Annotated in this window: 103 protein-coding genes, 1 tRNA gene and 1 riboswitch (1 of these 105 only partly in view); of the genes, 49 read left to right on the forward strand and 55 right to left on the reverse strand. The window is 64.9% G+C overall.

Annotation, left to right across the window (positions count from 1 at the left end; genetic code table 11):
- Positions 1-222, forward strand: a 222-nt coding sequence (locus AC3EC3_RS08690) for a hypothetical protein (protein WP_488489239.1), incomplete at its 5' end; no start/stop codon positions are given.
- A gap of 59 nt (positions 223-281) precedes the next feature.
- On the opposite strand, the gene acpA is transcribed toward AC3EC3_RS08690, so the two are convergent.
- From acpA to AC3EC3_RS08715, 5 genes are all read right to left on the reverse strand, one after another.
- Entirely contained in the window at positions 282-1,946 is a 1,665-nt protein-coding gene (gene acpA, locus AC3EC3_RS08695; protein ID WP_488489240.1) for an acid phosphatase, read from the reverse strand.
- A gap of 114 nt (positions 1,947-2,060) precedes the next feature.
- Positions 2,061-4,151, reverse strand: coding sequence for a glycoside hydrolase family 97 protein (locus AC3EC3_RS08700; protein ID WP_488489241.1), 2,091 nt, complete (start codon positions 4,149-4,151; stop codon positions 2,061-2,063).
- Entirely contained in the window at positions 4,148-5,755 is a 1,608-nt protein-coding gene (locus tag AC3EC3_RS08705) for an alpha-amylase family glycosyl hydrolase (RefSeq protein ID WP_488489242.1), read from the reverse strand. The genes AC3EC3_RS08700 and AC3EC3_RS08705 overlap by 4 nt, the downstream gene beginning before the upstream one ends.
- A gap of 27 nt (positions 5,756-5,782) precedes the next feature.
- Positions 5,783-7,519 carry an alpha-amylase family glycosyl hydrolase gene (locus AC3EC3_RS08710; protein WP_488489828.1) on the reverse strand — a complete coding sequence of 579 codons (1,737 nt, stop codon included), beginning with the start codon at positions 7,517-7,519 and terminating at the stop codon, positions 5,783-5,785.
- A gap of 244 nt (positions 7,520-7,763) precedes the next feature.
- Entirely contained in the window at positions 7,764-10,544 is a 2,781-nt protein-coding gene (locus AC3EC3_RS08715; protein WP_488489243.1) for a TonB-dependent receptor, read from the reverse strand.
- A 319-nt stretch (positions 10,545-10,863) separates the two neighbouring features.
- On the opposite strand from AC3EC3_RS08715, the gene AC3EC3_RS08720 reads away from it, so the two are divergent.
- Complete coding sequence (locus AC3EC3_RS08720) at positions 10,864-11,898, forward strand: LacI family DNA-binding transcriptional regulator (RefSeq protein WP_488489244.1); 1,035 nt, start codon at positions 10,864-10,866, stop codon at positions 11,896-11,898.
- A gap of 129 nt (positions 11,899-12,027) precedes the next feature.
- The gene (locus tag AC3EC3_RS08725; protein WP_488489245.1) at positions 12,028-13,560 is read left to right on the forward strand and encodes an MFS transporter; all 1,533 of its coding nucleotides are present in this window, start codon (positions 12,028-12,030) and stop codon (positions 13,558-13,560) included.
- A gap of 159 nt (positions 13,561-13,719) precedes the next feature.
- Here AC3EC3_RS08725 and AC3EC3_RS08730 read toward each other — a convergent pair whose 3' ends face one another.
- Both AC3EC3_RS08730 and AC3EC3_RS08735 read right to left on the reverse strand, forming a co-directional pair.
- Complete coding sequence (locus tag AC3EC3_RS08730; RefSeq protein WP_488489246.1) at positions 13,720-14,811, reverse strand: PLP-dependent cysteine synthase family protein; 1,092 nt, start codon at positions 14,809-14,811, stop codon at positions 13,720-13,722.
- 64 nt (positions 14,812-14,875) lie between these two features.
- Positions 14,876-16,957, reverse strand: a complete 2,082-nt coding sequence (locus AC3EC3_RS08735) for an FUSC family protein (protein ID WP_488489247.1) — start codon at positions 16,955-16,957, stop codon at positions 14,876-14,878.
- Here AC3EC3_RS08735 and AC3EC3_RS08740 point away from each other — a divergent pair.
- The gene (locus AC3EC3_RS08740) at positions 16,957-17,895 is read left to right on the forward strand and encodes a LysR substrate-binding domain-containing protein (RefSeq protein ID WP_488489248.1); all 939 of its coding nucleotides are present in this window, start codon (positions 16,957-16,959) and stop codon (positions 17,893-17,895) included. The genes AC3EC3_RS08735 and AC3EC3_RS08740 overlap by 1 nt on opposite strands.
- Before the next feature lie 155 nt (positions 17,896-18,050).
- On the opposite strand, the gene AC3EC3_RS08745 is transcribed toward AC3EC3_RS08740, so the two are convergent.
- The gene (locus AC3EC3_RS08745) at positions 18,051-19,082 is read right to left on the reverse strand and encodes a HoxN/HupN/NixA family nickel/cobalt transporter (RefSeq protein WP_488489249.1); all 1,032 of its coding nucleotides are present in this window, start codon (positions 19,080-19,082) and stop codon (positions 18,051-18,053) included.
- 185 nt (positions 19,083-19,267) lie between these two features.
- Positions 19,268-19,518: riboswitch (cobalamin riboswitch) on the reverse strand.
- 180 nt (positions 19,519-19,698) lie between these two features.
- On the opposite strand from AC3EC3_RS08745, the gene AC3EC3_RS08750 reads away from it, so the two are divergent.
- A complete protein-coding gene (locus AC3EC3_RS08750) occupies positions 19,699-21,837 on the forward strand; it encodes a TonB-dependent siderophore receptor (RefSeq protein WP_488489250.1) in 2,139 nt (712 codons plus the stop codon).
- A gap of 412 nt (positions 21,838-22,249) precedes the next feature.
- Here the strand turns inward: AC3EC3_RS08750 and AC3EC3_RS08755 are convergent, their stop codons facing one another.
- A complete protein-coding gene (locus tag AC3EC3_RS08755) occupies positions 22,250-22,894 on the reverse strand; it encodes a hypothetical protein (RefSeq protein ID WP_488489251.1) in 645 nt (214 codons plus the stop codon).
- A gap of 135 nt (positions 22,895-23,029) precedes the next feature.
- Between AC3EC3_RS08755 and AC3EC3_RS08760 the strand changes: the two genes are divergently transcribed.
- Positions 23,030-23,251: a helix-turn-helix transcriptional regulator gene (locus tag AC3EC3_RS08760; RefSeq protein WP_488489252.1), complete on the forward strand. Its 222-nt coding sequence runs from the start codon at positions 23,030-23,032 to the stop codon at positions 23,249-23,251.
- A gap of 87 nt (positions 23,252-23,338) precedes the next feature.
- Positions 23,339-24,739 (forward strand): RNA-dependent RNA polymerase family protein, encoded by a 1,401-nt coding sequence (locus tag AC3EC3_RS08765; protein ID WP_488489253.1) that lies wholly within the window; start codon positions 23,339-23,341, stop codon positions 24,737-24,739.
- Positions 24,740-25,280: 541 nt separating this feature from the next.
- Here the strand turns inward: AC3EC3_RS08765 and AC3EC3_RS08770 are convergent.
- Together AC3EC3_RS08770 and AC3EC3_RS08775 are read right to left on the reverse strand one after the other, a co-directional pair.
- Complete coding sequence (locus tag AC3EC3_RS08770; protein WP_488489254.1) at positions 25,281-25,454, reverse strand: hypothetical protein; 174 nt, start codon at positions 25,452-25,454, stop codon at positions 25,281-25,283.
- A gap of 20 nt (positions 25,455-25,474) precedes the next feature.
- A complete protein-coding gene (locus tag AC3EC3_RS08775; protein ID WP_488489255.1) occupies positions 25,475-26,236 on the reverse strand; it encodes a recombinase family protein in 762 nt (253 codons plus the stop codon).
- A 279-nt stretch (positions 26,237-26,515) separates the two neighbouring features.
- Between AC3EC3_RS08775 and AC3EC3_RS08780 the strand changes: the two genes are divergently transcribed.
- The 4 genes from AC3EC3_RS08780 (at position 26,516) to AC3EC3_RS08795 (ending at position 31,301) form a co-directional block, all read left to right on the forward strand.
- Entirely contained in the window at positions 26,516-26,950 is a 435-nt protein-coding gene (locus AC3EC3_RS08780) for a DUF6884 domain-containing protein (RefSeq protein WP_488489256.1), read from the forward strand.
- Positions 26,929-27,654 (forward strand): GIY-YIG domain-containing protein, encoded by a 726-nt coding sequence (locus AC3EC3_RS08785; protein ID WP_488489257.1) that lies wholly within the window; start codon positions 26,929-26,931, stop codon positions 27,652-27,654. The genes AC3EC3_RS08780 and AC3EC3_RS08785 overlap by 22 nt, the downstream gene beginning before the upstream one ends.
- Before the next feature lie 237 nt (positions 27,655-27,891).
- Positions 27,892-28,905, forward strand: coding sequence for an AAA family ATPase (locus AC3EC3_RS08790; protein ID WP_488489258.1), 1,014 nt, complete (start codon positions 27,892-27,894; stop codon positions 28,903-28,905).
- A gap of 44 nt (positions 28,906-28,949) precedes the next feature.
- Positions 28,950-31,301: a S8 family peptidase gene (locus tag AC3EC3_RS08795; RefSeq protein WP_488489259.1), complete on the forward strand. Its 2,352-nt coding sequence runs from the start codon at positions 28,950-28,952 to the stop codon at positions 31,299-31,301.
- 30 nt (positions 31,302-31,331) lie between these two features.
- Here the strand turns inward: AC3EC3_RS08795 and AC3EC3_RS08800 are convergent, their stop codons facing one another.
- Positions 31,332-33,086 (reverse strand): DUF6538 domain-containing protein, encoded by a 1,755-nt coding sequence (locus AC3EC3_RS08800; RefSeq protein WP_488489260.1) that lies wholly within the window; start codon positions 33,084-33,086, stop codon positions 31,332-31,334.
- Positions 33,087-33,195: 109 nt separating this feature from the next.
- Positions 33,196-33,272, reverse strand: a tRNA-Arg gene (locus tag AC3EC3_RS08805).
- Between the two features lie 315 nt (positions 33,273-33,587).
- Between AC3EC3_RS08805 and AC3EC3_RS08810 the strand changes: the two genes are divergently transcribed.
- Together AC3EC3_RS08810 and AC3EC3_RS08815 are read left to right on the forward strand one after the other, a co-directional pair.
- Positions 33,588-33,827 (forward strand): hypothetical protein, encoded by a 240-nt coding sequence (locus AC3EC3_RS08810; protein WP_488489261.1) that lies wholly within the window; start codon positions 33,588-33,590, stop codon positions 33,825-33,827.
- A 64-nt stretch (positions 33,828-33,891) separates the two neighbouring features.
- Entirely contained in the window at positions 33,892-34,398 is a 507-nt protein-coding gene (locus AC3EC3_RS08815) for an MmcB family DNA repair protein (RefSeq protein ID WP_488489262.1), read from the forward strand.
- A 4-nt stretch (positions 34,399-34,402) separates the two neighbouring features.
- On the opposite strand, the gene AC3EC3_RS08820 is transcribed toward AC3EC3_RS08815, so the two are convergent.
- Together AC3EC3_RS08820 and AC3EC3_RS08825 are read right to left on the reverse strand one after the other, a co-directional pair.
- Positions 34,403-34,729, reverse strand: coding sequence for a hypothetical protein (locus tag AC3EC3_RS08820; protein ID WP_488489263.1), 327 nt, complete (start codon positions 34,727-34,729; stop codon positions 34,403-34,405).
- Positions 34,730-34,739: 10 nt separating this feature from the next.
- A complete protein-coding gene (locus AC3EC3_RS08825) occupies positions 34,740-35,060 on the reverse strand; it encodes a YbjQ family protein (protein WP_488489264.1) in 321 nt (106 codons plus the stop codon).
- A 336-nt stretch (positions 35,061-35,396) separates the two neighbouring features.
- Between AC3EC3_RS08825 and AC3EC3_RS08830 the strand changes: the two genes are divergently transcribed.
- The 4 genes from AC3EC3_RS08830 (at position 35,397) to AC3EC3_RS08845 (ending at position 39,688) form a co-directional block, all read left to right on the forward strand.
- Complete coding sequence (locus AC3EC3_RS08830) at positions 35,397-36,929, forward strand: DEAD/DEAH box helicase (RefSeq protein ID WP_488489265.1); 1,533 nt, start codon at positions 35,397-35,399, stop codon at positions 36,927-36,929.
- An 83-nt stretch (positions 36,930-37,012) separates the two neighbouring features.
- Positions 37,013-37,747, forward strand: coding sequence for a sterol desaturase family protein (locus tag AC3EC3_RS08835; RefSeq protein WP_488489266.1), 735 nt, complete (start codon positions 37,013-37,015; stop codon positions 37,745-37,747).
- Positions 37,714-38,169, forward strand: coding sequence for a DUF2141 domain-containing protein (locus AC3EC3_RS08840; protein WP_488489267.1), 456 nt, complete (start codon positions 37,714-37,716; stop codon positions 38,167-38,169). The genes AC3EC3_RS08835 and AC3EC3_RS08840 overlap by 34 nt, the downstream gene beginning before the upstream one ends.
- A gap of 100 nt (positions 38,170-38,269) precedes the next feature.
- The gene (locus tag AC3EC3_RS08845) at positions 38,270-39,688 is read left to right on the forward strand and encodes a PAS domain-containing protein (protein WP_488489268.1); all 1,419 of its coding nucleotides are present in this window, start codon (positions 38,270-38,272) and stop codon (positions 39,686-39,688) included.
- Between the two features lie 119 nt (positions 39,689-39,807).
- On the opposite strand, the gene AC3EC3_RS08850 is transcribed toward AC3EC3_RS08845, so the two are convergent.
- Positions 39,808-40,092 carry a GIY-YIG nuclease family protein gene (locus tag AC3EC3_RS08850; protein ID WP_488488223.1) on the reverse strand — a complete coding sequence of 95 codons (285 nt, stop codon included), beginning with the start codon at positions 40,090-40,092 and terminating at the stop codon, positions 39,808-39,810.
- 212 nt (positions 40,093-40,304) lie between these two features.
- Here AC3EC3_RS08850 and AC3EC3_RS08855 point away from each other — a divergent pair, with 212 nt between their 5' ends.
- On the forward strand, positions 40,305-41,723 hold the full coding sequence (locus AC3EC3_RS08855) for a M48 family metalloprotease (RefSeq protein ID WP_488489269.1): 1,419 nt from the start codon (positions 40,305-40,307) through the stop codon (positions 41,721-41,723).
- A gap of 12 nt (positions 41,724-41,735) precedes the next feature.
- Here AC3EC3_RS08855 and AC3EC3_RS08860 read toward each other — a convergent pair whose 3' ends face one another.
- On the reverse strand, positions 41,736-42,302 hold the full coding sequence (locus AC3EC3_RS08860; protein WP_488489270.1) for a hypothetical protein: 567 nt from the start codon (positions 42,300-42,302) through the stop codon (positions 41,736-41,738).
- A gap of 158 nt (positions 42,303-42,460) precedes the next feature.
- Here AC3EC3_RS08860 and AC3EC3_RS08865 point away from each other — a divergent pair, with 158 nt between their 5' ends.
- The 3 genes from AC3EC3_RS08865 (at position 42,461) to AC3EC3_RS08875 (ending at position 45,499) form a co-directional block, all read left to right on the forward strand.
- Positions 42,461-43,261 carry a DsbA family protein gene (locus AC3EC3_RS08865; protein WP_488489271.1) on the forward strand — a complete coding sequence of 267 codons (801 nt, stop codon included), beginning with the start codon at positions 42,461-42,463 and terminating at the stop codon, positions 43,259-43,261.
- Positions 43,262-43,342: 81 nt separating this feature from the next.
- Positions 43,343-44,533 carry a sensor histidine kinase gene (locus AC3EC3_RS08870; RefSeq protein WP_488489272.1) on the forward strand — a complete coding sequence of 397 codons (1,191 nt, stop codon included), beginning with the start codon at positions 43,343-43,345 and terminating at the stop codon, positions 44,531-44,533.
- A gap of 168 nt (positions 44,534-44,701) precedes the next feature.
- Complete coding sequence (locus AC3EC3_RS08875; RefSeq protein WP_488489273.1) at positions 44,702-45,499, forward strand: LytR/AlgR family response regulator transcription factor; 798 nt, start codon at positions 44,702-44,704, stop codon at positions 45,497-45,499.
- Positions 45,500-45,695: 196 nt separating this feature from the next.
- On the opposite strand, the gene AC3EC3_RS08880 is transcribed toward AC3EC3_RS08875, so the two are convergent.
- Positions 45,696-46,634, reverse strand: coding sequence for a CE1 family esterase (locus AC3EC3_RS08880; protein ID WP_488489274.1), 939 nt, complete (start codon positions 46,632-46,634; stop codon positions 45,696-45,698).
- Between the two features lie 120 nt (positions 46,635-46,754).
- Positions 46,755-47,561 (reverse strand): 3'(2'),5'-bisphosphate nucleotidase CysQ, encoded by an 807-nt coding sequence (locus AC3EC3_RS08885; protein ID WP_488489275.1) that lies wholly within the window; start codon positions 47,559-47,561, stop codon positions 46,755-46,757.
- 238 nt (positions 47,562-47,799) lie between these two features.
- Between AC3EC3_RS08885 and sucC the strand changes: the two genes are divergently transcribed.
- The 4 genes from sucC (at position 47,800) to AC3EC3_RS08905 (ending at position 52,051) form a co-directional block, all read left to right on the forward strand.
- Positions 47,800-48,996, forward strand: a complete 1,197-nt coding sequence (gene sucC / locus AC3EC3_RS08890; RefSeq protein ID WP_488489276.1) for an ADP-forming succinate--CoA ligase subunit beta — start codon at positions 47,800-47,802, stop codon at positions 48,994-48,996.
- A 235-nt stretch (positions 48,997-49,231) separates the two neighbouring features.
- Complete coding sequence (locus AC3EC3_RS08895; RefSeq protein WP_488489277.1) at positions 49,232-49,978, forward strand: electron transfer flavoprotein subunit beta/FixA family protein; 747 nt, start codon at positions 49,232-49,234, stop codon at positions 49,976-49,978.
- Positions 49,979-50,007: 29 nt separating this feature from the next.
- Complete coding sequence (locus tag AC3EC3_RS08900; protein WP_488489278.1) at positions 50,008-50,937, forward strand: electron transfer flavoprotein subunit alpha/FixB family protein; 930 nt, start codon at positions 50,008-50,010, stop codon at positions 50,935-50,937.
- Positions 50,938-51,214: 277 nt separating this feature from the next.
- Positions 51,215-52,051 carry an energy transducer TonB gene (locus AC3EC3_RS08905; protein ID WP_488489279.1) on the forward strand — a complete coding sequence of 279 codons (837 nt, stop codon included), beginning with the start codon at positions 51,215-51,217 and terminating at the stop codon, positions 52,049-52,051.
- Here the strand turns inward: AC3EC3_RS08905 and AC3EC3_RS08910 are convergent.
- The 6 genes from AC3EC3_RS08910 to AC3EC3_RS08935 all read right to left on the reverse strand — a co-directional run bounded on the left by AC3EC3_RS08910 (position 52,016) and on the right by AC3EC3_RS08935 (position 59,530).
- Positions 52,016-52,555: a GNAT family N-acetyltransferase gene (locus tag AC3EC3_RS08910; RefSeq protein ID WP_488489280.1), complete on the reverse strand. Its 540-nt coding sequence runs from the start codon at positions 52,553-52,555 to the stop codon at positions 52,016-52,018. The genes AC3EC3_RS08905 and AC3EC3_RS08910 overlap by 36 nt on opposite strands.
- A 26-nt stretch (positions 52,556-52,581) precedes the next feature.
- Positions 52,582-53,790, reverse strand: a complete 1,209-nt coding sequence (locus AC3EC3_RS08915) for a DUF445 domain-containing protein (RefSeq protein ID WP_488489829.1) — start codon at positions 53,788-53,790, stop codon at positions 52,582-52,584.
- 106 nt (positions 53,791-53,896) lie between these two features.
- Positions 53,897-57,328 (reverse strand): efflux RND transporter permease subunit, encoded by a 3,432-nt coding sequence (locus AC3EC3_RS08920; RefSeq protein WP_488489281.1) that lies wholly within the window; start codon positions 57,326-57,328, stop codon positions 53,897-53,899.
- 27 nt (positions 57,329-57,355) lie between these two features.
- Entirely contained in the window at positions 57,356-58,570 is a 1,215-nt protein-coding gene (locus AC3EC3_RS08925) for an efflux RND transporter periplasmic adaptor subunit (RefSeq protein ID WP_488489282.1), read from the reverse strand.
- A 337-nt stretch (positions 58,571-58,907) separates the two neighbouring features.
- The gene (gene sciP, locus AC3EC3_RS08930) at positions 58,908-59,207 is read right to left on the reverse strand and encodes a CtrA inhibitor SciP (RefSeq protein ID WP_260926188.1); all 300 of its coding nucleotides are present in this window, start codon (positions 59,205-59,207) and stop codon (positions 58,908-58,910) included.
- A gap of 2 nt (positions 59,208-59,209) precedes the next feature.
- On the reverse strand, positions 59,210-59,530 hold the full coding sequence (locus tag AC3EC3_RS08935; protein ID WP_488489283.1) for a hypothetical protein: 321 nt from the start codon (positions 59,528-59,530) through the stop codon (positions 59,210-59,212).
- Positions 59,531-59,771: 241 nt separating this feature from the next.
- On the opposite strand from AC3EC3_RS08935, the gene mnmA reads away from it, so the two are divergent.
- Positions 59,772-60,953, forward strand: a complete 1,182-nt coding sequence (gene mnmA, locus AC3EC3_RS08940) for a tRNA 2-thiouridine(34) synthase MnmA (protein ID WP_488489284.1) — start codon at positions 59,772-59,774, stop codon at positions 60,951-60,953.
- Positions 60,954-60,956: 3 nt separating this feature from the next.
- Here the strand turns inward: mnmA and AC3EC3_RS08945 are convergent, their stop codons facing one another.
- Positions 60,957-61,313: a hypothetical protein gene (locus AC3EC3_RS08945; protein ID WP_488489285.1), complete on the reverse strand. Its 357-nt coding sequence runs from the start codon at positions 61,311-61,313 to the stop codon at positions 60,957-60,959.
- Between the two features lie 77 nt (positions 61,314-61,390).
- Here AC3EC3_RS08945 and AC3EC3_RS08950 point away from each other — a divergent pair, with 77 nt between their 5' ends.
- A complete protein-coding gene (locus AC3EC3_RS08950) occupies positions 61,391-62,518 on the forward strand; it encodes a serine hydrolase (protein ID WP_488489286.1) in 1,128 nt (375 codons plus the stop codon).
- Between the two features lie 44 nt (positions 62,519-62,562).
- On the opposite strand, the gene AC3EC3_RS08955 is transcribed toward AC3EC3_RS08950, so the two are convergent.
- The 3 genes from AC3EC3_RS08955 to pdxH are packed head-to-tail and all read right to left on the reverse strand — an operon-like array spanning position 62,563 to position 64,477.
- Entirely contained in the window at positions 62,563-62,898 is a 336-nt protein-coding gene (locus AC3EC3_RS08955; RefSeq protein ID WP_488489287.1) for a low molecular weight protein tyrosine phosphatase family protein, read from the reverse strand.
- Positions 62,895-63,851 (reverse strand): cation diffusion facilitator family transporter, encoded by a 957-nt coding sequence (locus tag AC3EC3_RS08960; protein WP_488489288.1) that lies wholly within the window; start codon positions 63,849-63,851, stop codon positions 62,895-62,897. Before AC3EC3_RS08960 ends, AC3EC3_RS08955 begins: the two co-directional genes overlap by 4 nt.
- Positions 63,848-64,477: a pyridoxamine 5'-phosphate oxidase gene (pdxH, locus tag AC3EC3_RS08965; RefSeq protein WP_488489289.1), complete on the reverse strand. Its 630-nt coding sequence runs from the start codon at positions 64,475-64,477 to the stop codon at positions 63,848-63,850. Before pdxH ends, AC3EC3_RS08960 begins: the two co-directional genes overlap by 4 nt.
- Before the next feature lie 156 nt (positions 64,478-64,633).
- Between pdxH and AC3EC3_RS08970 the strand changes: the two genes are divergently transcribed.
- The 3 genes from AC3EC3_RS08970 to fabI all read left to right on the forward strand — a co-directional run bounded on the left by AC3EC3_RS08970 (position 64,634) and on the right by fabI (position 67,351).
- A complete protein-coding gene (locus AC3EC3_RS08970; RefSeq protein WP_488489290.1) occupies positions 64,634-65,581 on the forward strand; it encodes a DnaJ C-terminal domain-containing protein in 948 nt (315 codons plus the stop codon).
- Between the two features lie 98 nt (positions 65,582-65,679).
- A complete protein-coding gene (locus AC3EC3_RS08975; protein ID WP_488489291.1) occupies positions 65,680-66,570 on the forward strand; it encodes a YihY/virulence factor BrkB family protein in 891 nt (296 codons plus the stop codon).
- A complete protein-coding gene (gene fabI / locus AC3EC3_RS08980) occupies positions 66,548-67,351 on the forward strand; it encodes an enoyl-ACP reductase FabI (protein ID WP_488489292.1) in 804 nt (267 codons plus the stop codon). Before AC3EC3_RS08975 ends, fabI begins: the two co-directional genes overlap by 23 nt.
- An 87-nt stretch (positions 67,352-67,438) precedes the next feature.
- Here the strand turns inward: fabI and AC3EC3_RS08985 are convergent, their stop codons facing one another.
- The 9 genes from AC3EC3_RS08985 to AC3EC3_RS09025 form a co-directional block, all read right to left on the reverse strand.
- Positions 67,439-68,059, reverse strand: coding sequence for a hypothetical protein (locus AC3EC3_RS08985; protein ID WP_488489293.1), 621 nt, complete (start codon positions 68,057-68,059; stop codon positions 67,439-67,441).
- Positions 68,060-68,215: 156 nt separating this feature from the next.
- A complete protein-coding gene (locus AC3EC3_RS08990; protein WP_488489294.1) occupies positions 68,216-68,758 on the reverse strand; it encodes a demethoxyubiquinone hydroxylase family protein in 543 nt (180 codons plus the stop codon).
- Positions 68,759-68,780: 22 nt separating this feature from the next.
- Positions 68,781-69,272 carry a disulfide bond formation protein B gene (locus AC3EC3_RS08995; RefSeq protein WP_488489295.1) on the reverse strand — a complete coding sequence of 164 codons (492 nt, stop codon included), beginning with the start codon at positions 69,270-69,272 and terminating at the stop codon, positions 68,781-68,783.
- A gap of 22 nt (positions 69,273-69,294) precedes the next feature.
- Positions 69,295-70,698, reverse strand: coding sequence for a S41 family peptidase (locus AC3EC3_RS09000; RefSeq protein WP_488489296.1), 1,404 nt, complete (start codon positions 70,696-70,698; stop codon positions 69,295-69,297).
- 147 nt (positions 70,699-70,845) lie between these two features.
- The gene (locus tag AC3EC3_RS09005) at positions 70,846-72,120 is read right to left on the reverse strand and encodes a murein hydrolase activator EnvC family protein (protein ID WP_488489297.1); all 1,275 of its coding nucleotides are present in this window, start codon (positions 72,118-72,120) and stop codon (positions 70,846-70,848) included.
- A gap of 42 nt (positions 72,121-72,162) precedes the next feature.
- Entirely contained in the window at positions 72,163-72,588 is a 426-nt protein-coding gene (locus AC3EC3_RS09010) for a 23S rRNA (pseudouridine(1915)-N(3))-methyltransferase RlmH (protein ID WP_488489298.1), read from the reverse strand.
- Between the two features lie 152 nt (positions 72,589-72,740).
- Positions 72,741-73,151 (reverse strand): ribosome silencing factor, encoded by a 411-nt coding sequence (rsfS, locus tag AC3EC3_RS09015; protein ID WP_488489299.1) that lies wholly within the window; start codon positions 73,149-73,151, stop codon positions 72,741-72,743.
- Positions 73,152-73,276: 125 nt separating this feature from the next.
- A complete protein-coding gene (locus tag AC3EC3_RS09020; protein WP_488489300.1) occupies positions 73,277-73,960 on the reverse strand; it encodes a nicotinate-nucleotide adenylyltransferase in 684 nt (227 codons plus the stop codon).
- A gap of 25 nt (positions 73,961-73,985) precedes the next feature.
- Positions 73,986-75,275, reverse strand: coding sequence for a glutamate-5-semialdehyde dehydrogenase (locus tag AC3EC3_RS09025; protein WP_488489301.1), 1,290 nt, complete (start codon positions 75,273-75,275; stop codon positions 73,986-73,988).
- A 291-nt stretch (positions 75,276-75,566) separates the two neighbouring features.
- On the opposite strand from AC3EC3_RS09025, the gene AC3EC3_RS09030 reads away from it, so the two are divergent.
- Both AC3EC3_RS09030 and AC3EC3_RS09035 read left to right on the forward strand, forming a co-directional pair.
- A complete protein-coding gene (locus AC3EC3_RS09030; protein ID WP_488489302.1) occupies positions 75,567-76,715 on the forward strand; it encodes a M23 family metallopeptidase in 1,149 nt (382 codons plus the stop codon).
- Positions 76,716-77,117 carry a bactofilin family protein gene (locus tag AC3EC3_RS09035; RefSeq protein WP_488489303.1) on the forward strand — a complete coding sequence of 134 codons (402 nt, stop codon included), beginning with the start codon at positions 76,716-76,718 and terminating at the stop codon, positions 77,115-77,117. It begins immediately after the preceding gene.
- Positions 77,118-77,192: 75 nt separating this feature from the next.
- On the opposite strand, the gene AC3EC3_RS09040 is transcribed toward AC3EC3_RS09035, so the two are convergent.
- A complete protein-coding gene (locus tag AC3EC3_RS09040) occupies positions 77,193-78,284 on the reverse strand; it encodes a YeiH family protein (protein ID WP_488489304.1) in 1,092 nt (363 codons plus the stop codon).
- A 108-nt stretch (positions 78,285-78,392) separates the two neighbouring features.
- Here AC3EC3_RS09040 and AC3EC3_RS09045 point away from each other — a divergent pair, with 108 nt between their 5' ends.
- Positions 78,393-79,271, forward strand: a complete 879-nt coding sequence (locus tag AC3EC3_RS09045; protein WP_488489305.1) for a LysR substrate-binding domain-containing protein — start codon at positions 78,393-78,395, stop codon at positions 79,269-79,271.
- Between the two features lie 97 nt (positions 79,272-79,368).
- Here AC3EC3_RS09045 and AC3EC3_RS09050 read toward each other — a convergent pair whose 3' ends face one another.
- From AC3EC3_RS09050 to AC3EC3_RS09060, 3 genes are all read right to left on the reverse strand, one after another.
- Positions 79,369-80,073, reverse strand: coding sequence for a DUF1013 domain-containing protein (locus tag AC3EC3_RS09050; RefSeq protein ID WP_488489306.1), 705 nt, complete (start codon positions 80,071-80,073; stop codon positions 79,369-79,371).
- Between the two features lie 165 nt (positions 80,074-80,238).
- On the reverse strand, positions 80,239-80,859 hold the full coding sequence (locus tag AC3EC3_RS09055; protein ID WP_488489830.1) for a glutathione S-transferase family protein: 621 nt from the start codon (positions 80,857-80,859) through the stop codon (positions 80,239-80,241).
- An 82-nt stretch (positions 80,860-80,941) separates the two neighbouring features.
- Positions 80,942-81,964, reverse strand: coding sequence for an NAD(P)H-quinone oxidoreductase (locus AC3EC3_RS09060; RefSeq protein ID WP_488489307.1), 1,023 nt, complete (start codon positions 81,962-81,964; stop codon positions 80,942-80,944).
- A 109-nt stretch (positions 81,965-82,073) separates the two neighbouring features.
- On the opposite strand from AC3EC3_RS09060, the gene AC3EC3_RS09065 reads away from it, so the two are divergent.
- The 6 genes from AC3EC3_RS09065 to AC3EC3_RS09090 all read left to right on the forward strand — a co-directional run bounded on the left by AC3EC3_RS09065 (position 82,074) and on the right by AC3EC3_RS09090 (position 90,325).
- A complete protein-coding gene (locus tag AC3EC3_RS09065; RefSeq protein WP_260926147.1) occupies positions 82,074-82,307 on the forward strand; it encodes a DUF1192 domain-containing protein in 234 nt (77 codons plus the stop codon).
- Positions 82,308-82,486: 179 nt separating this feature from the next.
- Positions 82,487-84,895: an ATP-dependent Clp protease ATP-binding subunit ClpA gene (gene clpA, locus AC3EC3_RS09070; protein ID WP_488489308.1), complete on the forward strand. Its 2,409-nt coding sequence runs from the start codon at positions 82,487-82,489 to the stop codon at positions 84,893-84,895.
- Positions 84,896-84,979: 84 nt separating this feature from the next.
- Positions 84,980-86,848 carry a M1 family metallopeptidase gene (locus tag AC3EC3_RS09075; RefSeq protein ID WP_488489309.1) on the forward strand — a complete coding sequence of 623 codons (1,869 nt, stop codon included), beginning with the start codon at positions 84,980-84,982 and terminating at the stop codon, positions 86,846-86,848.
- 67 nt (positions 86,849-86,915) lie between these two features.
- Positions 86,916-87,932: a ligase-associated DNA damage response exonuclease gene (locus tag AC3EC3_RS09080; RefSeq protein WP_488489310.1), complete on the forward strand. Its 1,017-nt coding sequence runs from the start codon at positions 86,916-86,918 to the stop codon at positions 87,930-87,932.
- A gap of 252 nt (positions 87,933-88,184) precedes the next feature.
- Positions 88,185-89,810: a cisplatin damage response ATP-dependent DNA ligase gene (locus tag AC3EC3_RS09085; protein WP_488489311.1), complete on the forward strand. Its 1,626-nt coding sequence runs from the start codon at positions 88,185-88,187 to the stop codon at positions 89,808-89,810.
- A 77-nt stretch (positions 89,811-89,887) separates the two neighbouring features.
- Positions 89,888-90,325, forward strand: coding sequence for a globin domain-containing protein (locus AC3EC3_RS09090; RefSeq protein WP_488489312.1), 438 nt, complete (start codon positions 89,888-89,890; stop codon positions 90,323-90,325).
- Positions 90,326-90,334: 9 nt separating this feature from the next.
- Here AC3EC3_RS09090 and AC3EC3_RS09095 read toward each other — a convergent pair whose 3' ends face one another.
- The 4 genes from AC3EC3_RS09095 to AC3EC3_RS09110 form a co-directional block, all read right to left on the reverse strand.
- Positions 90,335-90,616 carry a DUF167 domain-containing protein gene (locus AC3EC3_RS09095; RefSeq protein WP_488489313.1) on the reverse strand — a complete coding sequence of 94 codons (282 nt, stop codon included), beginning with the start codon at positions 90,614-90,616 and terminating at the stop codon, positions 90,335-90,337.
- On the reverse strand, positions 90,616-91,206 hold the full coding sequence (locus AC3EC3_RS09100; protein ID WP_488489314.1) for a gamma carbonic anhydrase family protein: 591 nt from the start codon (positions 91,204-91,206) through the stop codon (positions 90,616-90,618). Before AC3EC3_RS09100 ends, AC3EC3_RS09095 begins: the two co-directional genes overlap by 1 nt.
- A 269-nt stretch (positions 91,207-91,475) precedes the next feature.
- On the reverse strand, positions 91,476-92,474 hold the full coding sequence (gene hemB / locus AC3EC3_RS09105) for a porphobilinogen synthase (protein WP_488489315.1): 999 nt from the start codon (positions 92,472-92,474) through the stop codon (positions 91,476-91,478).
- A gap of 76 nt (positions 92,475-92,550) precedes the next feature.
- Entirely contained in the window at positions 92,551-94,149 is a 1,599-nt protein-coding gene (locus tag AC3EC3_RS09110; protein ID WP_488489316.1) for a peptidoglycan DD-metalloendopeptidase family protein, read from the reverse strand.
- Between the two features lie 169 nt (positions 94,150-94,318).
- Here AC3EC3_RS09110 and AC3EC3_RS09115 point away from each other — a divergent pair, with 169 nt between their 5' ends.
- The 5 genes from AC3EC3_RS09115 to AC3EC3_RS09135 all read left to right on the forward strand — a co-directional run bounded on the left by AC3EC3_RS09115 (position 94,319) and on the right by AC3EC3_RS09135 (position 99,372).
- Positions 94,319-97,348, forward strand: a complete 3,030-nt coding sequence (locus tag AC3EC3_RS09115; protein ID WP_488489317.1) for a helicase-related protein — start codon at positions 94,319-94,321, stop codon at positions 97,346-97,348.
- Between the two features lie 37 nt (positions 97,349-97,385).
- Positions 97,386-97,724, forward strand: coding sequence for an RNA-binding S4 domain-containing protein (locus AC3EC3_RS09120; RefSeq protein ID WP_488489318.1), 339 nt, complete (start codon positions 97,386-97,388; stop codon positions 97,722-97,724).
- Positions 97,721-98,059 carry a ferredoxin FdxA gene (fdxA, locus tag AC3EC3_RS09125; protein ID WP_260926114.1) on the forward strand — a complete coding sequence of 113 codons (339 nt, stop codon included), beginning with the start codon at positions 97,721-97,723 and terminating at the stop codon, positions 98,057-98,059. The genes AC3EC3_RS09120 and fdxA overlap by 4 nt, the downstream gene beginning before the upstream one ends.
- A 327-nt stretch (positions 98,060-98,386) precedes the next feature.
- On the forward strand, positions 98,387-98,920 hold the full coding sequence (locus AC3EC3_RS09130) for a CarD family transcriptional regulator (protein ID WP_260926111.1): 534 nt from the start codon (positions 98,387-98,389) through the stop codon (positions 98,918-98,920).
- A gap of 125 nt (positions 98,921-99,045) precedes the next feature.
- Complete coding sequence (locus tag AC3EC3_RS09135) at positions 99,046-99,372, forward strand: hypothetical protein (protein WP_488489319.1); 327 nt, start codon at positions 99,046-99,048, stop codon at positions 99,370-99,372.
- Positions 99,373-99,405: 33 nt separating this feature from the next.
- Here AC3EC3_RS09135 and AC3EC3_RS09140 read toward each other — a convergent pair whose 3' ends face one another.
- Positions 99,406-100,365 (reverse strand): L-threonylcarbamoyladenylate synthase, encoded by a 960-nt coding sequence (locus AC3EC3_RS09140; protein WP_488489320.1) that lies wholly within the window; start codon positions 100,363-100,365, stop codon positions 99,406-99,408.
- Positions 100,366-100,500: 135 nt separating this feature from the next.
- Between AC3EC3_RS09140 and AC3EC3_RS09145 the strand changes: the two genes are divergently transcribed.
- On the forward strand, positions 100,501-101,340 hold the full coding sequence (locus tag AC3EC3_RS09145) for an ATP-binding protein (protein WP_488489321.1): 840 nt from the start codon (positions 100,501-100,503) through the stop codon (positions 101,338-101,340).
- Positions 101,341-101,497: 157 nt separating this feature from the next.
- On the opposite strand, the gene AC3EC3_RS09150 is transcribed toward AC3EC3_RS09145, so the two are convergent.
- Positions 101,498-102,976: a PQQ-dependent sugar dehydrogenase gene (locus AC3EC3_RS09150; RefSeq protein WP_488489322.1), complete on the reverse strand. Its 1,479-nt coding sequence runs from the start codon at positions 102,974-102,976 to the stop codon at positions 101,498-101,500.
- Between the two features lie 63 nt (positions 102,977-103,039).
- Here AC3EC3_RS09150 and AC3EC3_RS09155 point away from each other — a divergent pair, with 63 nt between their 5' ends.
- Entirely contained in the window at positions 103,040-103,522 is a 483-nt protein-coding gene (locus AC3EC3_RS09155) for a GAF domain-containing protein (RefSeq protein WP_488489323.1), read from the forward strand.
- 95 nt (positions 103,523-103,617) lie between these two features.
- Positions 103,618-104,118, forward strand: coding sequence for a hypothetical protein (locus tag AC3EC3_RS09160; protein WP_488489324.1), 501 nt, complete (start codon positions 103,618-103,620; stop codon positions 104,116-104,118).
- A gap of 69 nt (positions 104,119-104,187) precedes the next feature.
- On the opposite strand, the gene AC3EC3_RS09165 is transcribed toward AC3EC3_RS09160, so the two are convergent.
- The 6 genes from AC3EC3_RS09165 to AC3EC3_RS09190 form a co-directional block, all read right to left on the reverse strand.
- Positions 104,188-105,156, reverse strand: a complete 969-nt coding sequence (locus AC3EC3_RS09165; protein ID WP_488489325.1) for a ParB/RepB/Spo0J family partition protein — start codon at positions 105,154-105,156, stop codon at positions 104,188-104,190.
- Positions 105,153-105,929, reverse strand: coding sequence for a ParA family protein (locus tag AC3EC3_RS09170; RefSeq protein ID WP_260926094.1), 777 nt, complete (start codon positions 105,927-105,929; stop codon positions 105,153-105,155). The genes AC3EC3_RS09165 and AC3EC3_RS09170 overlap by 4 nt, the downstream gene beginning before the upstream one ends.
- On the reverse strand, positions 105,926-106,567 hold the full coding sequence (gene rsmG, locus AC3EC3_RS09175; protein WP_488489326.1) for a 16S rRNA (guanine(527)-N(7))-methyltransferase RsmG: 642 nt from the start codon (positions 106,565-106,567) through the stop codon (positions 105,926-105,928). The genes AC3EC3_RS09170 and rsmG overlap by 4 nt, the downstream gene beginning before the upstream one ends.
- A complete protein-coding gene (gene mnmG / locus AC3EC3_RS09180; protein WP_488489831.1) occupies positions 106,564-108,441 on the reverse strand; it encodes a tRNA uridine-5-carboxymethylaminomethyl(34) synthesis enzyme MnmG in 1,878 nt (625 codons plus the stop codon). The genes rsmG and mnmG overlap by 4 nt, the downstream gene beginning before the upstream one ends.
- 83 nt (positions 108,442-108,524) lie before the next feature.
- Positions 108,525-109,805: a tRNA uridine-5-carboxymethylaminomethyl(34) synthesis GTPase MnmE gene (gene mnmE, locus AC3EC3_RS09185; RefSeq protein WP_488489327.1), complete on the reverse strand. Its 1,281-nt coding sequence runs from the start codon at positions 109,803-109,805 to the stop codon at positions 108,525-108,527.
- 31 nt (positions 109,806-109,836) lie between these two features.
- On the reverse strand, positions 109,837-110,118 hold the full coding sequence (locus AC3EC3_RS09190) for a DUF6489 family protein (RefSeq protein WP_488489328.1): 282 nt from the start codon (positions 110,116-110,118) through the stop codon (positions 109,837-109,839).
- 238 nt (positions 110,119-110,356) lie between these two features.
- Between AC3EC3_RS09190 and AC3EC3_RS09195 the strand changes: the two genes are divergently transcribed.
- Both AC3EC3_RS09195 and AC3EC3_RS09200 read left to right on the forward strand, forming a co-directional pair.
- Complete coding sequence (locus AC3EC3_RS09195) at positions 110,357-111,940, forward strand: FMN-binding glutamate synthase family protein (protein WP_488489329.1); 1,584 nt, start codon at positions 110,357-110,359, stop codon at positions 111,938-111,940.
- A gap of 19 nt (positions 111,941-111,959) precedes the next feature.
- A complete protein-coding gene (locus AC3EC3_RS09200) occupies positions 111,960-112,931 on the forward strand; it encodes a quinone oxidoreductase family protein (protein WP_488489330.1) in 972 nt (323 codons plus the stop codon).
- A 113-nt stretch (positions 112,932-113,044) separates the two neighbouring features.
- Here AC3EC3_RS09200 and AC3EC3_RS09205 read toward each other — a convergent pair whose 3' ends face one another.
- A protein-coding gene (locus tag AC3EC3_RS09205; RefSeq protein ID WP_488489331.1) for a TerC family protein crosses the window boundary here: on the reverse strand, positions 113,045-113,220 show its 3' portion. 553 nt of this gene lie beyond the right edge of the window; the window shows 176 of its 729 coding nt (coding positions 554-729); the start codon falls outside the window, past its right edge; the stop codon is at positions 113,045-113,047.

Genomic DNA, 113,220 nt, shown 5'->3' on the forward strand with positions numbered 1-113,220 from the left:
CCACTCATCCCCGACTTCAACCTCGGAGAGCATGTTGCCCGTCAGTGTCTGGCGACCGTCGCAGAAGCGTGCTCCGCTGCGGTGAGAGGCCCTCTAAGACCCATCAGTGAGTCGGTCAACAGCCTTTTCAAAAAAAGTTCATCTAAATCCAAGGATCGGCAGATTTCTGCGATTTCAATCGCTTGGGCCAAGCGATTAACGCCTCTTTGGTTGTCACCGTGAAATGCGGATGCCCCGAATCTGCGGGAGATTCGGGGCATCCGCACGTAAATTAGACAGAATCAGGCTATGTCGAGCGCGCCGGTCAAATCGCCAGGGGCTGCTCCTCCTGCTGCGATCATCGCTTTCTCACGATGGGCCAGCCCCTCCAGTTTCTCCAGACCGAAGCGCCGGGTAATGAAGCGGGCGATCGAGCCGGTGTCATAAACCGTATGGTCGACATAGCCCTTGCGCGCATGCGGCGAGATGACGAGCGCCGGAATGCGAGTGCCCGGCCCCCAGCGATCACCCTTCGGCGGCGCCACGTGATCCCACCAGCCGCCGTTCTCATCGAACGTGACCACGATCAGCATGCGATCCCACTGCGGGCTCTGACGCAAGGCATCGATCACGGCGGAGATATGCCGGTCGCCTGCGTCAATGTCCGAGTAGCCGGCATGCATGTTGAGATTGCCCTGCGGCTTGTAATAGCTGACCGCAGGCAGCCTGCCCGCCTGCGCATCCGCAAGGAAGTGGTTGGTACGCGGCGTATCGCCCATACCGCCGTCGCGCAAATGCTCCGCCCGATCCTTTGTGCCGGGGGCAAAGCGCTGAAAGTAATTGAAGGGCTGGTGGTGAGGCTGGAAGTTGGGCCGCGAAGGGAATTCTTCGTCGTTCGCATGCCCATCGAGCGCCGCCTGCCAGCCCCCCGCATACCATGCCCACCCGATAGCCTTGGCTGAAAGCATATCGCCAATGGTCTTGTGCTTCTGTGCGACCAGCGTGTGCGAACTCGTCGCGTCGGCGTAGGCCGGATTCTCGGCATCGAGCTGATAGGTCGGCGCATAGGGCGGCAACATCGTGTTGACGGCGTAGAAGTCCGGCGTGAGGGTACTGGGCACGAACTTCACCGGGCCATCGAGCGCACTGGGGGGCGAGGTCGGCGCAAGCTTCAGGCGGATGCTGGTCGGATCTGCGTCTTCCAGCTTGGCGATGCTCTTCACCGCCGGGCTCTTGTCGGCATCCGGGTAGAACGGTGCTGTTGCCGAAATCAGATACTGGTGGTTGAAGAACGAGCCGCCGAAGCCGCCCATGAAGAAGTTGTCGCACAGCGTGAATTCGCGCGCGATCTGCCACAGGCGCAATTGCGAACGCATGTCGCCGTAGTGCCCCATCACCAGCGCGCCGCTGTCTCCCCAGGCAACGAAGCCGTCGTTCTTGCCGCCATTGATCTGGTGCTGGTTGTTGTAGAACGAGTGAATGAGATCGCGCGTGACGACGCCGTGCGGCAGCGGATCGCCCTGCGGTGTCTGCAGAGCAAACGGGGCATTCGGCAGCGTCGGCAGATCGTCCGGCCCGATCTGATACTCGGTATGCTGCACGACCTGCTTGTCAGGAACGAGCCCCTCCCAGATCTTGGGCAGATGCGGCAGCAGCGAGCCGTCGCGATCACGCTGGGCGGTGCGCTCGGCCGGAACATTGGCCAGCGGCTCGGCAAGCCCCGGGAAGTCGGCGAACAGATTATTGAAGCTGCGATTCTCGGCATAGATCACGACAACCGTATCGATCGCCACGGCAAGCTGGGCATCCGTGACTGGCCGTGAGCCCACCTTGGGGCTGGCAACGCGCGCCTCGGCAGACGTGCTGCCGCTCGCGACACTGGCCGCGCCCAGAGCCGCCAATCCTCCAAGGAACACACGCCGGTCGGTGCTGAGGGGCTTGCGGTCTTCGGAATCGTTCTGGCTCATCGGGGGCATACTCCTGTCTGGCGCGGCTGCTACGCCCCCTTTGTGACCACACGGCGACGATCGTCAATTGCAACGGCAACGATTCTCGCCAGCGCGTCCGCCTATTTCGCGCCCTCAGTCCACCGGCACGAGCCGCATCGCCGCACCGCCCCCCGGCGCCAGCCAGAGCGGATAGACATCGCCTTTCGCGATCGTCACGGTGTCATAGGCGATGCGGTGACGCGCATCGGTGAGGTAGGTTGCCCCCGCCCCGTCCTTCCATACCGACATCCGGTAACGCTTGCCTGCCGGCAGGAAGTCGAACCTCAAGGTCAGGTCACGCGCGGTTGCATCGTTGACCCCGCCGACGAACCATTCCTCGCTGTTGCGGTCCTTGCGCGCGAAGATCGCATAGTCGCCCACCTCACCGGCGATGAGATGGCTCTCTGCCCAGTCGGTCGGCACATGTTCGATAAAGGCCATTTCGCGCGGGTGCGCCTTGAGGTTCTCGATGAAGTCTGCCGCCATCTCGATCGGCGAGTAGATCGCAAGGTACAGCCCGAGCTGCTTGGCCAGCGTGGACGCGAGCGGCGCATGATCGGCGCCTTCCAGGCTCAGCACGCCGGGCGTGAAATCCATCGGCCCCGACAGCATCCGGGTGTAGACCAGCGTCGGCTCATGATCCGGCCCGTTCGCAAAGGCACCCCAGGCGTTGTATTCCATGCCCCGCGCCCCTTCGCGCGAGACCCAGTTGGGATAAGTGCGGCGAAGGCCTGTATCCTTGACCGGCTCGTGCGCGTCGATGGCGATGTGGTGGCGGGCAGCCGCCTCCACCACGGCGAGGTGATGTTCGACCTGACGCTGGCCGTCATGCCATTCCATGCGCAGCGGTCCCGCCGGATCGCCCGGCCGGTCGCTGTCGGCGATGATGCCGCCCCCATCGGCGACATAGCCGGTCTTCACCACCTCGACGCCGTGCTGTTGGTAGAGCGCCATGGCGTCTTCGAGGTGATGTTCGTAATTGGCGATATTGCCTCCGGTCTCGTGATGGCCGATCAGATGGACGCCCTTCCTCGCGCCGTACTTCGTCACCGCATCGAGATCGAAATCGGGCGTCGCCTGCGTAAAGCTGAACTCGTCGCCATGGCCGAACCAGTCGCCGTTCCAGCCCTTGTTCCAGCCTTCCACGAGCACCCCGCGAAAGCCGTGGGCGGCGGCAAAATCCATGTACTGCTTGGTGCGTGCCGTGGTGGCGCCGTGACGCGGCCCTTCGGCCCAGGTCCAGTCGCCGCGGATCATGCCCCACCAGATGCCGATATAGCGCGCCGGATGGACCCAGCTGACATCGCCCAGCTTGTTGGGCTCGTTGAGGTTGAGTTCGAGATCGTTCTCGACCAGCCCGGCGGCACTGTCTGCAATGCGGATCGTGCGCCAGGGCGTGTCGAACGGCAGATCGCGCACCACCCGCGCCCCGCCTGACCCCGGTGAAAGCGTCGTGCGGAACAGCTGACCATCGGCGCGCTTGAACCAGTACCCCGAATAGTCGACCAGCGCTGCCTCGTGGAACGCCAGATGCGTGCCGTCGTCGAGCCGCATGGTGATCGGCGTATGCGCGGTGGAGACGGCATCGATCGGGGTCTTCTGATAGACCTGCTCATAGCGGTTCCACTCGCCCCCCGGAATCCACCACGCCGTACCCTTGGGGGCAATCGAGAACTCGGTCGTCTCATCGGCGATACGCATGGTCTTCAGGCCGGGCTGCTGCGGCATCTCGTAGCGGAAGCCGATACCGTCATCGAACAGGCGGAATCGGATGTTCATCAGCCGCCCGCCCTGCTGCGGCGACTGTTGCAGGCGCACCAGCACCTCGTTGTGATGATCGCGCACGAAGCGACGCTCGCCCCATGGCTGCTCCCAGGTGCTGTCGGCGCTGGCAGTCTGGCTGCCCAGAATCGTGAAGCCGCGAACGAGATTGAGCCCGTCGGTCAGGATGAAGCCCAGCTTCGAAGGCGCGATCAGCAGCTTGCCCTTGCGCGACAGCGACCAGACCGGGCGACTGTCGTTGTCGATCGCGACGGTCAGCACCAGCGAGCCATCCGGGGAGGTTGCCGTCACGCTCTTCGCCGGAACAGCGCTGGGCGTGCCGACTTGCGCCAGGGCAGGCGCCGTCTGGGTGAGCGTCGTCAGGGCCAGGCCGGCGGCGGCCATCAATCCAAACGGTTTCATGCAAGGTCTCCTTCGCGTATCCAGATTGCGCCGAAACGCGGCAGAACGCCGGGCTTCGCGCCGTTGACGGCGACGAGCACCTGCCCGGCGGTGGTAATGATATCCGGCCAGCCGCTATCGTACCCTGCCAGCTCGAAAACGGCGATCACGCTTTGCCCGGCTTCACGACGACGCAGCACAAGGCGGCTCTCGTCGGCCAGCAGCACATCGCAGGTTCCCCGGCACAAGGCAGGCGACGCGCTGCGGACGGACAGAAGATCGCGCGTCAGCTTCAACAGCGATTGCGCATCCGCCTCCTGCCGATCGACAGCGCGCGCCAGATTCTGTGCCGAGAGCGGCAACCACGGCGCCCCGGTGCTGAAGCCGCCGTTCCGCGCCGCGCCCTGCCACGGCATCGGCGTGCGGACACCGTCGCGGGACAGGGTAAGCGGCCAGTTCGCGATGGCCTCGGGGTCCTGTAGCTGCTCGAACGGCACCTCGTCCTGCAGAAGGCCGAGTTCCTCGCCCTGAAAGAGGATGGGATTGCCGCGCAGCGACAGCAGCAGCATCGCCTTCATCCGCACAAAGGCCTCGCGATCCTCAGGCATGCACCAGCGCGACAGGGCACGGGGGGCGTCGTGGTTCTCGAAGGCCCAGCTCGGCCAGCCCGCCCCCGCTTCGTCGCTCCATGCCGCCAGCGCCCCTGCGACAAGAGCGGGCGTCAGCGCCTCTGCATAGAGGAAATCGAAGCCATAGGCGCTGTCGAGCCGGGCGCGGCCCTTCGTGAAGTGCTGCATCTCGCGCCGCGCATCGCGCCCGCCGACCTCAGCCAGCGAGAACGTATCGGGATAGCTGGCGATCAGCGCCTGCAACCGCTCGATGAAGAGGACAATGTCCGGGTGCGACTGGTTGTAGGTCTGCAACTGGAAGTCGAACGGTCGCGTCCGCACGCTGCCGTCATCGGGGGCAGGCGGATTATCGCGCAGCAGCGGGTCGTGCATCGTGAAATTCAGCGCATCGATGCGGAACCCGGAGACGCCGCGATCCAGCCAGAATCGCGCGACGTTCAGCAAGGCCTCCTGCACCTCGGGCAAATGACAGTTGAGCTGCGGCTGCGCACTGAGGAAGTTATGCAGGTAATACTGCCCCCGCCGCGCGTCCCAGCACCACGAAGGCCCGCCGAACACGGATTGCCAGTTGTTCGGCGGCGAACCGTCGGGCTTGGGCTCCGCCCAGACGTACCAATCCGCCTTGGCGTTAGTGCGATCGCTGCGACTTTCCGCGAACCAGGGATGCCGGTCCGAGGTATGGGCATAGACCTGATCGACGATCACTTTCAGGCCAAGATCACGCGCCCGCGCCACCAGTGCATCGAAATCGGCCAGCGTTCCGAAGATCGGATCGACGTCGCAGTAATCAGCGATGTCATAGCCGAAATCGACCATCGGCGAGGTGTAGAACGGCGAAACCCAGATGGCATCCACGCCCAACCGGGCAACGTGATCGAGGCGACTGGTAATCCCGGCAAGATCGCCGATCCCGTCACCATTCGCATCCATAAAGCTGCGCGGATAGATCTGGTAGATCGCCGCGCCGCGCCACCATTCGCTATTGGTATCTGTCATTGCGAACCTTTCGGGTCGTCCGTTTTCTCAGGGCTTCGCCGCACAGACCGCGAAGTCGAAGGGCGCCAGCGTCACCTCCAGCGAACCCGGTGCCGCCACATTCGCCGCACAGCCTTCGCCCGCCAGAACATCGAACCGGCTCGCCCCCGCCTCGACCTGCACCGGCGCCGACAGCGGCTTTGCCGAGGTGTTGAAGGCCAGCAGCACTTCGCGCCCGGTCACCGGATCGAAGCGCGAGACGGCGAACAGCCCCGGCGTGTCCGAGGATGCCCGCAGTACCGTGCGGCCATCGGTCAGCGCCGGGGTCGCCCGGCGCAGTCTCGCCAGGCTGGCGATGAAACGATACAGCGGCTGCTGCGGATCGAAGTTCGATGCCGCCGTGCTCGCCGAACTGCCCACCAGCGCTTCTGCATTGTAGAGCGCGACCTGCGAGGGAAACATGTCCTGCCGTGCACGCTGGTCTCCGTCGGTCCCGGCAAAGCCCTGCTCGTCGCCATAGTAGATCGTCGGTACGCCACGCAGGGTCAGCAACATGGCATGCGCCAGCCGATCCCGCGCGAGGATTTCCGCTGGCGAGGCCTTGGGGTTCGCCTTTTCAAGGAACATCGCGATCCGCCCGGCGTCGTGATTGCCCAGAAACGTCGGCAGTTGCATCGCCGCTGCCTTGCCCCCTTCGTAGAGGGCATCGTCCTCGACCATGCGGGCCAGATCCTGCGAGCCTGCGTTGCCGCCGGTCGCCGAAATCACCGCGTGCATGAAGGCAAAATCCAGCACCGCAGGCAGCCCGGAGTTGCGCGTCCACGAGGCCAGCAGAGCGGGATCGTATCCATCCGTGGTCACTTCCCCGAAGATGTGGAAGTTGGGGATACCCCTGGCCTTGGCGCGCGCCTGCATCGCGGGCACGAACTGGCGCCAGAATTCGGGATTGACGTGCTTGGCGGTGTCGATGCGGAAACCGTCGATGCCGAAGCGGTCGATCCAGTCCCCGTAGATGTCGATCATCCCCGACACCACGCGCGGATTCTCGGTCGCCAGATCGTCGAGGCCGACGAAATCGCCGTATTGCGCGCTTTCGCCCTTCCAGTCGGTATTGCCGCGATTGTGATACCAGATCGGGTCGTTCAGCCAGGCCGGCACCTTTACATGCGCTTCGCCTTTGGGAACGACAGGCGTGTAGGCAAAGGCCGGGTCGACAAGCTTGGCCCAGTTCGCCAGATCGGGATTGTCGTCCCCTGTAAACCCTGCGTTGATAGGCGCCCCCGATACACCGCCCTTGCGGGAGAACGGATAGGCCGCTTTCGAGCGATAGGGATAACCCTGCGCCGCGCCTTCGCGATACTGGATCACGTCTGCCGTGTGGTTGACGATGATGTCCATGTAGACCTTCATGCCCCGCGCATGCGCAGCATCGACCAGCGCCTTGAAATCGGCATCGGTGCCCAGATGCGGATCGACGTGGGTGAAATCGGTAATCCAGTAGCCGTGATAGCCGGCGCTTTCCTGTCCCTTAGGCCCCTGCACCGGCTTGTTTCGGAACACCGGCCCGACCCAGATTGCGCTGACGCCAAGATTCTGGATATAATCCAGCCGTTTGGTCAGCCCCTTGAGGTCGCCGCCGTGGTAGAAGGCCTTGTCCGAAGGATCGAACCCGGTGTGCAGGCGATCGCCCTTCAGCCCGCCGTGATCGTTGCCAGGATCACCGTTCTCGAAACGGTCGGGCAAGACGAAATAGATCACCTCCTGCTCGGGCTTGCGGGCGCGCATGTCCTCGACCGGCCCCGCCTGCGCCGAACCGACCGCAAGTGACGAGAATGCGGCGGCAAGCAGGAATTGGGTGGGGCGAAAAGGATGAAACACGAAACATGTCCTCTGCATCAGCTTTGCGAAGCGGGAGGGCGGCGTGCCGAAAACATTCCCGGCACGCCGCCGCTTTTGCACATCCGGACGGGGAGGATTGATCCGCCCGGTCGTGCCCGTCCGCTCAGGGGAAGCGGACAATCGGGTTCACTCAGAACTTGTAGGTGAAGCCCGCCAGGAACCGGCGGCCATACCGCTGGTAGTCGATCACCTGACGCGTATCGCCGGGGTTGCTGGTGATGAACGGCGCATCGGTGAGGTTCTGTCCCTGAATGTAGAGCGAGAGGCCCTCCAGCGCACTGCCGGGCTGGAAATCGTAGCCGATCTGCGCATCGACGATGGTCTCCGCCGCCGCGCGGCGCCGCACGCGGTTCGCGCCGAAGCCCGAGACTTCACCGATGAAGGTCGAACGATAGCGCACCGATCCGCGGGCATTGAAGCCCCACTTCTCGAAGTAGGCGGTTCCGTTGATCACCCATTTGGAATAGCCCGGCAGCGCGCTCGACGGTTCACCCGGCTGCGGCGCGATCTTCGACTTGGTGTACGATCCGGAGCCGGTGAAGCCGAAGCCGGACAGCGCGGGCACGATCTCTTCCAGCGGCAACGTCGTCGCCAGTTCCACACCGTAGAGCTTGCCGCCGTTGCCGTTGATCGGCACGTTGATCTGCGCCGTCGGCGAGACGCTGATGCCATCGCCGGGGCTGGCAAGTGCCAGCTGGCTGGTCGGGATGGTGATGTCCTGATTGTAGACGTAGGTCTTCAGGTCCTTCCAGAAGAACTGGGCCGCCAGATACCCCTTTGCGCCGAAGTACTTTTCAAGGGTCAGATCGAGCGCATTGGCGCGCCACGGGCGAAGGTCGGGATTGCCCGAATCCCCCGTCACCTGCGCCACGTCGCCGGTGATGGTGTAACCGACGCTCAGCGAGGCCCGCATGTCGTCGAGGCGAGGACGCACGATTTCACGCGCCGCCCCGAAGCGCACCACAAAGTCGTTGGGGAAGCGCAGAGACAGGTTGAGGCTGGGCAGAACGTCCCAGTAATCGGTGCTGGCATTGCGCTGCTCGGACCCGACGTTGGGCGAACCATTGGCATTGGTGCCCAGCAGCACGGCGGTGGCGCCGCGCGATTTCTGCTCGGTCCAGTTCGCCTGCACGCCGACGTTGCCGGTGAACTTCGCCGCGCCCACATCGGCATCGAAGTTCGCCTGCAGGTAGCCCGTCATCACCCGCTCGTTGATGGCATAGCTCTTGACCACGACATCGCCGTAAGGGTTCGCGACCAGATTGTAGATGCCTGAGTTGATCAGCGCGACCGGATCGTAGCTGATCACCGGGCCAAGGCCGAGATAGGAAAGCTCGGTCGTGCCCTGACGGAACTCGTCCGGCACCGGAACACTGGTGGTGCCATCGGTGTTCGCCTTGAGCCCCAGGAAATACTCCTGCGGCACCAGCGACTTGGAGCGGTTCGTGTAGTTCCAGCCCGCCTGGATCGAACTGAGCGCCCCATCCATCTTCTTCTCGACGCCCAAGCGGTACTGCCACAGCCGGTCGCGGATCATGCGGTTGTTGTAATAGCCGTCCTGCCCGCCAAGGATCGTGGTGCCGTCGGTGCCGATCTGGGTCCCGCCCCAGCCTTGCGGACTGGTGAGCAGGATCGTGTCGTAATCGCCGTAATCGAGCAGGTGCGTGAAGCTCGCCCCGTCAGACGCGCTGTGGAAGCCGATCGAATCGGTCGCGCCCGAACCCAGACGCCCGGTGCCCGCGTAAGTCTCGGCCACCAGTTCGCTGCGGTCTGTGCGCGAATAGCTGATGTCCGCCGTGGCATTCCAGCCGTCATCGCCTTCCCATGCGCCGTTCAGGCCGAAGGAATAGAGCTTGGCATGGCGCCGGAAGGCATCGTTGCGCACGATGCCCTTCACCTCGTCGAAGGTGCCATCGGTGATGAGGCCGTCCGAAGCGGTGTAGCCGTCGCGCAAGGGGGCCGGCCCCCAGTAAAGTGGCAGTTCGATGCCGCGCTTGATCTGGTCGTCCTTGAAATCGGAATAGAACCCGTCGAGCGTGAAGGTCAGCTGCGGTTCGGGCCGCCACTGCACGGTGCCGTTGACGCCGAGGCGCTTCAACGTGGTGGACGTGACATAGGACTTAGAGCCGCCGATCACCTTGTTGGTCTCGTCGACATCGGCATAGCCCCAGGAGTTGAACTCCTGAATCTGGTAAGGCTCGTTGGTATAGCTGGCGCCCAGTGCGACGCCGATGGTGTCGTTTGCGAACTGGTCGACGTACATCGCGTTGACGCGATAGCCCTTGTCGCGCGAACCGGCATTCAGCTTGCCAAGATCGGCATAGGAGCCCCGCGCGCCCACCGAGACGATGCGCTTGCCCGCATCCAGCGGCCGGATCGTGCGCATGTCCACGGTGCCCGAAAGCCCCTGCCCGATCAGGCTGGCCATCGGCGTCTTGTAGACGTTGACGGCACTGATCATTTCCGAGGGGTACTGGTCGTACTCCACTGCGCGGTTGTCGCCGGTCGAGGTCTGCTCACGCCCGTTGAGCAGCGTGGTCGAGAAATCGGGCGCGAAACCACGGATCGAGATCGCGTTGGAGCGGCCCGAAACACGCTGCGAGGTCAGCCCCGGCAGACGCGCGATGGACTCGGCGATCGAGGCATCGGGCAGCTTGCCGATGTCCTCGGCCGAAACCGATTCGACAATCTGCTGCGCCTGCTTCTTGCGGTTGACCGCGCTTTCCAGACTGGCCCGAAAGCCGGTGACGATGATCGTTCCTTCGGCCGGAGCCTCGTTCTCGACCGGGTCGGTCGCGTCCTGCGCCAGAACCGGCGTGGCGAAACCACCCAGCCCTGCGGCGAGAAACGCCGTGGCGATTGCCGTCAACGACGACCCGCGACGCGCGGGCGAATGCATGCGAAGCGACATCTCAATCCTCCTCCTCAAGTCCGGTACCCGGAAGATGCCCTTCCCGAGTCCCGTGGCCTGCCCGGCGATTGTTCGCCGTGGCGTGGTCCTTGCCCTGCGTTTAGACCGCGACGAGGCAATGCATAATATGGCATACGTATGCGCAACATTGCTGCAAACTGGATGCAACACAAAAGCCACGGTCGCACGCCCGTCCGGTCCCGTGGCCAGAATGCCATGACCGGCAGTGCATGACGATCCGGCGAACTGCGTGCAATTCCGGCAACGAATGGCACGGCAACGAACGCCAGCGCCGCAACAGGGGAGAGACAGAAGACTCATGGGACGAAAGCCCACCAACCGGCCGACCAGTTTCGACATCGCCTATCGCGCCGGTGTCTCGCAGCCCACCGTAAGCCGGGCGCTGCGCGGCCATCGTTCGGTCAGCGCCGAGACCCGTGCCCGGATAGAGACGATCGCGCGCGAGCTGAACTACTCGGTCGACAAGAACGCCTCGTCGCTGCGCTCGCAACGCTCGAACAGCATCGCCCTGCTGTTCTTCGAGGAGCAGACGCCGGACGATTCCAAGATCAACCCGTTCTTCCTCGCCATGCTCTCCTCGATCACCCGGCGCTGCGCCGATCACGGGCTGGACCTGCTGATCTCGTTCCAGAAGATGGAGGACGACTGGCACGTGCGCTATCAGGACAGCCACCGCGCCGACGGGCTGATTCTGCTGGGATACGGTGACTACACGCTCTATCGCAGCCGCCTGCGCCAGCTGGTCGCGCAGGGCACGCAGTTCGTGCGCTGGGGGGCGCTTGGCGAGCAGGCCATCGGCACCACCATCGGTTCGGACAACTATGGCGCAGGGATGCTTGCCGGGCACCACTTAATTGCCAATGGCGCGCACCGGATCGCCTTCATCGGCCAGGCGGACGAGCACTATCCCGAATTCGCCGAACGCTATCGCGGGCTCTGCGCCGCCATGGTCGAAGCGGGGCTTGAAGCCGATCCGGCGCTGGTCCGTGCGGCGATCAGCCACGAAGACCTCGGCCATGCCGCGATGCACGATCTGCTGGACAGCGGCGCACGGTTCGACGCGGTGTTCGCCGCCAGCGACCTGATCGCCATCGGCGTGCTTCGCGCGCTGGGTGAAGCCGGGCTTTCGGTCCCCGCCGACGTCCAGCTGATCGGCTTCGACGACCTGCCTGCCGCCTCGATGGCGCGCCCGCCGCTGACCACCGTGATGCAGGACTTGCGAGGGGCAGGCGAACGGCTGGTCGATGCGTTGGTCGCCCGGATCGAGGGGCGCGAGCCGCCCCCCGTCGCGCTGGAAACGCGGCTGGTGGTGCGCGGCTCGACCGGGCGATAGGCCCTGGGCGAGGCCATGCATTCGTATGCGTAAGGCCCCTCGCTTGTGAGAGGCCCGCGTGCATGCGATGCGGGCGGATCAGCCGACGCGGCACAAGTCTTGCGCGGCCTGTGAGAGGATCGTTGCCGCATGCATGACACCCGCCCCGACGATGCGCTTCGCCCGTACCACTGGCGCAAACCCCGGCAGGGTTGGGCGGGGCTCTTCAACATCAGCTTCGGCTTCTTCGGCATCCAGATCGGCTTCGCCTTGCAGAACGCGAACATGAGCCGGGTCTTCCAGTCGCTCGGCTCCTCGATCGAGGATCTGCCCGCGCTGTGGATCGCTGCGCCGCTGACGGGGCTGCTGGTACAACCGATCGTCGGGCATCTTTCCGACCGGACATGGCTGGGTCGCCTCGGGCGGCGGCGTCCCTATTTTCTGGCGGGCGCGCTGCTTGCCGCTGTCGCGCTCATCGCCATGCCGGTGAGTTCCTCGCTGCTGATGGCCGCCATGCTGTTGTGGATGCTGGACGCCAGCCTCAACGTGTCGATGGAGCCGTTCCGCGCCTTCGTGGGCGATATGCTCGACAGGCGCCAGCACACGGCGGGCTTCGCGGTGCAGACCGCCTTCATCGGCGCGGGCGCCGTGATCGGCTCGCTGTTTCCCTACCTCCTCGACCTCTGGGGCGTCAGCAATGTGGCGACGCCCGGCACACTGCCCGAAACCGTGCGGCTGAGCTTCCGCGTCGGCGGCGTGGCGCTGCTCGCCGCCGTGCTGTGGACGGTCCTGACGACGCGCGAATATGCCCCGGAGGAAATGGCAAGGTTCGGTGAAGACAGCGCAGCTTGCGATGGACCGGAAACCACCGCCGCCCTCGCCCGGCGTCACCCGCTGGCGGGGCTGGTGTGGATCCTCGCCGGGGCACTGGTGGCACTCGGCGTGAAGGCATGGGCGCTGGAGAAGGAAGTCTACCTCCTCGCCGCGCTGTTGGCGGGATACGGGCTGTGCGTGACCGTCGCGATCCTGATGGCCCGCGCGGGACGACCTGCAGGAATGCTTGGCGCCATCGTCGGTGACTTTTCCGGCATGCCGCCGATCATGAAGCGGCTGGCGGTGGTCCAGTTCTTCAGCTGGTCCGCACTGTTCATCATGTGGATCAACACGACGCCGGTGGTCGCCATGATCCAGTTCGGCACCGACGATCCGGCAAGTGCCGCCTACCAGCAGGCGGCGAACTGGGTGGGCGTGCTGTTCTCGGTCTACAACGGCGTTGCGGCGCTGGCCGCGCTGGCGCTGCTTCCGTGGCTCTCTGCCCGGATCGGCAAGGCCCGCACCCATGCGCTGTGCCTCACGCTGGGCGCAGCCGGATTCGCCGGGTTCATGCTGGTCCGCGATCCCCATGCGCTGATCGTTTGCGAAATCGGCATCGGCATTGCCTGGGCCTCGATCCTCGCCATGCCCTATGCGATGCTGGCCAGCGCCCTGCCGCAGGCGAAGCTGGGCATCTACATGGGGCTGTTCAACGTCTTCGTCGTGCTACCGCAACTGCTGGTGGCAACCGTGATGGGCTCGATCATGAAGGCGCTGTTCCCCGGCCAGCCGGTCTGGACGATGGCCTTTGCAGGCGGCACCCTGCTGATCGCCGCGCTGGTCTCACTTCGGGTGCGGGAGAACGCCTGAGAGTCCGTTTGAAAATTCGCGAAATGCGAATTTTGCGGCACCGGCCCTCTCCCCCACCCTACCACCCAACGGTAGTATCCTGCGGGTGGTAGGGTGGGGGAGAGGGCCGGTGCCGCCTCAAAAATGCCCCCGCAGGCATTTTTCAAACAGACTCTGACCTCAGACGCCGAGCAATTCCGCCACACGCGCCGCTGCCGGGCGCCAGTCCACGCCGCGCCCTTCGAGCCATGCCTCGTCATAGTAAGTGCAGCCGTAGCGCTCGCCGCCATCGCACAGCAGCGTCACGATGGAACCGCCCTGCCCGGCCGCCGCCATTTCCTCGATCACCTGCGCACAGGCCCACAGGTTGGTTCCGGTCGAGCCGCCAACATGGCGCCCGAGGCGATCCGAAAGCGCCCTCATTGCACCGATGCTCTGGGCATCCTCCACTGCGATCATGCGATCGACCACGCCCGGTACGAAGCTGGGCTCCACGCGCGGACGACCGATCCCCTCGATGCACGAAGCCTGACCTTCAGGCAGCGCTACTTGGGAGCGATCGGCATAGTGGCGGTGGAAGATCGAGTGGACCGGATCGGCGACGCACAACTGCGTCGCGTGGCGCTGGTAGCGGATGAAGCGCCCGATGGTGGCCGACGTGCCGCCAGTGCCTGCGCCGCAGACGATCCAGTCCGGCACCGGATGCTCCTCTCGCGCCATCTGCGCAAAAATGCTCTCGGCAATGTTGTTATTGCCGCGCCAGTCGGTCGCGCGCTCGGCATAGGTAAACTGGTCGATGTAGTGCCCGCCGGTCTCCGCCGCGAGACGATGCGCGGTCTCGTAGACGGTGCGCGGATCGGCAACGGTGTGGATCTCACCACCCTGGAAGCGGATTGCGTCGAGCTTGGGCTGCGCGGTCGACGCCGGGACCACTGCGATGAAGCGCAGGCCGAGCATCCGCGCGAAATAGGCCTCGCTCACCGCCGTCGAGCCCGAAGACGCCTCGATCACGCAGGTATCGGGACCGATCCACTCGTTGCACAGGGCATAGAGGAACAGCGAGCGTGCGAGGCGATGCTTGAGACTGCCGGTGGGGTGCGAGCTTTCGTCCTTCAGATACAGCGTGATCCCTGGATGGCGCGGCAGGTCCAGCCGGATCAGGTGGGTGTCCGCCGACCGGTTGTAGTCCGCCTCGATCCGCCGCACCGCCTCGGCCAGCCACGCCCGGTGAGAGGCGAGCGGGGTCGAAGCGGCGGCAGTGGTGGCGGTCATGAGGTGGCGTATCCCGAAGCGGATGAAAGCGAAGCGGCGCTACTAGCGGGTAAAGTCCATCTTGTCAGGCCTGCAAGATGCCGCGCGGCGCCATCGCCGCCGGACCGGGATCGGGGCGCCCATGGAGCAGGTTGCGCCGCAGCCCCACCAGCGCCACCACCGCGCGGCGGCGCTGCTCCACGCCTTCCCAGCGCGAGGCATGGCGCAGGCACGCATCGATGGCGCGTATCACGGCCTGCGGATCGGCCTTCTCGCCCTGCTCCACGAAAGTGCCGATCCGCGCCATCAGCACATTGATGGCACGCTGCGAGCCGGGCCTCAGACCCTGTGCGGTCTCGCGCAGTTCGGCCATGCAGATGCCGGTGCGGATATCGCGCAGGAGCGCCGTCACCACCGTTTCGGGGTCCATCCGCAGGAACGAGAGGCGCGGTGCGAGCACGGCGATGCGATCCAGCATCAGGTACGTCCAGGCTGAGAGCATTTTCGGTTTCGCTGCGCGGGCACGCTGAGCCAGTTCACGCCGCCCGGTGCGCAACATCGTCGTCACACTGCGCCTGAGGCCCGGAACGCGGGTCAGGCTCATCGCCAGGAGGCTGACCGCCGTGCCGAAGCCTTGCGCCATCGCCGTGTTCAGCACTTGCGGTACGGTCCCGCCGAAATTGTTCGCCAGCATCAGAAAACCGGGAAAGCTGTTGAACATGCCGATCGCGAAAAGGCCTGTGCTCCGGCGCGGCGTCAGCGCCCCCATGACCAGAAACGTCGGTGCCAACACGCCCGCCAGCGTCACGAAATCGGTCACACGCGGCAGGATCGCGCCGACGTAGATCACTGCCAACACACCCCCCGTGAAAGTCCCGAGCAGAACCTGCCGCATGACCGGCCGCGCATCGTCAAGGCTGGAGAACAGCGCCGTCCAAACGCCTGCGAAGATCACCGCCATCGCCCCGTCGGGCCACTCGGTCAGAATCCAGATCGCCGATGTGGTGAGCACGGCCAGAACCGTACCGATCGCCCCGCGCAGCGCGATGCCGTGGTCGCGATGGGTGAGGACGCGGCCTCCTTCGCTCTGACTCTGGGCCTCGCCCCGCAGCGGCAACCGGCGCTGGCGATCATGCGCGCCATGGTCGAGCGCGCCGGCCAGCGTGGTGCAGCGGTGCCAGCCGTCGATCATGATCTCCAGACGCCCGAGAAAGTTCGCCAGCACCGCATCTTCCCAATGCAGCGGATGCGCAAGCGTGGGCATCAGCGCGCGGGTCCGGCGCCGCAGGGCATCCCAGTCCGCCGGGCCGGTCTCATGATCGCCGACGGCCCGCGCCACATCCTGCCGCAGCATGTCCACGCTTTCCGGGACCGCTGCGCCCAATTGGCGCAGACGATCCTCCACGCCGCCGATGAACGGCAGCAGGCGAGACAGCTCCAGTTGCAACGCCCTTGTTGCGCGAGCGGTGGGCGAGCGAAAACCACTCTCGAACGAGAGGTGGACGATCAACTGGTGCAGATCGTGCAGGTCGGTCGCCAGCTTGCGCCGCTCCGCCTCGCTGGCGTTGGAGGCCAGCAGCAGCGCATCATGGAGCCAGCGCCGCACGTCACCCAGAATCGAGTGGACCCGGCGCCGGGTATGCGCCAGCGTCGATGTCGGCAGCACGACGATATGGACCAGCGTGCTGCAACTGATGCCGAGCAGAATCTCCTGCAGGCGCAGCGCGGCGATGGTGAAGATGTGGCCGGGATCGGAGACCGAAGGAAAGCCGATGATCGCCGCGGTATATCCCGCCAGCGCGAACGAGTAGGATCGTGGGCTGCGGTCGAGCAGACTGAGATAGCTGCACAACCCCAGCCACCCAGCCAGCCCCAGACACAGCAGTTCGGGCGCATTGACCAGCACCGGCACCATCAGCACCGCCACGATCGCGCCGGTGATCGTCCCGATGATACGGAACGCGCTCTTGGACAGCACCGCGCCTGCCAGCGGCTGCGCGGTGATGTAGGACGTGATGACCGCCCAGTAAGGCCGGTCCAGCCCGATCCGCATGGCGATCCACAGCGCCGCCATCGCCGCGACGAAGGCCTTTACCGCAAAGACCGCCTCGAACAGGTCGGTCTCTTGCGCGAGCGCAGTGATCCTACGATAGATGCGGCTGTCCAATGGTCGAACTCGAATCCAGTCATGTCGATGAACTGTCGGCACTACTTGCCATCGCCGATGCGGGGTCGTTTGTCGCGGCCGGGCGTGTGCTGGAGCGACATCCCACGGTGTTGTCCAAGCGTGTCGCTGCGCTGGAGCGACGGCTCGGCGTCAGGTTGATCGAACGCACCACACGCCGCATCCGCCTGACCGAGGCCGCCTTGCGGCTGGTCGAAAAACTGCGGTCCGCACGCGCGCTGATCGCCGAGGCCCAGCAGGAGGCCAGCGAAGGCGCCGTGCAACTGCGCGGCAAGCTGCGCCTGGCCCTCCCAGCCGCGATGGGCCGCATGTGGCTGGCCGCGATGCTGCCCGATTTCCTGGCGCGCTATCCCGATCTGGAGGTCGAGGTCGATTACGCCGAGCGTTTCGTCGATCTGGTGGCCGAGGGCTACGATGCGGCGGTGCGGGTCGGCGTGCTGGCCGACAACCGGCTGGTCGCGCGACGGCTTTGCGATCACCGCCGTATCCTCTGCGCCTCGCCCGGCTACCTCGAACGCCGGGGCATACCGCAGGCGCCCGCCGAAATCGCTGCCCATGCCTGCCTCGGGTTTACGGGCTATGCCTCGTATCCGGAGTGGCGACTGTCTGACGGGAAGCGGCGCGAAACCGTGGAAGTGCGCGGCGCCCTGCGTGCCAACGATACCGCCGCGCTGCTCGAAGCGGCGCGTGCGGATGTCGGCATTCTGGGGGTCGGCGAATGTATCGTCGCCCGCGATCTGGCGGCAGGAACGCTTGTGCGCGTGCTGCCCGAATGGAGCTTCGATACCGAGGCCGGCATCCATATCGTGCGCCCTTCCACCCGCCTCGCTCCGGCGCGAACCACGGCTTTCGCCGAATGGATCGTCGAACGGTTCACGCCCGCGCCGCCATGGGAGGCCCGGCGTCCCGGCGAAGGCTGACGGCGCGGGACAAGGCAAGAGAGGCGCAAGGGGAGGCATCGCGACTTTCCAGGGAAAAGCGGGAAAGCCAGCGCCCTTGCGCCCGAATGGCGCCTACGGCAATGCAAACAATTGCAGGACAATCCTGCATCTGTTGCAGCAATGGGGCGTTCTTTCTACCCTTCCGCGTCGAGCCCGCTCCAGCGATAGACCGCATAGCTCACCAGCCAGCACACCACGAAAACGCCGATGATGACAAAGCCCAGCGTGTTGAACTGGCCCGACAGCGCCGAGGCCCCCGACCAGACGCCGCCCGTCAGCCCGAACTTTTCGGACAGCAGCGCCGCCGTCTCGATCGAGCCGATCACCAGTGCGATCAGTGCCGAGATCGAGGTGATGACGATATTGTAGTAGAGCTTGCGGATCGGCTTCACGAAAGCCCACTCGTAAGCGCCCAGCATGATCACACCGTCGGCGGTATCGACCAGCGCCATGCCCACCGCGAACAGCACCGGGAAGACCAACACCGTGACCAGCGAAATCCCGTCCGCCGCATGCGCGCCGGACAGTCCCAGGATCGCCACTTCGGTTGCGGTGTCGAAGCCGAGGCCGAACAGGAAGCCGAGCGGCGCCATATGCCAGGCATGGTTCACCAGCCGGAATACCGGACGCAGGATACGCGCGATCAGCCCGCGTCCCGCGAGCAGCATGTCGAGGTCATCCTCTTCATAGCTGCCGCCGCGTCGCACCTGCTGGAAACGCTGCCAGACACCGCGCAGGATCGCCAGATTCATGATCGCGATCACGAACAGGAACGTCGCTGAAACGATCGTGGCGATCACCCCGCCCGATTGCCCGACGGCCTTGAAATCCTCGATAGAGCTGGCCGCCAGAGCGATCGTGGTCGCCGCGATCAGGACGATGGCGGAATGCCCGATCGCGAACCACAGCCCCACCGTGACCGGCCGCTGGCCGTCCTGCATGAGCTTGCGGGTAACGTTGTCGATCGCCGCGATATGATCGGCATCGACAGCGTGGCGCAGGCCCAGACTCCAGGCAAGCAGCGCCGTGCCGAGCATGACCGGGCTGTGATGGAACACACTGAAAGCCCAGCCCCAGACTAGCAGATTGACGCCTGCCAGCACGGCAAACAGCAGCGTGATACGCCCTCGCAGCGAAACGGAAGGAGGATAGGAACTTGCAACCATGGCGAAACGGGAACCTCTGTCGGCGTCAGCGAACCTGACAGGGGCCTGCCGCAAGCGGTCGACGCGAGACATGCCGGACGGACGCCAGCCTGCGTCCGGCCCCGCCCGGCCGATGCGGCCCCTGCCGCACGTTGCGTCGCTCAGACGGAAGTGTTCCGTGCCTTGGCCATCCCCTGGACCCGGGCAAGAGCGACCGGACGCCGGCAGGTCTCCTGGCTCACGGGTCAAGGCTCGATGCAAGGCCTTCCCGGGCCTCGCACGATTTAGCGTCCGACCCAGTGGCTGGCGGCTCGGGGGGTTCTCGCCCGTCCGCGCATATGCATCTCGCTCACCGCTTACAGTTGCAGGGACAGCTGCGGAATGGGGCGCATGAAAGGCGCCCGCACCGCATTCCCTATTAAGCCCCTTTCAGGGCACCGGCGCGATCCTGTCCAATGCTGACGTTACCGCCACCATCGCACCGAATGTACCTATGACGCGGTATCGTTCAACACAAGCGCCCTGCATCAAAGCCAATCAAAACCACGTCACAAATTTGATATTGACTTGCAGAAGCCATTTCACATAGCGGCCCAGCGCGCGGGTTTATAAAAACTGTTTGCAAGGGAATGTACCAATGAAGAGGGTTCTGACCGCCTTGGCCACCGGTGTCGCGACGTGCGCGCTGACCGTCACGGCCCATGCCGATGATGCTGCGGCAACAAATGACACTGCCAAGAAATCCGACGAATCGATCGTCGTGACGGCTCCGGCCACCCAGGACATCTCTTCCGCCACCGGCCTCCCCCTCACGATCGCCGAAACACCGCAAGCGGTGACGATCGTAAACCAGCAGCAGATCAAGGACTTCTCACTGCGCAACGTCAACGACCTGCTGGACCAGGTGCCGGGCGTCAATGTGGAGCGGGCAGAAACGGACCGCACGGAATACGATGCGCGCGGCTTCACCATCACCAACTTCCAGGTCGACGGCGTCGGCATGCCCCTGCTCTCAGGCGGCATCGCCTATGGCAGTCTGGACACCGCACTGTATGATCGGGTGGAAGTCGTGCGCGGCGCCAATGGCATGATGACCGGCGTCGGCAACCCCTCCGCCACCGTGAACTATGTGCGCAAGCGCCCGACCGACACCTTCCAGGCCTCTGTCACCGGCTACCTCGGCTCGTTCGACGATCATCGTGTCGAGGCCGACATTTCCGGCCCGCTCAATGCTTCGGGTACACTGCGCGCCCGCGTGGTCGGCGCGCATGAAGACAGTGATTCCTACCTCGATTACTATCACGTCAACCGCAACGTGATCGGCGCCGTAGTCGCGTGGGACGTGACGCCGGATCTCACCGCCACTGCCGGTTACAGCCGCCAGCAGAATAACGCCGATGGCGTGATGTGGGGCGCGCTGCCGATGACTTATTCGGACGGCAGCCAGATCAGCTACAAGCGCTCGGCCTCCACCGCCGCGCCATGGACCTACTGGAATACCCGCAACCAGAGCGCATTCGCCGAACTGAAGTACAATCTCGGCAACGACTGGTCAGTGAAAGGCACCTACACCTTCAACCGCATCCAGTACACATCCAAGCTGCTCTACGCCTACGGCTACCCCGATCCGGATACCGGCCTCGGCATCTCGGGCATGACCGGGATCTACCCAACGGACTACAAGCAGGACATTTACAACCTCGACGCATCGGGGCCGTTCCAGCTGTTCGGACGCCAGCACCAGTTGGCCTTCGGCGTTTCGACCGGCCGCAACAGCGGACATGAATACGAAGGCTTTTCGGATACCTATCCCGATTATCCGGCGGTATCCGAAATCGGCAACGTCACCATTCCGGAACCGGACGACTATCCCACGCCTGTTCTTCAGGCGCGCATGATCGATCGTATCACCCGCGTCTATGGCGCCATCCACTGGAGTATCACGGATCGCTTGACCGCGATCACCGGCGCTTCTGCCACCTGGCTCAAGTCCACCGGCGACAGCTATGGCGTGGATGAAGCGCGCAAGAACAGCAAGGTCACACCTTATGTCGGCGCGCTCTACGACATCACGCACAATGTGAAACTCTATGCCAGCTACACAGGTATCTTCAATCCGCAGAGCGAGGTCAACGCCGGCAACCAGCGCCTTGCGCCTGCAACCGGCAGCAGCATCGAGGCCGGTGTAAAAAGCGAGTGGTTCGACGGCAAGCTCTATGCCACGGCCGCCCTGTTCCGCGCGCACCAGAAGAATCTGGCCGAAGCCGCCGGCACCTTTGGCGACGATGATGTCGGCCCGGCGGGCGGCACATATTACGTCGGCCAAACCACCACATCGAAGGGCTTCGAGGTCGAAGTCGCCGGCAAGATCACACCGAACTGGACTGTGGGCGGCGGCTATACCGGGTTCACTCTCAAGACTCCGGATGGCGAGCGTGCCTTCACCTATATCCCGAACCGCACGCTCAAGCTCAACACGACCTACACCATCCCGCAGTTGAACGATCTCAAGTTCGGCGCGAACCTGCGCTGGCAGAACGCGACCCATATCGACGACAGCACGGTGCAGGATGCAGAAGGTAACGACGCCGTTGTCCGCCAGGGCCACTATGCCGTACTCGATCTGATGGCCGGGATGACCGTGACCAACGGCATCAAGGCCCAGATCGTCGTCGATAACGTGACTGACAAGAAGTACCTGAACAGCCTCGCCTGGGGACAGGCCTATTACGCCGCACCGCGCACCGTGATGGGCTCGATCACCTTCAGCTACTGATCCTGCAGTTTTGAAAAATGCGAAAAGGCGGCCTTCCCTAACGGAAGGCCGCCTTTTCGCATATCTGCTTCCAGCTGTGCTTATGACATGACCGACCGGAAACATCCTCATCCCAAGGAAGCTTCGACAATCACATTACTGAAAGAAATGGCGCACCCGACAGGAAAGGGCACCAACGCCGGATTTTCCCGGTTTTTCGCCACTTACGAACTCCCGGTCTCACGCTCGTAGTACCACAGTCAGTACCAAATGGACTGATAAGCCGCCTGCTTTTGTTGTCAAACCACATCTCCACCTTGAGCGGCCAAAACCCCAGACTTCTACGGTTACGTCGTCCATTTGCTGGGGCTAAAACCCTTAAAACGCGTTTTCGTGGAATTGTCAGTTAGCCAGTCAACCCGAGCAATTAAGCTCATTGTCCTTGCACCAGCGGGCGACGGCGACCAAAGCCCTCGGGTCGCCTCACCGCTTGACTGGCGATAGGCTCGATACCAGCGTGCTGTTGGCCTTGCATCACAGTCAGGAAGCGCGCGCGCCATTCATCCAGCACTTTGGCTGCCTTCCGTAACTCCGGCGCGTTAGCTTTCACGGCGTCCTTACTCTCGAAAAATATGATCTCCTGAACTGGCGAATGCAGATCGTTGGTGAGAAGCTTGAGGCTGAGACGCCTAATCCGCTCTTGCCGTGTTCTCGGCCCCCCACGGCTCCCGAGTAACGCTCCTACCGGGCCGAGCAGAGCTTCCCCTGCGACAGCGCCCACAAGCACGCTTCCAAGGGTCGCCTTATCGAGCGAGATACCATCCTTATCCACCTCAACAGCGACAAGCTGGTCGAAGCGATAAACATGAGCCATTCCGCCAATTCTGCCAACCGCGAACTGATTGCTGACCGGGTCCAACAAGAGCGCAGCAGCTTTGTCCGGCTGGTTGAAGCGAAGCGCTGGCGTGAAGCTCGGCAACGCAGCAAGCCGACGCTCCAGTTCCTGCTGCCGGGTCATATTTCGTATTAACATGAAAGCCACGAAGGCAAGCGAGCCGATAGCTATAGCGTAAAGCACATGACATCCCCTTATTTGGAACCCACATCGTCCGGCATGCATACAGGGGAAAAGCTAACCACATGTTGACGATAGAGTGCACCCCGCACTCTGTGGAATGTAGCGTGAAGTCTCCCTCCTCTGCTCAATGCATGCATGACTACGCCTGCGATCTGCATTGTGTTCGCCAAGAATGTCAGGCGCATTCGCCGCTTACAGGAGCGGTCGCAAGAGCAGCTTGCGGAGGATGCGGGCCTTCATCGCACCTATATCTCGGCGCTCGAACGGGGCGACAAGCGGAACCCCTCGATTGTGGTAGCGGACAAGCTAGCTAAGGCTCTAGGCGTACCAATCTGCGATCTATTCGAGCCGAACTAAGCCGTTGGCATTAGGACGATAGTAACCTCGCCTAGGCATGTTGGGGCAATGGCGACTGCGCAGCCCTCTCAAATCAGACGAACGCCGATGCAATCTGTTGCAGCATGGCGATACCAGCGATTTGCGGCGCAGTTTCCTGACTTCATTGCCGAAGTGAGCCGTATCAGAAAGCGGCGCGATGCCGCACTGGAACGGTTGGCTGCAAGCGATAGGCGGACACAGCGAAATGCGATCCGCAAAATCCTGCATGACAGATCAAACTATATCCCCGACTTGATCCGCGCCCTGAACCGAACCTCGCGGCTGGGCCGCTGCACGCCAAGCTCAATTAAGGCTATGGCGTCCGGGATCAACGTATTCGCCCCGTGTTATGAGGCTGTCAGAAGTGGGGCGGTCACAACCGGCCCCCGGCAACGCATCGTACAGTCATTCGGCCCCATAAAGCGGGCACAGCAGCGTCTTGTCGCATCTGTGATCCGCGCCATCCATCCTTCCCATGCGAGCCAGTATCTGCTCGACAGGGGGATGACCGCAGCCCTTCGGGCTGTCGAAGCAGCCTGCGCTCGCGGCTTCACTCATGCAGTCGAACTGGATGTTGAAGCCTTCTACGGGTCCATCCCTAGAGAGTGCTTGGCTGGCCTGCTGTGGCCCTTACCAGAGGCCGTCGTTGACAACGTGCTTTGGGACGAAACCCTTCGTGCGAACGTCAATGTGTCTACGGGTGTCATTACGGTGGCACGGGCTACTCCTCCCCTCGGCGAGCATGTGGGCTTGTCGTTAGGTGCCGCGTCGTCTCCGGTTGTTGGAGAAGTGTTGATAGGCCGCCTGCTGGCCGACCCCGCCGTTGCTTGCGACGGCAACATCATCACATATGCCGACAATCTGCTCGTCCTTGGACGGTCGGAAACGGAAGCGATAGCGAGAGCAGAACACCTGATTGCTGTGGCCGCAAGGCCGGACCACGGCTCGTTGAGGCTGAGGGAGCGGGATCGCGGGCATTGCCTGCCTCTAAATTCAGTTCCAGGCGCATTTAATCATGGCATCCCCTTCCTCGGCCAGTTGGGCCACGTCGTCTCACCCGGCCAGTTTTCGTGGGAGCCATCGCCAACCAAGCAAGAACAACATCGCATCGCCAACGCCGATCCGCTCCCATCTCTTGACGAGATTGCCGCCGCCGAACGTAAGGTAGCTGCCTTCCATCGCGCCTATCCTTTATGGTTAGACCGTGATGCGCGTGAAGCCGAAGTGCGGGCAGAACTTGCGTGTGTTCGGTTTTTTCATAACCCGGCATCGGTCGAAGCCCTGAGTGTCGCGGCACACAGCCTCATACTGGCGTTTTTGTTGGGCGGCTCAGAACGTGGACTGGATGAATTGGTCCCATACGATGGAGACCGACGCGGAAGCCCCCGTCAAAGGCTAATCGCCGAAACATCTCGCATCTGGACGGTAATGCAGGATTTTAACGAACCGACTAATCAAGCCGCTTAACATAGTCTCTGCTCCGGCCATTGCAGTTGATGGAAATTGCGTGGCAGCGACTGGACGAGGCCGGGACAAGCAAGCAGCACAGGGTGATCGAAAACGTTAGGCGAGGCATAGCCGCATTCGCGCAGATGATCGGCGATGGCATAGGGCTCCCTCGGAAGGAGCGTGAACCACTCGTCATCTGACCCGGCATGACGCCTGCACAAGTTAGCCCATTCAGCACGACAACGAAAACGGCGGTGTATGGCCATGTGGCAGCTATGGCAGACAGCGACTGAACGCGTGGGCTCCCCGTACATCTCGCTATGTAAACTGACCCGATGTGCGCCGCCGCATATCGAGCATCGCGCCGGAGCCATCATGCTGCCAGCATCGATCAGCCATCGTGTAACTTGCCAATGTCGGATGCGTTCAACAGGGCTGAAGCCGTTGTACCATCGGACAAGCGGCCACCGCCATTCCGGCAATCGGTCGGGTGCCCACGGTCCGGGAGGTGAGAGTATCGCCACCGGAAGTGCAGCGATCAAACGCTCGGGATCGAAACTCACCGTCGCCCGCCATAGTGGTCCAACTCGATCATCAGCGCTTCGATTTTCCGCATACCTTCGCGGACGTGGGCCACGAGGGCTGAAACCATATCGGCGGACACGCAGGGGGCCTGACCTTCGACTGCCACAGAATGGGTATCCTCCAACACGATGGTGATCTCGGCGAACACGCGCCGGGGGTCTCGCCGCCTCATGCAGCAGTACTCTGGGCGAGAAGGCGATAGACGCTCGCTCTGCTGATCCCGACCTGTGCGGCTATCTCGGTCGCACCAGCCCCGGCCAGATGCAATGCTCTGACCTCGGGTGCCTTGCGCCTAGCTGTCGGCGCGCGGCCCTTGTAGCGCCCTTCTTCCTTAGCGCGGGCTACGCCGATTTTCTGGCGTTCGAGCATAATGGACCGCTCGAACTCCGCAATCGACCCGAGCAGGTTCAGCATCAGTTGCCCGGTAGGTGTAGCGGTATCAAGGTTCAATGAGAGGATGCGAAGAGCGACACCCTTTGCCCGAAGCCTCTCTGTGATCGCGACGAGGTCTGCCACGGATCGGCAGAGACGCGACAAGTCGGTCACGACCAGAACGTCCCCGTCACGCACATAATCCAACGCTGCGTCCAGTTGATCGCGCTGGGCGACCGACGAAACCATCTCTCCGAAGGTCTTGGTGCAACCAGTTGCAAGGAGTTGCGCCTCCTGCGCCTCATACCCCGCAAGTTGTTCGGCAGTCGATGATCGACGATAGCCTATAAACATCTGATTATCCTGCATTATCTTGGAGTTGACGATGCAGCCGATAGCGCCGGAAGTCACGCAGTTGTTTGAAATGTTGACGAAAAAAGTTTTCCGTCTCTCTTGCTTCATGGTGACGGCGGAATGCTCGCCAGTTATCTGTGCCGGAACTTGGTCCGGGAGAATGCGATGAAACAAGCTGACCGCATTCGCGCTTTCGTGATGCAATCTTTAATCGCCCCAGCCCAAGCGACGGGTCGCACGGCTTTGACCATCAGGGCTGGCGACGTTCACGCGAGCATCGGATTAGCCAACGCACATCAGGCAGTTTGCAACGTCCTGCGTGGACGCAGACTGCAAGATGAGGCTCACATCAAGCTAACCGGGCAGGATGGGCGGCTCAACGGCGCTAATGTATGGTTTCACTTCGACCTAACCTGCGCGCCGTTACAACCAGCATCTCCGTCACCATCGCCAGCCCGTGCAGCACCAGTGCCAATAGGTCGTATGTCGCCCATCAGCCTGCGCGGCACGCTGGTCTTGATCTCCTGCACCAAATCGAAGCTGGACGATCCTGCGCTCGCGGCAGACCTCTATTGCTCCCCGGCATTTCGGTTGAAGCGGCGGATGGCGGTGCGCGACAATGCCGACTGGATCATCCTGTCTGCCGAGCACGGTCTCGTCGAGCCAACGCAGATGATCGCTCCCTATGACACCGCGCTGACCAAAATGGGGATTGCAAATCGCCGGGCATGGGCTGCCGAGGTTTTGCCGCTGCTGTTGCCGAGAGCCAAGTCCATCGGTCGCGTGGTGGCGCTGGCGGGCAGCAGCTACATTGACCACCTTCTCGGACCGCTGGCGGATGAGGGTGTTGAAGTGATGCAGCCTCTAAAAGGGCTCAAACAGGGGCAGCAACTCGCATGGCTGAAAGCACAAGCATGAGCAGGCTTGCCGATCTCCAGACCTTCTATGACCTGTTGAACGATCTATCAGCCCGGCTGGGTGGAGCCCTCCCGCTATCCGACGTGCTCAAACAGCCCGTGTCGGCGCGCGGCGTCTACTTCTTCTTTGAGGCGGGCGAGAGCCGGGCGGAAAGCGGCACAGGTCCGCGCGTAACCCGTGTCGGCACGCATGGCCTGACGGCGGGGACGACATCCACCCTGCGCGGTCGCCTGCGGCAACATCTGGGCACCCGCTCTGGAAGCGGGAACCACCGTGGGTCGATCTTCCGCTTGCTGACCGGAGATGCGCTGATCCTTGCCGGGGCTGAGCCCGCATGTGCCTCGTGGGGCAGCAAGGATGTTGCCAAGCTCGGCTTGGACCGCGCTACCGTCAAGGCGATTGAAATGGCAACGGAACAGGCTGTCAGCCGCCGCATTGGCGCGATGCCGGTCCTGTGGCTGAACATTGACGATGAGCCCGGCACGGACAGCCTGCGCGGCCTGATCGAGCGCCATTCCATAGCCCTGCTTAGTAACGATGGCAAACCGCCTATCGATACAGCATCGAGCGGCTGGCTTGGGCATCATTCCAGCAGGCCGCGCGTCAGGGCATCGGGGCTATGGAACCAGAACCATGTCGATGAAGCCCATAACCCAGCCTTCCTTGGGGAACTGGAGCGCCTGATCTTACGTGCCGGTCGCTGATCCTGCCTGCAACCCGTTGCACCGCTCTCACATGATTTTAGATGTTGTGGGGCAGTGTCCCACTAGGGGCGACACCGCCCTAGTGGGACACGGTTCAGCGAAAAGGCCGATGTCCCACATGGGCAGGGCTGTGTCGGACCGTGCTTGGATGTCGCTGCGCCGATCCCGTGCTCGCGGATGTTCGTATTCCATTCCGTCAATTTTTGACGTAGACTTCGGCTTTCGGTAGGGGGGCAGATGTCACTTGAACTTTTCGCGGATGAGCATCCTGCGTTTTCCTCTGCCGCATCCTTGTCAGACGCCGAAGGTCGCGCAGTGACAACCGAGCCGTCGAGGTATTTTGTGAAAAGGATGGAGCAAGCCCCATCGAAATCTCAATCCGTTCTTGCCGGTGATGACGACGAAAGCTTTGGCGGGGCCAAGGCCTCCGCTAAGCGAAAGCCGGCAGCTCGCGCATCCACTCTTAGGACTGGTTTCGGGGATTTGGCGGAGGTCAAAGTCCCGACGCATAGTAGTGCCGATCTGATCCTTGCACATGAGAGCGCAGTTACGCTCACGGGAGTTGCAGAGGAGTTTCGTCGAGGAGATGAAATTCGTAGGCACGGTTTGCGTGTTCGGTCCAAGCTGCTTTTTTGCGGACCTCCCGGCTGTGGCAAATCTCTTTGCGCAGAGGTAGTAGCGAACGCATTGAAAATGCCTCTCGTGGTGGCGCGAATTGATGCAATTGTAGCATCGCACCTTGGAGAAACGGCTACCAACTTACGGAAAATATTTGACGCTGCGCAGGCCCGATCAGTTGTACTATTTCTTGATGAATTTGATGCAATTTCTCGCGCCCGTCAGGATGCTACTGAACACAGCGAAATTCGTCGAGTGGTCAATAGTCTACTAATGATGATTGACCAATTTTCCGACAAGAGCCTGATGATTGCAGCCACAAATATAGAGCAGTCTGTGGACCGCGCGATTTGGCGACGATTTGATGAAGTGGTTGTTTTTGAGAAACCAGCAATAGGTCAAATTCGCCAACTTCTCAGATTGAAAACGAAAAACTTTCCCGCTGATTTCGATATTACCGCCTACGCAAAAGAATTTTCCGGCATGTCATTTGCTCAAATCGAACGCACGTGCCTAAGCGCGATTAGGACTTCGATATTAAGTCACAAAAAAGTAATTAGTTCACGATTTTTCGAGGCAGCCTTAGAACATGAAAAGCAGCGGGCGAATATCGAACAGGCGCTATTGACGTAGCTCAAGCGGTTGAGCAGATTGCCTGAATTGGGGACAGGCGATCTATGGCGAAGTACGACTATCTGCCGCTGAAAAAGCTTGAAGGCCACCTTCAACGGCGAAAACCTAATGGTTTTGGTGGCGGCATCAAACGCGAACCAGCACAGCATGGGCCAAAATTAGCCCATGAAATCGAAGCCGTGCTCGATGAGCATAAAAACGCTCCCACTATCGACGGTGTCGACCCCTCACTTATATTGCGTATAGAGTTAGCAGGTTTCGTTGATGAAACGGAGTGGACACGCTTAGGCTTAGTTGTTTTGTCCGAGGATCAGGACAAAACCCTTCTTCTGTTTGCCAACGACAAAGAACTCAACGAGTTCCGCCGCAAAATCGAGGCCTACCAAGGCGAACTACCCCTTGGGCAAAAAGCGCCTAGCTATGCCGGGCTTGTCAATGCGATCGAACAGATAGGCACGGCACAGCCGGAAGATAGGATCGGTGCGAGCCTTTCAATGCTCGGCTTGACAAAACTGGATGACATTAATGACGGCGACGAATTTCTCGTTGATGTCGAACTTTTTCATCCCGGCGATAACTTCCAAGCAGATATTTTTGTATTTCGACTTGAAAACACAATAGCAGCCGCTGGCGGAAAAATACTCAACACTTACAGCGGCGACAATCTTCTCCTTTGCCGTATGGAGGCGTCCGGCATCGCGCTAAAAGCAACACTTGGTATGCCCGAAGTTGCTTCAATCGAATTGCCGCCTCAGCCGGATTTACAGGTGGAGGACGTTGGCGGCATCACAGTTGAGGCGGTACACGCTGGCAGCGCACCAGAGGGCGGGGCCGTTGCAATTGGTGTCATCGACAGCGGTGTAAATTCTGGTCACCCGCTACTTGCCCACGCGATGGGGGGCAGCGTTGTAGTTCACGGCGCTTGGGCGGATGCTGATGAAAAGGGCCACGGAACTTCTGTGGCGTCCGTAGCAGTTTTTGGCGACGTAGGCGCAAGAACAGCGGGCAACGAATTTGATGCGCCTTTTTGGTGCGCGAGTGCCAAGGTCGTCGATCACAACGGCGAGTTTCCAAAAGAGATAACCGTACCGGAGATCATGGAAGTCGCTATCAGGCGTCTCCACGCCGATCATGGCTGCCGCATATTCAACATTTCGCTGGGCGATCCTAACTTAATCTACGCGAATGGCCGGGTAGGGATTTGGGCAGCAAAACTTGATGAACTCGCCCGAGAATTAGATGTCCTATTTGTTGTCTCAACCGGCAACCAAGGTAATCTCACTACCGATCATGGCGAAGACATCATCAAAAATTACCCGTCATACCTACTTAATCCTAGTTCCCGAATTTTGGACCCAGCCACGGCTGCGAATGTTCTTAGCGTAGGGTCAATAGCGCACGCCAACGGGTTGGACGAAGACGACGACGATCTTGTCGGCGTGAGGCCTATTTGCGGTGCGGGCGAGCCAAGCCCCCTCACGCGCTCCGGGCCGGGCGTAAGAGGTATGATCAAGCCAGACCTTGTCGATTACGGAGGAACAGCAGTCTGGGACGGTCCAACAAAGGCGTTAGTGAGCGGCAGCAAGAAGTCGTCAGCCGGTGTTTGGACATTTCACCACCAGCCTGTTGAGCGTCTATTTCGTGCTCGATCTGGCACATCGTTTGCGGCTCCAGCGGTTGCGCACAAGGCTGCAATCGTACTTGCTGATAATCCTGGCTTTCCAGCGAACTTCATTCGAGCAGTGTTAGCATTGTCTGCGGAATTGCCGCCAGCAGCCGATAAAATACTTTCACCTCATGGCAAGCAGGCACCGCTAATGCTGTGCGGGAACGGCATTGCAAACGTCGATAATGCGGTAGGCTCGGACGACAGCCGGGTAGTCTTCTATGCTAACGACGAGTTAGAACTAGATCGCTTTGCCGTTTTTGAAGTGCCTGTTCCCGAGGTTTTTCAAACCACCAAGGGCACGCGCCAAATTAGCGTATCTTTGGCATTTGATCCTCCCGTCCGTCGAACGCGAGCGGATTATCTCGGTCTCACCATGGGTTGGCGCTTGCTGCGTGGAACCGACGAGAAGGCTGTCTTCGATAATTTCCGCCATTGGGAAAAGGCCGAAGGTGAGCCGCCCGAATTTCCTAAAAAGTTCACGTGTGACACTAATCCCGGCCCGCAGCTTAGAGAAAAGGGAACCTTACAGCGGGGCACTTTCACCGCTAAAACAGACATCTCTAACTACGGAGACACATACTACGTGGCGGTCTGGTGTCGGCGGCGGTGGGCACCGGATGGAATTGAAAAACAACGATTTTCGCTCGCAGTCGAACTTCGACACTCGGCTGACATCCCCCTGTATTCCAAGCTGACCGTCCCTCTCCCGCTCCCGCTAAAAGCTTAGCGCAAACTGGAAGACACCCCACGATCACCTTCAATTCCGACCGCGACTATCATCGCGCTTTCCCCAGCCTCCTGCCTCACCCGAAGAAGGCCAGGCAGGCGGTTTTCTCTGCCGAGGCGCGATGATCCTAAGTCCCGGATAGCTTACTGTTAAGACAGCATCCCGCAGCTTCTCAACCGGGTATTTCGATCCATAGTTCTTCGACACACCAGCGGACCACCTGCCGACAATAGCATTGCCGATGGGTGTATCATGCAGGTCCGCACGGCGAAGCGCATCCTCGAAACTATGGCGGAGACTGTGAAACGATAGGTTGCGCCCCTTAAGTTTGAGCGACTTGATCTTGCGCGAAAACCACTTCGAGGTGTTATCGCCCCACTTACCCACTTTATCACGCTTCACTTCCGCGAATAGCTGTCGTCGCCCAGATTTGCGAGCGGCGAGCACAAAGTCCCAAAATCCCATTGCTACGAGGACCGGATGTACCGGAACGCGCCTGCCTTTGCCGCCCTTGATGTGTCTTTCACCGGGCCGGTGAACGAAGTCGAATAGTTGCACGCCGTCAACTTCGATCATTTCCTCTACCAACTGGCCGCAAATATCAGTGAGCCTTGCCCCGGTATACAGCCCAATCAGCGGTGCCCAATAGCGGGAAGGGTTTGGATCGCTTGGATCGAAAGGCTCCGTCCACGGTGCGGTGGCGAAGATGGCATTGAGGTGCTCTGTAGAGAACGGATGACGCTTTTCCGCAGGGTCGATCGGGTCCAACACGTCGATCCCTGCCATAGGGTTTCCAGCAATCCAGCCCTTTTCTCTGCCAAACCGCACGATGGCTGCGAACTTGTTGAGGTGTCCATTGATCGTCGCCGGACTGATGACTGGCAGCGCCTCGACGGCTGCAATCTCTATGACCTCGAGGATGGGTCGCCCTTTCGTCGCCGGATGCTTCTGGTAATTGGCGGGGAGACGACGCAGCACCGAACGCACGTTGTTACAGAACTCATCGTCGATTTGATCTAGCGGCGTCTCTTTGCCGCAAACCTCCTCAATCACCCGGTTGATGATTATGTAATTCCGTCGAGTGGACGGGGACCACTTCTCATCTCGATGCGCGGTAAACCTGACGATCAGATCACCTAGAGCCAGCGACCGCTGCTTTCGCTCGGGCGGCTGGTTTCCGAACATCGGGTCAGCAACAGGATCAACGCCCATTTTGCCTTCTAGCCGCCGAAGTTCGTCCCTGTAGCATTGAAGGCGAGCACGCAGCATCGTCCGGCAGAGATGCTCAAATAGCGGGCTGCTTGCGTCTACAACCCAGCCATGCTCCTCACACAGCCATTCCGCATTGGTGGCCATGCTATCCCAAGCATCGTAGGCGTGGGCCGCAACATGGGTTTCGATCATCACCCGGAAGCCCTCTGCACGATCGCGCAGTTCGCGAGGATTATTGCCGACAGGGTCGGCCACCGTCCCGCGCATATTCACGGTCATACGCTTAAAGTGGGCATAGCATGCGGCGTCAATATCCTCGACCGTAGGCTGCTCACCGGACAAGATCGGCGCTGCAACGGGTTGCACCGCTCCAACTCGTGCTGCGTCAATCTGGGCAAGGAATTCCGCAACAACAGTATGAGAATTGCGCTTCGCTACCGACAAATCGCCCCCGACGGACTTTTTGAACTCGCGCTTGCCGATCAGACTTCTCACATCGTCAGGTATTTGGACCCTAACAACGAACCGAGTGCCCCGTTCGTAAAGGTAATCACAGCCGGGTACGGCCTTCATATTCCGGCTCACTTGCGGTCCTCCGTTAGGACCAGCATTAGTACCAAAACGTCAAGAAAACCCGAACAGTTCTGCGGGTTTGGCGGCAAACCGCCATTTTGAGGGAAAATGGCGCACCCGACAGGATTCGAACCTGTGGCCTCTGCCTTCGGAGGGCAGCGCTCTATCCAGCTGAGCTACGGGTGCAGTGCAAGGGCGACTAGCAGAGCCTTTTCAGGCTGACCAGAGCCAATCGACTCTTGCACAGAACACATAATTTGCACCTTTACCTCTTTTACGGGTGAGCAAGCACCCAGGCGCATCTTCAGCTTCATGAACCCTCCTCCCTTTGGCACCGCTTCCTTTGGCACCGCGGGCACGACCGGAACCGGTCATCACCTTCCCCGCCCCTGGCCGGGACAATTCGGACAAGGAGGCGGTGACTCGCTGACGATGAAATGGTCGGCTTTGCACACGGCCGGGCGCGCCGTCGCAGGCATCGCAGGAATCTCGCAGCCCGTGATGACCGCCCACCTGAAGCAGGTTCCCGGTCTGCTGCGAGACCTTCACGGCCCTCGCCGCGAAATCGCGGAGCAGGGTATCTCCGACCTTTGCGCAATCATGGAACCGGGACTCGCAGCGCTTCTGGCAGCTGTCGCGCGGGGCACGCATCCTGCAGGCGCAGCGCGGTGCCTGTGGCAGGAGTTCTGCACGGCCCGCGATGCCATTGCCGCGCTGGTTCCCAAATCCTCGCTGCGGTGAACGCTCGCAACTTCCAGCATCATGTCATCTTGATTGTTCGCTATTTGTTCTAGATAATGCGGACATGGCTGATCGCGATTCGCTGCCCTCACTTCCCGCCCTCCCTGAAGCGCCGACGGCCAGCAACGTCGCACGCGGTATCGCACGGCTGTTCGCGCGCAATGATATCTGGTGCCTGCCCGAGATGATCCTGCGTGGCGGCCGCCGGGCCGACCTTATGGGCATCGACAGCCGGGGGCAGATCGTGATCGTCGAGATCAAGGTCAGCCGCGCAGACCTGCTGGGTGACGGCAAGTGGACCGATTATCTCGACTTCTGCGACCGGTTCTACTGGGGCCTGCCCCCTTCGCTCGATCGCGCGCCGCTGGAAGGTGAGGGTTTTCTGCCCGATCGCTGCGGCGTGATCGTCGCTGACGGTTACGATGCGGAGATCGTCCGCCCCGCTCCGCTGCACCAGCTTGCCGCCGCGCGGCGCAAGGTCGAGATGGAGCGTCTCGCGCGTGCCTCGATGCGCCGGATGACCACGCTGCTCGATCCCGAAACCGCCGCATGGGCCCGCGATCAGGGGTAGGCGATCACTCTTCGCGTTCGGTCTCGCCCGAAAACTGCCCGAGCGGCTCATAACGACGACGCCCGGTACGCGGGTCGAACCAGACCTCGACAATTTCTCCGGTCTCGCTGTCGACTTCCCGCTCCCCCGTGCGTTGCCATGGACCGGAGGCCTCGATCACATCGCGCGCGGGACCGCGATAGCGTCCCTCGGCCAGAACGCTGAGCGCCAGCACCAGCCCGATCGCGATCAGCGGCCACCCGCCACCACCCAGCGTGACGCTCATCGCCACGCCAACCAGCGCGATCACCGCCGCCACAGCAAGGATGAACGTGCGCGCAGCGGTGCTCATGACGCGCCTTTCACGCCCGCACGATCTTCACGGCGGTGCCATAGGCGACAACCTCGTTCATCGTCTGGCCGATCGAGCCGGAATCGAAGCGCATCATCACGACCGCATCGGCCCCCATGAGTCGCGCGTTCATCACCAGCCGGTCGATGGCGTGGCGGCGGGTATCCTCGACCAGCGCGGTATATTCCTTGATCTCGCCGCCGATCACCGAGCGCAGGCCCGCCAGAATGTTTCCGCCAAGGCCCCGGCTGCGCACGACAACGCCAAAGACCTGTCCGAGGCTCTCGGTGACGACATGGCCCGCGACGGATTCGGTGGTGGTGACGATCATGGCGATTTCCTCTCCTGCATTTGACGACGCATCATAGCCGGCTTCACGATCCCGCCAAGAGTCCACCGCGCTTCAAGGCGTTATCTCCAACAACGCAATTATCTTGCGCTGACGGGCAAGTGCGCCTATATCGCGCCCTGCGTCATTGGCGAGCGGACCGTTGTCCGCCGCAGTCCGTGAGCGGCGTGAGGTCCAGCGCGAAGATTTCGCGAAGACCGGCCCGGACGAACATTGACGAGCCAACTGGCTTCCTTCCTCACGCAGGGTCGCATCGTACGAACCCTTGCGACGCGCAGCGCACAGACCCTGCGCCTTGCATCATATCGAAGGCATTTGATGTCCTATTTCTCCGAACTTGGCCTTGCCGAGCCTATTCTCCGTGCGCTCGAAGCCAAGGGCTATACCGATCCCTCGCCGATCCAGCGCAAGTCGATCCCCTCGCTGCTCGAAGGTCGCGACCTGCTGGGTATCGCGCAGACCGGCACCGGCAAGACCGCCGCGTTCTCGCTCCCCTCGCTGCACCGCCTCGCGCAGGATCCCAAGCCGCGCCAGAACGCCGGCTGCCGCATGCTGGTGCTCAGCCCCACGCGTGAGCTGGCCGCGCAGATCGCCGAGAACATGCGCGGCTACGCGAAGTTCCTCAACCTCTCGATCCAGTGCATCTTCGGCGGCGTTCCGGCAGGCAAGCAGGCGCGCGCGCTGGAGCGTGGCTGCGACATTCTGGTCGCCACCCCCGGCCGCCTGCTCGACCTGATCGACAGCCGCGCACTGACGCTGCGCCATGTCGAGATCTTCGTACTCGACGAAGCCGACCAGATGATGGACCTGGGCTTCATCGTCCCGCTCAAGCGCGTTGCTGCGCTGCTGCCCAAGAACCGCCAGAGCCTGTTCTTCTCGGCCACCATGCCGCAGGCGATCGCCGAGCTGGGTCGCCAGTTCATCAACGATCCGGTCAAGGTCGAAGTCGCGCCGCAGTCGACCACGGCTGAGCGCGTCGAACAGTACGTCACGCATATCAACCAGGCCGAAAAGCAGGCGCTGCTGACCATTCACCTGCGCGAGGGTCTGGCTCCTGACGCCGCCGAAAAGGCCGCCCATGGCGCCATCGACCGCGCGCTGGTGTTCACCCGCACCAAGCACGGCGCCGACCGCGTCGTGCGTCACCTGACCGCTGCCGGCATCCCCGCCGCCGCGATCCACGGCAACAAGAGCCAGGCGCAGCGCACGGCCGCGCTCGGCGGCTTCCGTCAGGGCACCGTGCGCATCCTCGTCGCGACCGACATCGCCGCGCGCGGCATCGACGTCAGCGGCGTCAGCCACGTCTACAACTTCGAGATCCCGAACGTGCCCGAACAGTACGTCCACCGCATCGGCCGCACCGCGCGTGCGGGTGCCGACGGCGTGGCCGTCAGCTTCGTCGCGCCGGACGAGAAGCCGTTCCTGCGCGACATCGAGCGCCTGACCCGCGTCAAGCTGGCCCCTCTCGACCTGCCGGAAGACTTCACCGCCAAGGCATCGCGCCTGCCCGCGCCTTCGCGCAAGGCGCCCGAGCAGCAGCAGGGCAACGGTCGCGGCCACGGCGCGCGTTCGGGCGGCGGAAACCGCAGTGACGGTCGCGGAGGCGGCGATCGTCGCAAGTCGGACGGCAACCGCTCGTCGTCGGGCCGCAACGGTGAAGGTCGCGGTGAAGGTCGCGGCGAGGGCCGCAACGAGCGTCGTGGCGGCGAAGGTCGCAGCCATGAGGGCCGCAGCGACAACCGCCAGCCGCGTCGCGAAGGCGGTGAAGGTGGCGAGCAGAAGCGCAGCTTCCGTCCGCGCGGCGGCAAGACCGTCGGCACACACAAGGGCTCGGTCCGCCGCGCGAGCTGAGCCTTTCGCGAACATTCGCAAACACGCGCGGGGTCGAATTCCCCGCTGGATCAAGGGGCACGAGGCGCGCATAAGCATGCGCCATGCCTGACAGCCTCGGCCCCGGTCCTCTTGCGATATTGGCCTCGGTGATCGCCATGACGGCGATCGTCGGGGTTCGTTATCTGCTCACCTCCGGCCTGTTCGCGTGGATCACCGCCCGCGCAAAGCCGGGGCTCTATGCCGGACAGCACCGGCAGATCCGCCGCGAGATCGGCTGGTCGCTGCTGTCCGCGCTGATATTCGGCCTGCCCGCAGGCATCGTGGCCTGGGGCTGGCGCCAGCACGGCTGGACGCTGATCTATACAGACCTGCACGACCGCCCCTTGTGGTATCTCCCGCTTTCGCTGGCGATCTACCTGTTTCTCCACGATACCTGGTTCTACTGGACGCACCGCTGGCTGCACCGCCCCAAGGTGTTCCGCCGTGCCCATGCCGTCCACCATGCCAGCCGCCCGCCGACTGCATGGGCGGCGATGAGCTTTCATCCCATCGAAGCAGCGATCAACGCGGTGATCATCCCCGCGCTGGTCTTCCTCGTGCCGATCCATGTCGCGGTGCTGGGCGTGGTCCTGCTGATCATGACGGTGATGGGCATCACCAACCACATGGGCTGGGAGATATTCCCTCAAGGCCTTATACAATCACGCCTTGGCAAGGGGCTCATCACGGCCAGCCACCACCATCGCCATCACGAGCTCTACCGATGCAACTACGGCCTCTACTTCCGGTTCTGGGATCACCTGTGCGGCACCGATCGCGGGCTTTCGGCGCCCTGATCCTGCTTTCCGGCGCGAGCGCCGCGCTGGCGCTGCCGGTGGTTCCGGCGTCCAGCGATGTCACCGTCGCCGTCACCGACCTGCGTTCCGACAAGGGCCACGTGCTCGCCTGCCTGACCGCGAAACCGGCGGATTTCCCCGATTGCCGGCACGATCCGCAGGCGCGCAAACTCACCGTTCCGGCCAGCGAACCGCTGGAGCTGGACTTCGGCGCCGTGCCCGATGGGCTCTATGCCATCTCCCTGATTCACGACGAGAACAGCAACGGCAAGCTCGACACCGCGCTGATGATCCCGCGCGAGGGCTTCGGCTTTTCGCGCGATGCGCCGGTGCGCATGGGCCCGCCCCGATTCGCCCGCGCTGCCTTTGAAACGCAAGGAAAAGACACCCGCCTCACCATCCGCATGCGCTATATGCTGTAACGGACAGAGCGGGGGTAGAGTGGGGCAGAGGCGCATTTAAGCGTTATTTTACCCCGCTGCGGCAAGGTGGCCCGCGACTTTCAGTGCCGAGGCCCCTTCGATGGATATTTTGCGCGACCCGTACGACAGCCCGGAGGCGCAAACCCGCTCGCCCGAAACCGGCGAGGACGCGTTCGCATCACCGCCTGCCCGTCCGCGTAGCGAGCGGCGCATGCAGGTACGCGCCTACAACCTGTGGGCCAGCCTGCTGAACGGTCGCCAGTTCCCCGCGATCGATGCGCTCGATCCTGAAGGCGACCATGGCTTCGGCCCGCGCTCGGTGCTGCTGCGCCTCGATACCGACAGCGCTGCGGATCTGCCGCAGGCCCGCGTCGTGCGAATCGGTGAGGATCTGGCGCGCGAGGCCGGGCTCGATGGAGCAGGCCTGGATTCCGGCGCCGTCGATGTAGAGTCGATCCCGCCCCGCTCGCTGCTCTCGCGCATCACCGACCATTACCTCCAGATCCTGGCGAACCGCGCGCCGATCGGCTTCGAGGCCGAGTTCGTCAACGCCGCCGAGGCGACGATCCTTTATCGCGGTATCCTGCTGCCGTTCGCCACCGACGATTCGCGGATCGACCATATCTTCGGCGTCATCAACTGGAAGGAGCAGAGCGCCACCGCGAGCGCCCCGGACGCGGCGGCCTCACCCACAGCGCGCACGCAAATCCCCGCGCCGCAACCGCACCTGCCCGCCGCCTTCGCCGATGCCCTGCCGCTTACCGGCTTTGCGCTGACCGACTGGGCGGACGGCCCCGATATCGCAGGCGACTTCGCGATGCCCAGCGTCGGCTTCGGCTTTGCAACGATGGGCGGCAGCGATCCGGTGGACGAGCCCTGCCCGCTGCCCACCGCCGAGCCGATGGGGCTGGCCGACTGGCTGGCCTCTGCCCGCGATCTCGCGCGCGTCGCCATCGAGGGCGAACAGCGCTCGCACCGCGCGCTCTACGAGGCGCTGGGGCAGGCGCACGACTTCGCGTTGGCCAGCGAGGAAGCACCTAACGACTATGTCGAACTGCTCGCCGATGCCGGGATTGCCGTGCAGGCCCGCGCGCCGCTCACCGCGCTGGTCAAGCTGGTGTTCGGCGCCGAGTACGACAAGACCCGCGTGACCGAGTTTGCCGCCGTGCTGGCCTATGCCCGCCGCCTTGGCCTGACGCAGGGCTCGCTCGCCTGCTACCTTGCCCTGCAGGCGGGCGGCATCAAGGCCGTGGTACAGGCCGAACGCGCCGCGCGCCGGGCCGACAGCGGTGCCGCGGCAGAGGCGAAGGCAGCGGCGAAAGCGGATGCCGACACGCAGCTTCGCGAAACCCTGAGCGGCGTCATCGCGCGTCCCCTTTCCACCGCACTGAATGACCATGCGGGCGAGTTCGCCGTACTGCTCACCCGCCGCCTCGAAAGCGGCGAGATCGTCGTGATGGGCGAGGCCAGCCGCGACGAAGACCTGCTGCGCCGCGCCGCAAAACTGCTGACGCGATAAGGCGGGCGGCTACCGCTCACTCTGAGAGAACTGCGTTCACAGCCTCTACGCCCGAAATGGGTGGATAGCGGTCGTTCTCATAATGCCGTCATCCCAGCGAAAGCTGGGATCGCTCTCGGTCAAACGAGACGGTCGAACAGATCGCACCATCCGGGATTGTGCTTTTCGATGAGTTCGATTTTCCACTCACGCTTCCATGCCTTCATTGCCTTCTCTCGGGCAATGGCGGCAATTATCTCGGCGTGTTCCTCCACCAACACCAAGCGTGTAACGCCGTACTTCCGGCAAAATGCCGATCCGCTTCCGGCACGGTGCTGCATCATCCGCAACGCTAGATTGCTGGTCACTCCGATGTACAGAACGCCGTGCGGCTTGTTCGCAAGAATATAGGTCCAGCCTCCCATCCCGCTATCGTTACATAATGCCGGAAGCGATCCCAGCTTTCGCTGGGATGACGACAGGATTTTAATGTCCGCTCGGGGGCGTTTGTGGAAAGTCCGGTTTCGCACCCTCGCGCAATTCCAGCCTGTGCCCCTCCCCCTTGCCGCTTGGCAATACGCCACTTAAGTCCCGGTTCAGGGCTCCGGCGGTTCAAGGGGAGCCCCTGAGGGAGCCCATGCCGAATTTGCTGCCGAACCTGCACCGATCCACGATCCTGCCCCGTCGCCCCGCCCTGTCGGGTTGCTGGAAGCGGGCAGGTGCCGCGCTGGCGGTGCTTTGCGCCTTGGCCGGGAGCGCCGTGCCGGTCGCCGCGCAGACGGTGCTGCGCGATGCCGAGACCGAGGCGTTCCTGCACGATCTCTCCACGCCGCTGATCAAGGCCTCGGGCCTCGACCCCAACAACGTCGACGTGGTGCTGGTCAACGATCCCGAGGTGAACGCCTTTGTGGCGGGCGGTCAGGTGGTCTATGTCAACTCCGGCCTCGTCAACATGGCCGACAGCGCCGCCGAGGTGCAGGGCGTGATCGCCCACGAACTCGGCCACGTCGCAGGCGGCCATGCGATCTACAATCCGGGGGCGAGCGATGCGACGCGCATCTCGATCCTTTCGCTGCTGCTGGGCGCGGCAGCCGCAGCGGCGGGCAGTCCGGCAGCGGGCATGGGCGTGTTCGCGGCGGGCCAGCAGGCGGCAGCGGGCACGTTCCTGTCCTACACCCGCTCGCAGGAGGCCTCGGCAGACGCGGCAGGCGCCAGCTATCTGTCGAAGGCCGGGATCAGCGGGCGCGGCTCGCTGGCGTTCTTCAACAAGCTGCTGAACATGGAATACCGTTATGGCTACAGCCAGAAGGATCAGGACGCGTTCTGGACCACGCACCCGCTGACCGGCGACCGTATCCAGACGCTTTCGGACACCTACGAGCACGATCCGGCGTGGACGAAGCCTGACGATCCGGCGATGCAGACGCGCTTCCTGCGCATCAAGGCCAAGCTGTTCGGCTATCTGGCGACGCCTGCCGATACGCTGAAGGTCTACCCCGAGACCGACAACTCGATCCCCGCACTCTATGCCAGAGCCTATGCCTATCACAAGGAATCGCTGCTCGACCGGGCGCTGGCCGATGCCGATGCCCTGCTGATGACCGACCCGAAGGATCCCTATTTCCTGGAGCTGAAAGGCCAGATCCTGCTGGAGGCCGGACACCCGGCCGAGGCCATCGACCCGCTGCGGCAGGCGACGCAGCTCAGCAACAACCAGCCGCTGATCGCCACGCTGTTCGGCCACGCGATGCTCTCCACCGAAGATCCCGCGCACTATGCCGAAGCGCAGCAGGTCCTGAAGGATGCCGTCGCGCGCGACCGGGAGAACCCCTTTGCATGGTATCAGCTGGGGGTGATCTATGCCCGCAACGGCGATATTCCCCGCGCCCGGCTTGCCAGTGCCGAGCAACAGTCGCTCACCGGCGAGATGGGCGAGGCGCTGATCAATGCGCAGGCCGCCGAGGCAGGGTTGCCAACCGGCTCGCCCGACTGGCTGCACGCGCAGGACATCGAGTTTCAGGCCCGCGCCGAACTGGGCGGCGACAGGAAGAAGTAAGGAGGGGAGTTTTCACTCTCCCCGGCGGTGCGCAGCGCTGAGCTTGTTGAGTTCATCCAGCGCGGTGCGGTCCTCGTTGCTGACGAATTCGCAGGCGAGCAGCGTCTTGCCGTTCAGCGCCGGTCCCTGCCGCGCCACCAGCGAGACGAGGCCGAACTCCTTCATCTGCTGCTGATCGTCGGGCAGCACTCGCGAGAAGCCCAGCGAGGAGGCGCCGAGCATGTGCCCTTCCTCCTGCGTCAGGTGATAGCGCTCTGCCAGCTTCGCCGCGACCTCACCATCGATCAGCACGCCGACGGCAGACCCTGCGAAAACCGCGTCCTGCGTGGTGAAGCCATCGCGCGTGACCGGCTTGGGCAGGCGATAGATCGCCGCGCCCATCGTCGAGGTGTCCGGCTTGGCGAACGTCTCGGCAGCATCGTAGAGATCGGTGGCCGATTGCACCGAATAGGGCGGCTGGCACACCGCTGCGGCGAAGAAATCCTCCAGCGCAGGCGCCGCGAGAGCCGGGGCACCTACGCCCGATGCAGCGGCAAATGCCAGAACGGCGAGCGGGAAACGGCGGAAATACATCGACATGACAGGGACTATAACGCCGGAGCACTGAGGCTCCATGGCTAAATCAGTCTGGCGCAAATCGGCTGGTCGCATGGCCGCGATCCCGTGCTACACACGCCGCGAAGGACGCGCCCCGTTGCGGGCGCCCGATGGATTACGACAAGGGTTTTTCACGTCTCATGGGTACTGCCACCAAGCTCACCGCCGTTTTCGGCTGCCTCGTCCTCGTCGGGATCGGCGGCTGGTCGGCCCGGCATTACGGGCGCGTCGCGGTGGAAGGCGTGGTGCATGACTATATCCTCAATCACCCCGAAATCCTGCCCGAAGCGATGGAGCGCCTGCAGGCCAAGCAGGCCAGCCAGCAGCTGGCAGGCGTGCGCCAGATGGTGGAAACGCCCTTCCCCGGTGCCGTGCTCGGCAACCCGAACGGCAAGGTCACGCTGGTCGAATTCTCGGACTATGCCTGCGGCTACTGCCGCCGCAGCCTGCCCGATCTCGAAGCGCTGATCGCGAAGAACCCGGACCTGAAAGTGGTGATCCGCGAATTGCCGATCATCAGCCCGGCCAGCCCCGATGCCGCCAAGATGGCACTTGCCGCCGCCGCGCAGGGCAAGTTCCGCGCCTTCCACGATGCGATGTTTGCAGCAGGCCAGCTCGATGCGAACACCATCGCCGCCGCCGCGCAGAAGGCCGGGCTCGACATGACCCGCGCCAAGGCCTTCGTCGCCAACCCGGCACTCCAGCAGGAATTTGCGGCGAACATGGAAATCGCCAACCGCCTCGGCTTCCAGGGCACGCCCAGCTGGATCGCGGGCGACCAGCTGATCGCAGGCGCGGTGCCGATCGACCAGCTGGCGCAGGCCGTCGATACCGCGCGCAAGGGTGGTACGGGGGGCGGTACCAACGATAACGCCGGTTTCCAGAGCACGCCCGGCGGCGCGCCGGTTGAAAGCACACCCGGCAACAGCGCAAACAGCTGATCGCCGCACCTCTGACCCTGTTTGCCCCGCTCTCGCCTCTGAAATTTCGGCTTTCGCCGCTTTTCGTCTAGAAATGGCCCCATGAACGTCCTGCCGATCCAGCCCATTCCGTTCTTCGCCGACAAGGACAAGGCGTTCTGGCGCCTGCAGGCAGTCGGCTGGGGCGGCGCGATGCTGCTGCGCGCGCTTTCGCAGATCGCCAACAACCCGCAGCTTTCCATTCTGGTGCTGCTGCTGATCGCGACGATCACCGGGTTCTCGATCTCGCTGGTGCTCTCGGTGATCTACCGCGCGCTGATCGCAAGGCGCCCGGTCGTCACCTGGGGCCTGACCGCGCTGGTGCTGCCCTGTGCCGTGGGCCTGCATGCCTTCATCGACGGCTGGGTGATGTCGCTCTACCGCGCCGACAGCGACGCGTCCTCGACCCAGCTGTTCCTCGGCTATTTCTATCTCGACGCGACGCTGCTGGGCGCATGGTCCGCGCTCTACTACGCGATCAACTATTACCTGCGCATCGAGGAGCAGAACGACCAGCTGATCCAGCTGGAGAACCAGGCGACGCAGGCGCAGCTGGCGATGCTGCGCTATCAGCTGAACCCGCACTTCCTGTTCAACACGCTGAACTCGATCTCGACGCTGGTGCTGCTCAAGCAGACCGAGCCCGCCAATGCGATGCTCAGCCGCCTGTCCTCGTTCCTGCGCTACACGCTGGTCAACAAGCCCTCTGCCACCAACACCGTCGCGCAGGAGGTGGAGACGCTCAAGCTCTACCTCGATATCGAGCGCATGCGCTTCGAGGAACGGCTGCGCACCACCTTTACCATCGAGCCCGATACCGAAACGGTGCTGATCCCCTCGCTGCTGCTCCAGCCGCTGGTCGAGAACTCGATCAAATACGCGGTCTCTCAGCTGGAGATGGGCGCCGAGATCACCATTGCCACGCAGCTGATCGGCGGCACCATGCTGCGCGTCACCGTCTCCGACACCGGGCCGGGGCTACAGACGCCAACCACCGACAACCGGCTCTACGGCATGGGCTACGACGGCAGCGATCCGGTCTCCACCGGCGTCGGTCTTGCCAATATCCGCGATCGCCTGTCGCAGGCCTATGGCGAGAACCACCGTTTCGATACCGTGGAGCCGCCCGAAGGTGGTTTCGCCGTCGTCATCGAGCTTCCCGCCGAGCGCCGGGAAGCAGAAAACGGCGCTTCGACGACAGCTTCGGGCGATTCATCGTCCGGCGACCGTCAACCGGCCCTCGCCGCCCGGTGATCAACCTGCCGTTCAGACAAGGGGCAACACAAAAGGCCCTCACCAGCGAGATCGCAAACCATAGAGATCACGAGCCAGTCAGCGCAATTCAGTCAGCACGAAAAATATCGGCAGGGCGGTGCAACATAATCCGCTCCCATACGTTGCTGGCGCCGGAGACCTAACTGAATGACCATCCGCACCATCCTCGTCGACGATGAAAAACTGGCGATCCAGGGGCTGCAGCTCCGTCTGGAAAAATACCCCGACCTTGAGATCATCGACACCTGTTCGAATGGTCGCGAGGCGATCCGCAAGATCAAGACCGAGAAGCCCGACCTCGTGTTCCTCGATATCCAGATGCCCGGTTTCGACGGCTTTTCCGTCGTGAAGGGCGTGATGGAGATCGAGCCGCCGCTGTTCGTCTTCGTCACCGCCTATCAGGAACACGCCGTGCGCGCTTTCGAGGCGAACGCGGTGAACTACCTGATGAAGCCGGTGGAAGAGGACAAGCTGGACGATACGCTCGCCCGCGTGCGCCAGCGTCTGGCCGAGAAGCGTTCGGCGGACGAGGCCGAGAAGCTCAAGACCGTGCTCGCCGAAGTCGCCCCCGATGCGATCGACGCCATGCCCGAGGAGATCGAGGCCGGTGCCGACCGCTACGAGAAGCTCATCAACATCAAGGATCGCGGCCAGATCTTCCGCATCGATGTCGATTCGATCGAGCATATCGAGGCCGCCGGTGACTACATGTGCATCCGCACCGCCGACAACTCGCTGATCCTGCGCGAGACGATGAAGGATCTGGAGCGCCGCCTCGACCCGCGCATGTTCCAGCGCGTCCACCGCTCGACCATCGTCAACCTCAACCAGGTTCGCCAGGTCAAGCCGCACACCAACGGCGAATGCTTCCTGGTGCTCGGCTCGGGCGCACAGGTGAAAGTCTCGCGCTCCTACCGCGACGTGATCGCCCGCTTCGTCCACTGACACGGGCCGCGATCTGCCGGAATTTTAGGAAGCCGGGCCTCCCAAGAGGTCCGGCTTTTTCGTGGGAGCAGGACGAGTAACAGCTCGCCTCAAGGGAGCAACGACCGCAATCTCGGCAAGCCTGCGCTTTCTCTTTCGTCATCCCCGCAAAGGCGGGGATGACGAAGGAAAGTGGAGAAGCGTATCAAACGCCCCCTTACCGTCGCGGCAGCGACAGGAAGAACGTCGCGATCACCTCGCTCGCATCGATCTGGCGGCTGGGTGCGCCGGTGATCCTCGGGAACGCGCGCATGGTCGAGCCGGGCCAGACGTGGCCGCCGCCCTCCACCGTCAGCACCGTCACCCGCGTTCCCGCCGCGCAGGCGGTGTAGCGCATCCGTATGACCCGCGTCGGATCGAGCGGCGCGCGCACCGGCAGCGGCTCCGGCGCACCGGGCGCACCGCAACCGTTATACCGCGCCCAGAACGCAGCCGTATCGGCCACCGATGTCACCAGCCCACCTTCGCCCCGGCCGCCGAAGTCCTTCACCGCGCCACCGCCATAGGGCATGATCGGATCGGCATTGCCATCGATCTGAAGCACGGCGAGCGGCCTTGCGGGGCGGCAGGCAGCCATGGTCTCCACAGGCAGCGTACCTGCAACCGCCGCAATCCCGGCGATCCGGCCCGAGAGATCACACCCCAGCCTCTCGGCGAACAGCGCGCCATTGGAAATACCGGTGGCATAGACGCGGCCCGGATCGACGCGATAATCGCGTTGCAGCCGGTCGAGCAGGCCCGAGACGAAGCGCACATCGTCCTGCGGGTTCTTGATGGTCGAGCGTCCATCATTCCAGTGCCGGTCGATCCCGTTGGGATAGACGACGATGAAGCGACGCGTATCGGCCACGGCATTCAGCCCGGTCATCCGCGCCATGCCTGCCCCCTGCATTCCGCCGCCATGGAAGGCGAGCACCAGCGGGAAGCCGCCCGACGGCACCGGGCCTTGCGGCACATGGACGGAATAGGTGCGCGCCTGTCCTGCGACTTCGATCGTGCCATCCGGGTCGGCGGCGGATGCGCTTCCGGCCAGCAGGGCCGCACCGGCCATCGCGGCCAGAGTCAGCGGCAAAGTCAGCATCGGTCTCTTGCGCATGGGCGCGCTCCTCTCATTCCTTGCGGTAACGCCCGAGGATAGCCGCCGCGATGCATCAGAGATCGCGGGCTTTGTAACGGTTTATGACCGGACGGGTTATGACAGGACCGGCACCGCGCCTTACGGCCTTCCCCGCGCCGCCAGCTTCCGCGCCCGCTCGGCCAGCCTGTCGAGCGCCTCGGCGTGGATCGCGGGCGCGGCGGCGAGGACGCCGAAGGCGCGCGGATCGCGCTGGTTGAAGTCCAGCTTGCCGCCAAAGGCATCGGTGACGGTCGCACCTGCCTCACGCGCGATCAGCGTGGCGGCGGCGATGTCCCACTCGTAGCCCCAGCGCAGGCTGGCGAGCAGGTCCGCCTCGTCCGCCGCAACCATGGCAATGCGCAGGGCGATCGAGTTGGGGGGCTCGATCCGCACAAGATCGGATTCTTCGGCCATCAGGTCGCGCACCGGGAAGCGCGCGCCGATGATCTCGCCACGCGTGCTGGCTCGCAAGGGGGCGCCGTTGCGAAAGGCCCCGTGCCCGGCCTCGGCCACCCACATCTCGCCCCCCAACTCGCGGGCCCGGACCGGGGCGTAGAGATGGCCCAGCAACGGACGGCCCGCGCTCACCAGTGCCACCGAGATCGACCAGCCGGGTCGTCCGGCGATGAAATCGCGCGTTCCGTCGATCGGATCGACCAGCCAGACGAGGCCGTTCCCGAGTCGCTCCACCGAGTCGATCGTTTCCTCGGAAAGCCAGCCCGCAGAAGGCAGCAATTGCGTCAGTTCGCGCTTGAGAAACGCATCCACCGCAAGGTCGGCGCTGCACACCGGACTGCCCGGCGTCTTTTCCCAGGCTTCGAGCGCATGACCGTCGCCCGGCCAGGCGCCAAGCGCGATTCTTCCGGCCTCGCGCACGATGGCATCCAATCGCTGACGGTCGATCATCGCGTTTTTCCGTTCATTATTGATATTGCGTCTTCATATCAAAACAATCGGGCCGAAATCATGCCCGACTCCCGATTTGCGCAGGAAGCGGGACTTTTCAAGCGCGCCGCGATGTGCTTATGCGGCAGCCAAGACGGGCGCACCATGCACCCGCGCGGGAGCATCGTCACCGACCCGGGCGCCTCCCGTCCGATAACATTTTGGTAGAGTCGAACTTCAGAAGGAAGGCGATCCAGCGATGAACATCCACGAATATCAGGCGAAAGAACTGCTCGCGAAGTACGGCGCACCGATCGCGGCCGGTCACGCAGCGTTCACGGTCGAGGAAGCGGTCGAGGCCGCCAAGAAGCTCCCCGGGCCGCTCTATGTCGTGAAGTCGCAGATCCACGCCGGTGGCCGCGGCAAGGGCAAGTTCAAGGAACTCGCTCCCGAAGCCAAGGGCGGTGTCCGCCTGGCCTTCAACCTCGACGAGGTTCGCGCCCACGCCGCCGACATGCTCGGCAACACGCTCGTCACCATCCAGACCGGTGAAGCGGGCAAGCAGGTGAACCGCCTCTACATCACCGACGGTGCCGACATCGCCAAGGAATTCTACCTGGCCCTGCTCGTCGACCGCGCCACCGGCCGCGTCGCGTTCGTCGTGTCGACCGAAGGCGGCATGGACATCGAGGAAGTCGCGCACTCGACGCCCGAGAAGATCCACACTTTCGCCGTCGATCCGGCCACCGGTTTCCAGCCGCACCATGGCCGCGCCGTCGCTGCCGCCCTCGCCCTGACCGGCGAGCAGGCCAAGCAGGCCGCCAAGGTCGCCTCGTCGCTCTATGCCGCGTTCCTCGACACCGACGCCGCGCAGATCGAGATCAACCCGCTCGCGCTGACCGAGCAGGGCAACCTGCTGGTGCTCGACGCCAAGGTCGGTTTCGACTCGAACGCGATGTTCCGCCACAAGGACATCGCCGAGCTGCGCGACGAGAGCGAGGAAGACCCCGCCGAGATCGAAGCGTCGAAGTACGACCTCGCCTACATCAAGCTCGACGGTGACATCGGCTGCATGGTCAACGGCGCCGGCCTTGCCATGGCGACGATGGACATCATCAAGCTGAACGGCATGTTCCCCGCCAACTTCCTCGACGTGGGCGGCGGCGCCACCACCGAGAAGGTGACGGCTGCGTTCAAGATCATTCTCTCGGATCCCGCCGTGAAGGGCATCCTGGTGAACATCTTCGGCGGCATCATGAAGTGCGACATCATCGCGGCGGGCATCGTCGCGGCGGCCAAGGAAGTGAATCTCTCGGTTCCCCTCGTTGTCCGTCTGGAAGGCACCAACGTTCAGGAAGGCAAGGACATCCTCGCCAACTCGGGCCTGCCGATCGTTCCCGCGAACGACCTGGGCGATGCCGCCAAGAAGATCGTTGCCGAGGTCAAGGCCGCCTGAGCCTAACACCTCCAAAATAAAAGATTGCGGGCGGCGGGGGTTTGCAGACCTCCGCCGTTTGCGTATCTGCGGCAGGTGTCCGCTTTTGCCGCGCCCTTTCCCCATCTCATCGTATGCTTCCGGGCCGCTTGCCGGACCGGACTTGACGTATACGTAAAGCTGGGCGATAGGGCGTCAAAAGCATGTTAATTGCACGGTTAAACAACCGTCCCACGCCGAGAGAGGACAGATCCCGATGAAGATCCTCGTGCCCGTGAAGCGGGTGATCGACTACAACGTGAAGCCGCGCGTCAAGGCGGATGGTACAGGTGTCGACCTGGCCAACGTCAAGATGAGCATGAACCCGTTCGACGAGATCGCCGTCGAGGAAGCCATCCGCATCAAGGAAGCGGGCGGTGCCGAGGAGATCGTCGTGGTCTCGATCGGCCCGGCCAAGGCCTCCACCGTGCTGCGCGATGCGCTGGCCATGGGTGCCGACCGCGCGATCCTGATCGAGACCGAAGAGACGGTCGAACCGCTCGCCGTCGCCAAGATCCTCAAGGTCGTCATGGATGAAGAGGCTCCCGGCCTCGTGATCCTCGGCAAGCAGGCGATCGATGACGACGCGAACCAGACCGGCCAGATGCTCGCCGCGCTCTCCGGGCGTCCGCAGGGCACCTTCGCCAGCAAGGTCGTGATCGAGGGCGATCATGTCGCCGTCACCCGCGAAGTCGATGGCGGTCTGGAGACGGTGAAGCTGGCCCTGCCCGCCATCGTCACCACCGACCTTCGCCTGAACGAGCCGCGCTATGCTTCGCTGCCCAACATCATGAAGGCGAAGAAGAAGCCGCTCGACACCAAGACGCCCGCCGACTTCGGCATCGACATCGCCCCGCGCCTCAAGACCCTGAAGGTCGCCGAGCCGCCGGTGCGCGCTGCCGGCATCAAGGTCGACAGTGTCGATGCGCTCGTCGCCAAGCTCAAGGAACTGGGCGTCGCCTGAGGGCGCGGCTCGGAAAAGGATCTGAGATTATGAAGACGCTCGTCTGGGTCGAACACGACAACGCTTCCGTCAAGGACGCGACGCTCTCCACCGTCACCGCCGCTGCGAAGCTGGGTGAGGTCCACCTGCTGGTCGCAGGCGCCGGCTGCCGCGCCGTGGCCGAGGCCGCCGCGCAGATCGCCGGGGTCGCCAAGGTCCATCTGGCGGACGATGCGGCCTATGCCCACGCCCTGCCGGAAAACCTCGCACCGCTGGTGGTGGACCTGATGGGGCACCACGACGCGTTCCTGGCGCCCGCCACCACCACCGGCAAGAACCTTGCGCCGCGCGTTGCCGCGCTGCTCGACGTGATGCAGGTCTCGGACATCCTCTCGGTCGAGGGCGAGAAGACCTTCACCCGTCCGATCTATGCGGGCAATGCCATCGCCACGGTCGAATCGAGCGATGCCAAGCTGGTCGTCACCGTGCGTGCCACCGCCTTCGACAAGGCCGAGGCGACCGGCGGTTCCGCCGCGATCGAGGACGTCTCGGGCGCGAACGATGCAGGCCTCTCCAGCTTCGTCGGCGCCGAAATCGCCGAGCTGGAGCGCCCCGAACTGACGAGCGCCAAGGTGATCGTCTCGGGCGGCCGCGCGCTGAAGGACGAGGCTACCTTCGAGCAGATCATCATGCCGCTGGCCGACAAGCTGGGCGCAGCGGTCGGCGCCAGCCGTGCGGCGGTCGATGCGGGCTATGTCCCCAACGACTATCAGGTCGGCCAGACCGGCAAGATCGTCGCGCCCGACGTCTACATCGCCATAGGCATCTCCGGCGCGATCCAGCATCTGGCGGGCATGAAGGATTCGGGCACGATCATCGCCATCAACAAGGACGAGGACGCCCCGATCTTCCAGGTCGCCGACATCGGCCTCGTCGCCGATTTGTTCGACGCCGTGCCGGACCTCACCGGCAAACTGTGACAGCAAGCTGAAGCATTTTCTAATCAGGCGGCAACGCCTGATGACTCGGAAAATGCGGCAAACAAAAACTTAGAGCTGATTCGAACGCAACCCCCGAAGCGCCTCGCTTCGGGGGTTGTTCTTTTTAGGCTCCGGCATAGTCTTGCAGCCGGCCAGTCGTTCCAGGGGGGAGCGACCGGCGCGGGGGATGTTTCACGTGAAATCAGCGATTGCGCTTTCGACCGCTTTCAGGATGCCTGGCGCGCTCATGCCAGCAGCCGCTTTGCTACCCTGCCTGATGCTTCCCGAAGCGGCACTGGCAGCCCCTGCTCCCGTGACAATGGCGGCCAGCACGCCATGGAACCTCGACGCCACCGACAGCGGATGCGCGCTGCGGCGCGGCTTTGGCGGCAGGACTCCGGACGTGGTCATGAGTCTGACGCGCTATTCGCCCGGCGACGGCTTCGAGCTGTCGATCAACGGCGATGTTTTTCAGTCCGTTCGTGCCGGCGATACGTTTTCGCTGGAATGGACAGGAACCGATGCGATCAGCCCCGTAACATCGGTCATGCCCGCATCATCGAATACTCCGTCCGGCCAGCCCATCGCCGGATTTCTGGCCAGCGTGCAGATGCACCAGACGCTCAAGGGCAGCGAAGATGACAGCGACGGGCCTCTGATCCTCGCCCCGGAAGCCCTGCCCAAAGTCACCGCAATAACCCTGCGCTGGCGCAATCATGCAGTAACGCTGAAGACCGGCCCAATGGCCAAACCCTTCGAAGCCATGAGCCAGTGTACGGATGGACTGGTCGAAAGCTGGGGTCTCGATCCCGCCGTGCAGGCGCATCTGTCCCGCGACGTCCACATGACGAACCTTCGCCAGATCGCCACGAAGATCAGGTATCCCAGCGCAATGAACGAGCGCGGGAAACAGGGTCGCGTGAACTTCAGGGTTCTGATCGATCCGGACGGCAAAGCGAGCGACTGCACGATCCTGCGCAGCTACAACGATCCCAAATTCGATGTTGCGGCCTGTCACGACATCCTTGACCTGGCCCGCTTCGCCCCGGCGCTCGATGCCTCAGGCAAACCCGTAGCGTCATATTATACGACGACCATCATCTATTCCCTGTAAGGTCCGCTCGTAGAGCCACAGCAGGCAGCCGTCGTCGAGCCTGTGCTCGCCGCAGCGGGTGAAGCCGAGGCGCGTGGCGACGCGATCCGAGGCCACATTGCCCTGCTCGATCATGCAGGTGATTCGGTGGGAGCCATGCGTGGCGTCGAACCAGTCCATTACGGCGGCCATGACCTCTCCGGCGACGCCCCTGCCCCAATGATCGTGGCGCACGATCCAGCCGGCCTCAGGCACATCGTCCATCCCGGCGAAGCCCCGGAAGGTATGGAACACGCCGCAGCCCGCGACGATCTCGTCCCCGTCCCGCGCGCGTACCATGAAGGTGCCATAGCCGTAGAGCGCCCAGCTTCCGGCATTTCGCATCAGTCGCTCGGCCTGCCCCTTGCGATCGGGCGCGACCAGCCCGAGGAAACGCTGCGTCTCGGGATGCGCGACAAGCTCCACCAGTCCGTCGAGATCGCCGGGCTGCGGGCGGTACAGATCGAAGCGGACGGTACGCAGCACCGGCTCGGGCCAAGGGTCAGGACGGGTCAGAGGAACCTCTCCAGCGTGTGGATCACAAGGCCGAACAGGCCGCCGACCAGCGTGCCGTTGATGCGGATGAACTGCAAGTCGCGCCCCACCGCGCGCTCGATCCGGGTGGTGACGGTCACGGCATCCCAGCGCTTCACCGTCTCGGACACCAGCCGGACGATCTCGCCGCCATAGCGCGCGGTCACGCCGACGAGCGTGCGGCGGGCGAAGCGGTTGATCTGGCGTTGCAGGCGCGGATCGCTGCGCAGCGCCTGTCCGACCTCACCCAGCATGCCGGAAAAGTGATGGCCCAGCGCCGCCTCGGGATCGCGTGCGGCCGCGATCAGACGCAGGCGCAGCCGGTCCCACAAGGCCTGCCACCACGCCCCCAGCGCCGGGTTCGCCAGCATCTCGCGCTTGGCGTTCTCCACTTTGGCGCGTGTCTCTGGGTCGTGCTGGAGCTTTTCCGCCAGTTCGCCCAGCATCGCCTCCAGCTTGACCTTGAGCGGATGGTCGCGCTGGACGATCATCTCGGCCATCAGCTTGTAGAGCCCGTCGAGCACCGAATTGGCGATCCTCCCGTCGAGCCCGGTCCAGCGCAGGAGGCCGCTGGCGCGCTCGCGGATCATCTCGCGCACGAGATCCTCGTTGGCCTCCAGCGTATGCCCGGCCCAGCGGACGGCGCTTTCGATCAGCGGCAGGTGCCGTCCGTCGGCAATCGCGGCGCCGAGCATCTGGCCCATGAGGGGTGCCACCTCGACCTTCTCCAGCTGGTGCGCAAGGCCTGCACGCACCTGCAGCCCCAGCCGCTCGGTATCGAGCGATTCGAGCACATCGGCCAGCAGGTTGCCCGCGCCGGTATGGATGCGCCCCGAGGCTCCGCCGCGCGGTGCGGTGAGGAACTCGCCCGCCGCGTTCGCGAGGTTGAAACCGGTCATGCGCCGCGCGACAACCTGGGGGGTGAGGAAATTCTCGCGCAGGAACCGCGCCATCGAATCGGCGATGCGGTCCTTGTTGGTCGGGATGATCGCGGTGTGCGGGATCGGCAGACCCAGCGGGCGGCGGAACAGCGCCGTCACCGCGAACCAGTCCGCCAGACCGCCGACCATCGCCGCTTCGGTGAATGCAATGGCATAGCCCCAACCGGGCGCCGTGCCGCCGAACTTGCGCAGCAGCACGAAAGCCACTGCCATCACCACCAGCAGGCATGTCGCCACGATCCGCATGCGCCGTGCCCGATCAGGGAACGCCTCGATCTGTGTACCCCGTTTCAGTCTTGCCTCGTTCAGGCCCGCGTCTTGCGGCAAATACTCGCTCCTCGTGCCTTGCTGCTCATTCGGCGGGAAGCGCGCCCTGATGCCCCGCGTGATGCGGCTCGAAGGTGAGCAGCCTGCGACGCAGCTTGGGGCCGACCCGCTTCTCGAAACCGTCGGCCAGGCTAAAGGCTGCGGGCACGATGAGCAATGTCAGCAAGGTGGAGAGGATCAGGCCACCGATCACCGTCACGCCCATCGGCGCGCGCCAGGCGCCATCGCCGCTGAGCGAGAGCGCGGTGGGCACCATGCCCGCCGTCATCGCCACGGTGGTCATGACGATCGGCTGCGCGCGCTTGCGCCCGGCATCGACGATGGCGACATGCTTGGAGACGCCGCTCGCCATTTCCTCGATCGCGAAATCGATCAGCAGGATCGAGTTCTTGGCGACGATGCCGAGCAGCATGAGGATGCCGATATAGACCGGCATCGACACCGGCTCCCCGGCGATGGCCAGCGCCAGCAGGCCGCCCAGCGGGGCCAGCAACAGCGAGCTCATGTTCACCAGCGGCGAGACGAAGCGACCGTAGAGCAGCACCAGCACCGCGAAGACCAGCAGGATACCGCTGACCACCGCGATGATGAAGTTCTGGATCATCTCGTTCTGCCACTTGTCCTCGCCGATGGGCGCGTTCGACACGCCGGCGGGAAGCGCCTTCATGATCGGCAGGTTCTGGATCTTCTCCATGATCGGGCCCTTGACCATGCCCTGCCCGAGATCGGCGCCCACGAAGATGCGGCGCGATTGGTTGTAGCGCTCGATCTCGGTCGGCCCGGCGCCGAAGCGGAACTCGGCGACACGGCTCAGGGGCACCGAACCGCCCAGCGCGGTGGGCACCGGCAGGTTCTCGATAGAGGACAGGTCGCGGCGCGCCGCGCGCGGCATGATCACGCGAATCGGCACCTGCCGGTCGGAGAGCGAGAACTTGGCCGCATTCTGGTCGATCTCGCCCATGGTCGCGATACGGATCGTCTGGCTGAGCGAGGCGGTGGTGACGCCCAGTTGCGCGGCCAGATCGAGCCGGGGCACGATCACCAGTTCGGGGCGTTGCAAGTCGGCGGCGATACGCGGCGCGACCACGCCCTTGATGCCCGCCATCTGCTGCGCCAGCGTCTGCGCGGTCTTCTGGAGCAGCGCGGGATCGCTGCCCGAGAGCATCACCGAGATGTCACGCCCGCTGCCCGATCCGCCCGACTGGCTCTCGAACGTCACCCGTGCGTCGGGAATGTCCTGAAGCTGCGGGGTCATCCGCCGCTCGAAATCGGTGCTCGTCGCCTTGCGCTCGCTCGCAGGCTTGAGCGCAACGTAGATCGAGGCGTTGCCTTCCTTCGAGGCGGACATCGCACGCAACACTTCGGGCTGCTTGTCCAGCAGCGCGGCAACGCGCGTCGCCACCTTGTCGGTCTGCTCGATCGTGGTGCCGGGCACCATCTGGATGCTGACCTGGCTGGTGTCGTTGTTGGTGTTCGGCTGGAACTGCTGCGGCAGGACGACGAACATCGCCACGGTAATCGCCAGCGCAAGCGCACTGATGCCGAACATCCAGATGCGATGATCGAGCAGGCGCGCGCCGATGCGCCCCGTCTGATAGCGCGACCAGCCGCGCCAGCCCTCGTGCGTACCCGCGATCTTTGCCAGCAGCGCGCCCACGAGCACGGTCAGCAGCAGGCCGACCAGGAAACCCGCAACCCCGCCGACCAGCAGGCCGATGACAAGCGTCCCCACGCCCAGCGCCGGGGCATCGCCGCCCGCCGCCGCGACTTTCTGCGCCGCCTGCATCGAGCCCATGACCATGCCTGCCCAGCCGAGCAGGCCGAACACGAAGGCCGCGGCCAGATAGGGCGCCCGCCCGCGCACTTTCGTCAGCGCAGCCTTCATCCGGCGCGAGGCGCGCGTGTCGAGCGTCCATTCGAGCAGGCGCGCATAGAGCGTCATCACCCGTCCGCCGCCATGTTCGGCATGGCCATGGGACTTCAGGAAATAGGCCGCGACCATCGGCGTGATCATGCGGGCGACGGCAAGGCTCATCAGCACGGCGACCACCACGGTCAGTCCGAAGGCCTTGAAGAACTGGCCCGAGATACCCGGCATCAGGCCGACCGGCAGGAACACCGCGACGATCGAGAAAGTGGTGGCGACCACGGCGAGGCCGATCTCGTCCGCCGCGTCGATCGAGGCCTGATAGGCGCTCTTACCCATGCGCATGTGGCGCACGATGTTCTCGATCTCGACGATGGCATCGTCCACCAGCACGCCCGCAACGAGGCTGAGCGCCAGCAGCGAGAGGAAGTTGAGCGTAAAGCCCATCAGTTCCATGAACCAGAACGTGGGGATTGCCGAAAGCGGGATGGCGATGGCCGAGATCACCGTCGCGCGCCAGTCGCGCAGGAACAGGAACACGATCACGATCGCCAGCGCCGCACCTTCGACCAGCGCTTCCATCGAACTGTCGTACTGCCCCTTGGTGTACTGGACCTGCGAGAACAGCTGGGTGATGTGGATGCCGGGATTTTCCTTGCGGATTTCGGCCAGCTGCTTTTCCGCCGCATCGTAGACCGACACGTCGGACGCGCCGATCGCGCGCTCGAACCCGAAGGTCACCACTTCGCGCCCATGGACGCGGGCGATGCGGGTTCGCTCGGAATAGCCGTCGTAGACGCGGGCAATGTCGGCAAGCCGCACCGAGCGACCACCGCCCACGTTGATCCGCAGCTGCGAAAGGTCATAGGCGCTATGGGCATTGCCGAGCACGCGCACCGACTGGCGCGATCCGGCGATTTCCGCCTGCCCGCCCGCAGCGTCCGTATTGACCGAGCGCAGCACGGCATTGACGTCCTGCGCGGTGACGCCCAGCGCGGCCATGCGCTCAGGGTCGACGACGACGCGGATCTCGCGGTCCACACCGCCGCTGCGGGTGACGGCGGCCATGCCCTCGATCGCCAGCAGGCGGCGCGAGATCGTATCGTCGATGAACCAGCTGAGCTGCTCCATCGTCATGTCATCGGCGCTGACCGCGTAGATCGCTAGGCTGCCGTTGCCGCCCGCCTCCACTTTCGTCACCTGCGGTTCGAGAATCCCGTCGGGCAGGCTGCCGCGAACCTGATCGACCGCGTTCTTGACCTGATTGGTCGCAACGTCGGGATCGGTGCCGATGGCAAAGCGCACGAAGGTTTGGGACACGCCTTCCGAGGCGGTCGATTCGATTTCCTCCACGCCACTGATCGAACGGGCCGCGCCTTCGACCTTCTGGGTGATCTGCGTCTCGATCTCGGTCGGCGCGGCGCCCGGCTGCGAGACGACGACCACCACGCCCGGAAACGAGATGTCCGGCATGTTGTTCACGTCCATCCGGTTGAACGCGATGACGCCGGCGATCATCAGGCCCAGGAACAGGACGATGGGGACGATCGGATTGCGGATCGACCAGGCGGAGATGTTGCGCAGACCCATGGCGTCGCTTTCCTGTCTTAGATCGGATCAGGCGCCGGGGCGCGTATCTTCGCGCACCGATTTGGGGCGTACCTTATCCCCCGGATTGAGGAACCCGCCCGCGCGCAGCACCACCTTCTCGGTGCCGTTCAGCCCTTGCGTGATGGTGATGCCCTGCGCGGTGACGAGCCCGGTGCGGATCGCCCGGCGCTGCACCTTGTCCTGCCCGTCGACGATATAGACGAACGAGCCCTTGTCATCGTTCTGGATCGCGCTTTCGGGCAACAAGGGCGCGGAAAGGTTGCCGCCGTTGATCACCGCCGTCGCGAAACCGCCCGGACGCAGGCCCGGCTGATAGGTCAGCGCGATTCGCGCCTGCCCCTGCCGGCTGTTCGGGTCGATCACCGGCGAGACCTGCCAGACCTCGCCATGATAGCTGCGCGGAGCGCCCGCAGGCGTCACGTCCGCAGGCACGCCTACCGCCACCTTGGCAAGATCGGCCTCGTCGAGATTGGCGAGCATTTCCAGCTGGCCGTCCTTGGCGATCGAGAACAGCACGCCCGAGCCGCCCGAAACCACCTGACCCGGCTCCACCTGACGGCGCAGCACCAGCCCTGCGGCGGGGGCGACGATGTTGAGGCGCGCGGTCTGCGCCTGCAACTGGCCCAGCGTGGCCGAGGCGACCTTCACGCGCGCAGACGCGGCATCGCGAGTCGCCGTCAGCTGATCGACGTCGGCCTTGGAGATGAAACCGCGATCCACGAGCTTCAGGGCACGGTCGAGATTGGACTGGGCGATTCGCGCGTCGGCCTGCGCCACCTGTACCTGGGCGGACTGGCTGGCGACCTGCTGGCTCTGCACCGAACGGTCGATGACCGCCAGCACCTGCCCCTGCTTCACCCAGTCTCCGGCATCGACGAGCACGGCGCGGACCTGTCCACCCTCGCCCACCGATCCCACCGGCATTTCACGGCGCGCGCCCAGCGAACCGGTCGCCTGAATGGCTCCGGCGACGGACGTGCGCCCCGGCTCCACCACCGAGACGACCGGCGTCTGTGCCGCATTCGCGGCGCCTGCAGCCGGAGTCGCGGCGTGGTGCATCATCGCCCACAGCCCCCCGCCTACGAGCACCACCAGAACGGCAGCGCCGATCCACCACCAGCGCTGCGAGCGTGGCCGGTGCATTGGCACGTCCGATTCGTCCTGCAGCTGATCTGCCGCCACAAAGTCCCCCGTCGTCGCGATCTTGCCGTCGTAGTTCATGTGCCACCGCCATGAGCCGCATCGCATTCATCCAAACAGGGTTCGGGCAAACGGACGCAGCACAAGGGCGAGCCTCGCGCGCGAACCGCCGCACGCATCCCCCGCTTCGCCCTTTATTTCAACGCAGAGACATAAACCGCGCGCGGCAGCGAGGCAACGCGCGTCCGTCGCAGGCCCGACCGGCATCGACGAATGTCGTTCGTCGAAAGCCGCGAAGTGTACGAATTTTAACGGGGTAGGGCCGCCGATACGGGCGCAAAAACGCGAAAGGCCCGCACGGATGGCGGGCCTTTCGACTCATGGCATCACCCTGCCGGAGCAGGCGCGGCCAATGCGATCAGAACTTCTGCTGGCGCTCGTAGAGATCGCGGTAGTGCTGGATACGCGTAACGCGCAGCCCCGGCATCCCGGAACGATCGACCGCGCGCTGCCACGAGGCGAACTCCTCCAGCGTCAGTTGATAGCGTTCGCACACTTCGTCGATGGTCAGCAGCCCGCCGTTGACGGCTGCCACAACTTCCGCCTTGCGACGGACCACCCAGCGGGTGGTATCGGCCGGCGGCAGGCTGTCGATCGTCAGCGGCTCCCCCAGGGGGCCGATCACCTGCGCGGGACGGATCTTCTGGTTCTCAATCATCTTTACCCTCGTGCGCCGGACATGGGGGGGACGGCGCCTAGGTCACTTGTGGATACCCCGGACTTGCCATTGCTTGAAGCATTTAGGTTAACGGACATTGAGTCTTCACCATAAGCAGAGATCGCATGAGCGGCATGCGGCTCGAAGCTGCCCTGCAGACGCGCCAGTGCGCGCGCCTGATGCACGTTCAGAACGGTCCGGATCTCGTGCGGGACGAACAACCGGGCACGCAGGCCAATCCATTCGAAAGGCCCGGCTTCCGGCGTCATCGCGTCCGCCGGATGGCCCTTGTGTCGGGCCTCATGGTCAAAGGCGATCTTCATGATCACTGCCTTTACGCCCCGCTTCCTCAAGAGGAGGTAAAGACCCGCAATAAGTTTTCCGGCCATTCGACAAGTTGCCCCCTCTTTGCGGTGAGTGGCAGGGGGTCCGACGATTCTACATTAACCATGTAATTTCATGGGCCTGCTCCTCCGCACATGACCTCAGGGATGCCCCTTAACAGAGCGGAGGTAGGAAAAGGCCCGGCAAGGCTGTATGGGGCGCACAAGGACACCTATTGCCATGACCACGACCCAGACGCCCGATTTCACCGCCGCCGCCCTGCTCGACGGTATCGACCCCGCCTCGCTGTTCCAGCTGGAGGGGCCGCTCAGCGCACGCCGCATCGTCGTGGCGATGTCGGGCGGCGTCGACAGTTCGGTCGTCGCGGTGATGGCCGCCGCCACCGGAGCCGAGACGATCGGCATCACGCTCCAGCTCTACGACTACGGCGCAGCGACCGGTCGCAAGGGCGCGTGCTGCGCAGGCGACGATATCCGCGATGCCCGCGCCGTGGCCGACCGGCTCGGCATCGCCCACTATGTCTTCGATCACGAAAGCAGCTTTCGCGAGGAGGTGGTCGAGCGATTCGCCGACGATTACCTCAACGGGCGCACCCCGATCCCCTGCATCCGCTGCAACATGGGCCCGAAATTCACCGACCTGCTGGCGATGGCGCGCGATCTGGGCGCCGACTGCCTCGCCACCGGCCACTATGTGCGCCGCGAGATCGGCCCGGCAGGCTCGGAACTGCACCGCGCCGTCGATCCCGCGCGCGACCAGAGCTATTTCCTCTACGGCACCACCGAAGCGCAGCTCGATTTCCTGCGCTTTCCCCTGGGCGGCCTGCCCAAGACCGAGACGCGCCGCCTTGCGGCAGCGGCTGGCCTGCGCAATGCCGACAAGCCCGACAGCCAGGACATCTGCTTCGTGCCCGATGGCGACTATGCCAAGATCGTGCGCTCTGTCCGTCCCGAAGGCGATGCGCCGGGCGAGATCGTCCATGCGCAGAGCGGCGAGGTGCTGGGCACCCATCGCGGCATCATCCACTACACCGTCGGCCAGCGTCGCGGTCTGGAAGTGGGCGGGCAGGCAGAGCCGCTCTATGTCACCGGGATCGAGGCCGCGACTCGCCGCGTGCTGGTCGGCCCGCGTCGCCTGCTGGGCGTTGCCGCCGCGCGCATCGTCGAGACCAACCGCATCGGTCCGCTGCCCGAAGGTGTCGCGCTGACTGCCAAGGTTCGCTCGATGGCGCGCCCGGTGCCGATCACGCTCGACGGGCCACTGGGCGACGGCGCAGCCACGACGATCCGCTTTGCCGAGCCGGAATACGGCGTCGCACCGGGACAGGCCGCCGTGCTCTATGCGGGTGAGCGCGTGGTCGGCGGCGGCTGGATCGATTCGACCGAGGCGGTCGAGCTTTAACCGCTACTCTTCCCAAGCCTCCAGCTGGCAGCCGCGATCCGGCGCGAAGGTCGCGCGTTGTGAAGCCAGAAACGGCACCCGCGCCGTCACGCTGGAGGCGCCATCATCGGCGGAAAGCCACACGAACGCGGCCACCGGGCCAAGGTTCGCGGCCTTGAGATCGCCCTTGCAGTCCGACAGCTCGCGGCCCGAGACATAGCGGCACACGCAGCCGGTGCGCGCGCCGAAGGCCGTTGCCGCCATGGCATCGTCACGCAGCGAGCCGCGCGCGAACAGGAAGGCGAAGACCAGCGCCAGCACCAGCAGGATCGCCGTGTTGCGTTTCCATCTTGAGGGCTGGCGACGGGGAGGAAGCGCCATGGTCGGCGGGCTATCCCCGGTCCGGTAAGTCTCGCCTGTTGCCATCTGAGCGCACCTCGCACATCACACCTCGCGTCATGCCGGTGCGCCGCCCTCCCCTTATCCTTTGCCTTGCCCTGCTGCCAAGCCTTGCCGCCTGTGGACAGAGTGGCGATGCCGGGCCGCCGCCGCCCAGCGCCGAGGCCGAAGCCGCGCTCAAGGGCAACGGCGGCGCGCCGCACGCCGCGCTTGGCCGGGCGATCGACGCGCTGTTCGATGATGGCGCCGTCGGCCACACCGATGCGCTGGTGGTTATGAAGCGCGGCGAAGTGATCGCCGAGCGCTATGCGGGCGGCATCGATGCGAAGACCCGCCTGCCCGGCTGGTCTGCCGGGCAGTGCGTCACAGCGCTGATAATCGGCCAGCTGATCAGCGACGGTCGCCTGCGCGCCGACGAATCGCCCCCGATACCCGACTGGCAGCGCACCGGCGATCCGCGCGGCGAGATCACGCTGCGCCAGTTGCTCCAGATGCGCTCGGGCCTGCGCCATTCCGAAACCGCGGTGCCCGAGCGGCATTCCGACCGCTTCCGCATGCTGTTCCTTGAAGGGCGCGACGACATGGCCGCCTATGCCGAAGCACAGCCGCTGGTCGCGCCGGTCGGCAAACGCTTCAAGCCTTCCTCCGCAACATCGGTGATTCTCGCCGATCTGGCCGCGCGCGTGCTGGCCGAGCACCCCGATCCCGACAGTCGCCGCCACGCCGTGAACGACTATTTGCGCACTCGCGTGCTCGACCCGATCGGCATGGGCTCCACAGTAGTCGGCTACGACCGCGCAGGAACGATGGTTGGCGCCGGGATGATCCACGCCACCGCGCGCGACTGGGCGAACCTCGCCGAATTCCTGCGCCACACCGGCTCCGTACAGGGCGCACAAGTGCTGCCGCGCCGCTGGGTGGAGTTCATGCTTCAGCCCTCGCCCGCCAATCCGGGCTATGGCGCGGGTGTGTGGCTCAACCAGGCCGGAAGCGACGGCTCCTCGCCGCTGTTCCCCGGCAAGGTCTCGAAGAACCTGTTCGGCTGCGTGGGCGAATATGGCCAGTACGTGATCGGCTCGCCCGACCAGCTGCTCACCGTCGTGCGCCTCGGCGAAACCGGACCGGACAAGACGCAGGCCCTGCACGACCGGCTGGGCGACCTGATCGCCCTGTTCCCGTCGAACTGAGAGTCGGTTTGAAAATTCGCATTACGCGAATTTTCAAATGGACCTCAGCCGACGATACCCGGCAGATGCCGCGCCATGCGTTCGTGGAGCAGCTTGACCAGCGCCGGTTCCATCAAGGCATAGTTGTCGGGAATATCGAGGCAGACGATCCGCTTGCCGTTGAGCACGCCGCGATACTTCTGCTGAATCCGGGTGCGATGCCGTCGCTCCATCACCACGATCAGGTCCGCCCAGTCGATCAGATCGCGCGACAAGGGCACCTCGGCATCGTTGTTCGTGCCCGCAGAGGCAACCTCCAGATCGCGGCGCCCTGAAAATACCTGCTCGGCGGTCGGGCTGCGGAGGCGATTCTGGCTGCATACGAACAGAACGGTCTTCACGCAGTCGCATCTCCTTGCGGACTGACCCGGATCGGCGGGAGCACATCCTTGCCGGCATCGCCCTCTTCGTCGACCAGACCTTCGGGATCGGGGTGGATCAGGATTTCCAGATCAGGAAATTCGGCGTGAAGGCGATCCTCGATGGCATCCATCACCTTGTGGGCCTCACGCACGGTCATCTGCGGATCGACCCAGATATGGAACTGCACGAAGTCCTGATTGCCCGAGGTGCGCGTGCGCAGATCGTGGACGCCGGAGACATCGGCATTGGCCGCCAGCACTTCGAGGAAGCGCTGTTTCTTCTCCTCGGGCCATTCGTGGTCCATCAGCTGTTCAAGCACTTCGGTCGAGGCGCTCCAGGCGCCCCACGCCAGCCACGCCGCAATGCCGAGGCCAAACAGCGGATCGGCCAGCGCGAACCCGGCATACTGGTCGAGCACCAAGGCGACGATCACTGCGATATTGAGCAGCAGGTCCGACTTGTAGTGTATGTTGTCGGTACGGATCGCGACGCTGGCGGTGCGGCGGATCACATATTGCTGCCAGGCGAGCAACACGAACGTGACGACGATCGCGATCACCGAAACGGCGATGCCACCTTCTGCCCCTTGCGTCTGGCTGCCTTGCGCGAACTGCTCCAGCGCCCGCGCGGCAATCGCGAAGGCGGAGAGCGAGATCAGCACGATCTGGAACATCGCCGCGATCGCCTCGGCCTTGCCGTGCCCGAAACGGTGGTTGTGATCGGCAGGCTGCGCGGCGATCCACACACCTGCCAGCGTCGCCACGCTGGCGATCAGGTCCAGCCCGGTATCGGCGAGACTGCCCAGCATCGCCGTGGAGCCGGTGCTCCACGCCGCCCAGCCCTTGAGCAGCAGCAGCACGCTGGCCGCCGCGATGCTGGCGAAGGCGGCGCTGCGGTTCAGCGCGCCGTTATCGGAAGAAGCACCGCTCATGGATAGAGCAACGAGCTGGTCCAGCCGCCCGCTTCACCGTCCCGCACGAAGCGGCGGCGTTCGTGAAGGCGGAAATCGCGGTCGTGCCAGAACTCGATCGCCTGCGGGACGACACGATAGCCGGTCCAGTGACGCGGGCGCTCGATCTCGCCTTCGCCGAAGCGTTCGCGCACCGCCTCGTAACGGGCAAGGAAGGTCTCGCGCGAATCGAGCGGGGCGGACTGGTCGGAAGCGACCGCGCCCAGCTGCGAATCGCGGGCGCGCGAATGGAAATAGGCATCCGCCTCGGCATCGCTGACCGGCGAGAGCGCGCCTTCGATGCGGATCTGGCGGCGCAGGCTCTTCCAGTGGAACAACAGCGCGACATGCGGGTTCGCGGCGATCTCGCCGCCCTTGCGGCTGTGGCCATTGGTGTAGAACACGAAGCCGTCGGGGCCATGGCCTTTCAGCAGCACCATGCGGACCGAGGGCAGACCGTCCGGCGTGGCCGTCGCCAGCGCCATCGCGTTCGAATCGTTGGGCTCGCTGGCGCGGGCCTCGTCCATCCAGACATCGAACAGCGCGAAGGGATCGCCGTGCGGGATCACTTCGTGAATCTGGCTCTGGTCCGCATCGGTAACGCTCATTGTCTGGTCCTCATCGCTTGCCGGAAGGAGGCTCTTGCCCTGCCTGCCGACCATACCCGAACGCCCTTCGCCTTACGCTTCTATCTGGCCTGTGCAAGATCAGGTGCAAGGCAATGCTTGCCGCAGAGGCAAACCGCACCTAGCTAATCGCCTGTCATGGCAAACGATCCCTATTCCACCCTCGGTGTATCCCGCAGCGCGAGCGAGAAGGACATCAAGTCCGCCTATCGCACGCTCGCCAAGAAGCTGCACCCCGATGCCAACAAGGACAATCCCAAGGCGGCCGAGCGCTTTTCCGAAGTGACCGCCGCCTACGATCTGCTGTCCGACAAGGACAAGCGCGCCAAGTTCGACCGCGGCGAGATCGATGCCGACGGCAATCCGCGCATGGACTTCGGTGCCGGGTTCGGCGGCGGGCGCGGCTTCGGCGGCGGTTCGGGCCCCCAGCACGGGTTCGGCGGCATGGGCGGCGGCGGCTTCGAGAGCGGCGGCATGGACTTCGAGGACATCCTCGGCAGCATGTTCGGTGGCGGTGGAGGTCGTAGCGGCGGCTTTGGAGGTATGGGAGGAGGCAGGCAGGCGCCGCGCGGTGCCAATGTCTCCTATCGCCTTTCCGTGCCGCTGACCGACGCGGCCGAGCTGAAACCGCAGCGAATCACGCTCTCGGATGGCAAGACCATCGACCTCAAGCTGCCCGCAGGCCTTGAGGACGGCACCCAGATGCGCCTTTCGGGCAAGGGTGAGCCCGGCCCCGGCGGCAGCGGCGATGCCATCGTCACGATCCAGCTCCAGTCACACGCGTCCTTCCGTCGCGATGGCGACGACCTGCGGCTCGACCTGCCGGTGACGCTCGACGAGGCGCTGAACGGCGCCAAGGTGAAGGCGCCCACCGCGTCCGGCGCGGTGATGCTGTCGGTTCCCGCCGGGTCCAGCTCGGGCAAGGTGCTGCGCCTCAAGGGCCGCGGCTTCACCCGCAAGGACGGCTCTCGCGGCGATCAGCTGATCTCGCTGGAAATCGTCCTGCCCGAACACGATGCGGACCTGATCCAGCGCCTCGAAGGCTGGCAGGACACCCGCGACGTGCGCGCCCGGCTGGGCGCCTGAATCTGCCCGACTCTTTGCCGGACGCTGGTCTCAACACTGGGCCCGACGGGCGATTATCCGGGCGACGACGACGCACCCTGTTCGCGGTGGCGGGCCGGGTGATCGCCGGTACCTGGGAAGATGGCTTCATCCACGCGGGCAACTTTGCCTACATGGCGATCATCGCGCTGTTCCCGTTCTGCATCGTGCTCGCCGCCGTGCTGTCGCTCTTGGGCGAAGTCCACCAGCTGGACCGTTCGATCGCGACCGTGCTCACCGCCCTGCCGCCGCGCGTCACCGAGGCGCTGGGACCGGTGGCGCAGGCCGTCGCCGGCGGACGCCACGGCTGGCTGCTCTGGGTGGGCGGCATACTGGGCCTGTGGACCTCGACCAGCCTGATCGAGACGCTGCGCGATATTCTCCACCGCGCCTATGACGTGAAGCCCGGCGCCAGGTTCTGGCGACACCGCCTGATCTCGACCGGGGTGATCTTTGCGGCGGTGTTGCTGTTGCTGCTTTCGCTGTCCTCGCAAGTGCTGATCGCGGTGGTGCAGCAGGTGATCGAGGTGCTGCTGCCCCGTGCCGAGGCCTTCGATTTCGAAATCGCCGCCTCGCGCGTGGTCAGTGCAGGCGCGCTGTTCGCGTCGATCTTCACGCTGTTCCTGCTGCTCACGCCCTCCGCGTTTCAGGGCCGACACAACCCGAAATGGCCGGGTGCAACCTTTGTAACGCTTTGGTGGTTGGCAGCGGCGTGGATATTGCCCAAAGTGTTGCGCAATTTCATCGCTTATGATCTCACTTACGGAAGTCTTGCCGGAGTGGTGATCTCGCTTTTCTTTTTCTGGCTAGTCGGACTAGGGATGGTCGTGGGCGCGGAACTCAACGCCGCCCTCGCCGCGCGTCCGGAAGAGCAGGAAACACTTTCGGGCCGCGATCTCTTCGCGAAGCACGCGGCAGAACACGATAACGAGGTACAGGAAAATACGAATGACCGGTCTGATGCAGGGTAAGCGCGGCCTCATCATGGGCCTGGCGAACGACAAGTCGCTGGCCTGGGGCATTGCCAGGAAACTGCACGAACAGGGGGCAGAGCTCGCCTTCTCCTATCAGGGTGACGCGCTGGAAAAGCGTGTGAGGCCGCTTGCCGAGAGCCTGGGCAGCGACTTCCTGATCGATTGCGACGTGTCCAACATGGACGCCCTGGACGCTGCCTTCGCCACGCTGAAGGAGCGCTGGGAGACAATCGACTTCGTCGTCCACGCCATCGGCTTCTCGGACAAGAACGAGCTGCGCGGCATGTACATGGACACCAGCCTGGACAACTTCCTGCTGACCATGAACATCTCGGCCTACAGCCTCGTCGCCGTGACGAAGCGGGCATCCGAGATGATGAACGAAGGCGGCTCGATCCTGACGCTGACCTACTACGGCGCCGAAAAGGTGATGCCGCACTACAACGTGATGGGCGTCGCCAAGGCCGCGCTGGAAGCGTCGGTGCGCTATCTCGCCAACGATCTCGGCCCCCGCAACATCCGCGTCAACGCGATCTCTGCAGGCCCGATCAAGACGCTGGCGGCCAGCGGCATCGGCGATTTCCGCTACATCCTGAAGTGGAACGAGTACAACTCGCCGCTGCGCCGCAACGCGACGATCGACGATGTGGGCGGCTCGGGGCTCTACCTGCTGTCCGATCTCGCCTCGGGCGTGACCGGCGAAGTGCATCACGTCGATGCGGGCTATCACACCGTGGGCATGAAGCAGGAAGACGCACCGGACATCGCGCTGGTGTGATTCTTTAGGGACACACGACAAACGAAAAGGGCCGGGAGATCACTCCCGGCCCTTTTCGTTTGGGCGGTGGATTCGTGAGCGGGGCGGTTAGTTACCCTTCGAATCCGGGGCCGTCTCGTTGTCCGCCTTTGCCGCGTCCTCCGCTGCATTGTCCTTGTTCTTGTCCGCCTTCTTGGCCGCGAAGTAGGCGTCCTCTTCCTTCTCGACCTGCTTCTGTTCGACAGCTGCAGTCTTGTCGATGGTCGCAAGGCGCTTCTGGCGTTCGGCATCGATCAGCTTGCTGAACTGGACATCGGAGCCGTTCTTCTTCTGGGCATAGGCCTGATCGATCAGCTTCTGGGTGCAGCCCGAAGCACCGCCGGAGCCCGAGGGCGAGCACGAATTGATGCCCGACGCGCCGACCGTCTCGTAGGCAGCGACCTTGTTGGCCCAGGGCTCGGCCTGCGGTTCATCCACCCCGCGCAGCGGCTCGGGAATGCGATAGCGCTCCGATTCGGGCTTGCGCGCGCAGACCGTGATCTCGCTGCCCTGCGAGGCCGGACACGGATCGTTGCCATAGACAATCAGCTGGTTGATCTTCTCGCCGGTATCCTCCGGCCCCGCATCGCCCACGGGCGTGCGCTGCTGCGCTATGGCCGGTGTGGCACCGAGTGGAAGCGCCAGCGCAAAGACAGACAGCGCAGTCGTGACGGTCAGGAGACGGGACATCGTACGGGGACTCCTTGGCAAACGGGCCTGTCGGATATCGGACCGGCCGTTTCCTCTTATGATATAGAGCCGATATAGGTCAGACGGACCACGAACGGTAGCATCGGTGTTGATCGGACACGCTTTGATACAGCCCGATCCGATAACCGCCTGCGATCAGAAGCGTTCCGACAGCCGAATCGCCGCCTTGCAGCCCAGCCGGATCGCCGCATAGAGCAGCGGATAGGCAGGCGCCTTCTCCGCCCCTGCGGCCAGCGCGGCGTCGCGGTGCTCGCGCTCCTCGTCGCGGAACTTGTGGACCACCTCGGCCAGTTCGGGATCGTCCTTGCCGATCTCTTCGATCTGCTGGGTATAGTGCTTGTCGATCTCGGTCTCGACCGCCGCCGTGCAGGCCATCGCCCCTTCCGGCCCGATCAGCGCCGTCACCGCGCCCAGCGCGAACCCGGCGACCGACCAGAACGGCTGGAGCAGCGTGGGGCGCACGCCGCGCTCGGCGATCATCTGATCGAAGAGCGCCTTGTGGACCTCTTCCTGCGCGAGCATGTGGACGATCTCGTTCGAGTGCGGCCCGCGCGATCCCATCACCGCCAGTTGCCCGGCATAGATGCGCACTGCCCCGTACTCGCCTGCCTGATCGACGCGAATCATGCGCGAGAATCGCTGCGCCGCGCGGCGCTTGTGATAGCTGCTGGCCGTCATGCTTGCGCTTGCAGTGCTCATCTCAGGCAAACCTCTTCTCGCGCCGCGTCAGCAGCAGGAAAATCGCGATCGCACCGGCGGTGGAGAACAGGAAGTTCCACCCGGCCAGCGAGATCCCGAACAGGCTCCACTGCGCCACGTCGCAGCGGATCAGCGGGGCTGACAGCACCGCGTCCAGCGAGCTTTTACCGCCACCACCGAATACCGTGGAGGTACATTCGGTCACACCCTGCCACCAGTGATACTCGACCCCGGCATGATAACCGCCGATCAGCCCCGTGACCAGCAAGGCAAGCCCCGCAACCGCCACCAGCGGGCGCACCGGGCGCCACCAGAACGCCAGCAGCGCCAGCACCAGCGCCACGAAATGCGGATAGCGCTGCCACCAGCACATCTCGCACGGGAACAGCCCGAAGGCATACTGCCCGATATAGGCGCCGCCCAGCGCGCAGACGGGAACCGCGAGCGCGACGATGCGCGCCAGACGAAGCGAGGGGGAAACGGCAACGGTCATCGCGTCAGGGTTCCGATCGGGATCAGTTGGACTTGCTCGGTGTCTTGGCGGCAGGCTTATCCGCCGCAGGCCTGGGCGGAACCGTCGCGGCGAGTGCGGCGGGCTTGCCCTGCACCCGGTCGAGCGTCTCGATCGCGTAGTGCAGCTGGAAGTCGGTGATGCCGTCCTTCTTGAGCTGCTCTGCGCTGATGTTGAAGCGCGGATCGGGCTTCTGGTCCTGCTCCAGTTCCTTGTCGGCCATCGACGATTCGTTGATGAGGTGGCCGCGAAGGTCGGATTCGCGCACCGCGCGCTCGTTGCGGGCGCGGGCATCGGGATCGGTCAGCTGCGGCACGGCAATGTCGGGATCGATGCCGCCTTCCTGCACCGAGTGGCCCGACGGCGTGTAGTACCGCGCTGTGGTGATCTTGATCGCGCTGGTCTTGTCGAGCTGGATGAACGACTGGACCGAACCCTTGCCGAAGGTGCGCTGGCCCATGATCACCGCGCGATGGCTGTCCTGCAACGCGCCCGCGACGATCTCGGACGCCGAGGCGGAGCCCGCATCGACCAGCACGATGATCGGCATGCCCGGAACGGCATCGCCCTTGAACACCGTCTCGGCGCGATAGACCTGGTTCTCGCTGGCAAGGCGCCCGCGCTGCGAGACGATCACGCCGTGGTCGATGAACAGGTCGGACAGCGCCACCGCCTCGTCCAGCGAACCGCCGGGGTTGGAGCGCAGGTCGAGCACCAGACCGTTCATCCTGGTGCCCTTGGTCGCGGCCTGCTGGCGCAGCGTGGTGATCGCCTTGGCGACATCGCGCCCGACGTTCTTGGAAAACTCGTTGACGCTGACGACGCCGATATCGCCCTTCAGCTCGGACGTGACCGGCTCCAGCTCGATCACCCCGCGCGTCACGGTGACGTCGAACGAATCGGGGCGACCGGGGCGATAGACGGTGAGCTTCACCGTCGTGCCCGAAGGCCCGCGCATCTTGTCGACCGCCTCGTCGAGGTCCTGCTCGTAATAGAGCTTGCCGTCGATGTGGGTGATATAGTCGCCCGCCTTGATCCCCGCCTTGTCGGCCGGACTTCCCTTGAACGGCGAGATCACCTTCACCACGCCGTCGTCCTCGACCACGGAAAGGCCAAGGCCGGTATAGTTGCCGTCGATCATCGTCTCCAGACGGTCCAGCGCGGCGCCGTCAAGATAGTCCGAATGCGGATCGAGACTGGCCATCATCCCGTCGATCGCGCCCTTCACCAGCTTGTCGTCATCGACCGGATCGACGTAGTTTTCCTTGATCAGCTGGTAGATCTCGAAAAGCTTGCCAAATTCCGGGTTCACCTGGCTGTCGACGGCGGCAAGGCCCGCTGTGGCCGCAGGCAACATCGCCACGGCGGAAACCAGCAGGGTAGCGCGCATCAGGGGCAGGAACTTCATCGGGCTTGGGGCCTCTCGTCAGTCGATCCGGGTCGGCAAGGCGCCGTCCGGTATTGTCGCAGGGCCGTCACTCTATCGAGCCGCGCCGTGCTTTTCCAGCGAAGAGCCGGGGGCGAAGATACGAAAGCTGCACGTAAAAAGCGCAAGTTACGGCGCGTGGATATAGAGCAGCGGATTAACCGGAACCGAATCGCGGCGCAGTTCGATCGTGACCTGCGGATGCCCGGCCCCGGCAACGCCCAGCGACGATCCCGCCACCAGCCTGTCGCCCACCGCCACGTCGAGCCGGGCAAGGCCGGTGACGAGCGAGGTCCAGCCGCCTGCATGCTCGACGATCACGATCTGCCCGAACCCGCGATAGACCCCGGCGTAGGCCACGCGCCCGTCCGCCGGGGCCACCACTTGCGCCTGCGCGCCGGTCTCCAGCGTCAGTCCACTGGCGCCCGGCTGTCCGGGCAACGCCTCGCCAAAGCCGGTCACGACCCTGCCCGCCACCGGCAGGACATAGCTGCCGAGCCCCTGCGGTGGAGGCGTGAAGTCCGCCACCGTCACCGCCTGCGTGCGGGTCGGGTCAGCAGGTTTCATGACCGGGCCGGGAAGCGACGCCAGTTGCGCGCGCAACCGCCCCTGCACGCCCATCGTGTCGATCAGGTCGGAAAGGTCGCGCGCCTTCTCGCCCAGCGCGAGGGCATGGTCCTGCTCGCGCGCGGCCAGCCCGGAGGCGGCGCGGCTGGCAAGGCGCTGGCGCGATTCGAGCACCGCCAGTTCGGTGCGTCGCCTGCCCAGATCGTCCTGCGCGACCTGCAGATCGGCATTGGCCTCGCGCGCGTCGGCCTCCAGCGTGCGGGCGCGGGCGATATCGGCGCGCAGGTCCGCCGTGCGCGCCTCGACCTCGGGCATCACCGAATCGAGAACCGCGCGCATGTAGACGAGATCGCGCACCGAGCCGGGGCGCAGCAGCGCGAACAGCGGCGGGCGGCGCGAAAGGCGCTGGAGCGAACCGGTCAGCCGGATCAGCGGCGCCTGCCTGCGCGCAAGGTCGGCCCGTAGCCGTTCACGCTCGGCAGAGATCAGCGCGATCCTTGCCTGCCGCGCGGCGATGTCGGCCTCGTTCTGCTGGATACGCGCGGCGACGGCAGCGGCAGCCTGCGCGGTCTTCTCGACCTGCGCGCCTGCCAGCTTCGCTTTCGCTTCGAGCTTGTCCGCGCGCTGGCGGGCGATCTCGCCCTCGTGCCGGGCCTGCGCCATCTGTCGGCGCGCCTGCGCGGCATCGGCAGCAGGATCGAGCACGGCCAGGCTGTCGCCCTGCCCCTGCCCCGGATGGGCCAGTACGACTGCCCCCACGGCCACCAGCAGCGTCGCGCCAAGCAGCGCGCCACGGTTCAGGCGTCGGGATGGGAGGGCGCGCGAAGAAAGGCTCACACGCGCTGTCTAGATCGACTGGGAGGAATGTCCAACGCTCTCTCAGCCCGACCGATGATACGGATGCCCCGCCAGAATCGCGGTGGCGCGCCAGAGCTGCTCAGCCAGCATCGCGCGGACCATCAGGTGCGGCCAGGTCATGCGCCCGAAGCACAGGAGGTGATCGGCCTGCGCCCGTGCCTCGTCGCCATGGCCATCGGCGGCGCCGATAAGGAAGCGGCATTCGCGCACGCCCTCGTCGCGCCAGCGCCCGAGCAGCGCAGCGAACTCCTCGCTGCTCATCAGCTTGCCGCGCTCATCCAGCAGGACTTCGCGCACCGGGGTATGGGTGGGAGGCGGTATCCGCCCGCCGACATCGGGCAGTTCGCTATGGCGGAACGGCCAGGTCAGGCGCTTGGCATAGCGATCAAGCAGTTCGGCTTCGGGCGAACGGGCGATCTTGCCGCGGGCGATGATGTGCAGAAGCATGGGGCAGGCGGTGCGCCAGCGCGGCGCCCGGCGCAAGCCCTACATGGACTTGCGCAGGCCTTCGATGGCTTGAAAGCGCCCCGACAAGGCCTGCCCGTCAAATATGTGTCGCCTCGACATGACAGCCGAGGCGCCCGACATATCGGCCGCGATCAGGCGGCGCCGCTGGGTCCGTCGAAGCCCCACATGCGTTCCAGATTGTAGAACGTGCGCACTTCGGGGCGGAACAGGTGGACGACAACGCCGCCGGCATCGACCAGCACCCAGTCGGCTGCGGGAAGGCCTTCGACGCGGGCATGGCCGAAACCGCCCTGCTTGATGCGCTCACCCAGCTTCTGGGCCATTGCAGCGACCTGGCGGGTCGAACGGCCCGAGGCGATCACCATGAAATCGGCGATGCTGGACTTGCCGCCCAGATCGATCGTGACGAGGTCCTGCGCCTGATCATCGTCGAGCGAACGCAGGACGAGCGACAGCAAGGGATCGTCGGATTCGACCGTGGGCAGATTCGCGGTCGGGGCAGAAATGCCGGTCGATTCCGGCTGGGTTTGTGCCTGTGGCATCTAGGTCGTGTGTGCTCCTTTCAGGGACCGGCACATTCGGCGGCGAACCCGGACGGGTTGCCGCACGACCGCGCGCGATCGGGTCTTGTCGTTGTCGGGGGCGAGGGGAGAGGCTGCTTCTCGTGTCACGACCAAGTGCCGGAAATCAGGCGCCGCGTGACCTGGTCACGAAGCTGCCGACCTCTCGAAAGCCGTGTCGTAGACTTTCGGGCCCAGTCCGGATCTGCCCGGCGTATCGCCGTGGCCGACCGCGTGTCGGGATCGAACCGCAATGTCACCAGTACCGGTGCGCTCCACCTTTCCGGCCGCTCGAGACTGGACAAAGGCCGCCGGAAACGCCTCAACCAGGCCATCGCGGGGCTCGCGACGACGGCATCATCATACCCCGGACGGGCGATAACCGCAATCGGCATGAGTCGTGCCAGCTTTCGCCAGTCCTTCCAGCGGTGCAACTGGGCCAGATTGTCCGCCCCCATCAGCCACACGAAGCGACGCTTCGGCCAGCGTTTCAGCACCGCGCGCAGGGTATCGACCGTATAGCGGGTCCCCATTTCGCGCTCCAATGCGGTCACACGAATCCGCGCGCGGCGGGCCTGCTTCTGCGCCGATTCGCAGCGTGTCGCCAGCGGTGCCATGCCCTCCTGCGGCTTCAGGGGATTGCCGGGAGATACCAGCCACCACACCTCGTCCAGCGCCAGCGCCTCGGCCGCGAACAGCGTGATGCGCCGGTGCCCGCCGTGCGCCGGGTTGAAGCTGCCGCCCAGCAGCCCGGTCACCGGGCCGCTGCGGATCTGAGTAGGTCGAGTCACTGCGATCGCGTGAGGGCGCCGGTTCTTACGGGCGCGCCTGCCCGGTCCCGCGCACCTGCCACTTGTAGGTGGTCAGCCCTTCGAGCGCGACCGGACCGCGCGCATGGAGGCGCCCGGTGGCAATGCCAATCTCTGCCCCGAGACCAAACTCGCCGCCGTCGGCGAACTGGCTGGAGGCGTTGACCATCACGATCGCGCTGTCGACCGCATTGAGGAAGCGCTCGGCCACATCCGCGTCCGCCGTGACGATGGCATCGGTGTGGTGCGAGGAGTGCTTCGCGATATGCGCGAGCGCGGCATCGAGGCCATCGACCACCGCGACCGACAGCACCGCATCGAGATATTCGGTGTCCCAGTCCTCATCCGTGGCGGGCAGCACGCGCGGGTCGAGCGCACGGGCGCGGGCATCGCCGCGCACTTCGCAGCCCGCCTCGATCAACCCGGCCACCACCGAGGCGCTTTCGGGGAAGCGCGCGTCGAGCAGCAGCGTCTCCATCGAGCCGCAGATGCCGGTGCGGCGCATCTTGGCATTGAGCGTCAGCGCGCGCGCCATCTCGGGATCGGCGGCCTCGTGCACATAGGTATGGCAAAGCCCGTCGAGGTGAGCGAGCACCGGCACGCGGGCATCGGCCTGCACGCGCGCGACCAGGCTCTTGCCGCCGCGCGGCACGATCATGTCGATCAGCCCCGCCGCCGTCAGCATCGCGCCGACGACCGCACGGTCCTGCGTCGGCACCAACTGCACCGCCGCACCGGGAACGCCCGCCGCTTCGAGCCCGGCCACCATCGCGGCCAGAATGGCGCGGTTCGAATGAATCGCCTCGCTGCCGCCGCGCAGCAACACGGCATTGCCCGAGCGAAGGCACAGCGCCGCCGCGTCTGCCGTCACATTGGGGCGGCTTTCGTAGATGATGCCGATCAGCCCGATGGGAATGCGCACGCGCGAGAGCTTGAGGCCGTTGGGTCGCTCGCTCTGCGAAATCACCTCGCCCACCGGATCGGCGAGCACCGCCACCTGATCGACGGCATCGGCGATCCCGGCAAGACGCGCGGAATCGAGGCGCAGGCGATCGAGCATCGCGCCCGACAGACCCTTGGCCTCACCCGCCGCGATGTCCTGCGCGTTGGCTTCCAGAATCGCTGGCTCTGCGGCCCGCAGCGCGGCGGCGGCGCTGACGAGTGCGGCACGCTTGGCCTCGTCACTCAAGGTGGCGAGCACGGCCTGCGCCGCGCGGCCGTCGCGCGCAATGCGGGCGACGAGCGCTTCGGGCGTTTCCGTCGTGACGACGGGGGCGAGCTGAAGATCCTGTTCCATAGCCTGCGTGTCCTATCATCGACGCGTGCGCCTGTCACCGCCCTGTCACCGCCCGGAAATGGCAGATTCGCAGGCATTCCGGCGATTCGCTGGATCTCAGGGCAACGGGCGCGTAACGGGCGTGCGACACCGGGCATCCGTTCATCGCCTGCCGATTTCGACTCGGCCCGAATCCACGGAAGATTACGGCGGGCGGATTCGCCAGAGCGCGGCGGTTTTGCTAGCGGAAGCGACCTTGCGGAAGCGGCGCTCTGATCGGGCGTGCCGTTCCGGATTTGTGGCGGGGTCGTCTTGAACTTACCGAATGTCGCGGTGCTGAAACAGCGCCTGCGGAATGCCTTTGCCGACCGCGAGTTCATCGTGCGGTCGCAAGGACAGATCCGCTTCGTGAAACTGTCCTCGCGCACGCAGGTCGCGGCGGCGGCAGTCGCGTTCGCGCTGGTCGGCGGTTCGGCTGCCTCGCTCGGCGCGCTGGCCCTGGGCCATGCCACAGCGGGAGACCGCCAGACCGCGCTCGCCGGACGCGAGGCACAGGTCGCGCAGGAGCAGGCCCGCCTCGCGCGCTACCGCGAAGGCGTGGAAGCCCGCACCGAAGACCTCGCCCGCCGCCAGCAGGTGCTCGAACAGCTGATGGACGCCCATCTCGGTTCGGACGGCGCCACCGATGCCGCGCTGGAAACGTCCCCCACCGCATCGACCTCTACCCCAACCGACCCGAACAAGATCAGCGCCGCCGTCCTGTCGCTGCGCGGCCTGCCCACGTCCGCCCAGCTTGACCGGATCGAGGCGCAGCAGTTCGCGCTGGTGGACCGCCTTACCCGCTATGCCGATGCCCGCAGCGAGAGCGCCGTTGCACAGATCCGCGAGCTAGGCCTCAATCCCAATGCGATGATGGTCCGCGCCCGCGCCGCCGAGGGTGGCCCGCTGCAACTGCTGTCGCACGGCACCATCGATCCGCGCTTCAGGGCGCTGGGCAAGAGCCTCGCCCGGATGGATTCGCTAGAGAACGGCCTTGCCAGCATCCCGCAGGTCTCGCCCGCGCATGTCGCCTATGTCTCGTCGAGCTACGGCTATCGTTCGGACCCGTTCACCGGCGCCAGCGCGTTTCACGCAGGGCTCGACTTTCCGGGCCCGATGGGCTCGCCGATCTATGCCGCCGCCAAGGGCACGGTCTCCTTCGTCGGCCAGCGCAGCGGCTATGGCAACTGTATCGAGGTCAGCCACGGCAACGGGTTGATGACGCGCTATGGCCACCTTTCGGGCTTCGATGCCCATGTCGGCGAAAAGGTCGACGCCGGTACGCAGATCGCCCGCATGGGCAGCACCGGCCGCTCGACCGGATCGCATCTCCATTTCGAAGTCCGGGTCAACGGCAACCCGGTCAATCCCCGGCCTTTCCTGGAGGCCGCCCGCAACGTCCAGCAGCAGGAAACCCGCTAAATGCCCCGTCCCCACATCGCGCCGCGCAGCGGCATGGCCTCGACTTTCTCGATCCTCAGCCCCGACGTCTCGGTGAAAGGCGACGTCAACGCCTCTGCCGACCTCCACGTCGATGGCCGGGTGGAGGGCGACATCACCTGCCAGGGCCTCGTCCAGGGCGAAGGCAGCGAGATCACCGGCGCCATCAAGGCCAAGACCGCGCGCATCGCAGGCACCGTCAAGGGCACGATCACCGCGCGCGAAGTGGTGATTCTCAAGACCGCGCGGATCGTCGGCGATGTGCATTACGACGCGCTCACCATCGAGCAGGGCGCGCAGATCGACGGTCGCCTGTCGCCCAACGGCGGCGATCTGGCGCCTTCGATTACCGCGAAGCCACCGCTGGCGATCGCGGCCCAGTAAAGAATCATATCCGTAGCGAAGCTGGCCGGCGGCGGGGAAAGCCGGTCCGCTTCGCTACGAATCTTCCGTCCGGCGTCAGACCAGCCTGACCACCATCAGCAGCGCGTAACTCACCGCGCCCAGCAGGGCGAGCGAGCCGACCACCGCCACGGTCGCCCGGCCTCCGGCCCGCGCCACGCTGCGCACATCGACGCCAAGACCCAGCGCCGCCATCGACACCACCGTCAGTCCGGTCGCCAGATGCCCGGCGGGTGCGACCACGGCCTGCGGCACCAGTCCAGCTGAGCGGACCGCGACCAGCAGCAGAAACCCGATGATGAACCACGGCACCAGATGGCCGATGGCAGGCCCCTTGCGCTGCGTTTCTTCAGTCCCGTGTGTGTGATGCTGGCGCGGCATCAGCAGCGAGAGCGTCAGACACACCGGGCCGAGCATCATCACCCGCACCAGCTTGACCAGCGTACCCATGTGGATGGCGACGGTGCCCATCGGTGCCGTGGCGGCGATCACCTGCGGCACGGCGTAGACCGTCAGCCCGGCAAAGGCGCCGAAAGCGGTCTCGCTCATCCCAAGCGCAAGGCCAAGCACCGGCAGGCCCAGCACGACGGCCACGCCCAGCACGGCGGTAAAGGCGATCGAGCCTGCCACCTCCTCGCCATCCGCACCGATCACCGGGGCGACGGCGGCGATGGCGGAATTGCCGCAGATCGAGTTGCCGCAGGCGATCAGCAGCGCCATGCGGACCGGCAGGCCGAGCAGGCGCCCGATGGCAAAGCTCACCGCGATGGCCAGCGCGACCACGCCCGCGATCCCGCCCAGCAGCGCCGGACCCGCCGACAGGATCGTGCCCGCGCTGACCGACAGGCCCAGCAGCACGACCGCGATCTCCAGCAGATACTTGGCGCTGAAGGCGATCCCCGCATGCCAGCGCCCGGACGGGTTCCACAGGCTGCGCAACGCCGTGCCCAGCACGATCGCCAGCACCAACGCCTCCAGCCAGGCCTTGCCCACCAGCGCGCGCTCCACGCCTTCCAGCGCATAGGCTGCAAGCGTGACGGCAAGGCAGAGCGCGAGCCCCGGCAGCACCTTGCGAACAGGCGCAAGGGAGGAGCCGATCGGGGCATGAAGGGCCTTGGGGAAAGCGATGGGGGACGCGAAAGCGCGCATGGGACATTCCTTTCGCCCCTTCAGCTACGCCTGCGGCATTCATCTATCCAACGCTTCATTTATATCATTTTGATCGATTTTCCTGATGAATAGTGCGAGGGTCTCATCATGACTCTCGAACAGTTGCGCATCTTCGTCGCCGTGGCCGAGCGCCAGCACATGACCGCCGCCGCGCGGGCGCTGAATCTCACGCAGTCGGCAGTGTCCTCGGCCATCGGCGCGCTGGAGGAGCGCCACGGCGTCAAGCTGTTCCACCGCGTCGGGCGCGGGATCGCCCTGACCGAAGCGGGGCAGCTGTTCCTTCCCGAAGCACGCGGACTGCTGGCGCGGGCCGACGCGACGCAGGTGATGCTGGAGGAACTGGGCGGCCTTTCGCGCGGACGGCTGCGGCTGGTCGCCAGCCAGACCATCGCTGCCTACTGGCTCCCCCCGGTGCTCGCCGCCTTCCGCCGGCGCTATCCGGCCATCGCCGTGGAGCTTGCCATCGCCAATACCGAACAGGCCGCCGCGCAAGTCCACGAAGGGCTGGCCGACCTTGGCATCGTCGAGGGCGAGGTGGACGATCCCGCGCTGGCGCACTGGGTGCTGGGTGCGGACCGGCTGGTGCTGGTCAGCGCCACGCCTTTCGCGCCCGACGCCACCCTGCCCGCTCTGGTCGCACCCGGCATTCCATGGGTCATGCGCGAGCAGGGGTCGGGCACCCGCTCCAGCTTCGAGGAGACGCTGCGCGAACAGGGCCTCGACCCGGACGCGCGCGACGCGGTGCTGGTGCTGCCCTCCAACGAAAGCGTGCGCACGGCGGTGGAGGCAGGCGTCGGCATCGCCGTGCTCTCGGGCCTCGTGGTCGCTCCGGCGCTGGCGGCGGGCACGCTGCATGCCGCGCCTTTCGTGTTTTCCGCCCGCGCCTTCCACGGCCTGCGCCACAAGGAGCGCTATCGCACCCGCGCCGCCGATGCCCTGCTGGCGCTGCTGGAAGAGCGCGCGTGAAACCTGACGCAAGGTTCCTGGCCTGGGCTCCAGCCGATACGAAAAAGGGGCCCTTGCGAGGCCCCTTCTTGCGTCTTTCATCCGGTAACGGAAAAGCTCAGCTTTCGCCGGCTTCCCGCTCGGCAGCGCGCTTGGCTTCGAGCCAGCGGGCGACTTCGGCTTCCTGCGCGGCTTCGCTCGACGCGCGCGAGGCGGCCTCGCGCTCGGCGCGCAGCTCGTCGATCAGGGCCTGACGGTCGTCGGTCAGGCGCTGATCGCCCTGACCATCGTCGGTGATCCCGGCCTTCTTGGCGGCCTTGGCAACGATCGCGTCCAGTTCGCGCTGCGAGCACAGGCCCAGCGTCACCGGATCCTTGGGCGTGATGTTCGCGATGTTCCAGTGCGAACGGTCGCGGATCGCAGCGATGGTGTTGCGGGTCGTGCCGATCAGCTTGCCGACCTGCGCGTCCGAAACCTCGGGGTGGTTGCGCAGGATCCAGGCGATGCCATCGGGCTTGTCCTGACGCTTCGAGACCGGCGTGTAGCGCGGGCCCTTGGTGCGGTTAGAGGTGATCGGGATCTTGTGCATGCGCAGCTTGTACGCAGGATCGGCCTGACCCTTCTCGATCTCGTCCATCGTCAGTTCGCCCGAACGCACCGGATCGCGACCGGTGTACTTGCTCGAGGTGAGGTCGTCAGCCATGGCCTGGACTTCGAGCATGTGCAGACCGCAGAATTCTGCGATCTGTTCGAACGACAGCGCCGTGTTATCGACCAGCCAGGCGGCGGTCGCGTGCGGCATCAGCGGAGCGGGCTGGCTCATGTCTTTATCTCCAGCGGAAACAATAAGGGCCGCCCCTCGCGGAGCGGCCGTTCCGGGCCGGTTTAGGCGAATTCACGCCGTTGGGCAAGCGCATGCTTGGGGTTTGTTGCAATCCGTCAAGAGAGCGACCGATCCGCAACCGGCCCTACAGAGCCTCGCGCTTCCTTATTTATCCATCGCCACGAAGCCGGGCAGCTTGCGCACCCGGTCGAGCCAGCGACAGACCGCCGGATGATCGCCAAGGCTGAACCCGCCCGCCTCGGCCAGATGCGTATAGGCGAACAGCGCAATGTCGGCGAGGCTGGCCGAAGCGCCGACGAACCATTCGCGGCCCGTCAGGTGCTCGTCCATCAGCTTGAGCGCGGCTTCACCCGCCGCGCGCTTGCCCATGATCTGTTCGCGCTGCTGCGGGCTGAGGTTGCCCTGCCCCAGAAAGACCAGCCAGAAGCGCAGCGTGGCGATGTTCGGTTCGTGGTTGTACTGCTCGAAAAACATCCAGCGCAGCATGTCGGCACGTTCGAAGCGGCTGTCGGGCACCAGATGCGTGCTCTCGCCCAGATACCAGCATGCCGCGTTGCTTTCGGGCAGGAAGCGCTCACCGACCTGCAGCACCGGAATGCGTCCATTCGAGTTCACTTTCGAGAGAAACTCGGGCGTGCGCGTGTCGCCGCGCATGATGTCGTACTGCCGACGCTCCAGCGGCAGGCCGAGCAGCGCCGCGGTCAGCTGGATCTTGTAGCAGTTGCCGCTGCGCGGATCTTCATGCAGCACCAGTTTATCGGTCATCATCTTACGTCCCGCCCGTTCGTCATTCAGCCCCGCCCGCTGTCCGGGCGCCCCGCCGTAGGATCAGCTTAAGCCTGTTGCCTCAGACTTCCAGCACGATCTTGCCGACATGATCGCCCGATTCCATGTAAGCGTGCGCAGCAGCCACGTCGGCCAGCGCGAAACGGCGGTCCATCACCGGACGCAACGCACCGGATTCGACCAGCGGCCAGGCGTTTTCGTGCAGATCCTGCGCCAGCAGCGACTTGAACGCATCCGAGCGGGCGCGCAGCGTCGATCCGGTCAGCGTGTAGCGCCGCATCATGACCACGGCCATGTTGATCTCCGCCTTCGCGCCGCCCTGCACCGCGATGGTGACATGGCGACCCTCGGGCGCAAGGCACTTGAGGTTGCGCGCCACATAGCTGCCCGCCACCATGTCGAGCACCAGATCGACGCCGCGCCCCTGCGTGATGCGGCGCACTTCCTCGACGAAATCGCTCGCCTTGTAGTCGATCGCGTGATGCGCACCGATGTCGAGCGAGGCCGCGCACTTCTCGGGCGAACCGCAGGTGGTGATGACCGTGAGGCCGAACAGCCGCGCCAGCATCGTCGCCATCGAGCCAATGCCGCTGGTGCCGCCGTGGACCAGCAGCGTCTCGCCCTCGCGCGCGAAACCGCGCTCGAACACGTTGTGCCACACCGTAAACAGCGTTTCGGGCAGCGCGGCGGCCTGATCGAGCGGAAGGTCGTCCGGCACCGGCAGGCAGTGTCCGGCATCGGCCAGCGCATATTCGGCATAGCCACCGCCGGTGATCAGCGCGCAGACGCGCATGCCGAGCAGCGGATCAGTGACGCCCTCGCCCAGCGCGACGACCGTGCCGGACACTTCCAGTCCCGGTATCGGCGAAGCGCCCGGCGGCGGGGGATAATTGCCCTCGCGCTGGACCACGTCGGGCCGGTTCACGCCCGCGAAGGCCACCTTGATCAGCACCTGTCCCACGCCCGGCACAGGCATCGGCAGCGTTTCGGGCCGCAGCACCTCGGGGCCGCCCGGCGCATCGTAGCCGATGGCGGTCATGGTGGTGGGAAGCGTGGCGGAAATGGTGGAAATCTCAGTCGACATGGCGAGGAAATTCGCCCTTTCGTAACCCCGGTTCATCGCAGCAGTGGATCACTTTGTGCCGTGTCGCAAGGGCATTGACAGCAAAAGCGATCAGACCGATGTTCCACTAATGGACGACGACGAAGGACCGCGGCGGCGGTCGACCGAAGGCAACTTCGGTGCCGCCAGCCTCCTCGCCCGCGAAAGCCTGGACGGCTATTCGCTGGACGAACTCGACGCGCGAATCTCTCTGCTCGAGTTCGAGATTTCCCGCATTCGCGATCATCGCGAGCGTGCCTCGGCGCATATGCTGGCCGCACAAGCGCTGTTCGGAGCGCCCAAGGCCGGGTCTCGAACCTCTTGACCATAGGGTTGCGCCCGGATGGCTTCGACGAGCCCCTCGCAACCCTTTCCGGCGTACCTATATTGCCATTGTCACCCTTTCCCGTCCCTCCAGCCTCCCTTCCCTCCAGCCTCCCTTCCCTCCAGCCCCTCAACTCTCCCGACACGGAGCGTCCTCCTCTTGTGATGGAAGCCAATTAAATGCCCAGTTTCGCCCAAAGCCTTGAGAAGACCCTGCACTCGGCTCTGTCCCACGCATCCGAGCGCAGCCACGAATATGCGACGCTCGAGCACCTGCTGCTCGCGCTGATCGACGACGCGGACGCCGCGCAGGTGATGCAGGCCTGCGGTGTGGACCTCGGCGATCTGGGCGACGTGGTGCGCCAGTATCTCGATCAGGAGTACCAGTCGCTCAAGACCGAGGAAAAGGGCGACCCCGCCCCGACCGCCGGTTTCCAGCGCGTGATCCAGCGCGCGATCCTGCACGTCCAGTCCTCCGGCAAGGATACCGTGACCGGCGCCAACGTGCTCGTCGCGCTGTTTTCCGAGCGGGACAGCTACGCCGTCTATTTCCTGCAGCAGCAGGACATGAGCCGTCTCGATGCCGTCAGCTTCATCAGCCACGGCATCGGCAAGGGCGGCAAGCGGATCGAGGATCGCAGCCCCAAGGGCAGCGACGAGAGCACCCCTGCGCCCGAGGAAAAGTCGGAAAGCAAGGGCTCCAGCGCGAGCAAGAAGGATTCCGCGCTCGACCAGTTCACTGTCAATCTCAACGAGAAGGCGCTGAAGGGCAAGGTCGACCCGCTGATCGGCCGTGGCCCCGAAGTGGACCGCACGATCCAGATCCTGTGCCGCCGCTCGAAGAACAACCCGCTCTATGTCGGTGATCCCGGCGTCGGCAAGACCGCCATCGCCGAGGGCCTTGCGCGCAAGATCGTCGAGGGCGAAGTGCCCGAAGTGCTGGCCGAAGCGGTGATCTACTCGCTCGACATGGGCAGCCTGCTGGCCGGAACCCGCTATCGCGGCGACTTCGAGGAACGCCTCAAGCAGGTCGTCTCCGAACTGGAGAAGATGCCGCACGCAGTGCTGTTCATCGACGAGATCCACACCGTGATCGGCGCCGGCGCCACCAGCGGCGGCGCGATGGATGCCAGCAACCTGCTCAAGCCCGCGCTGTCGGGCGGCACGATCCGCTGTATCGGTTCGACCACCTACAAGGAGTTCCGCAACCACTTCGAGAAGGACCGCGCCCTGCTGCGCCGGTTCCAGAAGATCGACGTGAACGAGCCGACCATCGAGGACACGATCAAGATCCTCAAGGGTCTGCGCTCGGCCTTTGAGGATCACCACAAGGTCAAGTACACCGCCGATGCGATCAAGACCGCGGTCGAGCTTTCGGCCCGTTACATCAACGACCGCAAGCTGCCCGACAAGGCGATCGACGTGATCGACGAAGTGGGCGCGATGCAGATGCTGGTGCCCCCCAGCCGCCGCAAGAAGACGATCACCTCGAAGGAAATCGAGCAGGTGATCGCCACGATGGCGCGCATCCCGGCCAAGTCGGTCAGCTCGGACGACAAGAAGGCGCTCGAAAACCTCGAGGTCGATCTGAAACGTGTGGTGTTCGGTCAGGACAAGGCCATCGAGGTGCTCTCCACCGCGATGAAGCTGAGCCGTGCGGGTCTTCGCGATCCGGACAAGCCGATCGGCTCGTTCCTGTTCTCCGGCCCCACCGGCGTCGGCAAGACCGAAGTCGCCAAGCAGCTGGCGCACATCATGGGCATTCCCATGCAGCGCTTCGACATGTCCGAATATATGGAGCGCCACTCGATCAGCCGTCTGATCGGCGCCCCTCCGGGCTATGTCGGCTACGATCAGGGCGGTCTGCTCACCGATGCGATCGACCAGCAGCCCCACTGCGTCCTGCTGCTCGACGAGATCGAGAAGGCGCACCCCGACCTGTTCAACATCCTGCTGCAGGTGATGGACAACGGCCGTCTGACCGATCACCACGGCAAGACCGTGGACTTCCGCAACGTGGTGCTGATCATGACCACCAATGCGGGCGCATCGGACATGGCGCGTTCGGGCATCGGCTTTGGCGACGTGTCGAAGGCGGATGCCGGCGAGGAAGCGGTCAAGCAGCTGTTCACGCCGGAATTCCGCAATCGCCTCGATGCCATCGTGCCCTTCGCCTATCTTGCGAAGCAGACGATCAGCCGGGTGGTGGACAAGTTCATCCTCCAGCTCGAACTGCAGCTGGCCGATCAGAACGTCCACATCCAGTTCGACGGCGATGCCCGCACCTGGCTGGGCGATCGCGGCTACGACAAGCTCTATGGCGCGCGTCCGATGGGCCGCGTGATCCAGGAGAAGGTCAAGCAGCCGCTGGCCGAGGAACTGTTGTTCGGCAAGCTGGCGCAGGGCGGCGAAGTCCACGTCTCGGTCAAGGATGATGCACTCAGCTTCGAGCTGACCCCGTCCGCGCCCAAGGTGGTCAAGGCGAAGAAGAAGCCCGCCGCCCGCTCTTCCGGCGCTTCCGGCGCTTCCGGCAGGGCCACCACCGCCAAGAAGCCGGGCGAACAGCCGGAGACCAACGGCGACGACTGATACGCGTAAACGCAAAACTATCTGACACGGCCGGCCCGCTTCACTCGAAGCGGGCCGGTTTTGCATACGGGGGGACTACGGGGAATGGTCACGATACGAAGCAGCCGCTGGGCTGCGGCATGCACTCTGGCGGGCAGCATGCTGGTGCTGGCGACAGCGACAAACGCATTTGCCGAAGACGGGAACAAGACTCAGGCGGGTAAAATCGAGACTGCTGAAAGCAAGACTGGCAAGACACCCGAACAGGCGCCGCTGGCCAAGCGCACCGGCCAGAGCGGGCTGCCGCTCAGCGCCACGCAGGTCGCGATGGATCTGCCCCACCTCACGCTGTCACTTGCCGTCGACCCATCCGCAAAAACGATCGCAGGGACCGCAGACTATACCGTGCAGGCGCTTTCGCCGCTGTCGAAAGTGGAATTCGATCTCGATCCGCGCCTGCCGGTCAGCAAAGTCACTATCAATGGCAAGGCCGTGGCATCGACGCAGTGGTCGAACCCGGACGGCGGTCTGGTGATTCGCCTGCCGCGCCCGTTGAAAAAAGGACAGCAGGCCCGCGTTGCCATCACGTATGGCGGCACACCGTTCGTCGGCCCCAATCCCCCCTGGGTAGGCGGCTTCGTCTGGAGCACCGCAAAAGATGCTGCCGGACATGACCAGCCATGGATCGCCACCGCCGTACAGGGACAGGGCTGCGACCTGTTCTGGCCCTGCCTCGATCATTTCTCCAAGCGCGTGGGCGTGCTCGATTTCATGATCGATGTCCCCGATCCACTCGTCGCGGCATCGAACGGCAGGCTGATCGACAGCCGCGAGGCGAACGGGCGGCGCATCTGGCACTGGCGCGCCCGCACCCCCAACGATTATGGCGTCTCGCTCCAGATCGGACCCTACGAGACCGCGACGCGTGACTATGCCAGCCGTTTCGGCAACACGATCCCGACCGAATTCTGGTATCTGCCCGGCGACAAGGCCGGAGCCGATGCCATGCTGGATCAGATGCAGGACTTCCTGCGCTTCTTCGAAAGCACTGTCGGCCCCTATCCCTGGAGCGACGAGAAAGTCGGCCTTGCCGAAACGCCGCATCTGGGCATGGAACACCAGACCATCAACGCCTATGGCAACCACTTCAAACCCTCGCCCGAGGGCTATGACTGGCTGATGCACCACGAATTCAGCCACGAATGGTTCGCCAACCAGTTGACCAACGCGCGCAACGCCGACATGTGGCTGCAGGAGGGCTTCGGATCGTACATGCAGCCGCTCTATCTGCGCTGGAAGAACGGCGATCTCGAATATCACGCCGCGCTGTGGGACATGCGCAAGAAGATCCGCAGCACCGTGCCGCTCGCGCCCGACACCGAAGTGTCGAGCACGTATTACGACGACAAGGACGCGCACTGGGGCGGCGATATCTACTACAAGGGCGCCTGGATTGCCCATACGCTGCGGCTCTACATGGGCGACGAGGGGTTCGGCCGCGCGCTTCGCGCGATCACGTATGGGCGCGATGATCCCAAACCGGGCAATTTCGCGCACCAGATTCACGATACCGCCGATTTCCAGAAGGTAGTCGAGCAGATCACCGGCAAACCGATGGGCTGGTTCTTCGACGCCTATTTCCGCGTGGCCCCGCTGCCGCGTCTGGAAGCGCGGCAGGACGGCACGCACCTGACCCTGAGCTGGCACACACCCGCAGCCGAACCCTTCGTGCTGCCGGTGGAGGTCCGCGTAGGCGACACGGTACATCTCGTGGATATGGCAGATGGCCATGGTACACTGGAACTGCCTTCGCCCGATACGCACTACGTGCTCGACCCGAACGGCAAGATCCTGCGCGACGATCCCGCGATCACCACATGGCAGGCCTTCGAGGATCAGCAGGCCAAGGACAAGGACGCCAGGGAGAAGGCTGAAAAGTCGAAAAAGGACGCAAGCTCCGGCACCAAGGACTGACCCTTCCCAAAGACAGGGAAGAAAGGGCGGGAACCACAGCGGTTTCCCGCCCTTTCTTCTATATTCCATGCCCCGCGATTTCGCCTGGATCCGGCCCGAGCCTCACGGCATCCACATCGTCCCCCAAAGCCACGGGGCGGACTGCTGGATCGACCCGGCGCACCCCGTCGACACGGCGCTGATCACCCACGGCCACGCCGACCATGCCCGCGGCGGCCATGGCCAGACGTTCGCCACACCCGAAACGCTGGCGATCATGCGCCTTCGCTACGGCGTGGAGGAAGGCGCGGTGCCGACGCCCTACCACCAGCCGATAGACCTGCCGGGCAACGTCCGCGCGACCTGGATCCCCGCCGGGCACGTCCTCGGTTCGGCGCAGATCCTGCTGGAGCACGCGGGCGAGCGGGTGATCGTGACCGGCGACTACAAGCGTCGGCCCGATCCCACCTGCCCGCCTTTCGAAGTCACGCCCTGCGATGTCTTCATCACCGAGGCGACTTTCGCGCTGCCCGTGTTCCGCCACCCACCCATCGCCCACGAGATTGCGCGGCTGCTCGATGCTCGCGCCGCCAATCCCGACCGCTGCGTGCTCGTCGGCGCCTATGCGCTGGGCAAGGCACAGCGGGTGATCGCCGAACTGCGCCTTGCCGGATACCGCGACACCATCTGGATGCACGGCGCGATGGAACGCATGTGCCGCCTATACGAAGAGTTCGGGGTAGACCTTGGCGATCTGCGGCTCGTCTCCGAAGCGCCGAAGGATGCGCTGGCAGGCCACATCGTGCTGGCCCCGCCCTCCGCGCTGAACGACCGCTGGAGCCGCCGCCTGCCCGATCCGATCACCGCCATGGCGTCCGGCTGGATGCGCGTGCGCCAGCGCGCCCGCCAGCGCATGGTCGAACTGCCGCTCGTCATCTCCGACCACGCCGACTGGGACGAACTCACCCGCACCATCGAAGAGGTCAACCCCGCCGAAACCTGGATCACTCACGGCCGCGAAGACGCCATGCTGCGCTGGTGCGAACTCCACCAGCGCAAGGCCCGCGCACTGGCGCTGGTCGGCTATGAGGACGAGGATGATTGAGGGGATGAGACAGGTCGGGATTCAAGATAGGAAAGACGCAGGGGAGCAGAGCCCCCCTGCACCCCCAATACTGTCGATGTGGATACTCTCCCGCGCCCCTGCACCACGCTTTGGCCGGAAGACATTTGGTCTCCCGACGCTGCGGCGGGACAAGACGGCGAACAGGCGCCCGACAACAACAGTAACGGGGTCTGGGGCCCACGGCCCCAGGACTATCCTTCCTGACTCTCTCGAAACACCCTCCCCCTCCTGATGGAACGCTTCGCCGCCCTGCTCGACGCGCTGGTCTACACCCGCAGCCGCAATGCCAAGCTGCGGCTGCTGGCAGAGTACCTGCGCGAGACCCCCGATCCCGATCGCGGCTGGGCCTTGGCGGCGCTGACCGACGGGCTCGATTTTCCGGCGGTGAAGTCCTCGACGATCCGCAATCTCATGGCCGAGCGCATCGATCCGGTGCTGTGGACTCTGAGCCGCGACTATGTGGGCGATTCGGCGGAGACGGCGAGCCTGCTCTGGCCCGAGCCGGATGCCCCGCCCTCGCCGCCCACGGTCAGCGAGGCGGTCGCGGCGCTGGCGGCGATGACTCGGGCGAATGTCGGCATCGAACTGCCACGCCTGCTGGACCGACTGGATGCGGAAGGCCGCTATGCCCTGCTCAAGCTCGCGACGGGCGCGATGCGGATCGGCATTTCGGCGCGACTGGCGAAGACCGCGTTTGCGCAGGCGTTCGATGTCTCGGTGGAGGATGTCGAGGAGCACTGGCACGGGCAGGCCCCGCCTTACGATGCGCTGTTCGACTGGGCCGCGCACGGTGCGGCAGCGCCTTCGTCCGAGCACCTGCCGCTGTTCCGCCCATTCATGCTGGCCCATCCGCTGGAGGACGGCACGCGGCTCGATCTGTCCGAGTACGTTGCCGAATGGAAGTGGGACGGCATCCGTGTGCAGGTGGTCCATGCGAGAGGCGAGGACGGGACAGGCGAGACCCGCGTCTATTCGCGTTCCGGCGACGATATATCGGCGACCTTTCCCGAGATCGCCGAGGCGCTGCCGTTTGATGCCGTACTCGATGGCGAACTGCTGGTGCGCGGCAGCCATCAGGGCGGCGAGGCCAATGAGGCCACGCAGGGCGGTGCGGCCAGCTTCAACGCGCTCCAGCAGCGCCTCGGTCGCAAGAGCGTGAGCAAGGCGATGCGCAACGACTATCCCGCTTTCGTGCGCCTTTACGACGTGCTGCGGCTGGATGGCGAGGATCTGCGCCCGCTGGGCTGGAGCGCGCGCCGGGCCGCGCTGGAGGCGGTAGTGTCCCGCCTCGATCCTGCGCGGTTCGATCTGTCCTCGCTGATCCGGGCGGTCGATTTCGACCAACTGGCGGCTTTACGCGAAGGCGCGCGCGACGAGGCCATCGAGGGCCTGATGCTCAAGCGGCGCGACAGTCCCTACATCGCGGGCCGCAAGACCGGGCTGTGGTACAAGTGGAAGCGCGATCCGCTGCTGATCGACTGCGTGCTGATGTATGCCCAGCGCGGCTCGGGCAAGCGCAGTTCGTTCTATTCGGACTTCACCTTCGGCTGCTGGGACGGCGATCCGGAAAACGGCGGCGAGCTGCTCCCGGTCGGCAAGGCCTATTTCGGATTCACCGACGAGGAACTGAAAGGCCTCGACCGCCATGTCCGCCAGCACACCGTCAACCGCTTCGGCCCGGTGCGCGAAACCGACAAGTCGCTGGTGCTCGAAGTCGCCTTCGATTCGGTCCATGCCAGCAAGCGGCACAAGTCCGGCCTTGCCATGCGCTTCCCCCGCATCCACCGCATCCGGGCCGACAAGCCCGCGCACGAGGCCGACCGGATCGAAACGCTCAAGGCGATGATCCGGGATTGAAGGAGGAGTTGACCGGCATCAAGTTCCACGTGGAACGTTCGTGCTAAGGGCAGCAGCATGAGCCCGGATTTGCCTGCATGACCGATATCGACGATCGCACCCAGACCATCCACGCGCGCCTCGGTGGTGACGCCACGTTCGCCGCGATCGCCGCGCGGTTCTATGCCCGGATGGACAGCGAGCGGCGCTATGCCCGCCTGCGCGCGATGCACCCGCACAATCTCGAACCCACACGCGCTTCGCTGACCGGCTTCCTGATCGGCTGGGCCGGCGGACCGCGAGACTGGTTTGCGGCCAATCCGGGACGCTGCATGATGTCGATGCACACCGGCATGGCGATTGATCCCGAGGTTGCCGGGCAGTGGGCCGAATGCATGGAGCACGCGATCCGCGACGTCCTGCCCGATCCCGCGCCGGGCGTTCCTCCCGGCTTCGATGCAGAGGCCCGCAATATCGTCGCCGATGCCCTCACCCGCACCGCCCATGCGCTGGGCCGCGCGCAGCAGTTCCGGTGAAAGTGAATATCAGATGTCGATCCGAAACATCTTCTCGCGCGAGGTGCTTCCGCGCAGCAGCTCCACCCGCGAAGGCGCGATATCGAGCGCGGAGGCGAGCAGCATCCGCACCGCCGCATTGGCCATGCCGTCCTGCGGCTGGGCGCGCACTTTCGCCATGAGCCGCCCCGCGACGATCTCCAGCGCCTCCACCCGCGCGCCGGGCGTGACTTTCAGCGCCAGACGGCCTTCCGGATCGACCAGCGCCTGAACCGCCTCGGCAGGCGGCAGGACGGGTTTGGGACGAGCCATCAGTCGTGTGCGAGGCCCGCCGCAAGACCAAGCGCAAGGCCTAGCGCCTGGGCATGGGCACGGCCATTCTCGACATAAGACGCAACGCCCGCCCGGTTGCCCGCCAGCGCCGCCTCGTCCAGATCGCGCAGGTACTTCGCCGGGCGACCGATCCACAGCTGCCGCGCGCCGATCCGCTTGCCGGTCAGCTGCGCGCCCGCCGCCAGCATGCCCTCCGCCTCGATATGGCTGCCGTCCATGACGATCGCGCCGAGCCCCACGAACGCGCCATCCTCCAGCGTGCAGCCATGGATCATCGCCATGTGCCCGATCAGCACGTCCTCGCCGATCAAGGTCGCATAACCCTCCGGCCGGTGCGGCTTGGGACTGTCGCAGTGGATCACCGTCCCGTCCTGCACATTGCTGCGCGCGCCGATCACCACCCGGTTCACATCGGCGCGGATCACGCAGTTGTACCAGATGCTGACATCCGGCCCGATCTCCACATCGCCGATGATCCGGCACCCCGGCGCGATAAAGGCGCTGGAATGGATGCGCGGCGCCTTGCCGTGAATCGCGGCGATGGTGATGTCTGGGCGGGGGGTGGTCATGGCGTGGCTCTTCCAGGGGTTTGTGATTGGGGAAGAGCTTTAGAGGATAAACGCAGGGGAGCAGAGCCCCCCTGCACCCCCTTTACGTCTTCCGGCGCGAGCCTTGAGAATGAGGCAGGCGTGCCCGCGTATTCCTATCGTCGGAAGACCCTAACTACCGACAGCGCGGCGGGTCATGACGCCGAACCGGCATTCCTGCGCCGACAGTAACGGGGTCCGGGGCCACTGGCCCCGGAAAGTCACCCCTTCCAATCTTCCAACTCTACCCCTCAGCCGTTCAGCAGCTTCGCCGCGTGGACCGCGTGATAGGTCAGCACACCAGAGGCGCCTGCCCGCTTGAAGGCCAGGAGTGTTTCCAGCACCATCGCATCGCGATCGGCCACGCCAGCCGCGACGCCCGCCTCGATCAGCGCGTATTCGCCCGAGACCTGATAGGCGAAGACGGGAACCTCGAAGCGCTCCTTCACCCGGCGCAGCACGTCGAGATAGGGCAGGCCCGGCTTGACCATCACGGTATCCGCGCCTTCGGCAAGGTCCATCGCCACTTCGCGCAGCGCTTCCTCGGTATTGGCCGGGTCCATCTGGTAGGTCTTCTTGTTGCCCTTGAGCAGCCCGCGCGAGCCGACCGCATCGCGGAACGGGCCGTAGTAAGCCGAGGCGTACTTGGCCGCGTAGGACATGATCTGGACGTTGATATGGCCTTCGCCTTCCAGCGCGCTGCGGATCGCGGCAATGCGGCCATCCATCATGTCCGACGGCGCGATGATATCGGCCCCGGCGCGCGCCTGGTTGAGCGACTGGTCGACCAGCGCCTCCACCGTGCGGTCGTTGATGACATAGCCCTCGTCATCGATCAGCCCGTCTTGCCCATGGCTGGTGTAGGGATCGAGCGCGACGTCGGTCAGCAGGCCGATGCCATCGCCCAGTTCGTCACGGATGGCACGCAGGGCGCGGCACATCAGGTTGTCGGGGTTGAGCGCTTCGGCGCCATCCTCGCTGCGACGCTCGGGCTGGGTGTTCGGAAACAGCGCAAGGCAGGGAATGCCCAGTTCCATCGCCTCACGCGCACGCTGAACCAAGAGGTCCACCGACCAGCGCGAGACGCCGGGCAGAGTCGCGATCGGCTGCTCCACGCCTTCGCCTTCGGTCACGAAGACCGGCCAGATCAGATCGGCGGGCGTCAGCACGGTCTCGCGGTGGAGCGAGCGGCTCCATTCGGTGGCGCGGGTGCGACGGAGGCGAGCGGCGGGAAACTGGGCTGTAATCATGGGGCCGGGTCTAATCCTGCGTTGCGCCACATGCAAATGGGTCAATCCGTCCCACTGGCGCGCAAAACCTGCACCTTTATTTGACCTGAGCGGCACCCAGCCGGTCGATCTCGCGCGTCGGCGCGGACTGTGGCTGTGCCTGTGGGGCCATATCCTGAAGCGCCGCGCCGGGCTCGATGCCGAGCAGGCGCGCGAGCGCGGCCTTGTAGGCATCGCGCTCCTTCGGGTCGACCGAGGGCGTCGAGACGAAACGCATGCTGAGCGGGTTCACCGTATGGCCGTTCTGGTAAACCTCGAAATGGACATGCGGCCCGGTCGAAAGCCCGGTCGAGCCGACATAGCCGATCACCTGCCCGGCCCGGACGCGCTGGCCGACAGAGACGGCGATGCGGCTCATATGGGCATAGCCGGTGCCCACGCCGCCGCCGTTGTCCAGCCGCACGAAGTTGCCGTGGCCGCCGTGGCGCCCTGCGAAATTGACCACGCCATCGCGCACCGCGTGGATCGGCGAGCCATAGGGCGCGGCGATGTCCATCCCCGCATGCATGCGCACGAAACCGAGGATCGGATGGCGGCGCGGGCCATAGGGCGAGGTGATCCGGCCCGAGACCGGCAGCGCGAGGCCCGAGGACATCGGCTGCACCACGTCGGGCGCGGGCATCATGTCGCCCGCCTTGCCCCAGCGCATCAACTGGACACGGGGGCGTCCGTCATGGACCAGCCCTGCGTAGAGCAGATCGCCGGCCTGATGGTCGCCCTCTGCCGAGCGCTTGTAGGCGAGGATCATGTCGAAGTGATCGCCTGCCGAAAGATCGTCGAGCGAGACCTGCTTATCGATCGCGCGCAGATAATCCTGAATCGCCGAGATCGGCGCCCCGGCATTGCGCGCCGAGCGGTAGAGGCTGCTGCCCACCGTACCCTCGATCCGCAGCGGCGTTGCATCCACGCGGATCGGGTGGCGCACCAGCGACAGCGCATCGCCATGGCGCTCTATCGCCAGATCGAGATCGAAGCGCGCGCGGAACGTCATCGCATCGAGCGCACGCGGCGCACCGGGGGCGAGGTGACGGCCCAGCGTGATATCGAACTGCGTGCCCGCCGGAATATCGCCAGTGGCGACCGCCTGCGATACCAGCGCATTGACGCGCGAAATATCGCCGCCGCCAAGCCCGACGCGTTCGAGCATGCCGGAGAAACTGTCGCCCTGCGTCAGCGTCGAGACCATCTGAATGCTCGGACGTTCGGGCACACTTCTAAGCGGCGTCACCAGCGGACTGGCGCCCATCCGGCGCCCCATGTCGCCACCCAAGGCCAGCGGCGCGATGGTCTGCGAGAGGAACTGGCCGCGCACCGCATCGTCCGCACGCAGCGCAGGCGCGGCCTCGACAGCAGAGAAACCGGGGCACAGGGCAAAGGCGCTTGCGGCGAGTAGCGCCATCGTCGCAAGGCCGCGATACCAGCGGCCGGTGCCGATGTTCTCGGCCAGATCGTGCGTCAGTTCCCGCTCGCACCACGCCTCGAAGCGGGCGAGACGACCGGCGCTTTTCTGCGGGACCGGCGGGACGGCAGATGGGGCTGCAGGCGCAGCGCTGCGCAGGATCTGCGCGCGCGACAGCGAGGCGGCGTGCCCCCCGCCTTCGCTGCCCTGCGATCCCTGATCGAGTGTCCTGAACACAACGCCCCGTCCTTTGATGCTCCCGCCCGACCGGCGACGGCATCACTTTGCGTGGCTTCTCCCTGCACCCGTAAGGTTAACAGCTGCCTAAATCTGTGGACGCAGTACCCTCCATTCGTTCGGGTGCGTCTTGCGAGCGACGTATTGCGGTGCCACATTGACCGGCGAGATGGTTCACGACCGCAAAGTTTCGCCGCGAGCCTCCTTCCCTAAAGCAGGGAAGCCTGAGGCCCCTTCGGGGGTCAAGGCGGTGCTCGGCCCCACCAATACCGGCAAGACGCACCTCGCGATCGAGCGGATGTGCGCGCATTCCAGCGGCATGATGGGCTTCCCGCTGCGCCTGCTGGCCCGCGAGGTCTATGACCGCGTGGTCAAGATCAAGGGCGAGGCCAGCGTCGCGCTGATCACCGGCGAGGAGCGGATCGAACCGCCCAAGGCGCGCTATTTCCTCTGTACGATGGAAGCGATGCCTGTCCTGAGCGGCCGGCCCATCGACAGACACCGCCCCGCCGAAGACCAGCGCGACGTCGCCTTCGTCGGGATCGACGAGGCGCAGCTCGGGGCCGATCGCGAGCGCGGGCATATCTTCACCGACCGCCTGCTCCATGCGCGCGGACGCGAGGAAACGATGATCCTGGGCTCCTCCACGCTGGAGCCGATGGTGAAGGCACTGATCCCCGGCGTCGAGACGATCACCCGCCCGCGCTTTTCCACGCTCAGCCATGCGGGCGCCAAGAAACTCAGCCGGATGCCGCCGCGCAGCGCCATCGTCGCCTTCTCGGTCGAGCAGGTCTATGCAATCGCCGAGATGCTGCGCCGCTTCCGGGGCGGTGCGGCCGTGGTGATGGGCGGCCTCAGCCCGCAGACGCGCAACGCGCAGGTCGCGCTCTACCAGTCGGGCGAGGTCGACTATCTGGTCGCCACCGACGCGATCGGCATGGGGCTGAACCTCGATGTCCAGCATGTCGCCTTCGCAGGGCTGTCCAAGTTCGACGGCCAGCGCCACCGCCGCCTGACGCCCGCTGAAATGGCCCAGATCGCCGGGCGTGCCGGACGCCACCAGACCGACGGCACCTTCGGCACGCTGTCAGGCTCGGGCGGCCACGATTCCGAGTTCGACGACGAGGAAGTCTATGCGATCGAGGAGCATCGCTTCGCGCCGATCACCCGCCTGTTCTGGCGCAATCCCGAACCGCGCTTCGACACTCTGGCGACGCTGATCGCCGATCTCGAAACCCCACCCTCGCGCCCCGAACTGGTGATCGCGCCCGAGGCCATCGACCTCGCCGTGCTCAAGCGGCTGGCCGACGATGCCGATCTGGTCGGCACCGTCTCGGGCGCAGGGCAGGTCCGCCGCTTCTGGGACGTCTGCCGCCTGCCCGACTTCCGCCAGCAGGGCGTGGAGGCCCATTCGCGCTTCGTCGCGCGGCTGTGGCAGGACTTGCGCGACGGGCAGCTCGGTGCCGACTACATGGCGGCGCAGATCGCCCATCTCGACCGCACCGGCGGCGATATCGACACCTTGCAGGGGCGGATTGCCGCGATCCGCTCTTTCGCCTACATCGCGCAGCGTCCCGACTGGGTTCTGGCACGCGACGAAATGGCCGAACGTGCACGCGCAGTTGAGGTAAGGCTGTCAGATGCGCTACATGGCCGCCTTACCGAACGTTTCATCAATCGCCGGACGGCTATACTCATGAAAAATCTCGGCCCCGATTCAGGGCTGCTCTCGATCCGCCTCGAAGACGAGGAAGTCCTCGTCGAAGGCGAGCACATCGGCAGCCTTCGCGGCTTCACCTTCCATGTCGATCCGGGCACCCGCCTGACCGACCGCAAGCTGCTGCTGGCCGCTGCCGAACGCCATCTGCCCACCCTGCTCCAGACCCGCGCCACCGCGCTGGCCGCCGCCATCGAGGCGGAACTTGGTGAAGACAAGACCGCGCCTGCCGCGGGGCTCTCGCTGGTCGATGGCGCCATCGTCTGGGAAGGCGAGACCATCGCCCGCCTCAAGCCCGGCCGCACGCTGCTGACGCCCCAGCTCGCGCCGGACCGCACGCTCGATCCGGTGCCTGCGGCGGAGCGCAAGGTGCTGGTTGCGGCGCTGGAAAGCTGGCTGGAACGCGCACTTGCCCCGCTCGCCCCGCTGGTGAAGCTGGACGAGGCAAGCCGCTCGGAAGAGGCTGGCCCCGAACTGCGCGCGCTGCTGATCACGCTGGTCGAGCGTTGCGGCATGACCCCGCGCGAGGATTCCGGCGTCGAGGCGATCGACAAGGAGCGCCGCTCGATGCTGGCGAAACTGGGCGTGCGCGTCGGCGCGCTCGACCTGTTCGTGCCCGTGCTGCTGCGCTCGCATGTCATCGCGCTGTGGCGCCAGCTGGCAGTCGTCGCCGGTCGTCGTCCCGGTCCCGAACCCGAACCCGACATGCCGCCTGCGCTTCCTGCCACGCGCGAAGGCCGCACGCCCGGCTATCGCTATCTCGGCAAGCAGCTCATCCGCCTCGACATGGCCGAGAAGCTGCTGCGCGAAGCCTATGAGGCCCGCAGCGCCAGGCGCGAGGCCGGAAAGGCTGCGAAGGCAGAGACCACCAAGGTTGAAGCCATCAAGGTCGACGTACATGCCGAGGCTGCCGAGGTAACAACCGGCGAAGCGGCAACCGGTGAGACGGCTCAGGTCGCGCCCACATCTGCGCCTGCGCCCACCGCCGCCCCGCGCCAGAACCGCGATGCGAGCTTTACCCTCGATTCCGCCCGCGCGATCTCGATGGGCCTGACCGAGGCCAGCTTCGAGCGGCTGATGCGCACCGCAGGCTTCCAGCCCCAGCCTACCCGCGCGCTTGCCGAAGGCGCCTTCGGCCCCGCCGCACCGCTGCGCTGGCGCTGGCGTCCGGCTCGCCGCAATGACGGGCACCGCGATGGCGGCCCCCGTCAGGGCGAAGGTCGCGGCCCGCGTACCCCGCGTGGGGAACGGGGCGGCGAACGACAGGGTGAGCGCCGTCAGGGCGAGAACCGCCGCAACGATGCGCGCAGGAACGCACACGACACCAGGCCGGAGCGTGGCGAACGTCCGGCACGTCAGGACAACCGTTCCGGCGATGCCCGGAATAAGCCGGGCAACAAGTCAGGTCGCCCCGAACGTCCCGGCGAACCCGCGCGGGCACCCGGCGCCTTCGCGGCTCTGGCGGAACTGATGTCCCGCTGATTGAAAAGCATCGGCGGGTCAAACCACAGGGAGGCATATGCGGGTAGACAAGCTGCTCTGGTTCCTTCGACTGGCGAAGACCCGCCCGCTTGCCCAGGAGTGGGCACAGGCCGGTCACATGCGGCTCAACGGACGCCGCATCGACCGCGCCCACCAGAAAGTGGGGCCGGGCGACGTGCTGACGCTTTCCACTCCCGCAGGGGTCCGCGTGATCGAGATCGTGGCGTTGCCCGAACGCCGCGGTCCCGCTCCGGAAGCGCAAGCCTGCTACAGAGTGCTTGACGGGAGGGGCATCCTTCCCATAGCAGCACCCGCTGATGGAGGCCCCACGGGTGGGCCGGTACGGACCGTTGTGAAGGAAGAGCTGCAGCCATGACTTATGTCGTCACCGACAACTGCATCCGGTGCAAGTACATGGACTGCGTGGAAGTGTGCCCGGTGGACTGCTTCTACGAGGGCGACAACATGCTCGTCATCAACCCCAGCGAGTGCATCGACTGCGGCGTGTGCGAGCCGGAATGCCCCGCCGAAGCGATCCTTCCCGACACCGAGAACGGCCTCGAAGCCTGGCTCGAACTCAATGCCAAGTACTCGGCAGAGTGGCCCAACATCACCGTCAAGCGCGATCCGCCGGAGGATGCCGACGCGATGAAGGACGAGGAAGGCAAGCTCGAGAAGTACTTCTCGCCGGAGCCCGGCGAAGGCGACTGAGCCCTTCCCACGGCCTTCGGGGCTCTGTTGACCGAGCCTCAACCGATTGCATTTCCAGAGGGTTAAGGCCGCGCTAACGTGCATGGCACGCAAATCCGCGCGTACCTCTGGCAATTTTGTCACATCGATGCTATATGATGGCTCAACTGTCCGGGCATTCGCGCTCGTGTGGCAGCTATCTTCATTGCGAGGCAGGATTCGAAAGCAAACGGTTGGGAGAGCAATCTGACCGGGTGGTGGAGGTTTTTACCGGCCTCCGCGTCGCACTGCCCGCGCTCTTTCCGCCGCCAAAACTGCAGCGAAATCCCGCAGGTGAAAGGACGATACATGGCAACCAAGGCTGACGCCTTCGATGTTGGAGACTACGTCGTTTACCCCAAGCACGGCGTGGGCCGGGTAATCGAACTGCAGCGGCAGGAAATCGCCGGCATGCAGCTTGAACTCTATGTGCTGCGATTCGAAAAAGAACGCATGACCCTCCGGGTTCCCTTCAATAAAGTGGAATCCATCGGCATGCGCAAGCTGTCTTCGGACAAGACGCTTCGCGAAGCGCTCGATACCCTGAAGGGCAAGCCCAAGGTCAAGCGCACCATGTGGTCGCGCCGCGCGCAGGAATACGAAGCAAAGATCAACTCGGGCGACCTCGTGTCGATCGCCGAAGTGACCCGCGACCTGTTCCGTGCCGACGACCAGCCCGAGCAGAGCTATTCCGAGCGCCAGATCTTCGAGGCAGCGTCCTCGCGCCTCGCCCGCGAACTGGCGGCGATGGAAAAGACCGACGAACCGGCAGCGCTCCAGAAGATCCTCGCGATCCTCAACGAGTATGCGCCCAAGTATTACGAGAACGCCGAAACCGCCTGATCGCTCAAGCGGCTTCGCGCAAGAAAAGGGCCTTTCGTCTGCCGACGAGAGGCCCTTTTCTTTTGGAGATTGCGCGCTGTCGGAGATTGCCGGGCGCGCGCGTTCGTGAGAGGCTCCGATCTGCCATGAAACACGCCGCCCTGATCGCCTCGCTCGCCGCTCTGGCGCTGGCCCCTGCCCTCTCGGGCTGCATCGCGAAGACGGCGGTGAATGTCGTGACCCTGCCGGTCAAGGCAGGCAGCAAGGCCGTGGACTGGACCACCACCAGCCAGTCGGAAGCCGATCGCAACCGCGGGCGCAAGATGCGCAAGCAGGAAGAGCAGATCGGCAAGCTGCAGAAGCAGTACGAGCGGCACATGAAGCAGTGCAACCAGGGCGACGAACAGGCCTGCCAGACCGCGCGCGACGATTATGCGCAGATTCAGGGCCTGCGCACGCAGTATCCCTCCTGATCGAGGTAAACTGCTCTTCCTCTTAACCCGGCTTCACGCCGCCGCGCGGCGCAGGCGGTCGTTGATCGCCATGCCTATCCCGACATCGGGGATCGGCGCCACGGCGATACGCGGCTGTGGGGCCGCAGCCGCCTCGTGGAGCAGCGCATAGAGGCGCGCGGCGGCTTCGGCGAGGTCAGCATCGGCAGAAAGCGTCGCATCGCCCGCGATCGCCCCATAGCCGATGTGGAACTCATCTGCTTCGGCAACTTCCGCCTCCAGACGCACCGGCTTGCCCGGCGCGTAGTGGCTGGCAAGCTGCCCCGGCGCCTCGATCTCATGCGATGTCACCGGCACCGGGTCGCAGCCCAGCACCTCGGCCAGCGCCTCCACCGTCAGCGGGCCGGGACGCAGCAATTGCCAGGTGCCGTCCTCTCGCCCCTCTCCGCGTAGTGCAACGATGGTGGATTCCAGACCGGCGGGGCAGGCGCCGCCATCGATCACCGCATCGATCCGCCCGCCCAGCGACGCAACGACATGCTCCGCACGCGAGGGGCTCACCCCGCCGCTGGCGTTGGCCGAGGGTGCGGCGAGCGGCACACCGCACCGCGCGATCAGTTCGCGCATCGTCGGATGACCGGGACAGCGCAGCGCCACCGTGGGCAGCCCCGCCGTCACCGCAGGCGCGACCGGCGCGCCTTCGCGCAGCGGCAGCACCATCGTCAGCGGCCCCGGCCAGAAGGCATGGGCGAGCGCACGGGCGCGTTCGTCGAACACAGCAACCGTCTCTGCCTGCGCGAAATCGCTGACATGGACGATCAGCGGATTGAAGCTCGGCCGCCCTTTGGCACGATAGATCGCCGCCACGGTCTCGTCACGATCCGCCCGCCCGGCAAGGCCGTAGACCGTCTCGGTCGGCACCGCGACCAGCCCGCCGCCGCGCAGGATTACGGCAGCATCCTGAAGGCCTTCAGGCGTATCGGGCAGCAGGCGGGGTGCGTCGGTCTGGTTCATCGCCCTTGCGCTATCGCCAATCGCGGGTAATTCCAACAATTTCGGGCAACGAATGTGCATTAGAGTAATAATTTATCAAACTCATTGATATTTGCATTTGCAAACACCTGAAAATTCTGGTTCCAGCGCAACATCATGACCGAGACCCCCGATATCGCGGACGCCCTCGCCCGCATCGCCGCCGCGCTCGAACGTCTGGCGCCCCCTGCCCCCGAAACGATCGACTGGACCGCGCACCCCGCCTACGTGTGGACCGGACACGAAGGCCGCCCGGTGCCGGTGCTCGAAGCGCCCCGGCTCGCGCTGCTTCAGGGGGTCGACGCGCAGAAGGCCCGCGTGGTCGAGAACGTCACCCGCCTCGCCGCAGGCCACGCCGCGCACGACATGCTGCTGTGGGGATCGCGCGGCATGGGCAAGTCCGCGCTGATCCGCGCCTCGATCCGCGCCGCGCAGGACGCGCACCCCGGCGACATCGCGCTGGTGCAGGTGGCGCAGGAGGCACTCTCGGGCGTCACCGCGCTGTTCACCCTGCTGGGCAAGGTTCCGGAGCGCCGCTTCCTCGTCTACATCGACGACCTCGGGTTCGAGGAAGGCGACAGCGCAGGCCCGCGCCTGCTGCGTTCGTGGCTGGAGGGCGGTGTCGAGGCGCGCCCCGCCAACGTGCGTCTGGCCGTCACCTCGAACCGCCGCGCCATCGTGCCACGCGGCATGGCCGAGCAGGACGATCCCATCAACCCGCGCGACAAGGTGGACGACCAGCTTGCGCTGGCCGACCGCTTCGGCCTGTCGATCGGGTTCCACGCCTGCGATCAGGACGCCTACCTCGCGATCATCCGGGGCTATGCCGAAACCTTCGGGCTCGACTGGGACGAAGGCGACGCACTGCAATGGTCGCGCCTGCGCGGTGCGCGCTCGGGCCGTATCGCCTGGCAATACGTCAACGAACTGGCAGGCCGCGCCGGCAAGGTGATCTGATTTGAAAAATGCCCTGACGGGCATTTTTGAGGGGGCGCGGGCTGGTGCCGCCAAATTCGCCTTTCGCGAATTTTCAAACGAACGCCCCGATCCAGATACAAAAAGGCCCGCCGGAGTTCTGCCCCGGCGGGCCTTTTTCTGTTCGATCAGACGAAGCTTACTGGCCGTCGGACGATTTCATCATCCCGCCCATCAGCATCTGCGGGGTGATCAGCGAAGGGTCCTTCAACTCGGTCTGCGGCTTCATATGATCGGTCACGACCGGCTTGGGCGCAGGAGACGGCGCCGCGCCCGGCGCGATCACGCGCCAGATCATGCCTGCGGTATCATCGCTGACCAGCAGGCTGCCGTCTTGGCCCCAGGTGAGCCAGACCGGACGGCCATGGGTATCGCCCTTGCCGTCGAGGAAGCCGCTCAGCACCGGCACCGGCATCGCAGCCGTCGCATTGCCCAGCGCATCGAACGGGACATAGACGACATCGTAGCCCACCGCCGGGCGACGGTTCCACGAGCCATGGCGGGCGATGAAGGCGCCGTTGGCAAAGCCCGGTCCCAGACGCTCGCCACCCCTGGCGAAGGTCATGCCGAGCACGGCGGTATGCGCGCCCATCGCATAGCGCGGACGACGGGTATAATCGGTCATGCCGATCTGCATCGGATAGTTCGCGCGGTCATCGAAATGGTCGCGCCAGTAGACCCACGGCCAGCCATACTGCGCGCCCACCGGAACGTCGGTGAGATAGTCCGGCACCAGATCGGGGCCGAGCATGTCGCGCTCCTGCACCGTTGCCCAGAGCATGCCGGTCGAGGGATTCCAGTCCATCCCGTTGGGATTGCGCATGCCCGCCGCATAGGGACGGTGCGAGCCGGTCTTGGTGTCGATCTCCCAGATCCCGGCGCGGCCCTTTTCGGCATCGAGACCGTTGTCGGCAACGTTGGTGCCCGAACCGACCGCGACATAAAGGTGCGTGCCATCGGGGCTGAGCAGCAGGTTGCGCATCCAGTGCTGGCCACCTGCGGGCAGGTCCATCAGCTTGCGCGGCGCGCTGGTCAGCCTGGTCGCGCCCGGCGTGAACGGGAAGGCGAGGACGGCATCGTGATCGGCGATGTAGAGCGTGCCATTGCCATAGGCCATGCCCGAGGGCGAACGCATGTCGGCGGTGCGGAAGGTGAAGCGCTGTTCGGCCTTGCCGTCGCCATTGGCATCGCGCAGCAGCACGACCGTGTCGGGCGAAGCCTCGCCCGCGCCCACGCGCTTCATCATCCAGCGCGCCACCGCACCGGTGATGCCGCCACCCTCGCGGCTGACCGCAGGGGCATTCGTTTCCGTCACCAGCACATCGCCATTGGGCAGCGTCAGCATCGTGCGGGGATGATCGAGCCCTTCGGCAAAACGGCTGACCGACAGGCCCCTACCTGCATCGGGCTTGCCGTCCGCGCCCCAGCCCACCGTTTTGGGCAGGCTGACGCTCGGGAACCACTGCTTCGCCGGATCGACGAGCTTGGGATCGGGCCCGGTCGTCGCCGTGGATGGCAGGTCCGAGGAATTGGAATACTGCGTCCAGGCGAACAAAGCCGCCAGCAGGACGAGAATGACGAGCAGCGCCAGCGCGCTTCGCTTGAGGATCGAGGCCATGGCCTTACAGATACGAGGCCATGCTCTAGGCGGCAACCTCGCTTTGGAGTATCGCTGCGCGCCATGTACGATTTCAATCTCGCCCCCGATACGCCCAAGGCCGAACGCTACGACTACCTGCTCCAGTGCGCGAGCGCGCTGGTCGATGGTGAGCCCGACGGCATTGCCAACATGGCCAATCTTGCCTCGCTGATGTGGCAGTTGGTGCCCGATCTCAACTGGGCCGGGTTCTACCGCTCGGTCGAGGACGAACTGGTGCTCGGGCCGTTCGTGGGCAAGCCCGCCTGCATCCGCATTCCCTTCGGACGCGGTGTTTGCGGTGCTGCGGCGTCGCAGGCCGCGACCCAGCTGGTGCCCGACGTCCACGCCTTCGAGGGCCATATCGCCTGCGACGCGGCGAGCCGTTCGGAACTGGTGGTGCCGGTGATCCGCGAGGGCAAGGTGATCGCAGTGATCGACCTCGACAGCCCCGAGCCCAATCGCTTCGACAGCGAGGACGCCGACGGCATCGAGCGCCTCGCCGCGCTGGCCGCGACCTGCATCTGAGTAACACTAAGAAGGCGGTTGTCCCGCTTCGGGGCAGCCGCCGGGCCCTGAAGATTTCCCGATCCTCATGGTGAATTTTGCGTTAAAGTCCACATATGGACCGACACGCTATCGTTCGTCTGCGCAGCCTTTGCGCCCTTGCCCTCAGCCTCGCCGCGCTGTCGGCCACGCCGGCCCTTGCAAAAGCTGTGGCGCCCGAGGCTGCTTCCGCACCAGCCCCTGCCCCCGTCCAGTTCAGCTTCGATCCCGCCGCGCGCGCGGCCTGGCTCGACGATTGCCACCGCCGCCTTGGCTATCGGGACACCGATCGCGCCACCGACAGCGGCGAATGCGAAGCCTATCTCGACAGCTACGCCGCCCGCTACGAAGCGGCGACACGCGGGGAACCGGGATACGTCTATGGCTATGCGCCGGGCATGGTGCCGGTGATGATGGTTCCGGTGGCCCCCTCAGGTGCCCCATCCACGCCCGCGCCGGTCCAGCAACCTGCCGCTGCATCTCCCGCAGCCGCGCACGGCAGCCCGGTGATCGACTATGCCTATGTCGATACCGGCTCCAGACTGTCACCCGGCAGCAAGGCATCACAACTACGCTGATACGAAAAAGGGCCGCGCGATGCGGCCCTTCCCTGTTCGATCACGAAGACCGAAATTACCGAAGTCAGATCAGATCCCGCCACCGGTAAGCCGCTGGCAGACCAGATCGAGCTGATCGAGCGTGGCATAGCGGATCGAGACAGTGCCCGAGCGCGGATCGGCATCGGCATCGATCTTCACCGGCAGGCCGAGGAATTCCTCAAGGTGCTGCTCCATCGCCGCGATATCGGCATCCTGCGTGGAACTGCGCGCAGTGCGGGCGCGGCGCGGTTCGGTGGTGCCGCGCGCCTTCTTGCGCACCAGCTTCTCGATCTCGCGCACCGACATCTGCTTGGCGATGGCCGCCTCGGCGATCTCGAACGCGCCCTCGCAACCGATCAGCGCACGGGCATGCCCCATCGACAGCTCGCCGGTCTCGACCAGCCCGATCACATCGTCGGGCAGCGCCAGCAGACGCTGGAAGTTGGCGACATGGCTGCGGCTCTTATCGACCATGCGGGCGATCTCGGCCTGGGTCATGCTCTCCGATTCGGCGAGGCGCTGATAGGCGCGGGCCTCTTCGATCGGATTGAGATCCTCGCGCTGGAGGTTCTCGATCAGCGCCAGCGCCATCACCTCGCGCTCGGTCAGCTCGCGGACCAGCGCCGGAATCTCGTGGAGGTGCGCCTTCTGCGCCGCGCGCCAGCGACGCTCACCGGCAACGAGCTGGTACTTGCCGCCCGGCATCGGCCGCACGATCACGGGCTGGATCACCCCGCGCTGCTCGATCGAAGCGGCCAGTTCGCCCAGCGCGTCCTCGTTGAAGATGCGGCGCGGCTGATCGGGATGCGGCACGATATCGGCAATCGCCAGCACCGCCAGGCCGCCCACACGTGGCGTTGCCACCACGCCCGAGTTGTGCCCAGCGCCTGCAACCGGCTCCTCGCGCCGCGTCTCACCCAGCAGGGCACCCAACCCGCGACCAAGCCCCTTGGGCTTCTGACGAGGCGTCACCGGACTTTGGGGCGGCGTGATGCGGATGATGGAATCGTCGTTCATGCCGCTTTCCTCTTTTCGGGCAGTCGTGTGATCAGCTCGCGGGCCAGCGCCATATAGGCGCGGCTGCCGGCGCAGGCATGATCGTAGATAAGCGCCGGAACGCCATGGCTGGGCGCTTCCGACAGGCGCACATTGCGCGGGATCACCGTCTCGAACACCAATTGACCGAGCACCGAACGCACATCTTCGGAGACCTGATCGGTCAAGCGGTTGCGGCGGTCGTACATCGTCAGCGCAATGCCGATGATGCCGAGTTCGGGATTGAAGCGCTGCTGCACCCGCTCCACCGTCTGGAGCAGCTGGCTAAGCCCTTCCAGCGCGAAAAACTCGCACTGGAGCGGCACCAGCAGCGTATCGGCAGCGGTCAGCGCATTCAGCGTCAGCAGCCCGAGCGAAGGCGGGCAATCTATCAGGCAGACATCGTAGGGATTTTCGACCGAGAGCGCCTTGCCCAGACGATGCGTGCGATCCTCGGCACTCACCAGCTCCACCTCGGCGCCCGACAGATCGACGGTGGCGGGCAAGAGGTCGAGGTTGGGGATCGACGTCCCCACCACGCACTGGCGCAGCGGCGCGCCATCGACCAGCAGATCGTAAGTCGAATATTCGCGATCCGCCGCCGAAACGCCGATCCCGGTCGAGGCATTACCCTGCGGATCGAGATCGACCAGCAGGGTGTTCCAGCCCGTTGCGGCAAGGGCCGTGGCCACATTGATGGCGGTGGTGGTCTTGCCGACTCCGCCCTTCTGGTTGGCAATGGCGATACGGATCATCTGGTCCTGTCCTTCCCGTCGGCCAGCGTACCGACGATGATGCCTGCCTGCGGGTCCGTCAGGGACTGTTCCACGTGGAACATGTGCCGCCACTTGCGAAGGTCGTCCAATTCTTGCTGTGCAGACCGCCCCTTGGGCAACACCCAAATCGTTTCGCTTGTGGAAAATCGGGCAGACAATGCGAGAAGTTTGTCGAGCGGTGCAAATGCGCGCGCGGAAACCACACTCACCTCACGCGATTCGACCAGTTCGAGACGGCTGCCGATTACTTGCGCACGATCCAGCCCCATCGCGATCCGCGCCCGGTCAAGCCAGTCGATCCGGCGCGCGCGCGATTCGACCATGACCACTTCCAGGTCCGGGCGCAGCGCCGCCACCGCAAGGCCCGGAAATCCCGCACCGGTGCCAAGGTCGAGCCAGACCCCCGATGTTTCACGTGGAACATAGGCCAGTAGCTGTGCGCTGTCGACGATATGGCGCTGCCACACCTGATCGAGGCTGGCAGCGGAGACGAGGTTCTGCACCTTGTTCTCTTCCACCAGCATCGCGATCAGCGTCTCGATCCGCTCGCGCGCAGCGGCATCGTATTCGGGGCGGGCCGCCAGCCAGGCCTGCGCTTCGTGCTCATTGGTAATCATGCTGCCTCCCGCCGGGCATGGACGAGCAGCGCGGCGAGCGCGGCGGGCGTGATGCCCGGTACGCGCCCCGCCGCCGCCAGCGTCGCCGGTCGCGCCGAAGTCAGTCTCTCGACCATCTCGTGCGACAGGCCCGGAACCTGATCGTAAGGAAAATCGTCTGCCAGCCGCAGTGTCTCGCTGGCCCGCAAGTCACGAAGCTCGCGCTCCTGCCGTTCGAGATAGGGCGCGTACTCGGCATCCTCGACCAGCTCTTCGAGCAGATCGGGATCGGCACCTTCTGCCCCGTCGATCCACGGCAGGAGATGCGCAAGTTCGATTCCGCCGAACCGCAGCCACTCGCGCACCGGCAGGCGCCCCTGATCGGTACGCACCGGCAGGCCCTGCGCAACGAGATCGACGGCGCCGACCTTCGTATCGAACGCCGATTCCAGAGCGACTCGCTGCTCGCCACGCTGCGCGAACCACGCGCGTCGTTCCGCCCCGACCGTCCCCGCAGCGATTGCCAGAGGTGTCAGCCGGGTCGAGGCATTGTTGGCGCGAAGGCGCAGGCGATATTCGGCGCGCGCGGTCAGCATGCGATAGGGTTCGCTCACCCCGTGCAGCGTCAGATCGTCGATCATCACGGCCATGTAGGAGTTGGCGCGGTCGATCGGCGCCGCTTCGCGCCCGAGCACTTTCGCCGCCGCGTGCATCCCTGCGACCAGTCCCTGCGCCGCCGCTTCCTCGTATCCCGTGGTGCCGTTGATCTGGCCCGCGCAATAGAGCCCCGGCATATCGCGCAGTTCCATACTGTGCCGCAGCGCGCGCGGATCTATGTGATCATACTCGACCGCATAGCCCGGCACCGCCATCTCGACACGCTCAAGCCCCTCCATCGAGCGCATCATGGCCAGCTGCACATCGGTCGGCAGCGAGGTGCTAACCCCGTTGGGATAGACAAGTGGCGTCGTCAGCCCCTCTGGCTCCAGGAATATCTGGTGGCTGTCGCGATCGGCGAAACGGTGAATCTTGTCCTCGATCGAGGGGCAATAGCGCGGACCACGCGCACCGATGGCACCACTGAACAGCGGCGAGCGATCGAGGTTGGCGCGGATCAGATCGTGCGTGCGGGCGTTGGTCCGCGTCACCGCACAGAACACTTGCGGGACGGTACGACGCGCGCCTTGCCCCTGCCCTTCGGTATCAGGCGCGCCGAGCGCCGACATCGTCCAGTGCTCGCCATCGGAGGGCTGCACTTCCAGTCGCGCCCAGTCGATGGTGCGGCCATCGAGACGCGGCGGTGTTCCGGTCTTGAGGCGGGCCATCGGCAATTCGGCATCGCGAAGGCGCGCGGCGAGCCGCTGGGCCGAGGCTTCGCCGATCCGTCCGCCGGTCAGTCGCTCCTCCCCCCGGAACAGCGTGCCGCCCAGGAACGTGCCGGTGCACAGCACGACCGCACCAGCGCTCAGGCGCGAGCCGTCCGCCAGTTCGATGCCGCACACAGTGCCGCTCTCGACGATCAGGTCCGCCGCCTCACCCCCGACGATGGTGAGATCGCCCTGACGCGCCAACAGATGGTGGGTCGCCGCCTTGAACAGCGCCCGGTCGGCCTGCACGCGCGGGCCTTGTACGGCGCTGCCCTTCGAGCGGTTGAGCATACGATAGTGGATGGCCGAGGCATCGGCTGCTCGGGCGATAAGGCCGTCGAAAGCATCGACCTCGCGCACGAGGTGGCCTTTGCCAAGTCCGCCGATGGCCGGATTGCAGCTCATTGCGCCGATAGTGGCGGGATCGAAACTGACGAGCGCCGTGCGCGCGCCCATGCGGGCCGCGACAGCCGCAGCTTCGCAGCCGGCATGGCCGCCGCCGATCACGATAACGTCGAAGGAATGCATTTCGACTTCGCGCTTACGCCAGTCCACGACTCCGGTCAAAGTGCAAACACGATTTTACCCGCGCAAATGTTCCACGTGGAACATCACTTGCCGATGCAAAAGCGTCCGAACAGCGCGTCGAGCATGTCTTCCGTCGCCGCGCGCCCGGTAAGCGCATCGAACGCCAGACGCGCCAGTCGCAGCCCTTCGGCGACCACCAGCGGGTCATGCGCCGACAGTGCAATGGCAAGACCATCGACCGCCTCCCCGATCGCCCTGGCCTGCCGCGCATTGAGCGCCACAGCGCCGGGCTTCGGCAAGGTGCCGCGAGCCTGTTCGACCAGATCGCGGCGCAGGGCGTCCAGCCCTTCCCCCGTCGCGGCGGACAGCCGATGGCGGGGCGCGAATTTCTCCGAGGCTCCTTCGCGATCGATTTGCGCAGCGATCTCCCAACCGCCCTCCGGCCCTTCGCCTTCGGGTCCGAGCCAGAGCACCAGATCGGCCCGACCGAGTTCCGCACGGGCGCGATCGATACCGATGGCCTCGATCGCATCACCGGTCTCGTCGCGCAGGCCTGCGGTATCGCCGAACACGAAGGCGACGCCGCCAATGGCGACCGCGCGCGTCAGGACGTCGCGCGTCGTGCCCGCCAAGGGAGAGGTGATCGCCGCCTCATCCTCGACCAGCGCATTGAACAGCGTGGACTTGCCCGCATTGGGTGGTCCCGCCAGCACGACGCGGAAGCCCTCCTTGAGCACCTCGGCGCGGGGGCGGATAAGCCAGTCGGAAAGTTCCACGTGAAACATCGCGAGGCGCTCCGCGAAGGCAGGCGGCAGCCCCTCCACATCATCCTCGTCCGCGAAATCGAGCGCCGCCTCGACCAGTGCCGAGAGCGTCAGCACTTCGCCGCGCCACCTTTCGACCTCGCGAGACAGCGCGCCGCCCGCCAGCGCGACCGCGCTCTGGCGCTGGAGTTCCGTCTCTGCCGACAGCAGATCGGCCAGCCCTTCGGCTTCGGCAAGGTCCATCCGGCCATTGGCGAAAGATCGCCGGGTAAACTCCCCGGCCTCCGCCGGACGCAGACCGGGCAGCGCCGCCAGCGCCGCCTCGACAGCGCGGACCACGGCGCGGCCACCATGGAGATGCAGTTCGGCAAGGTCCTCGCCCGTCGCCGTCGCAGGCCCCGGAAACCACAGCACCAGCGCGTGATCGAGCAGCGCCCCGGTATGATCCCGCAAGGGCCGGAAGCTCGCATGGCGAGGGCGCGGCAAGCGCCCACCGCACAGTGCGGCAAGAGCAGTGCCGGCCTGCGGTCCGCTCACGCGCATAACGGCGATCGCTGCGGGTGGCGAACCACTCGACAGCGCGAAGATCGTATCGGTCATGGCTTGTGCAAAGCGCGGGCAGGCGCTCGCGTCAATCGTCCTTGCGCGGCTTGCTGCCGGAAGCGCCCATTCCTGCGCCACCCATCGCCATGGCGGCCCCGCTTTCGAGAAACTGCTGGAACAGCTTGAGGCCGAACTGCCCCATCGGCGCGACCTGCTTGGACAGCTCCTGCATCTGCTCGAAGCTGCCCACACCCTTCATCGCGTTCGTCAGCGCTTCGACATAGACCTCGTTCGCGCGGGTCACATCGGGCAGGCCGAGAAAGCGCCGTGCTTCTTCCGGCGTGCATTCGACTTCGACATTCATCTTCATCGTCGTCTCTCCCCGATGGCCCCGGAACCTTATCGACCCTCATGTGCTGACACATGCGCGTCGCAAAGTCCATCGCCGCGCTTTTGCAAGTGCCAAGTGCCGGAAACAGTGGGCAAAGCCATCGCATCGTCCTAGCCTGACCCGAAACCCCGACCAGAACCAAAAACGGGAGACGACCATGACATATTCATCGCAGGCGCCCACCGCGCCCTGCCCGCGTGCGGAGGTCTGACAGACCATGGCCCCCCTGCCCCGCTACACCGTTCCGGCCCTGCTGCTGCTGCTGACCGCGCTTTTCGCCCTCGTTCCCCTGCTGCACTGGTCGCTGATCCTGAGCGTCCCGCTGCTGCTGATCGCCGTTTGGGACTTCGCGCAGGACCGCCATGCGCTGCGCCGCAACTACCCGCTGATCGCCCGCGTGCGCTGGCTGTTCGAGGATCTGCGTCCGTTCCTGCGCGCCTATATCGTCGAGGGCGAGCGCGAAGGACGCCCTTACACCATCGAGGAACGCGGCCTTGTCTATGCCCGCGCCAAGGGCACGATTGACTCGCACCCGATGGGCACCGAGCTGGATGTCTATTCCGATGAATACGAATGGCTTGGGCATTCCATCGCACCGAACGAGAAGGCCCCGCCTTCGTGGCACACGCGCATCGGCTCGACCCGCGCCAAACCCTATGACAGTGCGCTGCTAAACATTTCCGCGATGAGCTTCGGCTCGTTGTCGGGCAATGCCATCGAGGCCCTGAACAAGGGTGCCGCGCTCGGCGGGTTCGCGCATGACACCGGTGAAGGCTCGATCAGCCGCTATCACCGCAAACACGGTGGCGACCTCATATGGGAACTGGGCAGCGGCTACTTCGGCTGCCGTCACAAGGACGGCTCGTTCAATCCCGAACTCTTCGCCGAGCAGGCCGCCGACCACCAGGTCAAGATGATCGAGATCAAGCTGAGCCAGGGCGCCAAGCCCGGCCACGGCGGTGTCCTTCCCGGCCCCAAGGTGACGCCCGAGATCGCCGAGGCGCGCAAGGTGGAAGTGGGCGAGGATTGCCTCTCCCCCGCTGGTCACTCGACCTTCTCGACGCCCATCGGCCTGCTTGAATGGGTGGAGCAGCTGCGCGAGCTGTCCGGCGGCAAGCCGACCGGGTTCAAGCTCTGCGTCGGCCAGCCGCATGAGATCATGGCGATCGTGAAGGCCATAGTCGAAACCCGGATCACGCCCGATTTCATCGTCGTCGACGGGGCCGAGGGCGGCACCGGTGCCGCGCCGCAGGAACTGACCGACAATGTCGGCATGCCGCTGCGCGAAGGACTGACGCTGATGCGCAATGCCCTGGTGGGTGCCAATCTGAAGCCGCACATCCGCCTGGGTGCCTCGGGCAAGATCCATTCCGGCGCGGGAATGGCACGGGCCTTCGCCATGGGCGCGGACTGGTGCAACGCCGCGCGCGCCTTCATGTTCTCGCTGGGCTGCGTCCAGTCGATGAAGTGCCACACCGGCAATTGCCCGACCGGCGTCGCCACGCAGAGCGAATGGCGCCAGCGCGGGCTGGTGGTGGACGACAAGGCCGAGCGCGTCGCCCGCTTCCACCACGAGACGCTGAAGGCCCTGCGCGAGATCGTCGTCGCCATGGGCTATCGCAGCCCGTGGGAGCTGAGCCCGCACGACATGTATCAGCGGATCGACAGCGCCAAGGCCGGGCCGCTCGACGAAGTCTACGAGTTCCTGCAACCCGGCGAACTGCTGGCCGATCCCCTCGCCACGCAATACGCCCACGCCTGGAAGGTCTCGCGCGCGGACACCTTCCGCCGCGTGACCTGACCTATACGGAGTAGTTCGAATGACCCAGCCCTACCGCATGATAGCCCACCGGCACGGCGGCCCCGAGGTGATCGAGCGCGAGGACTTCGCCGTCCCCTCGCCCGGTCCCGGCCAGATCGTCATCGCAACCGAGGCGGTGGGGCTGAACTTCATCGAGACGTACTTTCGCAAGGGCCTCTATCCGGGTCCGCTGCCGGTGCAGTTCGGCACCGAAAGCGTCGGGCGGATCGTCGCGCTGGGAGAAGGCCTTGCCGGTTTCGCGATCGGTGAGCGCGTGGGCTGCTGCGTCGGCAGCAACGGCGCCTATGCCACGCACCGGGTGATCGAGGCCACGCGCGCGATCCCGATCCCCGATGCGATCTCACCCGAGATTGCCGCAGCGGTGCTGCTCAAGGGCCTGACGACCTGCTACCTGGCCGAGGATACCTACCCGGTCACGGCGGGCACCGTGGCGCTCGTCCACGCGGCGGCAGGCGGTGTCGGCTCGCTGCTGGTGCCCTGGCTGACCAACAAGGGCGCAACGGTGATCGCCCACTGCGGCAGCGCCGAGAAGGCCGCAAGCGTGCCGACCGAGCACTCGCTCCACGGCTCCTTTGATGCGCTGCCGGACGCCGTGCGCGCCATCACCGGCGGGGCGATGTGCCATGTCGTCTACGATGGCGTCGGCAAGACATCGTGGAACGCCTCGCTCGCCTGCCTGCGCCCGCGCGGGCTGATGGCAAGTTTCGGCAATGCCTCCGGCGCGGTGGGTGAAATCACCCCGCTCGACCTGATGCGCGGCGGCTCGCTCTATCTCACGCGGCCTACCTTGGCGGACTACGTGGCGACGCCCGAGGCGCTGCGGATCGCGTCGACCAAGTTGTTCGACCGGATCGCCAGCGGCGTGCTTGTCCCGAAGATCGGGCGCACTTTCGCGCTGGCCGAGGCCGCCGAAGCGCACCGGGCGCTGGAGAACCGCGAAACGACGGGGTCTACCGTGCTGGTTCCGTGAAGGATTGGAAATGATTACGCAGGGGAGCATAGCCCCCCTGCACCCCCGTTACGTCTTCCGACGCTGGGGTTTCACTAGTCGATGGAAGCGCTCCAAGGCGCCGTACAGGCCAATTACGAGAGCAGGGTGATGATACCCAGCTGGGGATCCACAAAGCCTTCGTAGATCATCTTGGCGGCGACATAGACGATCACGGCAAGGCCCACCCAGGCGATCCAGCGGTAACGGTCGATATACTTGGCGATCAGGTTCGCCGCCACACCCATCAGCGCCACCGCCACGATCAGGC

The sequence above is a fragment of the Novosphingobium sp. BAM6 genome, assembly GCF_057784955.1.

What these genes read in the sequence shown, in the direction of transcription:
- AC3EC3_RS08765 (WP_488489253.1), top strand. Translation starts at nt 23,339, where the DNA reads ATGCAATCTGTTGCAGCATGGCGATACCAGCGATTTGCGGCGCAGTTT.
- AC3EC3_RS09130 (WP_260926111.1), top strand. Translation starts at nt 98,387, where the DNA reads ATGGCAACCAAGGCTGACGCCTTCGATGTTGGAGACTACGTCGTTTAC.
- AC3EC3_RS08870 (WP_488489272.1), top strand. Translation starts at nt 43,343, where the DNA reads ATGAACGTCCTGCCGATCCAGCCCATTCCGTTCTTCGCCGACAAGGAC.
- AC3EC3_RS09190 (WP_488489328.1), bottom strand. Translation starts at nt 110,118, where the DNA reads ATGAAGATGAATGTCGAAGTCGAATGCACGCCGGAAGAAGCACGGCGC.
- AC3EC3_RS08995 (WP_488489295.1), bottom strand. Translation starts at nt 69,272, where the DNA reads ATGACCGTTGCCGTTTCCCCCTCGCTTCGTCTGGCGCGCATCGTCGCG.
- AC3EC3_RS08850 (WP_488488223.1), bottom strand. Translation starts at nt 40,092, where the DNA reads ATGGGAGGCTGGACCTATATTCTTGCGAACAAGCCGCACGGCGTTCTG.
- AC3EC3_RS08895 (WP_488489277.1), top strand. Translation starts at nt 49,232, where the DNA reads ATGAAGATCCTCGTGCCCGTGAAGCGGGTGATCGACTACAACGTGAAG.
- AC3EC3_RS08830 (WP_488489265.1), top strand. Translation starts at nt 35,397, where the DNA reads ATGTCCTATTTCTCCGAACTTGGCCTTGCCGAGCCTATTCTCCGTGCG.
- AC3EC3_RS09075 (WP_488489309.1), top strand. Translation starts at nt 84,980, where the DNA reads ATGGTCACGATACGAAGCAGCCGCTGGGCTGCGGCATGCACTCTGGCG.
- AC3EC3_RS08855 (WP_488489269.1), top strand. Translation starts at nt 40,305, where the DNA reads ATGCCGAATTTGCTGCCGAACCTGCACCGATCCACGATCCTGCCCCGT.
- AC3EC3_RS08820 (WP_488489263.1), bottom strand. Translation starts at nt 34,729, where the DNA reads ATGAGCACCGCTGCGCGCACGTTCATCCTTGCTGTGGCGGCGGTGATC.
- AC3EC3_RS08945 (WP_488489285.1), bottom strand. Translation starts at nt 61,313, where the DNA reads ATGGCGCTTCCTCCCCGTCGCCAGCCCTCAAGATGGAAACGCAACACG.
- AC3EC3_RS09065 (WP_260926147.1), top strand. Translation starts at nt 82,074, where the DNA reads ATGGACGACGACGAAGGACCGCGGCGGCGGTCGACCGAAGGCAACTTC.
- AC3EC3_RS08905 (WP_488489279.1), top strand. Translation starts at nt 51,215, where the DNA reads ATGCTTCCCGAAGCGGCACTGGCAGCCCCTGCTCCCGTGACAATGGCG.
- AC3EC3_RS08825 (WP_488489264.1), bottom strand. Translation starts at nt 35,060, where the DNA reads ATGATCGTCACCACCACCGAATCCGTCGCGGGCCATGTCGTCACCGAG.
- rsfS (WP_488489299.1), bottom strand. Translation starts at nt 73,151, where the DNA reads ATGCCACAGGCACAAACCCAGCCGGAATCGACCGGCATTTCTGCCCCG.
- AC3EC3_RS09145 (WP_488489321.1), top strand. Translation starts at nt 100,501, where the DNA reads ATGACCGAGACCCCCGATATCGCGGACGCCCTCGCCCGCATCGCCGCC.
- AC3EC3_RS09150 (WP_488489322.1), bottom strand. Translation starts at nt 102,976, where the DNA reads ATGGCCTCGATCCTCAAGCGAAGCGCGCTGGCGCTGCTCGTCATTCTC.
- pdxH (WP_488489289.1), bottom strand. Translation starts at nt 64,477, where the DNA reads ATGAGCGTTACCGATGCGGACCAGAGCCAGATTCACGAAGTGATCCCG.
- AC3EC3_RS08950 (WP_488489286.1), top strand. Translation starts at nt 61,391, where the DNA reads ATGCCGGTGCGCCGCCCTCCCCTTATCCTTTGCCTTGCCCTGCTGCCA.
- AC3EC3_RS08760 (WP_488489252.1), top strand. Translation starts at nt 23,030, where the DNA reads ATGACTACGCCTGCGATCTGCATTGTGTTCGCCAAGAATGTCAGGCGC.
- AC3EC3_RS09090 (WP_488489312.1), top strand. Translation starts at nt 89,888, where the DNA reads ATGACCGATATCGACGATCGCACCCAGACCATCCACGCGCGCCTCGGT.
- AC3EC3_RS09095 (WP_488489313.1), bottom strand. Translation starts at nt 90,616, where the DNA reads ATGGCTCGTCCCAAACCCGTCCTGCCGCCTGCCGAGGCGGTTCAGGCG.
- AC3EC3_RS09055 (WP_488489830.1), bottom strand. Translation starts at nt 80,859, where the DNA reads ATGACCGATAAACTGGTGCTGCATGAAGATCCGCGCAGCGGCAACTGC.
- AC3EC3_RS08865 (WP_488489271.1), top strand. Translation starts at nt 42,461, where the DNA reads ATGGGTACTGCCACCAAGCTCACCGCCGTTTTCGGCTGCCTCGTCCTC.
- AC3EC3_RS08970 (WP_488489290.1), top strand. Translation starts at nt 64,634, where the DNA reads ATGGCAAACGATCCCTATTCCACCCTCGGTGTATCCCGCAGCGCGAGC.
- AC3EC3_RS08710 (WP_488489828.1), bottom strand. Translation starts at nt 7,519, where the DNA reads ATGCGCGCCCGCAAGCCCGAGCAGGAGGTGATCTATTTCGTCTTGCCC.
- AC3EC3_RS08990 (WP_488489294.1), bottom strand. Translation starts at nt 68,758, where the DNA reads ATGACGGCCAGCAGCTATCACAAGCGCCGCGCGGCGCAGCGATTCTCG.
- AC3EC3_RS08795 (WP_488489259.1), top strand. Translation starts at nt 28,950, where the DNA reads ATGGCGAAGTACGACTATCTGCCGCTGAAAAAGCTTGAAGGCCACCTT.
- AC3EC3_RS08960 (WP_488489288.1), bottom strand. Translation starts at nt 63,851, where the DNA reads ATGAGCGGTGCTTCTTCCGATAACGGCGCGCTGAACCGCAGCGCCGCC.
- AC3EC3_RS09045 (WP_488489305.1), top strand. Translation starts at nt 78,393, where the DNA reads ATGACTCTCGAACAGTTGCGCATCTTCGTCGCCGTGGCCGAGCGCCAG.
- AC3EC3_RS09080 (WP_488489310.1), top strand. Translation starts at nt 86,916, where the DNA reads ATGCCCCGCGATTTCGCCTGGATCCGGCCCGAGCCTCACGGCATCCAC.
- fabI (WP_488489292.1), top strand. Translation starts at nt 66,548, where the DNA reads ATGACCGGTCTGATGCAGGGTAAGCGCGGCCTCATCATGGGCCTGGCG.
- AC3EC3_RS09165 (WP_488489325.1), bottom strand. Translation starts at nt 105,156, where the DNA reads ATGAACGACGATTCCATCATCCGCATCACGCCGCCCCAAAGTCCGGTG.
- AC3EC3_RS08915 (WP_488489829.1), bottom strand. Translation starts at nt 53,790, where the DNA reads ATGCGGATCGTGGCGACATGCCTGCTGGTGGTGATGGCAGTGGCTTTC.
- AC3EC3_RS08705 (WP_488489242.1), bottom strand. Translation starts at nt 5,755, where the DNA reads ATGACAGATACCAATAGCGAATGGTGGCGCGGCGCGGCGATCTACCAG.
- AC3EC3_RS08720 (WP_488489244.1), top strand. Translation starts at nt 10,864, where the DNA reads ATGGGACGAAAGCCCACCAACCGGCCGACCAGTTTCGACATCGCCTAT.
- AC3EC3_RS08860 (WP_488489270.1), bottom strand. Translation starts at nt 42,302, where the DNA reads ATGTCGATGTATTTCCGCCGTTTCCCGCTCGCCGTTCTGGCATTTGCC.
- AC3EC3_RS08985 (WP_488489293.1), bottom strand. Translation starts at nt 68,059, where the DNA reads ATGTCCCGTCTCCTGACCGTCACGACTGCGCTGTCTGTCTTTGCGCTG.
- clpA (WP_488489308.1), top strand. Translation starts at nt 82,487, where the DNA reads ATGCCCAGTTTCGCCCAAAGCCTTGAGAAGACCCTGCACTCGGCTCTG.
- AC3EC3_RS08925 (WP_488489282.1), bottom strand. Translation starts at nt 58,570, where the DNA reads ATGAACTACGACGGCAAGATCGCGACGACGGGGGACTTTGTGGCGGCA.
- AC3EC3_RS09100 (WP_488489314.1), bottom strand. Translation starts at nt 91,206, where the DNA reads ATGACCACCCCCCGCCCAGACATCACCATCGCCGCGATTCACGGCAAG.
- AC3EC3_RS09140 (WP_488489320.1), bottom strand. Translation starts at nt 100,365, where the DNA reads ATGAACCAGACCGACGCACCCCGCCTGCTGCCCGATACGCCTGAAGGC.
- mnmE (WP_488489327.1), bottom strand. Translation starts at nt 109,805, where the DNA reads ATGACCGATACGATCTTCGCGCTGTCGAGTGGTTCGCCACCCGCAGCG.
- AC3EC3_RS08835 (WP_488489266.1), top strand. Translation starts at nt 37,013, where the DNA reads ATGCCTGACAGCCTCGGCCCCGGTCCTCTTGCGATATTGGCCTCGGTG.
- AC3EC3_RS09200 (WP_488489330.1), top strand. Translation starts at nt 111,960, where the DNA reads ATGACCCAGCCCTACCGCATGATAGCCCACCGGCACGGCGGCCCCGAG.
- acpA (WP_488489240.1), bottom strand. Translation starts at nt 1,946, where the DNA reads ATGAGCCAGAACGATTCCGAAGACCGCAAGCCCCTCAGCACCGACCGG.
- AC3EC3_RS08880 (WP_488489274.1), bottom strand. Translation starts at nt 46,634, where the DNA reads ATGCGCAAGAGACCGATGCTGACTTTGCCGCTGACTCTGGCCGCGATG.
- AC3EC3_RS08730 (WP_488489246.1), bottom strand. Translation starts at nt 14,811, where the DNA reads ATGACCGCCACCACTGCCGCCGCTTCGACCCCGCTCGCCTCTCACCGG.
- AC3EC3_RS09085 (WP_488489311.1), top strand. Translation starts at nt 88,185, where the DNA reads ATGGAACGCTTCGCCGCCCTGCTCGACGCGCTGGTCTACACCCGCAGC.
- AC3EC3_RS08935 (WP_488489283.1), bottom strand. Translation starts at nt 59,530, where the DNA reads ATGAAGATCGCCTTTGACCATGAGGCCCGACACAAGGGCCATCCGGCG.
- AC3EC3_RS09060 (WP_488489307.1), bottom strand. Translation starts at nt 81,964, where the DNA reads ATGTCGACTGAGATTTCCACCATTTCCGCCACGCTTCCCACCACCATG.
- rsmG (WP_488489326.1), bottom strand. Translation starts at nt 106,567, where the DNA reads ATGATTACCAATGAGCACGAAGCGCAGGCCTGGCTGGCGGCCCGCCCC.
- AC3EC3_RS09160 (WP_488489324.1), top strand. Translation starts at nt 103,618, where the DNA reads ATGGACCGACACGCTATCGTTCGTCTGCGCAGCCTTTGCGCCCTTGCC.
- AC3EC3_RS08750 (WP_488489250.1), top strand. Translation starts at nt 19,699, where the DNA reads ATGAAGAGGGTTCTGACCGCCTTGGCCACCGGTGTCGCGACGTGCGCG.
- AC3EC3_RS09010 (WP_488489298.1), bottom strand. Translation starts at nt 72,588, where the DNA reads ATGCTTCTGCACATCATCGCCCGCGGCAAGATCGCCCGTTCGCCCGAA.
- AC3EC3_RS09155 (WP_488489323.1), top strand. Translation starts at nt 103,040, where the DNA reads ATGTACGATTTCAATCTCGCCCCCGATACGCCCAAGGCCGAACGCTAC.
- AC3EC3_RS09170 (WP_260926094.1), bottom strand. Translation starts at nt 105,929, where the DNA reads ATGATCCGTATCGCCATTGCCAACCAGAAGGGCGGAGTCGGCAAGACC.
- fdxA (WP_260926114.1), top strand. Translation starts at nt 97,721, where the DNA reads ATGACTTATGTCGTCACCGACAACTGCATCCGGTGCAAGTACATGGAC.
- AC3EC3_RS08700 (WP_488489241.1), bottom strand. Translation starts at nt 4,151, where the DNA reads ATGAAACCGTTTGGATTGATGGCCGCCGCCGGCCTGGCCCTGACGACG.
- AC3EC3_RS08785 (WP_488489257.1), top strand. Translation starts at nt 26,929, where the DNA reads ATGGCTGAAAGCACAAGCATGAGCAGGCTTGCCGATCTCCAGACCTTC.
- AC3EC3_RS08740 (WP_488489248.1), top strand. Translation starts at nt 16,957, where the DNA reads ATGGTCGAACTCGAATCCAGTCATGTCGATGAACTGTCGGCACTACTT.
- AC3EC3_RS08800 (WP_488489260.1), bottom strand. Translation starts at nt 33,086, where the DNA reads ATGAAGGCCGTACCCGGCTGTGATTACCTTTACGAACGGGGCACTCGG.
- AC3EC3_RS09120 (WP_488489318.1), top strand. Translation starts at nt 97,386, where the DNA reads ATGCGGGTAGACAAGCTGCTCTGGTTCCTTCGACTGGCGAAGACCCGC.
- AC3EC3_RS08725 (WP_488489245.1), top strand. Translation starts at nt 12,028, where the DNA reads ATGCATGACACCCGCCCCGACGATGCGCTTCGCCCGTACCACTGGCGC.
- AC3EC3_RS08790 (WP_488489258.1), top strand. Translation starts at nt 27,892, where the DNA reads ATGTCACTTGAACTTTTCGCGGATGAGCATCCTGCGTTTTCCTCTGCC.
- AC3EC3_RS08845 (WP_488489268.1), top strand. Translation starts at nt 38,270, where the DNA reads ATGGATATTTTGCGCGACCCGTACGACAGCCCGGAGGCGCAAACCCGC.
- AC3EC3_RS08745 (WP_488489249.1), bottom strand. Translation starts at nt 19,082, where the DNA reads ATGGTTGCAAGTTCCTATCCTCCTTCCGTTTCGCTGCGAGGGCGTATC.
- mnmG (WP_488489831.1), bottom strand. Translation starts at nt 108,441, where the DNA reads ATGCATTCCTTCGACGTTATCGTGATCGGCGGCGGCCATGCCGGCTGC.
- AC3EC3_RS09050 (WP_488489306.1), bottom strand. Translation starts at nt 80,073, where the DNA reads ATGAGCCAGCCCGCTCCGCTGATGCCGCACGCGACCGCCGCCTGGCTG.
- sucC (WP_488489276.1), top strand. Translation starts at nt 47,800, where the DNA reads ATGAACATCCACGAATATCAGGCGAAAGAACTGCTCGCGAAGTACGGC.
- AC3EC3_RS09025 (WP_488489301.1), bottom strand. Translation starts at nt 75,275, where the DNA reads ATGGAACAGGATCTTCAGCTCGCCCCCGTCGTCACGACGGAAACGCCC.
- AC3EC3_RS08715 (WP_488489243.1), bottom strand. Translation starts at nt 10,544, where the DNA reads ATGTCGCTTCGCATGCATTCGCCCGCGCGTCGCGGGTCGTCGTTGACG.
- AC3EC3_RS08780 (WP_488489256.1), top strand. Translation starts at nt 26,516, where the DNA reads ATGTCGCCCATCAGCCTGCGCGGCACGCTGGTCTTGATCTCCTGCACC.
- AC3EC3_RS09035 (WP_488489303.1), top strand. Translation starts at nt 76,716, where the DNA reads ATGCCCCGTCCCCACATCGCGCCGCGCAGCGGCATGGCCTCGACTTTC.
- AC3EC3_RS08810 (WP_488489261.1), top strand. Translation starts at nt 33,588, where the DNA reads ATGACCGCCCACCTGAAGCAGGTTCCCGGTCTGCTGCGAGACCTTCAC.
- AC3EC3_RS08900 (WP_488489278.1), top strand. Translation starts at nt 50,008, where the DNA reads ATGAAGACGCTCGTCTGGGTCGAACACGACAACGCTTCCGTCAAGGAC.
- AC3EC3_RS09195 (WP_488489329.1), top strand. Translation starts at nt 110,357, where the DNA reads ATGGCCCCCCTGCCCCGCTACACCGTTCCGGCCCTGCTGCTGCTGCTG.
- AC3EC3_RS08920 (WP_488489281.1), bottom strand. Translation starts at nt 57,328, where the DNA reads ATGGGTCTGCGCAACATCTCCGCCTGGTCGATCCGCAATCCGATCGTC.
- sciP (WP_260926188.1), bottom strand. Translation starts at nt 59,207, where the DNA reads ATGATTGAGAACCAGAAGATCCGTCCCGCGCAGGTGATCGGCCCCCTG.
- mnmA (WP_488489284.1), top strand. Translation starts at nt 59,772, where the DNA reads ATGACCACGACCCAGACGCCCGATTTCACCGCCGCCGCCCTGCTCGAC.
- AC3EC3_RS08885 (WP_488489275.1), bottom strand. Translation starts at nt 47,561, where the DNA reads ATGATCGACCGTCAGCGATTGGATGCCATCGTGCGCGAGGCCGGAAGA.
- hemB (WP_488489315.1), bottom strand. Translation starts at nt 92,474, where the DNA reads ATGATTACAGCCCAGTTTCCCGCCGCTCGCCTCCGTCGCACCCGCGCC.
- AC3EC3_RS09115 (WP_488489317.1), top strand. Translation starts at nt 94,319, where the DNA reads ATGGTTCACGACCGCAAAGTTTCGCCGCGAGCCTCCTTCCCTAAAGCA.
- AC3EC3_RS09000 (WP_488489296.1), bottom strand. Translation starts at nt 70,698, where the DNA reads ATGAAGTTCCTGCCCCTGATGCGCGCTACCCTGCTGGTTTCCGCCGTG.
- AC3EC3_RS09040 (WP_488489304.1), bottom strand. Translation starts at nt 78,284, where the DNA reads ATGCGCGCTTTCGCGTCCCCCATCGCTTTCCCCAAGGCCCTTCATGCC.
- AC3EC3_RS08815 (WP_488489262.1), top strand. Translation starts at nt 33,892, where the DNA reads ATGGCTGATCGCGATTCGCTGCCCTCACTTCCCGCCCTCCCTGAAGCG.
- AC3EC3_RS09135 (WP_488489319.1), top strand. Translation starts at nt 99,046, where the DNA reads ATGAAACACGCCGCCCTGATCGCCTCGCTCGCCGCTCTGGCGCTGGCC.
- AC3EC3_RS08875 (WP_488489273.1), top strand. Translation starts at nt 44,702, where the DNA reads ATGACCATCCGCACCATCCTCGTCGACGATGAAAAACTGGCGATCCAG.